108 protein-coding genes and 3 pseudogenes (2 of these 111 running past the window's edge) are annotated in these 115343 nt (G+C 49.7%); 85 read left to right on the plus strand and 26 right to left on the minus strand.

What is annotated here, in order from left to right:
* A protein-coding gene (sspI, locus tag NYE74_RS09265; RefSeq protein WP_036619797.1) for a small acid-soluble spore protein SspI crosses the window boundary here: on the minus strand, positions 1–170 show its 5' portion. It extends 67 nt beyond the left edge of the window; only the first 170 of its 237 coding nucleotides appear in the window; it begins with the start codon at positions 168–170; its stop codon lies beyond the left edge, outside the window.
* A 128-nt stretch (positions 171–298) separates the two neighbouring features.
* Here sspI and NYE74_RS09270 point away from each other — a divergent pair, with 128 nt between their 5' ends.
* Together NYE74_RS09270 and NYE74_RS09275 are read left to right on the plus strand one after the other, a co-directional pair.
* Positions 299–973, plus strand: coding sequence for a potassium channel family protein (locus NYE74_RS09270; RefSeq protein ID WP_124333212.1), 675 nt, complete (start codon positions 299–301; stop codon positions 971–973).
* A gap of 34 nt (positions 974–1007) precedes the next feature.
* Positions 1008–1805: a TrmH family RNA methyltransferase gene (locus NYE74_RS09275; RefSeq protein ID WP_240752068.1), complete on the plus strand. Its 798-nt coding sequence runs from the start codon at positions 1008–1010 to the stop codon at positions 1803–1805.
* Between the two features lie 268 nt (positions 1806–2073).
* On the opposite strand, the gene NYE74_RS09280 is transcribed toward NYE74_RS09275, so the two are convergent.
* Positions 2074–3468, minus strand: a complete 1395-nt coding sequence (locus NYE74_RS09280; protein WP_326045118.1) for a helix-turn-helix transcriptional regulator — start codon at positions 3466–3468, stop codon at positions 2074–2076.
* 897 nt (positions 3469–4365) lie between these two features.
* On the opposite strand from NYE74_RS09280, the gene NYE74_RS09285 reads away from it, so the two are divergent.
* On the plus strand, positions 4366–5280 hold the full coding sequence (locus NYE74_RS09285; RefSeq protein WP_124333209.1) for a transposase: 915 nt from the start codon (positions 4366–4368) through the stop codon (positions 5278–5280).
* Between the two features lie 457 nt (positions 5281–5737).
* On the plus strand, positions 5738–7924 hold the full coding sequence (locus NYE74_RS09290) for an ATP-dependent helicase (protein WP_115311350.1): 2187 nt from the start codon (positions 5738–5740) through the stop codon (positions 7922–7924).
* Positions 7925–7981: 57 nt separating this feature from the next.
* Here NYE74_RS09290 and NYE74_RS09295 read toward each other — a convergent pair whose 3' ends face one another.
* Positions 7982–8341, minus strand: a complete 360-nt coding sequence (locus NYE74_RS09295; protein ID WP_036619805.1) for a hypothetical protein — start codon at positions 8339–8341, stop codon at positions 7982–7984.
* Between the two features lie 205 nt (positions 8342–8546).
* Between NYE74_RS09295 and yunB the strand changes: the two genes are divergently transcribed.
* The gene (gene yunB / locus NYE74_RS09300) at positions 8547–9419 is read left to right on the plus strand and encodes a sporulation protein YunB (protein WP_036619806.1); all 873 of its coding nucleotides are present in this window, start codon (positions 8547–8549) and stop codon (positions 9417–9419) included.
* A 33-nt stretch (positions 9420–9452) separates the two neighbouring features.
* Here yunB and NYE74_RS09305 read toward each other — a convergent pair whose 3' ends face one another.
* The gene (locus NYE74_RS09305; protein WP_213510580.1) at positions 9453–10505 is read right to left on the minus strand and encodes a M23 family metallopeptidase; all 1053 of its coding nucleotides are present in this window, start codon (positions 10503–10505) and stop codon (positions 9453–9455) included.
* A gap of 149 nt (positions 10506–10654) precedes the next feature.
* On the opposite strand from NYE74_RS09305, the gene lipA reads away from it, so the two are divergent.
* Positions 10655–11554 carry a lipoyl synthase gene (gene lipA, locus NYE74_RS09310; RefSeq protein ID WP_036619809.1) on the plus strand — a complete coding sequence of 300 codons (900 nt, stop codon included), beginning with the start codon at positions 10655–10657 and terminating at the stop codon, positions 11552–11554.
* Positions 11555–11579: 25 nt separating this feature from the next.
* Positions 11580–11894, plus strand: a complete 315-nt coding sequence (locus tag NYE74_RS09315; RefSeq protein WP_036619810.1) for a YutD family protein — start codon at positions 11580–11582, stop codon at positions 11892–11894.
* Between the two features lie 505 nt (positions 11895–12399).
* Here NYE74_RS09315 and NYE74_RS09320 read toward each other — a convergent pair.
* Complete coding sequence (locus NYE74_RS09320) at positions 12400–12573, minus strand: hypothetical protein (RefSeq protein WP_270620240.1); 174 nt, start codon at positions 12571–12573, stop codon at positions 12400–12402.
* Between the two features lie 296 nt (positions 12574–12869).
* On the opposite strand from NYE74_RS09320, the gene NYE74_RS09325 reads away from it, so the two are divergent.
* The 3 genes from NYE74_RS09325 (at position 12870) to NYE74_RS09335 (ending at position 16674) form a co-directional block, all read left to right on the plus strand.
* Positions 12870–13616 (plus strand): DeoR/GlpR family DNA-binding transcription regulator, encoded by a 747-nt coding sequence (locus NYE74_RS09325; protein WP_036627562.1) that lies wholly within the window; start codon positions 12870–12872, stop codon positions 13614–13616.
* Between the two features lie 2 nt (positions 13617–13618).
* Positions 13619–14533, plus strand: coding sequence for a 1-phosphofructokinase (pfkB, locus tag NYE74_RS09330; protein WP_036619811.1), 915 nt, complete (start codon positions 13619–13621; stop codon positions 14531–14533).
* Between the two features lie 140 nt (positions 14534–14673).
* On the plus strand, positions 14674–16674 hold the full coding sequence (locus tag NYE74_RS09335; protein ID WP_036619812.1) for a PTS fructose transporter subunit IIABC: 2001 nt from the start codon (positions 14674–14676) through the stop codon (positions 16672–16674).
* 104 nt (positions 16675–16778) lie between these two features.
* Here the strand turns inward: NYE74_RS09335 and NYE74_RS09340 are convergent, their stop codons facing one another.
* The 3 genes from NYE74_RS09340 to ylbJ all read right to left on the minus strand — a co-directional run bounded on the left by NYE74_RS09340 (position 16779) and on the right by ylbJ (position 20430).
* Positions 16779–18251 carry a S41 family peptidase gene (locus NYE74_RS09340; protein WP_036619814.1) on the minus strand — a complete coding sequence of 491 codons (1473 nt, stop codon included), beginning with the start codon at positions 18249–18251 and terminating at the stop codon, positions 16779–16781.
* Positions 18252–18297: 46 nt separating this feature from the next.
* A complete protein-coding gene (locus NYE74_RS09345; protein ID WP_036627564.1) occupies positions 18298–19101 on the minus strand; it encodes an NAD kinase in 804 nt (267 codons plus the stop codon).
* A 96-nt stretch (positions 19102–19197) separates the two neighbouring features.
* Entirely contained in the window at positions 19198–20430 is a 1233-nt protein-coding gene (gene ylbJ / locus NYE74_RS09350; RefSeq protein ID WP_036619815.1) for a sporulation integral membrane protein YlbJ, read from the minus strand.
* Between the two features lie 406 nt (positions 20431–20836).
* Here ylbJ and NYE74_RS09355 point away from each other — a divergent pair, with 406 nt between their 5' ends.
* Together NYE74_RS09355 and NYE74_RS09360 are read left to right on the plus strand one after the other, a co-directional pair.
* Positions 20837–21214 carry a globin domain-containing protein gene (locus tag NYE74_RS09355; protein ID WP_036619818.1) on the plus strand — a complete coding sequence of 126 codons (378 nt, stop codon included), beginning with the start codon at positions 20837–20839 and terminating at the stop codon, positions 21212–21214.
* A 54-nt stretch (positions 21215–21268) separates the two neighbouring features.
* Positions 21269–21967 (plus strand): DUF2225 domain-containing protein, encoded by a 699-nt coding sequence (locus tag NYE74_RS09360; RefSeq protein WP_036619821.1) that lies wholly within the window; start codon positions 21269–21271, stop codon positions 21965–21967.
* A 117-nt stretch (positions 21968–22084) separates the two neighbouring features.
* On the opposite strand, the gene NYE74_RS09365 is transcribed toward NYE74_RS09360, so the two are convergent.
* Both NYE74_RS09365 and NYE74_RS09370 read right to left on the minus strand, forming a co-directional pair.
* Positions 22085–22318, minus strand: coding sequence for a hypothetical protein (locus NYE74_RS09365; RefSeq protein WP_036619823.1), 234 nt, complete (start codon positions 22316–22318; stop codon positions 22085–22087).
* A complete protein-coding gene (locus NYE74_RS09370; RefSeq protein WP_036619824.1) occupies positions 22315–22539 on the minus strand; it encodes a YycC family protein in 225 nt (74 codons plus the stop codon). Before NYE74_RS09370 ends, NYE74_RS09365 begins: the two co-directional genes overlap by 4 nt.
* Before the next feature lie 102 nt (positions 22540–22641).
* On the opposite strand from NYE74_RS09370, the gene NYE74_RS09375 reads away from it, so the two are divergent.
* Complete coding sequence (locus tag NYE74_RS09375) at positions 22642–24444, plus strand: M3 family oligoendopeptidase (protein ID WP_036619827.1); 1803 nt, start codon at positions 22642–22644, stop codon at positions 24442–24444.
* Between the two features lie 1235 nt (positions 24445–25679).
* A complete protein-coding gene (locus tag NYE74_RS09380) occupies positions 25680–26096 on the plus strand; it encodes a hypothetical protein (protein WP_036619829.1) in 417 nt (138 codons plus the stop codon).
* Between the two features lie 92 nt (positions 26097–26188).
* Here the strand turns inward: NYE74_RS09380 and NYE74_RS09385 are convergent, their stop codons facing one another.
* Both NYE74_RS09385 and NYE74_RS09390 read right to left on the minus strand, forming a co-directional pair.
* A complete protein-coding gene (locus tag NYE74_RS09385; protein WP_036619831.1) occupies positions 26189–26413 on the minus strand; it encodes an alpha/beta-type small acid-soluble spore protein in 225 nt (74 codons plus the stop codon).
* A 197-nt stretch (positions 26414–26610) separates the two neighbouring features.
* Positions 26611–27606 carry an aldose 1-epimerase gene (locus NYE74_RS09390; RefSeq protein ID WP_124333208.1) on the minus strand — a complete coding sequence of 332 codons (996 nt, stop codon included), beginning with the start codon at positions 27604–27606 and terminating at the stop codon, positions 26611–26613.
* Positions 27607–28115: 509 nt separating this feature from the next.
* Between NYE74_RS09390 and trpS the strand changes: the two genes are divergently transcribed.
* The 4 genes from trpS to NYE74_RS09410 all read left to right on the plus strand — a co-directional run bounded on the left by trpS (position 28116) and on the right by NYE74_RS09410 (position 32857).
* Positions 28116–29099 carry a tryptophan--tRNA ligase gene (trpS, locus tag NYE74_RS09395; RefSeq protein WP_036627566.1) on the plus strand — a complete coding sequence of 328 codons (984 nt, stop codon included), beginning with the start codon at positions 28116–28118 and terminating at the stop codon, positions 29097–29099.
* 534 nt (positions 29100–29633) lie between these two features.
* Complete coding sequence (locus NYE74_RS09400; RefSeq protein ID WP_124333207.1) at positions 29634–30548, plus strand: transposase; 915 nt, start codon at positions 29634–29636, stop codon at positions 30546–30548.
* 753 nt (positions 30549–31301) lie between these two features.
* Positions 31302–32240, plus strand: a complete 939-nt coding sequence (gene cyoE / locus NYE74_RS09405; RefSeq protein ID WP_036619835.1) for a heme o synthase — start codon at positions 31302–31304, stop codon at positions 32238–32240.
* A 14-nt stretch (positions 32241–32254) separates the two neighbouring features.
* The gene (locus NYE74_RS09410) at positions 32255–32857 is read left to right on the plus strand and encodes an SCO family protein (RefSeq protein WP_036619837.1); all 603 of its coding nucleotides are present in this window, start codon (positions 32255–32257) and stop codon (positions 32855–32857) included.
* 65 nt (positions 32858–32922) lie between these two features.
* On the opposite strand, the gene NYE74_RS09415 is transcribed toward NYE74_RS09410, so the two are convergent.
* A complete protein-coding gene (locus tag NYE74_RS09415; RefSeq protein WP_036619841.1) occupies positions 32923–33270 on the minus strand; it encodes a toprim domain-containing protein in 348 nt (115 codons plus the stop codon).
* Positions 33271–33591: 321 nt separating this feature from the next.
* On the opposite strand from NYE74_RS09415, the gene NYE74_RS09420 reads away from it, so the two are divergent.
* A complete protein-coding gene (locus tag NYE74_RS09420) occupies positions 33592–34536 on the plus strand; it encodes a serine/threonine-protein kinase (RefSeq protein WP_082207678.1) in 945 nt (314 codons plus the stop codon).
* On the opposite strand, the gene NYE74_RS09425 is transcribed toward NYE74_RS09420, so the two are convergent.
* Positions 34502–36523, minus strand: coding sequence for a vWA domain-containing protein (locus NYE74_RS09425; protein WP_227872912.1), 2022 nt, complete (start codon positions 36521–36523; stop codon positions 34502–34504). The genes NYE74_RS09420 and NYE74_RS09425 overlap by 35 nt on opposite strands.
* Before the next feature lie 444 nt (positions 36524–36967).
* On the opposite strand from NYE74_RS09425, the gene NYE74_RS09430 reads away from it, so the two are divergent.
* The 22 genes from NYE74_RS09430 to NYE74_RS09535 all read left to right on the plus strand — a co-directional run bounded on the left by NYE74_RS09430 (position 36968) and on the right by NYE74_RS09535 (position 61283).
* Complete coding sequence (locus tag NYE74_RS09430) at positions 36968–39139, plus strand: transcriptional regulator (protein ID WP_036619848.1); 2172 nt, start codon at positions 36968–36970, stop codon at positions 39137–39139.
* Between the two features lie 361 nt (positions 39140–39500).
* On the plus strand, positions 39501–39935 hold the full coding sequence (locus tag NYE74_RS09435; RefSeq protein ID WP_036619850.1) for a hypothetical protein: 435 nt from the start codon (positions 39501–39503) through the stop codon (positions 39933–39935).
* 339 nt (positions 39936–40274) lie between these two features.
* Complete coding sequence (locus NYE74_RS09440) at positions 40275–40727, plus strand: DnaJ domain-containing protein (RefSeq protein ID WP_036619852.1); 453 nt, start codon at positions 40275–40277, stop codon at positions 40725–40727.
* Positions 40728–40765: 38 nt separating this feature from the next.
* Entirely contained in the window at positions 40766–41305 is a 540-nt protein-coding gene (locus NYE74_RS09445; RefSeq protein WP_036619855.1) for an FHA domain-containing protein, read from the plus strand.
* A gap of 45 nt (positions 41306–41350) precedes the next feature.
* On the plus strand, positions 41351–41875 hold the full coding sequence (locus tag NYE74_RS09450; protein ID WP_036619858.1) for an FHA domain-containing protein: 525 nt from the start codon (positions 41351–41353) through the stop codon (positions 41873–41875).
* 11 nt (positions 41876–41886) lie between these two features.
* Positions 41887–42729, plus strand: coding sequence for a PP2C family protein-serine/threonine phosphatase (locus NYE74_RS09455; RefSeq protein WP_341004754.1), 843 nt, complete (start codon positions 41887–41889; stop codon positions 42727–42729).
* Between the two features lie 42 nt (positions 42730–42771).
* Positions 42772–44928: a PP2C family protein-serine/threonine phosphatase gene (locus NYE74_RS09460; protein WP_063836299.1), complete on the plus strand. Its 2157-nt coding sequence runs from the start codon at positions 42772–42774 to the stop codon at positions 44926–44928.
* Positions 44925–46211 (plus strand): hypothetical protein, encoded by a 1287-nt coding sequence (locus NYE74_RS09465; protein ID WP_036619863.1) that lies wholly within the window; start codon positions 44925–44927, stop codon positions 46209–46211. Before NYE74_RS09460 ends, NYE74_RS09465 begins: the two co-directional genes overlap by 4 nt.
* Complete coding sequence (locus NYE74_RS09470; protein ID WP_036619865.1) at positions 46202–46903, plus strand: hypothetical protein; 702 nt, start codon at positions 46202–46204, stop codon at positions 46901–46903. Before NYE74_RS09465 ends, NYE74_RS09470 begins: the two co-directional genes overlap by 10 nt.
* 351 nt (positions 46904–47254) lie before the next feature.
* Complete coding sequence (locus NYE74_RS09475) at positions 47255–49945, plus strand: molecular chaperone (protein ID WP_341004755.1); 2691 nt, start codon at positions 47255–47257, stop codon at positions 49943–49945.
* A 14-nt stretch (positions 49946–49959) separates the two neighbouring features.
* Positions 49960–50511 (plus strand): hypothetical protein, encoded by a 552-nt coding sequence (locus NYE74_RS09480; protein WP_341004756.1) that lies wholly within the window; start codon positions 49960–49962, stop codon positions 50509–50511.
* Between the two features lie 2 nt (positions 50512–50513).
* Positions 50514–51017: an RDD family protein gene (locus NYE74_RS09485; protein ID WP_326044360.1), complete on the plus strand. Its 504-nt coding sequence runs from the start codon at positions 50514–50516 to the stop codon at positions 51015–51017.
* Between the two features lie 96 nt (positions 51018–51113).
* Positions 51114–51638 (plus strand): RDD family protein, encoded by a 525-nt coding sequence (locus NYE74_RS09490; protein WP_341004757.1) that lies wholly within the window; start codon positions 51114–51116, stop codon positions 51636–51638.
* Between the two features lie 41 nt (positions 51639–51679).
* The gene (locus tag NYE74_RS09495; protein WP_341004758.1) at positions 51680–52219 is read left to right on the plus strand and encodes an RDD family protein; all 540 of its coding nucleotides are present in this window, start codon (positions 51680–51682) and stop codon (positions 52217–52219) included.
* A gap of 34 nt (positions 52220–52253) precedes the next feature.
* Positions 52254–52829 (plus strand): RDD family protein, encoded by a 576-nt coding sequence (locus NYE74_RS09500; protein WP_341004759.1) that lies wholly within the window; start codon positions 52254–52256, stop codon positions 52827–52829.
* Between the two features lie 23 nt (positions 52830–52852).
* Positions 52853–53626 carry a DNA and RNA helicase gene (locus NYE74_RS09505; protein ID WP_316560586.1) on the plus strand — a complete coding sequence of 258 codons (774 nt, stop codon included), beginning with the start codon at positions 52853–52855 and terminating at the stop codon, positions 53624–53626.
* A 42-nt stretch (positions 53627–53668) separates the two neighbouring features.
* Positions 53669–55195: a hypothetical protein gene (locus NYE74_RS09510; RefSeq protein ID WP_124333200.1), complete on the plus strand. Its 1527-nt coding sequence runs from the start codon at positions 53669–53671 to the stop codon at positions 55193–55195.
* A 19-nt stretch (positions 55196–55214) separates the two neighbouring features.
* A complete protein-coding gene (locus NYE74_RS09515; RefSeq protein ID WP_124333199.1) occupies positions 55215–56378 on the plus strand; it encodes a pentapeptide repeat-containing protein in 1164 nt (387 codons plus the stop codon).
* A complete protein-coding gene (locus NYE74_RS09520; RefSeq protein ID WP_124333198.1) occupies positions 56365–56886 on the plus strand; it encodes an imm11 family protein in 522 nt (173 codons plus the stop codon). The genes NYE74_RS09515 and NYE74_RS09520 overlap by 14 nt, the downstream gene beginning before the upstream one ends.
* The gene (locus NYE74_RS09525) at positions 56879–57631 is read left to right on the plus strand and encodes a DUF4280 domain-containing protein (protein WP_124333197.1); all 753 of its coding nucleotides are present in this window, start codon (positions 56879–56881) and stop codon (positions 57629–57631) included. Before NYE74_RS09520 ends, NYE74_RS09525 begins: the two co-directional genes overlap by 8 nt.
* A gap of 15 nt (positions 57632–57646) precedes the next feature.
* On the plus strand, positions 57647–61042 hold the full coding sequence (locus NYE74_RS09530; RefSeq protein ID WP_124333196.1) for a hypothetical protein: 3396 nt from the start codon (positions 57647–57649) through the stop codon (positions 61040–61042).
* A gap of 1 nt (position 61043) precedes the next feature.
* Positions 61044–61283: a hypothetical protein gene (locus tag NYE74_RS09535; RefSeq protein ID WP_124333195.1), complete on the plus strand. Its 240-nt coding sequence runs from the start codon at positions 61044–61046 to the stop codon at positions 61281–61283.
* 403 nt (positions 61284–61686) lie between these two features.
* Here NYE74_RS09535 and NYE74_RS09540 read toward each other — a convergent pair whose 3' ends face one another.
* Positions 61687–61887, minus strand: a complete 201-nt coding sequence (locus NYE74_RS09540; protein ID WP_124333194.1) for a helix-turn-helix domain-containing protein — start codon at positions 61885–61887, stop codon at positions 61687–61689.
* A gap of 619 nt (positions 61888–62506) precedes the next feature.
* On the opposite strand from NYE74_RS09540, the gene NYE74_RS09545 reads away from it, so the two are divergent.
* From NYE74_RS09545 to NYE74_RS09575, 7 genes are all read left to right on the plus strand, one after another.
* On the plus strand, positions 62507–62800 hold the full coding sequence (locus NYE74_RS09545) for a DUF6809 family protein (RefSeq protein WP_124333193.1): 294 nt from the start codon (positions 62507–62509) through the stop codon (positions 62798–62800).
* Positions 62801–62970: 170 nt separating this feature from the next.
* Positions 62971–64353, plus strand: coding sequence for a contractile injection system protein, VgrG/Pvc8 family (locus NYE74_RS09550; RefSeq protein WP_316560591.1), 1383 nt, complete (start codon positions 62971–62973; stop codon positions 64351–64353).
* Positions 64354–64411: 58 nt separating this feature from the next.
* Positions 64412–65521: a pentapeptide repeat-containing protein gene (locus tag NYE74_RS09555; protein ID WP_341004760.1), complete on the plus strand. Its 1110-nt coding sequence runs from the start codon at positions 64412–64414 to the stop codon at positions 65519–65521.
* Positions 65522–65524: 3 nt separating this feature from the next.
* Entirely contained in the window at positions 65525–66034 is a 510-nt protein-coding gene (locus NYE74_RS09560) for a hypothetical protein (protein ID WP_124333190.1), read from the plus strand.
* A complete protein-coding gene (locus NYE74_RS09565) occupies positions 66031–66693 on the plus strand; it encodes a DUF4280 domain-containing protein (RefSeq protein WP_036619879.1) in 663 nt (220 codons plus the stop codon). The genes NYE74_RS09560 and NYE74_RS09565 overlap by 4 nt, the downstream gene beginning before the upstream one ends.
* A gap of 18 nt (positions 66694–66711) precedes the next feature.
* Positions 66712–69831 carry a CdiA C-terminal domain-containing protein gene (locus tag NYE74_RS09570; RefSeq protein ID WP_316560587.1) on the plus strand — a complete coding sequence of 1040 codons (3120 nt, stop codon included), beginning with the start codon at positions 66712–66714 and terminating at the stop codon, positions 69829–69831.
* A gap of 1 nt (position 69832) precedes the next feature.
* Entirely contained in the window at positions 69833–70336 is a 504-nt protein-coding gene (locus NYE74_RS09575; protein ID WP_115311351.1) for a hypothetical protein, read from the plus strand.
* A 695-nt stretch (positions 70337–71031) separates the two neighbouring features.
* Here the strand turns inward: NYE74_RS09575 and NYE74_RS09580 are convergent.
* Entirely contained in the window at positions 71032–71235 is a 204-nt protein-coding gene (locus tag NYE74_RS09580; RefSeq protein ID WP_036619881.1) for a helix-turn-helix domain-containing protein, read from the minus strand.
* Positions 71236–71434: 199 nt separating this feature from the next.
* On the opposite strand from NYE74_RS09580, the gene NYE74_RS09585 reads away from it, so the two are divergent.
* From NYE74_RS09585 to NYE74_RS09600, 4 genes are all read left to right on the plus strand, one after another.
* Entirely contained in the window at positions 71435–71728 is a 294-nt protein-coding gene (locus tag NYE74_RS09585; protein ID WP_124333187.1) for a DUF6809 family protein, read from the plus strand.
* Between the two features lie 56 nt (positions 71729–71784).
* The gene (locus NYE74_RS09590; RefSeq protein ID WP_124333186.1) at positions 71785–72042 is read left to right on the plus strand and encodes a hypothetical protein; all 258 of its coding nucleotides are present in this window, start codon (positions 71785–71787) and stop codon (positions 72040–72042) included.
* A 118-nt stretch (positions 72043–72160) separates the two neighbouring features.
* Positions 72161–72766: a hypothetical protein gene (locus tag NYE74_RS09595; RefSeq protein ID WP_124333185.1), complete on the plus strand. Its 606-nt coding sequence runs from the start codon at positions 72161–72163 to the stop codon at positions 72764–72766.
* Between the two features lie 166 nt (positions 72767–72932).
* A complete protein-coding gene (locus NYE74_RS09600; RefSeq protein WP_124333184.1) occupies positions 72933–73640 on the plus strand; it encodes a hypothetical protein in 708 nt (235 codons plus the stop codon).
* A gap of 708 nt (positions 73641–74348) precedes the next feature.
* Here NYE74_RS09600 and NYE74_RS09605 read toward each other — a convergent pair.
* On the minus strand, positions 74349–74555 hold the full coding sequence (locus NYE74_RS09605) for a helix-turn-helix domain-containing protein (RefSeq protein WP_124333183.1): 207 nt from the start codon (positions 74553–74555) through the stop codon (positions 74349–74351).
* Positions 74556–74763: 208 nt separating this feature from the next.
* On the opposite strand from NYE74_RS09605, the gene NYE74_RS09610 reads away from it, so the two are divergent.
* Positions 74764–75051: a DUF6809 family protein gene (locus NYE74_RS09610; RefSeq protein ID WP_124333182.1), complete on the plus strand. Its 288-nt coding sequence runs from the start codon at positions 74764–74766 to the stop codon at positions 75049–75051.
* A 385-nt stretch (positions 75052–75436) separates the two neighbouring features.
* Here NYE74_RS09610 and NYE74_RS09615 read toward each other — a convergent pair.
* Positions 75437–76552 (minus strand): annotated as a pseudogene (locus NYE74_RS09615) (RNA-guided endonuclease InsQ/TnpB family protein).
* Between the two features lie 176 nt (positions 76553–76728).
* Here NYE74_RS09615 and NYE74_RS09620 point away from each other — a divergent pair.
* Entirely contained in the window at positions 76729–77436 is a 708-nt protein-coding gene (locus tag NYE74_RS09620) for a GntR family transcriptional regulator (protein ID WP_124333181.1), read from the plus strand.
* 79 nt (positions 77437–77515) lie between these two features.
* On the opposite strand, the gene NYE74_RS09625 is transcribed toward NYE74_RS09620, so the two are convergent.
* Complete coding sequence (locus tag NYE74_RS09625) at positions 77516–80437, minus strand: S-layer homology domain-containing protein (RefSeq protein ID WP_124333180.1); 2922 nt, start codon at positions 80435–80437, stop codon at positions 77516–77518.
* Positions 80438–80683: 246 nt separating this feature from the next.
* Entirely contained in the window at positions 80684–81385 is a 702-nt protein-coding gene (locus NYE74_RS09630; RefSeq protein ID WP_036619907.1) for a hypothetical protein, read from the minus strand.
* Between the two features lie 362 nt (positions 81386–81747).
* Here NYE74_RS09630 and NYE74_RS09635 point away from each other — a divergent pair, with 362 nt between their 5' ends.
* From NYE74_RS09635 to NYE74_RS09715, 19 genes and pseudogenes are all read left to right on the plus strand, one after another.
* On the plus strand, positions 81748–83019 hold the full coding sequence (locus NYE74_RS09635) for an MFS transporter (protein ID WP_316560588.1): 1272 nt from the start codon (positions 81748–81750) through the stop codon (positions 83017–83019).
* Positions 83020–83054: 35 nt separating this feature from the next.
* Positions 83055–84080, plus strand: a complete 1026-nt coding sequence (locus tag NYE74_RS09640; protein ID WP_036619910.1) for a zinc-binding alcohol dehydrogenase family protein — start codon at positions 83055–83057, stop codon at positions 84078–84080.
* 208 nt (positions 84081–84288) lie between these two features.
* Positions 84289–85299, plus strand: coding sequence for a YiiG family protein (locus NYE74_RS09645; RefSeq protein WP_051985274.1), 1011 nt, complete (start codon positions 84289–84291; stop codon positions 85297–85299).
* A gap of 4 nt (positions 85300–85303) precedes the next feature.
* Complete coding sequence (locus tag NYE74_RS09650) at positions 85304–85888, plus strand: DUF3829 domain-containing protein (RefSeq protein WP_036619913.1); 585 nt, start codon at positions 85304–85306, stop codon at positions 85886–85888.
* Entirely contained in the window at positions 85888–86334 is a 447-nt protein-coding gene (locus NYE74_RS09655) for a DUF3829 domain-containing protein (protein ID WP_341004761.1), read from the plus strand. Before NYE74_RS09650 ends, NYE74_RS09655 begins: the two co-directional genes overlap by 1 nt.
* Before the next feature lie 29 nt (positions 86335–86363).
* Positions 86364–86692, plus strand: a pseudogene (locus NYE74_RS09660) (hypothetical protein).
* Positions 86693–87171: 479 nt separating this feature from the next.
* On the plus strand, positions 87172–88569 hold the full coding sequence (locus tag NYE74_RS09665; RefSeq protein WP_155621591.1) for a transposase: 1398 nt from the start codon (positions 87172–87174) through the stop codon (positions 88567–88569).
* Between the two features lie 519 nt (positions 88570–89088).
* Complete coding sequence (locus tag NYE74_RS09670; protein WP_036619920.1) at positions 89089–89790, plus strand: GntR family transcriptional regulator; 702 nt, start codon at positions 89089–89091, stop codon at positions 89788–89790.
* A gap of 84 nt (positions 89791–89874) precedes the next feature.
* Positions 89875–90870 carry an ADP-ribosylglycohydrolase family protein gene (locus tag NYE74_RS09675; protein WP_036619921.1) on the plus strand — a complete coding sequence of 332 codons (996 nt, stop codon included), beginning with the start codon at positions 89875–89877 and terminating at the stop codon, positions 90868–90870.
* A gap of 3 nt (positions 90871–90873) precedes the next feature.
* Complete coding sequence (locus NYE74_RS09680) at positions 90874–92220, plus strand: purine-cytosine permease family protein (protein ID WP_036619923.1); 1347 nt, start codon at positions 90874–90876, stop codon at positions 92218–92220.
* Positions 92207–93109, plus strand: coding sequence for a PfkB family carbohydrate kinase (locus NYE74_RS09685; RefSeq protein ID WP_213510597.1), 903 nt, complete (start codon positions 92207–92209; stop codon positions 93107–93109). Before NYE74_RS09680 ends, NYE74_RS09685 begins: the two co-directional genes overlap by 14 nt.
* Before the next feature lie 189 nt (positions 93110–93298).
* A complete protein-coding gene (locus NYE74_RS09690; RefSeq protein ID WP_341004762.1) occupies positions 93299–94036 on the plus strand; it encodes a tRNA(His) guanylyltransferase Thg1 family protein in 738 nt (245 codons plus the stop codon).
* A 2-nt stretch (positions 94037–94038) separates the two neighbouring features.
* Positions 94039–94482 carry an ATP-binding protein gene (locus tag NYE74_RS09695; protein WP_036619927.1) on the plus strand — a complete coding sequence of 148 codons (444 nt, stop codon included), beginning with the start codon at positions 94039–94041 and terminating at the stop codon, positions 94480–94482.
* Positions 94483–94543: 61 nt separating this feature from the next.
* Positions 94544–94654: a WG repeat-containing protein gene (locus NYE74_RS33305; RefSeq protein WP_082207681.1), complete on the plus strand. Its 111-nt coding sequence runs from the start codon at positions 94544–94546 to the stop codon at positions 94652–94654.
* 4 nt (positions 94655–94658) lie between these two features.
* A complete protein-coding gene (locus NYE74_RS09700; RefSeq protein ID WP_341004763.1) occupies positions 94659–95477 on the plus strand; it encodes a WG repeat-containing protein in 819 nt (272 codons plus the stop codon).
* 47 nt (positions 95478–95524) lie between these two features.
* Complete coding sequence (locus NYE74_RS09705; RefSeq protein WP_036619929.1) at positions 95525–96499, plus strand: hypothetical protein; 975 nt, start codon at positions 95525–95527, stop codon at positions 96497–96499.
* A 42-nt stretch (positions 96500–96541) separates the two neighbouring features.
* Complete coding sequence (locus NYE74_RS09710) at positions 96542–96988, plus strand: DUF6630 family protein (protein WP_036619932.1); 447 nt, start codon at positions 96542–96544, stop codon at positions 96986–96988.
* A 404-nt stretch (positions 96989–97392) separates the two neighbouring features.
* Positions 97393–97729, plus strand: a pseudogene (locus NYE74_RS33310) (suppressor of fused domain protein).
* Positions 97730–97741: 12 nt separating this feature from the next.
* Positions 97742–98329 (plus strand): hypothetical protein, encoded by a 588-nt coding sequence (locus NYE74_RS09715; RefSeq protein ID WP_155619567.1) that lies wholly within the window; start codon positions 97742–97744, stop codon positions 98327–98329.
* A 21-nt stretch (positions 98330–98350) separates the two neighbouring features.
* Here NYE74_RS09715 and NYE74_RS09720 read toward each other — a convergent pair whose 3' ends face one another.
* The 6 genes from NYE74_RS09720 to NYE74_RS09745 form a co-directional block, all read right to left on the minus strand.
* Positions 98351–99349, minus strand: coding sequence for a UDP-N-acetylmuramate dehydrogenase (locus tag NYE74_RS09720; protein ID WP_341005308.1), 999 nt, complete (start codon positions 99347–99349; stop codon positions 98351–98353).
* 100 nt (positions 99350–99449) lie between these two features.
* A complete protein-coding gene (locus tag NYE74_RS09725; protein ID WP_036619933.1) occupies positions 99450–100094 on the minus strand; it encodes a hypothetical protein in 645 nt (214 codons plus the stop codon).
* Positions 100033–101181: an ABC transporter permease gene (locus tag NYE74_RS09730; protein WP_278738031.1), complete on the minus strand. Its 1149-nt coding sequence runs from the start codon at positions 101179–101181 to the stop codon at positions 100033–100035. The genes NYE74_RS09725 and NYE74_RS09730 overlap by 62 nt, the downstream gene beginning before the upstream one ends.
* Positions 101162–102070, minus strand: coding sequence for an ABC transporter ATP-binding protein (locus tag NYE74_RS09735; RefSeq protein ID WP_036627592.1), 909 nt, complete (start codon positions 102068–102070; stop codon positions 101162–101164). Before NYE74_RS09735 ends, NYE74_RS09730 begins: the two co-directional genes overlap by 20 nt.
* 69 nt (positions 102071–102139) lie before the next feature.
* A complete protein-coding gene (locus NYE74_RS09740) occupies positions 102140–103339 on the minus strand; it encodes a HAMP domain-containing sensor histidine kinase (protein WP_170180030.1) in 1200 nt (399 codons plus the stop codon).
* On the minus strand, positions 103327–104001 hold the full coding sequence (locus tag NYE74_RS09745; protein WP_124333174.1) for a response regulator transcription factor: 675 nt from the start codon (positions 103999–104001) through the stop codon (positions 103327–103329). The genes NYE74_RS09740 and NYE74_RS09745 overlap by 13 nt, the downstream gene beginning before the upstream one ends.
* Positions 104002–104593: 592 nt before the next feature.
* On the opposite strand from NYE74_RS09745, the gene NYE74_RS09750 reads away from it, so the two are divergent.
* The 12 genes from NYE74_RS09750 to NYE74_RS09805 all read left to right on the plus strand — a co-directional run.
* Positions 104594–106690, plus strand: a complete 2097-nt coding sequence (locus tag NYE74_RS09750) for a BglG family transcription antiterminator (RefSeq protein WP_283776253.1) — start codon at positions 104594–104596, stop codon at positions 106688–106690.
* 28 nt (positions 106691–106718) lie between these two features.
* Positions 106719–107150: a PTS sugar transporter subunit IIA gene (locus tag NYE74_RS09755; protein WP_036619947.1), complete on the plus strand. Its 432-nt coding sequence runs from the start codon at positions 106719–106721 to the stop codon at positions 107148–107150.
* Between the two features lie 52 nt (positions 107151–107202).
* Positions 107203–107466, plus strand: coding sequence for a PTS sugar transporter subunit IIB (locus NYE74_RS09760; RefSeq protein WP_036619949.1), 264 nt, complete (start codon positions 107203–107205; stop codon positions 107464–107466).
* Positions 107467–107554: 88 nt separating this feature from the next.
* Positions 107555–108853: a PTS ascorbate transporter subunit IIC gene (locus NYE74_RS09765; RefSeq protein ID WP_316561478.1), complete on the plus strand. Its 1299-nt coding sequence runs from the start codon at positions 107555–107557 to the stop codon at positions 108851–108853.
* 31 nt (positions 108854–108884) lie between these two features.
* The gene (locus tag NYE74_RS09770) at positions 108885–109877 is read left to right on the plus strand and encodes a phosphotriesterase family protein (protein ID WP_036619955.1); all 993 of its coding nucleotides are present in this window, start codon (positions 108885–108887) and stop codon (positions 109875–109877) included.
* Between the two features lie 14 nt (positions 109878–109891).
* Complete coding sequence (locus tag NYE74_RS09775; RefSeq protein WP_036619958.1) at positions 109892–110638, plus strand: creatininase family protein; 747 nt, start codon at positions 109892–109894, stop codon at positions 110636–110638.
* 6 nt (positions 110639–110644) lie between these two features.
* Positions 110645–111379 (plus strand): SIS domain-containing protein, encoded by a 735-nt coding sequence (locus tag NYE74_RS09780; protein ID WP_124333172.1) that lies wholly within the window; start codon positions 110645–110647, stop codon positions 111377–111379.
* A gap of 315 nt (positions 111380–111694) precedes the next feature.
* A complete protein-coding gene (locus tag NYE74_RS09785) occupies positions 111695–112636 on the plus strand; it encodes a DUF1848 domain-containing protein (RefSeq protein WP_341004764.1) in 942 nt (313 codons plus the stop codon).
* 453 nt (positions 112637–113089) lie between these two features.
* Entirely contained in the window at positions 113090–113584 is a 495-nt protein-coding gene (locus tag NYE74_RS09790; RefSeq protein WP_127463412.1) for a DUF6985 domain-containing protein, read from the plus strand.
* Between the two features lie 34 nt (positions 113585–113618).
* Positions 113619–114290: a hypothetical protein gene (locus NYE74_RS09795; protein WP_036619965.1), complete on the plus strand. Its 672-nt coding sequence runs from the start codon at positions 113619–113621 to the stop codon at positions 114288–114290.
* A gap of 138 nt (positions 114291–114428) precedes the next feature.
* Positions 114429–114662, plus strand: a complete 234-nt coding sequence (locus NYE74_RS09800) for a hypothetical protein (RefSeq protein WP_036619966.1) — start codon at positions 114429–114431, stop codon at positions 114660–114662.
* Between the two features lie 272 nt (positions 114663–114934).
* Positions 114935–115343 carry the 5' portion of an SMI1/KNR4 family protein gene (locus tag NYE74_RS09805; RefSeq protein ID WP_341004766.1) on the plus strand. 116 nt of this gene lie beyond the right edge of the window, so only the first 409 of its 525 coding nucleotides appear in the window; the start codon lies at positions 114935–114937; its stop codon lies off the right edge, out of view.

Here is a 115343-nt window from a genome sequence, read left to right on the forward strand (position 1 = left end):
TTGGCGTCGTCGAGGTTTTTCCAGATCAATTCAAACACGACTCCCAAACCCGGCAGGGCCGCCTCCTGAACGTCGATCGAGCCCTCGATCATGTCCCGCAGCGCCGCCTCGTCCTTGCCGTTGATTTTGTGCATGATCGCTTCGCGCAAAGTGAGCGTAATGGCCGGCATAGCGATTCCTCCTTTATCGATGGTACCTGTCCAATGCTTAATGTGTCCTGTAAACCGGGGGAAAATTCAAGTTTGCCGGGGATTGTGGTATACTTAATCGAATGAAAAAATGCCCGGGTGGTGAAAATATGGCGCATGCGAACAAAAAACAATTTGCCGTGATCGGGATGGGCCGGTTCGGTTTAAGCGTAGCCACTGCGCTCAGCAATATGGGATTGGATGTGTTGGCAATTGATGCGGACGAGCACCGGACGCAATTGGTAGCCAATTTGGTCACGCACGCCGTTTCCGCGGATTCGACCGATGAAGAAGCGCTGCGGGCGCTAGGTATTCGCAATTTCGACGTCGTCGTGGTCGCGATCGGCGAAGACATACAAGCGAGCATTTTAACGACGCTGATTTTGAAGGACTTAGGCAGCCCGCTCATCGTGGTGAAAGCCCAAAACGAGCTGCACGGCAAAGTGTTGCAGAAGATCGGCGCGGATAAGGTGATTTATCCGGAGCGGGATATGGGCTTAAGGGTTGCCCATCATTTAACGTCACCGAATGTGCTGGATTATATCGAGCTGTCGGACGAGTACAGTATCGTGGAGATGCGCGTCTCTGCGGAGATGGTCGGCAAAAACCTGATTGAGCTCGATATTCGCGCCCGTTTCGGCTGCAACGTGATGGCGATCAAGCGGGGCGCCCGGATGAACATTTCTCCTTCGGCCGCGGAGCGGCTGACGGCAGACGATGTCCTGGTCATCGTCGGCGAGAAGAACGACCTGACCAAACTGGAACTGGCTTACGCGGAAGCTTAGCATGAACCTTTAGTATAAGGATGGGCCTGATATTATGGAGATACTGTCTCCGCAGAATTCCCGCGTCAAGGAATGGGCGGGGCTGCTTGAGAAGAAAAACCGGGACAAGCAACATAAATATTTGATCGAAGGCGTTCATTTGGTGCAGGAGGCGCTTCTGGCAGGGGCCGAAATGGAATGCGTCTGCTACGATATCGAAGGCGGCATTCCGGCGGGCCTGCAGGCGGCGGCGTCCGCGCGCCTTGATGTGCAGTGGATCGGCGTGTCCTCCGCCGTGATCGGCAAATGCAGCGATACGAAGACGCCGCAGCCGGTGTTCGCGGTCGTCCGCAAGGACCGCGGGGCGCTTGCTCCGCTCCTGGACAAGGAGCGGAGTTTGGTGGTAGTGCTGGACGGCGTGCAGGATCCCGGCAACGTCGGCACGATCATCCGCAGCGCCGACGCGGTCGGTGCGGACGGGGTGATCGTCGGCGCGGGCTGCGCCGACATTTACGGGCCCAAGGTGCTGCGCGCCACGATGGGCTCGATCTTTCACTTGCCGGTGGTGAACGGCAATCTGGAGGAGGTGCTGCCGCAGGCGAAGCGGCGCGGCATCCGGCTCGCCGGAACGAGTCTGCAGGCGGCGGCGAACTGCTACGCCTACGACTTCACCGGCCCGGTCTGGCTGCTGTTCGGCAGCGAAGGCGGGGGCCTCAGCCCGGAAGTCCGCGAATTGATGGACGACGGCCTGCTCATCCCGATGCGCGGCCGCGCGGAATCGCTAAACGTAGCGATGGCCGCATCCGTGCTGCTGCACGAGGCGATGCGGCAGCGGTATTTTTCGCAGCAATAATTCCCGTCCACAACCCTAAATAAGTGTTCAGGGATAAGCATAAAGCAAATAAAAAAGACGCTTCTTGGGCAAGTTCCCCAGCATAAGCGTCTCTTTTTATTGCACTTTTAATTCAAGTAAGCGCCCCCGGAACAGCATATCAGGAGGCTCTTTCCCCGTTTTAATTCAGTATCCTACACCATGACGATTAGTAGTAATATCGGGTTTGGTCAGGTTTCCGCCAGGAGTAAGAATTGTAACAACCGGGGTTACTGCGAGAACAGCAAAGTTACACAGGGCTACCAGTAAAATCAGTTTCTTTTTCATTCAGTTTTTGCACCTCGCTAATTAATGTTTTATACCGAAATTTTGCATCTTCATTTGCAACATCTCGATATTGTTCAAACAGCCCTACACATTTAAGCATATCGTGTTCGCTGTGAATTTCAATAGCGAATGCTAAACTATCCAAGACATATTTTAGCCCTCGATCATAGCCCTTTTTCTTCAAATAATAGACTCCCAAACCTGACAACAAGCCTACAAATCGATCATCAGTATAATGTATGCTAAGTTTCCCGACACGGCTTTGTTGTTCTTGATGTTTTAAAAAGGACTCATATTGTTCAAGTATAGAGTCAATGTTAATATTGAACTTGTTAGCTGCAATCACGATTTCACATAAGGCTATAAACACTTCATTTTCTCTGGTTGAAATATAATTCAAGTATTCAGGTAAAACCTCGACCTTGCCGGACAATAATTGATACGTGTAACGGTTGCCTTCGGCCCATTCCTGAAACTGGAGGATTACAGCCTTTTCTTCTTCATTCGGCTTCTTAACCCAGCTACAATCCGTATACAGAGAAACATAGTGCAATGCATCCTCATATCTGCCAAATTCAAAATAGGTTACACCTAATATTAAATAAGCATACAGAATATAACCAATAATCGGCTTTTTGGTTTCTGGCGATTTCTTACTACCGTTCAGCCCATAGTGAACCGTTGCCCTGATTTTTAGTTTTTCCGCCAGTCCCGCTATCTTGTCCCAACGATGAAGTGAAGCAAACACATTGATTAATTCATTAAGCGCATCCAGTTGATACTGCTCTTCCAGCCGATCGACAAAATACTCAAAATGTAAAGCCAATGATAAATTCTTATTCTGGTCCTTAGATAATCCTAACGTAAATAACCGGTATTGGCAAAGGGCCAGCCGCTCGGAATGCTGTTTCTGTTCACTTTCCGCAATAGATTCGTAAAGTATAATAGCCGCTTCCCGCTTTCCTTCTTGAAAAAACTGCTCGGCCAGGTTAAACAACAGCGGGATGTAAGAAAGATTATCCATCATCAACTTAACCACTTGCTCGATACAATCGAGTTTGTTTAAACCGGCACAACGTTTTAGAAAAGGGCCAAGCCTGCGCCAATCCGGGCTGGCCTGGAAAAAGCATTCATCGATGTATAATTCGTAAAAATACCCTTCGGGAAGTCCCATTCCTGCCGTGATCCGGTCAAGCTGCTGCATGGCAATGGGGCGATGACCGTTGATAATGCCGCTTAGCGTTCCGGAATTGATCTGCGTAAGCTCGGAAAATTGGTTTAACGTCATATTTTTGCTTTTCAGAAATTCTTCCAGTCGACCACGAATGGTTTCCGGCTCTTTTTCCAACGTCTTCAATTGGACACCTCCTTTGCTCATTTATGGAATATAAAACCATATATTTCATATAGTATAGGTTAATTAAACGGCGGTCAATAGAAAAGGAGGAAAAATGTGTAACAAATATCGAACCGGTTGAACATTTTAAAAATGAGGGCATTCCGACTTTGGATGCCCTTTCTTACTCAATTACTGCTAAAGTGATCTACAATTTGATAGCGAAGTCCTTCGATTCTTGCTTTCTCCGATTTAGGCAAACCAAGCGTCCGACTTTTTGTGCTGCACATCCAGCACGAGCAATGGATTTTGGCTTTCGACAGCCTACCGTATTGGTTGTTTTGTACACGCCACTGAAAGTGTTCGATTAGTTTTCTCTTACGATTAATAACTCTGTTTCTGTGGTGGCGATAATAATCGCGAGTCCGATTGTTATTTGTCGGTTTCATGCTCCATCACGCTCCCTGGGATTAGGGCTTAGCCTGCAACAACCCCCAGAAAGATATTTGTTGTTACAGGCTAAGCATGATGGTATGGTTCTGCATTTCGAACATGGTTTCACTCCCTAGTTGAATTTATTTACACTCAATCCAGCTGTTTTAATAGACGCTATTTGAATACAAATGTTCCGATGAACTTGGATTTGGGGCCTGCGGGGACTCGCATAGACGGGATCTTTTTCTTTGAATAAGTGGGTTCGTGTCTTGGTGGTGTCCCTGTCTGCTGCCTGCCTTTGCACGATTATCCCCTTCGTTCAGGGGGGGGAGGGGGGCTTAGTGTACGGAATAAATAAAAAAGAGATAAGGAAAAAATGAGGCGGTTCAGTGAGATTTTCGGCTTGATAAGAGAACGCATGTTTGCTATAATGAAATAAATGGAATCTATGTTCGTATATTCTTGATTCGGGGGCGAGCGAATATGGAAGTCAATACGGGAACGGAACTTCAACCATTCAGCAGCCGTTTTAACAGCGAGCAGGACTGCATGGAAGCGCTAATCGTGATGAAGTGGCCAAACGGCTTTGTCTGCCCGCGCTGCGCTCACACCCGGTGCAGCTATCTGACTTCCCGGCATATCCCCTTGTTCGAGTGCGGAAAGTGCAAGCATCAAACATCGCCTTTGGTCGGCACGATTTTTGAAGGAACGCATCTCCCCCTGGTGAAGTGGTTTCAGGCCCTGGAGTTGTTCCTGCTTGAAGGCGGCATCTCGGCGCTGCGGCTGCGCCAGGTGATCAGGGTCGCCTACAAGACCGCCTGGTCAATGCTGCACAAAATACGTCATGCCGTGGGGGAGTTCGATGCCCGGGAACTGCTTTCCGGAGACGTGAAGGTGAACAGCGATCAGTATGGGCGTAATCCGTCCCGGTGTCAGCTTTCGCATCCGTACGCCTCGGCGGTCGTAGCCGGCTGCACGGTCACGGAGTCGGGCGAGCCGGAGCAGGTCAAAATCCGCCTAGTGCCGTATAAGCGGGGAGGCGAAAAGAGGGCAAACCGTCACGATCTAATCGCGTTTATTGGCGGGCATGTGGATGTCCATACATCGGCGGTGCAGTCGTTCCCTCAGGCCTTTCGGCTGTATGTGCCCTTGCGGAAAGTGGTAAGAGAGGCGTGGGAATCGCTGAAGAGTACGTATGGAGCCTTGGGACTGAAGCATCTGCAGGCGTACTTGAACGAATACACCGGACGCCGCCGGCTGCGCCTGCAAGGAGGACGGCCCGGAGCGGAAGAAACGATGCGGCAGAAGTTGCTGCACATGTGTGTGGCGATTCCGGGTATCCCTTACCGCCGGCTGATCGCGCGCCAACCGAACCAGCCCCTTGCGGCTGCGGCCTAATAGGAATGATTGAACGCTACAGACGTTGCTGCAAACGGATTCAAGGTGCAGCAAGATCATGGTCTTTTCATTTTTTTTCGGTGTCTTGCCCCATTCCTATCGTCAGGTCTGCTTCATTTCTTTTCTCCTAAACCTCCTTTTCCCGAACCTGTGTCTAATGATCTTGAACATGTCTGCTTCTCACAAACATATCGTCTTTTCCTGAATATATCCTATCATCCCGAACAATATCCTCTTCTCCCAATATATCTCTTTCTACCTGAACTTATCTTCTTCTCTGCTTCCTGATCAAACGGGATAATCATGCAAAGGCGTCCAGACAGCGGGTGTTGCTCTGCCAACCAACCATCCCACCGGCCTTCTCCAGCTCAACTGTTATTTGCCAAGACAGGTTGCGATATAATAGAAGTATATAAGTATACTATACGCACGGTGAAATGAAAGGGAAGTAGAGGTAATGAGCAATCCGGAAGCTTTTTTTATACGAAAAAAACAAGAATTGGGCGTTGAACTTAATGAGGTGCAGAAGCAAGCGGTGCTCCATACGGAAGGGCCGTTGCTTCTGCTCGCTTCGCCCGGGTCGGGCAAAACTACGACGATGATTATGCGGATAGGTTATCTTATCGAGGAGAAAAACGTGGATCCCCGCCGCATCAAGGCGGTTACTTTCAGCCGGGCGTCGGCGAACGATATGAAGGAGCGGTTTAAGCGCTTTTTTCCCCAGCTTCCGGCGGTTGATTTTTCGACGATCCACAGCTTTGCTTATGAGGTGATGCGGGAATATTTTCGGAAGACAAATAGGGCTTTTCGCATCATTGAGGGCAATTTGGATGCGGAGGAGGAAGGAAAGTATGATCCGCATCGTCCGCCGCTGCACAAAAAAGTCATTTTGCGGAATTTGTTCGAATCCATCGTTGGCGAGAAGATGACCGATGATCAGATGGAGGAACTGACTACCTACATCAGCTACATCAAAAACAAAATGATTCCTGCGGACAAATGGTCTTCGGTCCGGGTGGATGTCCCCGAGGCGGAACGGATTTTGCGTGAATACGAGAGTTTGAAAAGGACGGGGTATGACGGGCTGCTGGTGGATTTTGACGATATGCTTGTGCTGGGAAACGAGGCTTTGCGGGAGGATACGGAGCTGCTGCGGCGGTATCAGGAACGTTTTCGGTATGTGTTAACGGACGAAAGCCAGGACACTTCCCAGGTACAACATGCCATTATCGAAAAATTAGTCCGGGAACACGGCAATTTATGCGTGGTCGCCGACGACGACCAGTCCATTTACAGCTGGCGCGGCGCGGAACCGGCCTATCTGCTGAACTTCAAGCAGGTATATCCGGATGCCGCCACTTTGTTCATGGAGCAAAATTACCGTTCCTCGCAGGATATTGTTGCCGTTGCAAATCAGTTTATCAAGCGGAACAAAAACCGCTACGACAAAAATATGTTCACGAGAAACCCGCCGGTCAAGCCGATCAAGATCAGAAGTTTTTCGGATTACCGGGATCAATCGAAATATCTCGTGCGGGAAATCCAAAGATGCGAAAATCTCTCTGAAGTTGCCGTGCTTTACCGCAACAACTCGTCGTCCATCGCCTTGATGAATCAGTTTGACCGGGCGGGCATTCCTTTCTATATGAAGGATGCGGATCAGCGTTTTTTCTCACATTGGGTCGTCGAGGATGTTTTAAATTTTATGCGGATGACGTTTACCGATAAACGGGCGGACATTCTGGAGAAGATTCACCTGAAATTGAACGGGTATATCAGCAAGCAGCAGATGGCCGCGTTAAAGCGGATCGACAATAATGAGTCGGTTTTCGACAATTTGCTGCGGCATGTCCCATTGCAGGATTATCAAGTAAAGCCGTTGCTGGAAAGCAAGGAAACTTTTCAGCAGATGAGCGGGATGCCGCCGCGGCCGGCCATTCGCGTCATTCGGGGGCGTTTGGGTTATGAAAAAGCGCTGGAAAAGCTCTGCCAGCGGCTTGGATTCCGCAAGGAATATTTGATCGGCATCCTGAATACGCTGGAAGACATTGCTGACGGGCTGGACACGATGGAGGCGTTCGCCGACCGGCTGAAGCATCTGGAGTCCGTACTAAAGCATGCCAAGTTTAGAAAAGACCAGAACGCTGTGACCTTTTCAACGTTTCATAGCGCCAAGGGACTTGAGTTTGAGCGGGTGTATATGATTGACCTCGTGGAAGGCATCATTCCATCTTCCGATGATCTTGGCGCGGATGACATGATGGAAGAAGCCGTCCGCTTGTTCTATGTCGGCATGACCCGGGCGAAAAAACATCTTGAGCTGGCCGCGTATCGTAAGAGAGACGGTGAGGAAGCCGTGAAGTCGCGGTTTGTAACGGCCGTCAGGGACATCATAAATCCGCCGGACGAGGAAGGGGCGGGGAACCGGAAAAAAGATAGCCGGGGAAAAGCTTTCAATCCCAACGCGTTTCGCAATAAGGCGGATTTGACTCCGGAGATGTCCGTTCGCCACAGGGTATTCGGGTCAGGGACGATCATCAAGATCGATGAGGATCTGGACCGGATTCACATTCGTTTCGCTTCGCGGGAAAAAGAATTGTCCATAGCCACTTGTCTGGAAATGGGGCTGCTGGAGCCGGTATGATATTATGAAAAAGCCCCGAAACCCATGAGCCATGGTTTCCGGGGCTTGCTGTTTGCTTCAGATACGGGCCTTTTCGGAGGCGGGGTTGAGATCGAGCGCTTTTTGATTCAACTCGAGGTCCTTCAAATATTTACGGATTTTCGATTCAAGCTGATCGATGATCAGCCGCTGCATCTCCGGGATATGTTCTTCCATGCAAAACCCGGATACCGTCAGGTTGCCGTCGCAGTAAGATTTCGTTTCATGGACCGCCATGTTCAACTTTTCTTTATACAGCCTTTTTACAGCGCCGTTGGCCGGTTTGATTTCATAGTAGCGGTTCGTTTCGATCAGCAGTTTCCAGGGCGTTACTTTAAAATTCAGTTGATCCCGCCGTAGATCTCCGGTGACCTGGTACAGTTGTTTTGAGCTGTTCATGATGAAATGTCCCCTTGAATGTTTATGCTGCAAAATGAATGCGTCATATGAAAAAAGAACTAAAAAGTGATACTAAAGAACTATAAAACAAATAAGAAGGAAAAACAAGTGTTAACTATTATCCTGGTTCTTTCCATGTCCTTCTTTTTTTGCCCTGTCCCGCATAACTTGTATAGAAGCTTTACCGGTGCAAGGGGGCTGGACAATGCGAATACGGCGCGGGTGGAAAAGCCGGAGAAGAAGACCGCGAAGCAGGCGGACGCTGTGGATCGTCATCTTGGCGATCGCCTTTTTTGCTGTGTTTGAATTTTTTCAATATGTCGAAAAGCATATGCGGGAGCCGATCATTCACTTGGCTCAAATCCGGGTCAAGCAAATTGCCACCGATTCGATTAATGACGCCATCGCCGCCCAGGTGGCGAGCGGGCAGCAGGTCGAAGACTTGATTGATTGGAAAACCGACGATTCCGGTAAAATCACTGGATTTATGCTAAATTATTCGGCGCATATGAAAATCACGTCCGAGACGATTCAAACGGTAAGGCATACGCTGGAAGACGTGTCGAGGCTGTCGGAGCATATCCCTCTCGGCCAGGCGCTCGGGAGTCCGATTCTCGCTTCGTTTGGGCCCAGCATTCCCATTAAAATCGAACCGAAGGGCGACGTCAAGGTGGACCTGAATACGCGCCGGCAGGATGCGGGGATCAACATGATTCTGGTGGAGGTGTTTTTGCGGGTAAAGACGGAGCTGGCCGTTGTCGTTCCCTTCGATATGCAATCGCAGGTCGTGGAAACGGAAATCCCGGTTTCCTATTTGCTCGTCGTCGGCGATGTCCCGATGTATTATTATGACAGCAAAGGCAATCCGGTCGGAGAAAGCCAGGCGAGCGCGCCGAATATCGCTTTGCCGTCGCTGCCGGGAACGGAGGAGAAACGGGAGCGGCAGCTCCCGGACGGAATGAACTCCGAACCGGGGAATGGCGCGGCGCCGGAAGCCGATCCGGGCGAGCCGGACGCCGAATGGGAACCGGCGGAAAACGCGGGACAGAACGCAGGCGAACACACCCCTTCTCCCTGACTCGGATATGAAATGAAAAGGGCCGATCCATGTTCAGGAGCCGGGCCTTTTATTTTTTTTCGCCGCTTCGGCGGTTTCCCATTTTTTGAGCAAAGGATACGGATCAAACGCCCAATCCGCACTGCCCGTATCGCGGTAGATGCCGTAATGGAGATGAGGGGGGAATTTGCCCGACGTGCCGGGCGGCCCGTATCCGCTGCTGCCGACCCAACCGATCGTTTGCCCCGGCTCGACGATGTGGCCGACTTCAACGCCTTTGGCATAGCCTTGCAGGTGTGCGTAGTAATGATAGCGGTTGTAAATGTCGCGGATTCCGATACGCCAACCGCCATATGGGTTCCAGCCCTTCGTTTCCACGATGCCGTAGCAGACGCTGCGGACGGTCAGGCCCATCGGGGCGAACAGGTCGGTGCCTTCGTGGATCCTGTTGCCGCCCCATCCCCGCCGGTCTCCCCAGGTATCCCGGTATGTATAGTTGCTGTGAAGCGGCAGCGGAAAGGCGCTGTCCGACAGGTCCACCCTGCCAAACGTTTTGTACAGCTTGGCGAACTGGCGGATCCGCTCCACGGCCGAATCGCTCTGATAATAACGCCATAAGGCGATGCGGAAATCGTCTTCGTTGTAGCCGAAGCCAAGCAAATAGGAGGCCATGGTAAACAAAGCGTCCCGGTCGTTTTTCGGGTCGGCGGCTCCGTCGGACGTCGCGTCCCTGCCGATGCCTCCGAACAATCCGATCGTCGCCGGATTCCGGTCCTCCGGATCGGGGTTAAGCGGACCGGCCCAAAAGGCTTCCTTAAAGCGAATTCCGGTCAGACGGTCTTCCTGCTGTTTTTTCCGCGGCGTGATGGTGCGTTCATATTGGTCCACCGCCGCCAGCCAATACCATGGGATTTGGGTCAAAATTCCCATTTCTTTGTAAAGGCTGCGACGCAGCTCGTACACGTTTTTGGCGGAGCCGGCGGCGGCCGTACCCGGCGCTTCGGCATAAGCGGCTCCAAATCCGGGAATCGTCCACAAAGACGAAAGGATTGCCACGCAAATCAAGCATCGAGCATATTTGCTGAAGGAGATCGGATGAGACTTCACGTGATGATTCCTCCTTTACAGGTTTGTTGAACGTTCCTTAGCTTGAGGCAAATGCTGTGTTTTTATTCCATTTCATAGGTTTTTCTGGACGATTCATGGTATAATAAAGACCGCTACGGCTTATTTCAAGAGAAAGAAGGTCTGTTGCCTTGGCTAAACAACTCCAGCCCAAACCGGATTGGATCCGGATCAAGCTGACAACCGGCGACAATTATCAGGACATCAAAAATATGATGCGTTCCAAAACGTTACATACCGTGTGTGAGGAGGCGCGGTGTCCGAACATATACGAATGCTGGGCGAACCGCACCGCAACTTTTATGATTCTCGGGGATATTTGCACCCGGGCTTGCCGTTTCTGCGCGGTAAACACCGGCATGCCCACCGAGCTCGATCTGCAGGAGCCGGAGCGGGTGGCCGAAGCGGCCGAGAAGATGAATCTGCGCCACTGCGTCGTTACCAGCGTGGCCCGCGACGATTTGCGCGATGGGGGAGCCAGCATTTTTGCCGGGACCATTGCGGCGATTCGCGCGCGCCTGCCTTTTTGCAGCGTCGAAGTGCTGATTCCCGATTTTCAGGGAGATGAAGAGGCGCTTCGCACTGTTATGGAAGCAAAGCCGGACATCCTAAATCACAACATTGAAACGGTGGAGCGGTTGTCCGACCGGGTGCGGGCAAAGGCGAAATATCGCCGTTCTCTCGAACTGTTGCAGCGTGCCAAAACGATGAAACCGGATATCCCTACGAAATCGAGCATCATGCTCGGCGTCGGCGAGGAATGGGAGGAAATCCTGCAGGCGATGGACGATCTGCGCGCCGTTGATTGCGATATTTTGACGATCGGCCAATATTTGCAGCCTACCCCTCAGCATTTGCGGGTGGAGAAATATTATACGCCCGAACAATTTGCGGCTTTGAAGGAGGAGGGCATGAAGCGGGGATTCAGCCACGTCGAATCCGGACCGCTGGTCCGCAGCTCCTATCATGCGCATGAGCAGGTGAAATCGGCCAAGAGCCGCAAGGAAGAAGGCGTTTCAACATCATCCTAATAGCTGATTTAAGGAGGAAACACCCTTGATTCAAATCGGCGGAAGAACCTACGAACTGATTCAGAACTACAAAAACGCCTGGGACCCTGAAGCCTTCAAGCAAAGATACAGCGAGGTTTTGGACCGTTACGATTACATTATCGGGGATTGGGGGTACGAGAAGCTCCGCCTGAAAGGTTTCCTGCGGGACAATCATCCGAAAGCGAACCGGGATACCGCTTTTTCCGGGATTACGGATTATATCAACGAATATTGCAATTTTGGCTGCGCCTACTTCGTGCTCCAGAAAGTCAAGGATAATCATAATCATGCGGAAACGGGGCACGCGGGCGGCAAATAGGCGTCTGGGCTTAGCGGCTGGCTGTCAGACCATGGACAGCTGGCTTGCTGAACACAGGCTGCTAGAACGGCCGTGGGCTGCTGAACAACAGGCTGCTAGAAATGGTCTGGGCTGCTGAACACGGGCTGCTGGATGATCTAGCTGCTGAACAACAGGCTGTTAAACACGTGTACGGGGTATGAACGTTCAATACATAGCGGTAAAAAGGTGTTATCTTTTGTTCAAGATTTCGTTAAATGCGTTGGCTTTTGAATCGATACAGGTCGCCCGCCGGAAATCTAACGGTTGCAGCAGCCGCTATTTATCGAAAAAAGCCCTTTTCTAAATGCTAACGGCTGTGAGCGCCGTTATTTGCCTGCCTCCAAGCAAAAATTGCCGGTTTTCAGTGAAATAAGCTCCATGGCAACCGTTACAATTTGAAATCAACCGTATTGGAACAAATAGCGCTTGTGGCAACCGTTAGAATATTGGTTTGCCCAGGAAATGTATCTAGACGCCTTATCTCCTAGTTTGTCTGCTTCTTCAGCTTCGCCACCTGTTCTTCGGACAGCCCCGTAACTTTAGCAATCAACGATATCTCCATTCCCTCACGCAGCATATTAAGCGCGGCCTTTTCCTTCCCTTCCTCTCTACCTTCCTTCAAACGTTCCTCGTACCCCCTACGACTCCACGCAGGCATCAGTTTGGACCCACCTTCATGATTCAAACCGCAAAATCGGTTGTAGCGGCGTGCTCATCTCCAGCGATCAGCATGTGAAAGCAATGCCTTCGATTGATAAGGCTATTTGCTATGTACTTTTTGATAAGATAAGGTAAAATCTAGCGGTGGTGTCATCTTATGCAACGGGAGAACAGAGAATCGGCCCACAAGACAACCCAAGCTGCTAAAGTCTGAATGAAATTGAATGTTTGTGATATATTTTGATTGATTTTTGCTGATTTTATGATACTATAAGAAACGGATAGGTGATGAAAATGCTTACAGAAGAAAGATACGATTTGATTATGAAGCGCTTACAGGAACAGGGCGTCGTTAAGCTTCAAGAGTTGGTCGAGCTGCTGGATGCTTCGGAATCTACGGTTCGCCGCGATCTTGTCGATCTTGAAAACCGGAATCTGCTCAAGCGCATTCACGGGGGTGCCACACTGGCCAATCAGAAAAGCTGGGAGCCGGGCATTGAAGAAAAAACGTTCAAAAACATTCAACAAAAGAACGTTATTGCCCGTTTGGCCGCCGAACAGCTTGTGGACGGGGAATGCATCTATCTGGACGCCGGAACGACGACGCTGGCGATGATCCCTTTTATTGAAGCCAAAGATGTCACGGTTGTTACGAACGGTTTGTCACATGTCGAAGCGCTCGTCAGCAAAAACATCAGAAGCTATCTATTGGGCGGGATGATGAAGGTGCATACTAAAGCCGTGATCGGCAGCATGGCGCTGCAAAACCTGGACAATTTCCGGTTTGACAAGTGCTTTCTGGGGACGAACGGAGTTGACGCGGGGATGGGTTATACAACGCCCGATCCGGAAGAGGCCATTATAAAAAGACGGGCTCATCAGCTATCCGGACGTACCTACGTGCTGGCCGACTCCAGCAAAATCGGAGACATCGCTTTTGCCAAATTATTCGATTTGGAGGAAGCGATTCTAATCACCGAGTCGCTGCCCGACGCTTGGCGCGGACCCATCACCGAGAAAACTAAAGTAATCGAGGGATAACCATGATCTATACTGTAACGCTTAACCCTTCCATCGATTATGTCGTGGAAGTGGAGGATTTGAAGCTGGGCGGTTTGAACCGGATGACCCGGGATTTAAAGCTTCCCGGAGGAAAAGGAATCAACGTGTCGCGCGTGCTGAACCGGCTTGGCGCGGAGAATACGGCGATCGGCTTCCTTGGCGGGTTTACCGGCCGCCATATTGAAGATTTGCTGCGCGGGGAAGCGGTTCGTACCGATTTTGTGCATGTCGCCGACGATACGCGGATTAACATCAAGCTAAAGCATGGACAGGAAACGGAAATCAACGGCCAAGGTCCGAAGATTCGTCCGGAGGAAGAAGAAGCTTTGATGCGCAAGCTGTCGGCGTTAAAGCAAAACGATGTTGTGGTCCTGTCCGGCAGCATCCCTTCGTCACTCGCCGCCGATTTCTATCAGCGGATCATCGGCGTTTGCAGAGCGACCGGCGCGGATTTCATTATCGACACGACCGGGGAGCCGTTAAAACAAGCGCTTGCCAGCCGGCCGCTGCTGATCAAACCGAATCATCATGAATTGGCCGATTTGTTTGGCGTGGCGTTGGAATCCAAAGAACAGATTGTCGCTTACGGCCGAAAGCTGCTTCAGGAGGGCCCGCGCCACGTCCTGATATCGATGGCGGGCGACGGAGCTTTCTTCATCACCGGAGAGGAAGTTTACTACGCGAACGTTCCGTCCGGCCAAGTCCGGAACTCGGTCGGAGCCGGAGACTCGATGGTCGCCGGGTTCGTCGGCACGCTCGCGCTGGGGGGGGACGCTCTTGAAGCGTTCCGCACGGGCGTCGCTTCGGGAAGCGCAACGGCGTTTTCCGATGACTTGGCGACGCGGGAGCGGATCAATGAGCTGCGGCCGCAGGTGGAAATTTCCCGTTGGTCATGAGACGAGGGTAAACGGGGACGTTTTAAGCCATCAGCCATGTTTCGATACATGCTTATATCGATTTTGAACTTGGTATATAAGTTGAACTTAAGCAAAGGCGGGAGTCTAACTTATATAGATTCTTATAGGGAGTGAGTACCATGAGAATTACGGATCTGATGATTAAAGAAACGATGATTATGGATTTGCAGGCGTCCAGCAAAGAGGCGGCGATCGACGAGCTGATCGCCAGCCTCGCGGCCAGCGGCAGAATCAATGACCCGGCAAAATTCAAGGCAGCGATTCTGAAGCGCGAGGAGCAGGCGAGCACCGGGATCGGCGGGGGAATCGCCATGCCCCATGCCAAAACCGCTGCGGTGAACGAGCCGACCGTCGTGTTCGCCAAAAGCGGCCAAGGGGTCGATTACGACGCCCTGGACGGCGAGCCCGCTTATTTGTTCTTTATGATCGCCGCTCCGGAAGGCGCGGGGAACACGCATCTTCGCACGCTCGCCGCGCTTTCGCGTCTGCTGATTGACAGCGGCTTCATCGCCAAATTGAAGGAAGCGAAAACGCCGGACGAAGTGGCGGCGCTGTTTGATGCCAAACAAGCCGAGGAAGAGGCGGCTAAAGAAGCGGAAAACTCAGCTGGAGCTAACGGTGGAACGGGCGGGAACAAAAGCGGCCCGAGCGCAAACAGAGCGAATACCAACGTGACCGGTGGGGATGCAGCGAAGAAGGAAGTGCCGACAGCTTTCAGCGGCGGCGGTCCGGCGGACGCGGAGCCGTTCGTCGTCGCCGTTACCGCTTGCCCTACGGGGATCGCGCATACATTTATGGCCGAAGACGCGCTGAAGAAAAAAGCCCGCGAGATGGGGGTAGCCATCCGCGTCGAAACCAACGGCTCGGAGGGCGCGCAGAACGTGCTTACCGCCGATGAAATCCGCCGCGCCCAAGGCGTTATCGTAGCGGCGGACAAAAATGTGGAGATGGCCCGGTTTGAAGGGAAGCCGGTCCTGCAAAGACCGGTCTCCGACGGTATCCGCAAGCCCGAGGAGCTGATCCGGAAAGCGGTGAGCGGCGATGCGCCGATCTACCGCGGCGGCGGCGCCAAATCCGCTGAGAACGGAAACGAGGAGCGGAGCGGGCGCAGCAAAATTTACAAGGATTTGATGAGCGGGATTTCCCATATGCTGCCCTTTGTCGTCGGCGGCGGGATTTTGCTTGCTGTCTCGTTCCTGATCGAGCAGGTGGCCGGGGAGAACAGCCCGCTGTTCCAACTGCTGCAAACGATCGGCGGCGGAAACGGGGCTTTCCACTTCCTGATTCCGATTTTAGCCGGCTTCATCGCTTTCAGCATCGGCGACCGCCCGGCCCTGATGCCCGGGATGGTCGGGGGTCTGATGGCCGTCAACGCCAACGCCGGCTTCCTTGGCGGGCTTGCGGCAGGTTTCCTGGCCGGGTATGTCGTTATCTTGCTGCGTAAGGTTTTCGCCGGGCTGCCGAAAACGCTGGATGGACTCAAGCCTATCCTGCTGTATCCGATATTCGGCCTTTTGATCTCCGGCTCCATCATGTTCTACATTGTCGATCCGATCTTCAGTTGGATTAACACGGGGCTTATCGATGTGCTGAATCACCTGGGTACCGGAAACATGGTGATTCTCGGACTTATTCTCGGCGGTATGATGGCCATCGATATGGGCGGGCCTTTCAACAAAGCCGCTTACGCTTTCGCCATCGGGGTGTTTACGTCGAGCGGAAACACCAACGGAGCGATGATGGCCGCCGTTATGGCCGGCGGGATGGTTCCGCCGCTGGCGATCGCTTTGGCCACGACGTTTTTCAAAGGCAAATTTACGGAGCAAGAGCGTAAATCCGGGGTGACGAACTACGTGCTTGGTCTCTCCTTTATTACGGAAGGCGCCATTCCGTTTGCCGCGTCGGACCCGATGCGCGTTCTGACCTCTTGCATTCTGGGCTCCGCGATCGCGGGCGGGCTGACACAGCTGTGGAAAATCAACGTTCCCGCGCCGCACGGCGGCATTTTCGTCGCCGTTCTCGCCAACCATGCCCTGCTGTTCCTGCTGGCGGTGCTGATCGGCTCGGTCGTTTCCGCACTGGTGCTCGGGGTATGGAAAAAGACTTTGGCGGCGAATTAAAACGGGTAATCCCGTTATACCGAAAAGAACTGCCTTAGGGCATATTCAGCAAACGCAAAAACGCCTGCGGAACGGCAACGTCCGCAGGCGTTTTGCATTAAAATTTAGGATTTGACGGATAATTGCAGGATGCCTTGCTTGTAGCTCCATTTCAGGGCCGGGTATTTTTGCCGGAAGTCGTGCAGCTCCACATAAGACTCGCCATCGACGACTTTGACGCTTTTGGAAGCCGTGGAGAAACCGATCGTCTTGCCGCTGTCGTCCGTAATCGTCAGCTTCTGCGCAGCGGCGTTCCAGGCCGGCTCGCCTTGCACTAGCGCAGCCAGGACGCGAACCGGGGCGTATACTTTTTTGCCGCTTTCCAGCACGTCGACATACCCGGAGAAGGATGCGCCGTTAATCGTCAGGGAAGACGGGCTTCCGCTCAGCTCGATTTTCCGCACCCCGGCCTGATGCAAACCGGCGATCAGTTGGGCTGCCGCACTGCCTTTCACTTCGATGTCCGGCTTGAGGCCGACGTGGTTGAAGTCTTCCCCCTTCGGCGTTAAGTAACGCTGAACGGTTAATTTCAGCGAGCCGCCGTTCGACAAGGAGAAAATATTCTGGATTCGCGCTTTGCCGTACGTTTGCGTACCGACGACCTTGGCGATTCCGTTGTCGCGCAAAGCGCCCGTTAATATCTCCGAAGCGCTGGCCGTCAGCTCGTTGGTGAGCACGACGACGGGCATCCCGATATTTTCGCCGCCCTTGACCGTATACGGCTGCAGCGTCTCGCTTTGATCCGCCGTATACATCAGCACGCCTTCCTTCATAAAATGCTTGGCGATATTCGCAGCCGCTTCCACATAGCCGCCGAGATTGTCCCGCAAGTCGAGCACCAGCGCTCCTATGCCTTGTCCCCGCAGTTTGCTTAATTCATCGGCGAATTCTTTATCCACGTTTTCGGAAAAGGAAGAAATCGCGATATAGCCGACCCTGCTGGAAGGAATAAGCATCCCGGTCACGGACGGCAACGAGAAATGCCCCCGCTTGATCGGAAAGGTCAGCTTTTGCCCGTTGCGGTTCACCGTTATATTGACGATCGTGTTCTCCTGGCCTTGTATCCGGGCGATGTCTTCGCTGCCGGTTACCGCCTTCCCGTCAACCAGCGTGATGATGTCGCTGCGCTTCAGGCCGGCATTCGCCGCCGGAGAGTCTTTGATCACATCGGTGATATACAGCTTGCTGCCGGTAAACCGAAACGTGGCCCCAATGCCGACATATTCCTGGTTCAGGCTTTCCTCAAAGCTCTGCAGCTCTTCCTTGGTGAAATAATCGCTGTACGGGTCGTCAAGGGAATAAACCGCTCCCCGGATGGCATTCTCCAAAAACTGCTCCCTTTCCACCCCTTCGATGTTGTACGCATCCAAAAGATCCAACACTTCTTCAAGCACGACCAGATCGGAATTTTCGGCCGCTTCATTCGCTTCGTTCGCCGCAGCGGTGCTTTCCGCGGCGCCGGCCGCCTGCGGCAATCCTAACAGCGACAAAGCTAAAAGCGGAATGATAACGTACTTGCGGAAATGGTTCTTCTTCATATTGGGTTCGTCCTTTGCTAAATTTTCTGGAGCCTTGTCCCAAGAATCAGCCTAGGAAAGCGTTGCGTACGCGGTCCCAAAAAGGGAACGGACGATAGCGCATGAAGCTGACCTTCTGGTCGGCCACCCGGCAGCGCACGGAGATCAGGTCGTCCATGGGCAGATTGATGTGGTCGACCGTAAGCAGCAGGTTTTGCTCTTTTTTGGAATAGATGTCGCAATGATGATGCTTCGGCAGCACAAGCGGCGAGCCCATCGTCCGGAACACCCGGTTGTTGATCGAGGCGATTTCGGTAATTTGCAGCGCTTCGATCGACGGGTGGATCATGGCTCCGCCCAGGCTTTTGTTGTAGGCGGTGCTTCCGCACGGAGTAGATACGCAGATGCCGTCCCCCCGGAACATTTCGAACATTTGATCGTTGATGTCCACTTGAGCGACAACGGTGCCGTCCACGCCTTTCAGCGTAAATTCGTTCAGACATATGTAGGAGGAGGTTCCCGACTTCTTTTGAATCTCCAGTTCGATAAGCGGGTAACGAACCATCCGGGGCTTGGGGAATCCGGAGCCCGCGTGTCCGCCCATCATGCTGACGAGTTCGGGAATCTCGTCGGCCTTCCAGTCGGCGTAGAAACCGAGATGACCGGTATGAACTCCGACAAAAGCGATGGATGGAATCTGATCGATAAACGTATGGAAGGCATGCAGCATCGTGCCGTCCCCTCCGATGGAAACGACGATGTCCGGGGATTTGGCGTCGAACTGCAGGCCCTGCTGGGCAGCCAGTTTATGAAAAGATTCGCTTAAATCGACAGATAACTGATCGCCACGGTCTAGCACATAATATCTCAAGATGACAAGCTCCTTTGAAGATCCTTTTGTAAAGATCATAATCAATTCCCCGGCAGAACACAATGTTTCGTTTCTTCCCCCATCCTATTCAAAAATTCAACTTAAATATTTCTTTGGTTTTGCAAGCCAGCGATGAATGATTCTCGACAGGACAGACAAAATAATCAGCGTCAAGACCAGCGCAAGCGCCAGCCGGAACGCCGCCGGAACCGACCGCCAGCCGGGAAGTTGCGCGGCTTCCGCGGGCGAAAACAGGCCGAAGGCCGGCGCGGCGCCCATGACGGGTTCCCAAATCAGGAGCAGCAAAGCCGCGGCAACCAGGCCGTGAAGAAAGCGGGCGAACAGAAACGGCAAATAACGCAGATCGCTGCTGTTTAAGATGCTGGCCACCTGGGCATGCACCGAAAGCCCGCCCCAGGATAAAATAAACACCGCCGCCGCCGCTTTGTACATCAGCGGGATGCCTTCGGGAGCGGCGGAAGACTTGGCGCCGAGCGTAACTTCAAACAAGCCGCCGACGATCGCCTCGGCCAGCTCCGCGGGGAGCCCAACCGCGGGCAGCAGCCAGCGCAGGGCGGCATACAGGGCGTTCATGACGCCGGAGGCGGTCAGAATCTCCAGGATGACGGAGAAGAACACGACAAGTCCGCCGACGACGGTCATAAGCTGCAGGGACGAAACGACGGCCTGGCGCAGCAGTTCGCCGAGGCTCCGCCCGTCGCTGATCCGTGCCTGGTGCATGGCCTGCAGCGCCTGCTTTAAACTCAGCCGCCGGGAGGAAGCCGCATCGGCGCGAACTTCGGTTCCGGGGGCGCCCGCCCGGTAAAACCGCATGATTCCTCCGATCAGCAGCGCCCCGCCGTAGTGGGCAAGCGCGAGCGCCCCGGCCAGCTTCGGGTTGCCGAAGAAACCGACCGAGACGGCGCCGATCAGAAAGATCGGGTCGGAGGAGGTGGTAAAGGCCACCAGGCGCTCGCCCTCTTCGCGGGTAACGAGGCGCTGCTCGCGCAGTTTGGCGGCAAGCTTGGCGCTGACGGGATACCCGGATGCGAATCCCATAGCCAGTACAAAGCCGCCGCTGCCGGGAATGCGGAAAAGCGGCTTCATCAACGGATCGAGCAGCTTGCCCAAAAAGTGCACGATCCCGAATCCAAGCATGATTTCGGAGATTACAAAAAACGGGAACAGCGACGGAAACAGCACATCCCACCAAATCGCCAGCCCGCGGACGCCGGCTTGCCAGGACTGTTCCGGATAGCGCAGCATCAGCACGGCCAAGGCCGCTAAGGACATGAGCAGAAAAAAGGCAACCATTCGTTTTATGACCATAGTAACGCGCCTCCACATCGGATCATAGTGAAGTTTATGTATTTTGTGGGACAAACAGCACAAAAAAATAAACTAAACGGCCGCGGCAAATACTGATCTTTCGGTATTTTTGTGCTAGAATAAATTTAGATGATAAAATTGAAACTTTAGTACCAGCTTTCCTTACGATCATGGACCTCGCAGAAGTAAAATTTTGTGGATGGAGTGATGATAATGAGCATTGTTGCAGGTGTTCTCGTATGCGCTTTTGTGTACGTTATCCGGGCCTCTCTCGTCCATTCCGGTGAAGAGGACTGGAGCAGCTACTGATCGTTTTGATGTTTCATACCCACACGCAGAAGCTCCGATAGGAGCTTTTATTTTTTTTTGCTATAATAAAAAGAGTTGAAAAGCAGGCGGTGAGTATATGAATCCAACCTTAAGCCTCTATGACAATCTTGGCGGCGGCCCAACGCTGAGGCGGCTTGTGGAAGCCTTTTATCCCAAGGTGCAGAAAGATCCGCTGCTTGGACCGCTGTTTCCTGAGGACATTACGCCGGTTATGGAGAAGCAGTACATGTTTTTGACGCAGTTTTTCGGCGGGCCGCCCTTGTATTCCGATGCGTTCGGCCACCCGATGATGCGGGCGCGGCATATGCCGTTCCCGGTGACGAGGGAGCGCGCCGAAGCCTGGCTGGCCTGCATGCGGGCCGCCCTGGAGGAGATCGGAATCGAGGAGCCGCTCCGTGGGTTCGTGCTTGAGCGCCTTTCCGGTCCCGCTTTCCATTTCGTAAACACACCTTAGGACAAGACGCCGGACATACGACGAAGGCGGACTTTTGGAAAGGAAGTTGGAGAATTGGAACTTGAACCCCTTTATCAGATCAAAATTACCTGCGCTTACTGTGAACACGAGTTTTCGACGTCGCGCGTAAGGCCGAGCTTTAAGCGGGCCGTGCGGACGGATAGCGATTTCTGCGGATATTTTCAGAAGGAGAATCCCGATTATTATGTCGTCAGGGTATGCCCTTCCTGCGGATTTGCTTCCACGGAGAACTCCACAGACAGACTGAACGACAAGCAGCGGGCGCTGTTTCAGGAAGCGATCGGCAGCAAGTTCATCAAACGGGATTACGGCGGGCACCGCGACTGGGCCGCGGCTCTCGAGACATACAAGCTTGGGCTGCTGTGCGCGCAAACGATCGGGGAGAAGGAGCGGATTATCGCCAGTCTCTTGCATCATATTGCCTGGCTGTACCGCTACCGGAACAATGAACAGCAGGAGAAGCGTTTTCTCCAGTATTCGCTGGAATCTTACGTTCGCGTTTATGAAACCGAGGGCGTGGGAGGAAGCGACGCCAGGCTGATGTATTTGATCGGCGAGTTGAACCGCCGGGTCGGCAATTACCACGATGCCGTCAAATGGTTCAGCCGCGTCATTAACGACAAGAAGATCATGGACGCCGCCATGATCCGGGCATCGCGGGAGCAGTGGGCGGTGCTGCGCGAGGAAATGCTTGGCGCCGGGCACGAGCTTCCGGAGGAAATGCAGAGTTAACGCCGGATTACCGGAAAGAATATTGGATGCCTGCCGGATCAAATTATAGAGGGCCGTTCTTTGAATGAACGGCCCTAATTGCAGCGATAAGCGTTGCCTGTGAAAGCGTCTGGTGGGTTAGCGCCTTAACACCGTGTCGGTGAGCAAGTAGTCGTTGTCGCAGTCCAGCACATGGACCTTGTTTCCGCAGCAGGGGAACACCAGCAGCTTTTTTTTGCCTTCGCTGATGGATTTGAGGTCGCGCGGTTTTAACGGGAGCAGCACATTGCCGGCGCCGCAAAAAGGACAATCCTGTACATACACGTCTCCCATGACCACATCGTAAGGCCAAGACCGGTTAAACGGAATCATAAGCTTTGCTTCGGATCCCCGGGCTTCGAGTCGCCCGCCGGTTCGGACGCGGAAGGTTCCGCGCCGGCTTCGGCCGGTTTGCTTCCGGCTTCTTCCTTGGCGAGCTCGGCGATCTTTTGGAGTAAAATGTGCTGCGGCATATGCATCAGATGCTCGAGCGGCACCTTTAATTTCGCTGCTAATTTAACGGCGGTGTCCGGTGAAATTTGTAGCGGCTTCATATGAATATCCCTCCTGTCGAGCTGGTAGCTATATAATAGCATACTTTTCAGCCTGCTTAGGCATCAATAATAAACGATTGAAGAAAGGATGAGACAATATCCATGACATTATTCAATGGACCCCTAGATCCGGCCTGGGAACTTGACTCGATTTTCCCGGGAGGCTCTTCTTCCGCGGCGTTCCGCGAATTTCTTGAGACGTTGGAACGCGATATTGCCGGTTACCACGCAGCGATCGAGGAGATGGGCGCGCCGGCCTCGCTTAAGGACACGGAAGCTTTTGACGGAATCATTGAAGGGCTGCAGGCGGCCTCCGCCAAACTGACGGAAGCGGGCAGCTTTGTATCCTGTTTGACGGCCCAGGATCAGCATGACAAGAAGGCGGTTCAACTGGACGCCAAAGTAACGTCGATTCGGGCCGCGTACAACAATGTGACGACCTTGTTCTGGAACGTGCTGCGTTTGACGAGCGACGAGGTGTGGGCGGACTGGATGAAGCGCGGCGAGATCGCCCCGCTTTCCTTCGTGCTCAGCGAAAAGCGCGATGAAGCCCGCGAGAAGCTGCCGCCCGAGCTGGAGAGCCTGGCTTCGGACCTGGCTATCGACGGTTACCACGGCTGGGGACAGCATTACGACACGATCGTCGCCAAAGTAAACGTGCCGTTCCAGGAGCCGGGCGGCGAAGTGAAGATGCTGTCCGTAGGCCAAGCGGCCAACAAGCTGGACGATCCGGACCGCAGCGTCCGCGAGCGGGTATTTGCCAGCTGGGAGGAAGCCTGGAGCAATTCCGCCGATTATTGCGCGGACACGCTGAACCGGCTGGCGGGCTTCCGTTTGAAGCTGTACGACAAGAGAGGCTGGGACGATATCCTGAAGGAGCCGCTGGCGATCAATCGCATGTCGGGGGCAACGCTGGATGCGATGTGGCGAGTGATCGAGGAGAACAAGCCGAAATTCGTCGCTTATTTGGAGCGGAAAGCGAAGCTGCTGGGGCTCGACAAGCTGAACTGGGCCGATGTGGACGCGCCGCTCGGCAAAGTGACGGAAGAAATTACGTACGACCAGGCCGCGCAAGATATCGTCAAGCAGTTCGGCGGCTTTAGTCCGAAATTGGCCGAATTTGCGGCCGAAGCGTTCCGCAAGCGCTGGATCGAAGCGGAGGACCGCTCCGGCAAACGGCCGGGCGGTTTCTGCACCGCGCTTCCGGTCAGCAAGCAAACGCGGATTTTCATGACGTTCGGGGGAACGCTTTCGAACGTGTCGACGCTGGCTCATGAGCTCGGTCACGCCTATCATCAGTATTTGATGGAGGAGCTGCCGGTGTTCAACCAGGATTACGCGATGAACGTCGCGGAAACCGCTTCGACCTTTGCGGAAATGATCGTGTCGGACGCCCTGGTGAAAAACGCGGCAAGCAAGGAAGCGAAAATCGTGCTGCTCGCCGACCAAATCCAGAGATCCATCGCCTTCTACATGAACATCCATGCCCGCTTCCTGTTCGAAACGCGCTTTTATGCGAAGCGCCGGCAAGGTTTGCTGGACGCCGGCGAATTGTCCGCGCTGATGGAGGAAGCGCAGCGGGAAGCGTACCGCGGGGCGCTGGGCAACTATCACCCGCATTTCTGGGCTTCCAAGCTGCATTTTTACATCACGGATGTACCGTTCTATAATTTCCCGTATACCTTCGGGTACATGTTCAGTACCGGCATTTACGCGATAGCGCAGCGGGAAGGCCAAGCGTTCGCGGAGAAATACGACGCGCTGCTGCGGGATACGGGCCGGATGACGGTGGAGGAACTGGCCGCCAAACATCTGCAGGTTGACTTGACCAAGCCGGATTTCTGGCGCGAGGCGATGGCGTTATCCGTGGCTGACGTCGATGCGTTCCTGGAATTGACAAAATAAATTGTGTGATTGGGCCCCCGTCATATTGTGGCGGTGAGGGCCCGTTTTTATTACGGCCACGCGCAATCATCACGAAGCTAACGGACCCCAGTGACGGTAGTCGTTCCAAATCAAGGAGAACATTGTTATAGGCCATCAGTCCGACCTAAATCAACTGCCCAACGAATTAAAGTATTCTTTTCTTGGGGGGGTGGCAGATCAACACTCGCTGTCTGGGGACTTTGCACGATTATCCCGCTTGATCAGGTAGCAGGGAAACAAACAAGCTCGGGAGAAGAAAATAATTGGTGGAGAAACAGCTAGATTCGAGATAATTTAAACGGGCTTAGGAGAAGAAATCAGGGTTTAGAGAAGGTGAAACAGACCGCATAAGAGATCTAGACAAGAGATCAAGACAGGAGATCAAGGACAAGACGCGAGGGAAACGAAAAGACCGTGATTTTGCTGTAGCCTGAACCCTTCCGTCTTCAATAACGCCCGCACCGTTCATGTTAGTCTACACCAATCAAGTTGATCTGCGTCAAACTCCCCCGCACCGTTCCGGCGTCTCGATCAAGCCGCAGCCGTAAGGGGCTGGTTTGGTTGGCATACGATCAGCCGGCGGTAAGGGATCGCGGGAATCGCCACACACATGCGCAGCAACTTCTGCCGCATCGTTTCTTCCGCTCCGGGCAGTCCTGCTCGCTTTGGTAACGGCTGCTAAATGGTTGAAGTTCTGTTTCCACATTGACTTCCATATCAGGCTCACCCTCGAATTAAAAATACACGAACACAGGTTCCATTTATTTTATTGTACCAAACGTACGTTCCCTTATCAAGCCGGACATTTCACCTGAACCGCCTCATTTTTTCCCATCTCTTTTTCTTCTTTCTTTTTTTGGAGCCCTTGCCCTAGCCCCCCTGCTCACTGAACGAAAGGGATAATCGTGCAAAGGCAGGCAGCAGGCAGGGACACCAAGACACAAAGACCCTTTAGACAGCCCTATTACCTGGCATCGATTTGTGACACTGCTCGAAACGGCTACGGTGCAAAAGGTAGATGCGCTACATCAAGACTTACCTGCCGATTTTTTACTGCGAAAGATGAGCTGTGTAATTAAAAGAAATTACAGTCATATTTTGCAAAGTAATTATTAACCAAATTTGTTGTATATTGTTGAACGTTATATAATTATGGCCTATAATGAGACATAAGCCCTATATAATGGGGACTTACATGGGAAGGGAGGGTGGATATGCTGAAAATCGATGAAATTTCACTCGCCAGACAAGTGGAAATGGCATTTAAGGAGCTGGAAGAGGAGCTTTCCGGATTAACATCAGGCACCGTATTCATCCAAATCCGCAACAATACCATCGGAAAATTCGGAATCCGCCACAATCCGATTGCCGGACGGAACGGGCATCTCGCCGATGAGGGCGCAGGGCTGACCATGGAGCAGATGCAATGTTTTCGGAGGATGGCCCTCGAATCGTTAAAGTTCAAACGGTATTGGACTCACGGGGAAATCAGCTATGAATTTGCGCTTCGCCAAGGAATGATTGTCGTCGATGCCATATTGGAATCGAATTACAACATGGCCAATTTGTTGATCCAACGCTACTCGCGTAAAGATGCCATCCATACATACAAACAAGATAAGACCTCTTAAACCGCGGTAAACGGGGACATTAAAGGGGAACAGGCGACCTGCATATGCAGATCGCCTGTTCCCTATAGTGTTAAATGATAGGAGAATGCAAGTTACAGGTTCGAACGACCCGACAATTGCTGCTCCGCCAATTGAACCAGACGTTTCGTAATGTAACCCCCGAGGGAGCCGGTTTCACGGGATGTGTAGTTCCCGTAGTATCCGTCTTGCGGAATTTGGACGCCCAGTTCTTGAGCTGCTTCAAATTTCAGTTGTTGCAGCGCGGCGTTGGCTTCACGAACGATAAGGTTGTTTCGGCTTCCGCTTCTACCTGCCATCGTTGTCACCTCCTTTGCCTTTGTGGTGTTAGTATGGTTCCTAGGGAGAAAAATATGCGGGTAGACTTCGATCTTTAGTAGTGGTAATTATTTCATTTCAGAAATCGGCGGCCAGCGGCGCGCAAAAAGGCCGTCCATCATCGCAGATGGATGATGGACGGCCGCTTGGTTTCGTATTGAGGCATGGCAAAAAAGGATCAGGAGTCGGATTCGGGAGCGGATTCGCCCTCAGGGTAAACGATGTCCAGGTTCAGGTTCAGCTCTATGGACTGCTGCGGCTTTAGATCAATCAACCCCGTCTGCTCGGCGGGCAGGGGGGAATTCGGGGCGTCGGGGAGCCAGGTATAAGGCTCGATGCAGAAAAACCGGTCGGCCTCGCCCTTGGAATAGATGACCCAAAATTTGAAAAATTCCGGATCGGCGGAATAACGCAGCCCATATCCGTCATCCCGGATCAACTCGGCCACCGCGGGCTTGCCGCCGATGTTCAGCATCGTATCGCAATCTACGCCCTGCAGGTTCATCCCTTCGTTTAAAGCTTCCCATGGACCTAAAGGAGCGATCTCACCAGTGGGGATCAGCTCTTCATCGGCTTTGAACAGCCCGCTAACCGGCAGCTTCAGGTTCCAGCGGCCAGGTTCGCCGTCGATGAGGAACCAGGTGTGAAGGCCCAAACCGAACGGGGCGGCTTTTTGCCCCAGGTGCGTGATTTTAAAGGTTTGCTTCAAAGAAGCGCCCTGCAGCCGCAAGGTCATTTCAAGTTTCAGCGGTTCAGGAAATTGCCGAATCCAGTTCGGATCGTCCGAGGTGACGAACTCCGTGGTGATGGCGCAGCCTTCGTCGTCTTCCTCGATATCGCTGACGCGCCAGGGTTGCGTGCGGTGCAGCCCGTGGATATGGTTGTCGTTTGCCGTATTGCGGTCAAACTGATACTCCTGGCCCGCGTAAGTGAAGCGCCCCCTGCGGATCCGTCCCGGCGGAATCAGCAAAGGGAAGCCGAAATGGTACGGCTTTTGCAAATAGAAATCCAGTTCGCTTTCGTCCGGGCACCGCAGCACATCGCGCTGCTGAACACGGTCCCAAATGCGAATCACGTTATTGCCAAGGCGGGGTAGCAGCGTGACTTCAAGTTCGTGGCTATGTAAGATGTACGTATCGTAACCGTTCCATTGCCCTTTGGTCACCTTTTTCATATCGTTGCTCCTTTTCCCACATAATTATCTGTTCCTTAAGCTAAAACTAATCATAACATTTTTTTGCGGTAGACGAAAAATGAATTTGACATGGACGGCAAACACTTTTATGATGATAATCAATAGAAGCGGGTTTCTGGAGGTCCGGGCGGCCTCAAGGATTCGCCATAGCGACAATGCGATGATGAGGGCAAGTAAGCGAAACGTTCGTCCTGCAGAAAGCCGGTGGTTGATGCGAACCGGAGGAGGAGCTTTGGCCGAATGGGCCTCGGAGCGCCGGACAGAACCGCGGGCAGGCGGGAAGCCTAGCTGCGATGCGAAGTATGCCGGACGGGTCGTTCCACGTTACGGAATCAATAAGGCTGAATTTGGCCCAAGGTTGGCTTGTACAAAGGGTGGCTCTGTTGCAAGGACCTGGAGAATTCGGCGAATAAGGGTGGCACCACGGTCTCACGTCCCTTGCGGGAGTGAGGCCTTTTTTGCATTTAAATCGAGGAGGTCAATGAATGATGAAAAAAGTGCTTTCTGGCATCCAGCCAAGCGGAAAACTGACATTGGGAAATTACATCGGAGCGATCAAAAATTTCGTAACCCTGCAGGATGATTACGCCTGCAACTTTATGGTGGTCGATCTTCACGCCATCACGGTTCCCCAGGAACCGGCCGCATTGACGGAGCAGTCCGAGGCCGTTGCGGCGCTGTATATCGCGGCGGGAATCGATCCGAATAAAGCGAACGTTTATCTGCAATCCCATGTAATGCAGCATGCCCAGCTCGGATGGCTGTTGACCACGCTCACTTCGATGGGCGAACTGGAGCGGATGACCCAGTTTAAAGACAAATCGGCGGGCAAAGAATCGGTTGGCGCGGGATTGTTCGTGTACCCGGCCTTGATGGCCGCGGACATCCTGGTTTATAATGCCGATTTGGTGCCGGTAGGCGAGGATCAGAAGCAGCATCTGGAGCTGACCCGGGATTTGGCGGGACGTTTCAACCACCGCTACGGCGACTATTTTACAATTCCGGAGCCGTATATTCCGGAGGTCGGCGCGCGGATTATGTCTTTGGACGATGCCTCGATAAAAATGAGCAAAAGCAATCCGAACCCGGGCAGCTACATCGCTTTGCTGGACGAACCGGACGTTATCCGCAAAAAGATCAGCCGGGCAACGACCGACTCGGGCCGCGAGGTCAAATTCGATCCGGAGAACAAACCGGAAGTCAGCAACCTGATTACGATTTACAGCCAGTGCGCCGGTTTGACGATCGAAGAAGTGGAGAAGCGCTACGAAGGCCAAATGTACGGTCCGTTCAAAAAGGATTTGGCCGAGGCCGTCGTCAGCGTGATCGAGCCGCTGCAGCAGCGGTACCGCGAGATCCGCGAGTCGGGCGAGCTGCGCCAGATTTTGCGCCAGGGCGCGGAACGCGCGTCCGAAATGGCGGAAAAAACGCTGCAGGACGTACAGCGGCTGATGGGGTTTGTCGTTAAGTAAGAAAACTATAATTTAAAAACTCGACTATCGCAGCTATCGCAGCAAAACATCGGCAGACAAGCCTTGATATAGCAGGGTAAAGCAGGGAATCCATTGCCGGAGTTGGCGCTGAAACAGAGGCGAACAGTGTCTTCCCGGCTTTTGGGGCTGCTTCGTTGAGGAAGCGTCAACGATGCAGAGGGCGTCACGATCCGGTGGGGTAAGTACATCTACCTTCTGCACCGTAGCCGTTTCGAGCGGTGTCACAAATTGCCGCCAGGCGAGGGGCCGTCTAAAGGGACTGTCTAAAGCGTTCGTGTCTTGGTGTCCCTGCCTGCTGCTGCCTTAGCACGATTATTCCCTTCGTTCAGGAGCAGGGAGCAGGGGGAGGGCTAGAGCAAAGGTTCCAAAAAAGAGAGAAGAAAAAACAAAAAAGCTGAGGAAAAAATGAGGTGGTTCAGGTGAGATTTTCGGCTTGATAAGAGAACGTATGTTTGCTATAATGAAATAAATGGAACATATGTACGTATATTCTTGATTCGGGGGCGAGCGGATATGGAAGTCAATGCGGGAACGGAACTTCAATCATTCAGCAGCCGTTTTAACAGCGAGCAGGACTGCATGGAAGCGCTAATCGCGATGAAGTGGCCAAACGGCTTTGTCTGCCCGCGCTGCGCTCACACCCGGTGCAGCTATCTGACCTCCCGGCATATCCCTTTGTTCGAGTGCGGAAAGTGCAAGCATCAAACATCGCCTTTGGTCGGCACGATTTTTGAAGGAACGCATCTCCCTCTGGTGAAGTGGTTTCAGGCCCTGGATTTATTCCTGCTTGAGGGCGGCATCTCGGCGCTGCGGCTGAGCAAGGTGATCCGGGTCGCCTACAAAACAGCCTGGTCGATGCTGCACAAAATACGCCATGCCGTGGGGGAGTTCGATGCCCGGGAGCTGCTCTCCGGAGACGTGAAGGTGAACAGCGATCAGTATGGGCGTAATCCGTCCCGGTGTCAGCTTTCGCATCCGTACGCCTCGGCGGTCGTGGCCGGCTGCACGGTCACGGAGTCGGGCGAGCCGGAACAGGTCAAAATCCGCCTGGTACCGCATAAGCGGGGAGGCGAAAAAAGGGCAGACCGTCACGATCTAACCGCGTTCATCAATGGGCATGTGGATGTCCGTACATCGGCGGTACAGTTGTTCCCTCAGGCCTTTCGGCTGTATGCGCCCTTGCGGAAAGTGGTGAGAGAGGCATGGGAATCGCTGAAGAGTACGTATGGAGCCCTGGGACTGAAGCATCTGCAGGCGTACCTGAACGAGTACACCGTACGCCGTCGGCTGCGCCTGCAAGGAGGACTGCCCGGAGCGGAAGAAACGATGCGGCAGAAGTTGCTGCGCATGTGTGTGGCGATTCCGGCGATCCCATACCGCCGGCTGATCGCACGCCAACCGAGTCTGCCCCTTGCGGCTACGGCCTGATCGTGATGTTTGAACGGTGGGGGTTACTTGATGCGGATCAACTTAATGGGTAGGGATTAGCATGAACAGTGCGGGCGTTGCTGCAGACGTAAGAGTTCAGGCTACAGCAAAATCACAGTCTTTTCGTTTCCTTCGCGTCTTGTCCTTGATTCCCTGTCTTGATTTCCTGTCTTGATCTCTTATGCGGTCTGTTTCATCTCCCCTAAACCTGATTTCTTCTCCTAAGCCCGTCTAAATTATCTCGAGCCTACCTGCTTCTCCACCAAACATTTTTTTCTCCCGAACTTGTCTTTCTTTTTGCTACCTGATCAAACGGGATAATCGTGTAAAGCCCCGGACAGCGAGTGTTGATCTGCCGTCACCCCACTTCCCTATCCTCAAGCTTTCAACACCCTTCCGCGTTTCTTGGCCACGATCGGCTTTCGACTTGACTGGCAAGCAAGGATTATAAAGTTGAGCCAGACACCTCTTCTGTCCGCCTATCTTAGATCTTTGAACACCTTCAGCTCAAGGATTCACGCTGATTTTTGCTCTGCGAAAGATGAGTTTATAAAGGCCGTTGGACAATCCTAGTGGCCTTTGTGTCACTAAATTGTCAAAATAACCACGCGATATTCCGATGATTGTCAAACACTTTCTTGGTTTGTTATGATAAAGTTTATAGCGAGAACGAAATATTGCCGAATAATTTACGGATTTATAGATATAGCTTAGTCCAAACTCAATACTAATTTGTAGGAGGATGAATCGCGCGTGGACAAACCATTAAGATATCAGGCTTCTTCGGAATCCGCTGCGTTGTCCGTGAGACCTACTCCTCCGGGAGAGACGGCGACTTGGAGAGATTTCATCGCTTTGACCAAGCCGGGAATCCTGCGTTCGAACCTGATCGCGGCTTTCGCCGGTTTTTGGTTGGCTTCGCATTGGCAACTGCAATACGGCAAGCTGGTTTTGATGCTGCTGGGAACGATGCTGGTCATGGCCTCTTCGTGTGTGTTTAATAACTATTTTGACCGGGAAATGGATATGAAGATGGCTCGCACGAAAAACCGCGCCCTCCCGACCGGGAAGGTAGCCCCGAAAACAGTGCTTTGGTATGCGGTTGTTTTGGGCATTTTGGGCCTTGCCGTTTTGTTTGCGTTTTCCGGTCCGCTGGCCGGCTTGTTCGGCGCAGTAGGCATGTTCGTTTATGTCGTTGTTTACACCCTTTGGCTGAAAAGAACTTCGACCTGGAGCACCTCCATCGGGGCGATTTCCGGAGCGATGCCGCCGGCCATCGGCTACGTCGCGGCGTCCGGTACCGTCGATCTGGGCGCGTGTTTGCTGTTCGCTATGTTGTTTTTGTGGCAACCTCCGCATTTCTGGGCGCTTGGCATCCGGCGGACGGAGGAATACCGCGCGGCCGGTTTTCCGCTGCTGCCCGTTGTGAAGGGCATTCCGCGGACGAAGCTGCAGATGATCCCGTATCTGGTGTTGCTCGTACCCATTCCGATCATGATGTACGTTTATGATTACACGGGGATCTGGTTTTTGGTGATCGCGGAAATTTTGTCGGTCGCCTGGCTGCTGATGGCGCTGACGGGCTTCCGCACCAAGGACAACGATGCTTGGGCGAAAAAAGTATTTCTGTTCTCCGTAAACTATTTGACGGTGAACATGATCGTTATGATTCTCGATACCGTACGGTTGTGATGGAGGTCTAAGGGATGGCTGTTTTGAAAAAGTACAAGTGGACCTGGATTTTGCTGGCGATATGCGTTGTTTTGGCGGGATATCTGCTGTGGGACACGTATGCCGCCAAGCCGAAGCTTCCGGTCATCCGGCCGGTGGGCGAATTCAGCATGCAAAATGTGGACGGCAAGACAGTCACCCTGGAGGACACGAACGGAAAGGTTAGATTGTTTTATTTCTTCTTTGCCAACTGTCCGGACGTTTGTCCGATCACGACGTTTCGGCTAAGCCAGGTGCAGGATATTTTGAAGGAAAAAGGCTTGTTCGGCAAAGACGCCTCCATCGTCTCGATCACCTTCGACCCGCAGCGGGATTCGCTGGAGAACGTCAAAGCGTTCGGCGATAAATTCAAAGCCGATTATTCGGGCTGGTATTTCCTGCGCGGGGATGAGCAAAAAACGATCGATTTGGCGATGAACTCGTTTCAAATCCTGATCAACAAGGATAACGACGGAAACTTTGTGCATATGGATCTGATCGGGATGGTCGACCGCGAGGGACGCCTGCGCGAAATTTACCGCCCCGAGGCGACGCCCGAGGAAATCGCTCAAGGCGTAATCGACTTGGCCAAGGAGTAAGCCGGTCGTAAAGATTTGGAACAAGGACAGGGCCTGTCCGCAAACTTATTGGTTTACATTACAGCCTAGTATGAAGCCGGCGGAGGATATAAAATAAATTCCTCCAGTCCGGCTTTTTCCAATTGGGCGATTAAATATTCGTCAGGCGTTCCTTCTACTCCGGCGTACCCCCGTCTGGTATAGATTTGTTCGGCATCGGGAAAAGCGTCCCTGAGGACCGCGCGGATTCTTTTCCCGGACGGATCGTTGTCCAGAAACAGATAAAGCTCGTCGTCCCCCGCCTGCTTGCGCAGGGATTCCAGTTTTGCCGTGTTCAGAGTACCGAAGGTGCAAAGGATGCGCACTTCATCGCCCAGCAGGCGGCGCAGCTTACTGCGGTCGTTTTTGCCTTCGACAATGATGCTGACGCTCAATCTAAAATCACCCCGGGAAGTATGATAGGATCGGTTTGGTATGCTTTTAGTTTATACCGGGCGGCGGGTGCGATGCAAAGTGGGCTGGGCTGATTTGCTGAGGGATGGATCATGACTCGCGGATCGTGGTTCGCGGCAACCGTTAAAGCAGGAAATGATCGGGAAATGAACGAATAAAGTCGTTTGAGTCCGTTGCTAGGGGAAGATCCGTTAGGGGGACCGTCCTCTGTGAAGACAGCCGCCAGACGTTATGTTAATGTGTTAAAATAAGTCAATAACCCGCTCAGGTTAATACTGCGGAATATCGTTCAGGATAGAAAGGTGAATCGTGATCAAATGCTTGGGCTTGAGTTAAAGCGAAATGCCAGAATCGGAGGGGAAGGCGAAGCTTCTTCCCGCAGCCAATACCGCATCCGCAAGGTCCTTTCCGTCAGCGAGCTGGCGGTCGTGTATACCGCGCGAAATGAAGCGGACGGAAGCCGATGCGTCGTGAAGGAATTTTGCCCGGGCCGGTTCGTGTACAGGAGCAAGGACGGAGCGACGCTGCGCCGCAAGGCCGGCACGGCGGCCGATAAATTCGAAGTGCTCTGGAACGCTTATCAGCAAGAAGGGGAGCTGCTGGAAAAGCTCGACCACCCGGGCATTGTACGCTGCCTGGACCGTTTTGAACAGAACGGGACGGCGTATATCGTGATGGAATATTGCGAAGGCGTCACGCTCGACAAATACATAGCCGCTAACAAGGCGGCCATTGCACCGCGTTTTTTCTACGAAACGATCCTTCCGTTCATCGACACGCTCGATTATTTGCACCGCTTCGGCATCATTCACCGGGATTTGAAGCCGGGCAATCTGATGATCGCAAGCGGCGGGGCCATCAAGCTGCTTGATTTCGGCTCGGCGGCGGCAACGGGGGGAACGGAGGAGAGACGGCCGATTTTAACGACAGCGGGATACTCCCCGCTCGAGTTGTATTCCGAGCAGTCCCGGCAGGGGCCGGAGAGCGATATTTACAGCCTGGCCGCCGTGCTGTATTTCTGCTGCCGGGGCCACGCTCCCACCGATGTCCGCAAACGCTTGTTTGAGGAGCGGCAGGAGCTGGTCGACGCGGAGATGAAGCGCGCCTGGCCGTTTTTGTCCCGGGCGATCGAACGCGGGTTGGCCGTGCCCGCGGACAAGCGCCGCATTTCGCTGGACCGGTTCAAAGCGGCCATCCGTCTCGAATGCAGGCTCAGCTGGCTGTATCGGCGCGGGTATAAATATTAGTGCTCGGTTTGATCGCTTTGTAGCGCAGCTCCAGTTCGGTAATCCCGTCCTCGAAGGTAATGTACAGCTTGTCGTTGTATTCGAGGGTTTCCCGCTTGTTGTTTGCCAGCGGCGTACGGTTTCGAACCAGCGAGCAGCGCGATTTGTTTTGTACGATCAGGGTGCCTCCCTTGCCCGCCGTAAAGAAAATGTTCCGCGCTTCCGGCAGCGGCTCGTTGACGTCAAGGCTTTGGAACAACTCGCCAAGGTTGACGGTTCGGCCGGGGAACGAGGTGAGCGGCCACGATTTGACCGGAACTTCGCTGCCGCTGGCCGTGGCCAGGAAATAGCCCTCCAGTTTGCCGGCAAAAGCCGGCTTGGGCCGCAGCCAGAAATACAGGGCAACGCCGATCAGCGCCAGTACAAGCCCGCCGGCGATGGACCATTTCAGAACCGTATATTTGGATTTGATTTTCAGCGCCAGATGCGCCGTGACCTGGGCGCCTTCCGGATCGGTGGCGGTAATCGTCAGCTCCGATCCGCCGGTCCGCAGCGGCGAAATGTATAATTGATCGCCGGCCAGTTCGGCCCGGGCCGCCTTGCCGGCCGCATCTTGCAGCGCAAAGCTCAGCTTGTCCCCATTTTCATCCAGGAACAACGTGTTTAAATCAAGCTCCGTCAGCCCGTCCTCTTTCGTTAGCTGAAGCTGCTCTTTTCCTTGAACAACCGGGGCCAGGTTAACGATTTTCTGAACAGTTGCCGGCGTGTTCCGGAAAAAGGTATCCCCCTCCATTTTCACATACCACTCGTATTCCCCGGATGCGCTGAACGTGTGCTCGGTATAAAAACTTGTTCCTTCGTTTTTCATTTCCACCGCGGTTTCGGTGTTTGCGGTTTTATCCAGGACGACCAGTTCGGCGCTTAGTCCCTGATAAAGCTCCTTCTCCTGCAACGGCTCGTTCGAACTGGCGTCGATCAATAGCGCTTCGATTCCGGCGGGTTTACCTTTAATCGCTTTCCCGTCCGTCAGCCTGGCCTTCGCCTCCATGGCGTAGCTGCCGAGCAGGCTGATTTTTACCAAATCTCCCGAGCTTCCCTTGAATTTAAGCGTCGCGGTTCCCTTTTTCGGCGCGGTGATTTTCAGCAGGGTATAGCTGTTCGACTTGAACAAGCGAATATTTTTGGACTCGTAGAACAACTGCGCGTCCTTCAGCGGGCGCGCGGATAACAAAATGATGTTGGCTTCGCTCATGGAGGAGCTTGGGATCTCCACCTGAACCTCCTGCAATTTGCCGGAAGCGGTCACCCCGGCCACGGGCATCAGCACGGAGCGCATTTCTCTGGCGAAAATCTGATTGAAAATTTCCGGCAAATCATCCGCGCTGCTTGTCGTATAGAAAGCGCCTCCGGTACTCTGAGCGATCCGCTTCAGTTCATCGGGATTTACCGTACCGTCATGATTCAACCCGATCGTGTAAATGGGGTACCCGTTTTTTTGGGCCATTTTGATCGCGGCATCGCTGTCTTTCGCCGAATCTTCCTTGGTTCTGGATTGCCGGTATGGGCCGAAATCCGTTTCTCCGTCGGACAGCAGGATGAGAAACGGTTTGCGGCCTTCCGTTTGCTCATCGTTTGCGGAAGCCATCAGCAGCTTGCTGCCCGTGAGCAGGCCCAGACCCAGGTCGGTGTAGCCCGTGCGGCGGAGCCCCTCGATCTGCCGCTTGATCTCGTCCCGTTTGGAGGCGACGGAGATGGGGGTAAGCGGCATGGACTTCACGATTTGATGATTGTAGGCGGCGAATCCGATGCGTGTCCGGCTGGCGTCGCTGATATCCATAAACATGCGGACGACCTCGCCCGCCATTTTGTCCGGATCGGCATGGTTCATCGAATAGCTCGTGTCGAGCACGAAAATGGCGTCAAAGGCTTCCTGATTTTGCGGTTTTTGCTGCTGTCCGGCGGCCTGAACGGGAACGGAAAACGGGCAGATCGTTACAGCCAAAAGCAAAAACAGGAATATAGTCCTAGAAATAATGAAAAATGCAAATGATTGTCGATTCTTCTTTTGAACCATTATCCAATACCCACCTCAATTATCTAAAAATTTACAAAATAGATATATTAAACTATCTTTCAACTATCTCTTTTATATCGGACCAGCCACTTTGAATTTGTATAGAGTTCCAAAAAATAGGCCTTTAATTGGATAATCATCCCTTTCATAGGTTTTTCTATAGGTCCAAAATCCTTATTTCGGGAGCAAATGCTACAGATTGGACAATTTAGGCGGACGCTGTTTATGATTACCCCTAAAGGCCTGACCGGAAGGTGCCGGTTTTGAAAGAACCTAAATACAGAGCACTATTTTTAGGGGCCTGCAGCCGCATGAAATATGGGGTTTTTGGCATAGGCAATGCGTCTTTGAAGAAGCGGGAGGAGGATAAAAAGTTCTATGGATATCATCAATCAAACCAACCGAACGATGCTGTTTGATGAGATCAATCCGGAGAAACTGGACTTGCTGACGATTGTGGGCGATGTTAAAGGGATCGACAGCTTAAGCGACGACAAGATCAAGGAGATCAACGAGCACCTGCTCGTGCGCAGCTTTGACGAATTTTTGACAAAGTTTTCGCCGTGCGTGTATTCGTTTTTCAACGCGGCGAACCAGAAAGTCGTTTATACGCTGAAAAAGCCCGAGGGTATTGCAGAGGATGCGATTTCGGAAATCCGGATCGACCAGAACAACGACTTTCTGAAAATGCTGTTTACGCTGATCGACACGAAGCGGAGCCAAGGCATGACCAATGTCGATTTCAAATTCGAGAATTTGCTCGATATGATATCGCCGAAAAAGGTGATGGACGATATCCGGCAGGTGCGCAAAGAAATCCATTACTTGTACGGACAATATGAAAAGCTGGATGAAGAGGATCCGAAAAAGCTGGATTTGGGCGACAAGCTGAACGCTATGTTTGAAGAGGCAAGTGCAAATTATAACAATGTTATGGCGATGCTGCCGCTGGCGATCGAGGACATTAAAACGCGGCTTCTGCTGGGGGGCTCCAGTGAGGAAAAGGACGCCGAAGCGGTGCAGATCGGGATGCTGACGATCGGAGAAAGCGGCGAATTGAAAATCATCGAGGCGCCGAAGAGTGAAAGCACGGAGCTGGTGCTGCTCGACGAGAAGGGTTCCAACGGTTTGGCGCTCGTCTTCGAAGACGATTACAACTCGATTACGGAGGCTCCGTCCGGTTATGTTCGCGACTTAGTTGTACGTACCTTTAGCCCATTGCCGGCCGTGAGCACGGAAGTCAACGTGGAACAGGAAGTGCAAAATTACAACACGTATCTGGAATTTTACAAGACGGCCAAGGACGATTTTGTGAAAACGGTCAAGCCGCTTGTCGAGAAAATTTTGGGCGTGAAAATGTTTTTTGACCAATACTCGGTGAAAAACAAAGGGATGCAGCCGTCGATGCTCGTCACGAACAACAAGCTGGATATGACCGTCAAGAGCGCCAACATCCCGCGGCTGGAGACGTATCTGAACACCGTCAACGCGAAAAACGATTTCACCGACACGATCTGGTTCGGCATCGTCCCTTCGGTGGAGCTGGAAAGCGCGGGCAAGGTGAAGGTTAGCCGCGAGCGCTTCAAGGGCAACGAGAAAATCGTCAAGCAGGACGGCAACAACATGGAATCGCTGGCGATGCTGCTTACGGTCGTGAAGGAGTTCAAGGTGCAGGTATTCTTCAGCTTCGAATCGGGCGAGGAGACGACGTTCAACAACATCGCCACTTCGGGAGTCGACAAATACATCGACAAATGCGCGCCGCTCATCCGCAAGGATTACAGCGAATTCGCCATCCCGTGCCTGCCGAACTTTACGGTTATCCCCAAGGAGAAATCGGGCGTGATCATCGACAGCCGCATGGTTCAAACCGAAGGCGGAGCGGCCCGGCTCTCCCGGGAGAAGGAAGACATCCTGAAGCTGTGGATCGAGGGCGTTTATGTGGGGGCGTCTTACGTCGCCGCCGGGATTGTGGCCGCTTATCAGTGTCCGGAATACCTGAGGGAATCGTTCAAGAACACGAGCAAGGAGTTTCCGGGCGTGCGCTTCGACATTGAAGCGGGCGACAACAGCTTGCGCGCCGTGACAACTATGGCCAAGGAAATCACCGGCTTCACGAATACGATCAAGGATTCGATCAACCGGAAAAATTTCGGCTTTGTGTTCTCCTCCGAAAACGCGCAGCTTCAGGGCAAGGACATTCGCCGCATCACCGTTTACAAAGCGAGAAGCCTGGCGGCGTCAGAGGACGGATTCGACTCGATTTACAAGACGCTGGTCAGCACGTATATCGAGCGGATTTTGCGCTTCCAGACCGCCGACTTCAAGCATGAAAATATCATCAAATTTTTCAGCAACAACCCGAGCAGCCAGAAGAGCCAATGGCTGGCCAAACGGGGCTTCATCAACTCGATCATCTATGACGGGGACGATATGAATTACGTCATCGACGAGAAAAACAACCTCTGCCATATCGACTTGATCTACAACGGCAACGTGAAAAATCTCGAAGTGATGATCACCAAGGGCACAAGCCCCGTCAAAGCATGATGCAAGTAAATGACCGGGCGGTCAAAACGCAGGAAATCCGTTTTTGGCCGGCCCGGAGAATACGCAACTGTCGTATGTAGGAGGACCGGCCGCTATCCGGCGACTGACCTCGTTACATAAATTCCGGGGCGCTATATAGGTTGAGTTAAGAAATAGGGCAAGGGTAAGCAAGAGGGGGAAACGATTCTGAAGAAGCTGAAAGCTTTCTGCAAGAAATCTGCTTCGGAAGCATCAGCTTGAGTTCGCCTTTGTGATCGTAAGAACATTTCACCCGGCTGCCTTTTTCTGCAATATCATTAGCTCAAACAATAGCGTAACGCCCTGGGGCCATCATATTTTTACTCTAAGGAGGATGTATTTTATGGGATTCAGACTGAAAGTTGAAGGAGCCGAAACAATCGAGCTCGGGCTGGACAACATCCAGAAGGTGTACTACGACACCGATACGCCGGACGACTCCAACGCCAGATCCACGGACGTAGGCTCCACGCTGAGAATCATCGGCAAAATCATCACGGCGACCGACGGCGACAAAGCCGACGATACGCTGAAGCTGGCCCTGTGGTCGCTGGTTCCCGCGGAAAAAGCGGACTGCTACCGCAAGCTGACGCTGGAAGTTATCGCCGCCAACCAGGTGGTGCGGGAGATCGTGTTCCCGAACGCATTTGTGGTTGACTACAAGGAAGCGTTTGGCGACACCGAAGGCGTAGGGCAATTCGAGCTTTATGTGAAGCAGAAAAAAGACAAGACCGAACTGGCCAAGCTCAATGGCGGCTATCCGGTCAACGACATCTAAGCTTGCTTCGCCCGGGCGCGGGGCGCCCGCATTTCGTAAATCTCAAGAGGCCCCAGGCCTCTTGAGATTTACTGTACCTTGCGGCGATAGCTTGAGAACGATCGACTACGCAGCGCTAACGGTTGTAGGCGAGCTTATTTGGCCGAAAAGGCGGAGATTCCATTTCTGACGGTTGCGAGCGTGCTTATTATGATGATAAATGCTCGAAACAGCCGAAACTGAACCAATTAAGCGCTCCGGCAACCGTTACATTTTGATTTAGCTTGATTTTGCCGAAATAGTGCCGATGGCATCCGTTAGAACGATTTCACGAAATTTTGGACGAAAGTAGGGAAGCATTTGGCGGACTATTACGAACGGCTGGGCGTTTCCCGGAATGCGGAAGCCTCCGAGATCAAGGCCGCTTACCGCAAGCTGGCCAAGCGCCATCATCCGGATGCGAACCGGGGAGACCCTCAGGCGGAACAACGGTTTAAAGACATCGTCGAAGCTTATGAAACGTTAAGCGATGCAGAGCGCCGGGCCGCTTACGATGAGCGCTTGCAGCGCGGGAACTTCGGCGCGCCGGGGAAAAGCGGAAAGCCGGGGCCCGAAGCGCAGCGGCGGACCGGCGGCGGGGCGGCGGCAGCGGAAGCTTTCGATCCCGCGCGGATGAGGGAGCAGTTTGAGCAGTTTTTTGCCATGCCGCGCAAAGGACAAAAGGACTCGGAACAAGGGAAGAACGCCGAAGGGAAAAATCCGCTGGATACTTCCGCCTTGTTCAATAGTTTTTTCGGCTATCGCAAGAAATAGCAAATGAGCCTAAATTCATCTGACGGGGGTAGCTGCCTGTGAAGACGGAGAAATCCGCTTGGATCGGATACGTTGAACTAATGATTTATGCCATACTGGTCGGGTTGGTGATCTATGTGCTGCTGCGGCCGGTTTATTATGTGGCGCAAATGGGCACGGTTGCGGTTTCCGCCGTGATCATCTCGGCAATTATCTGGACGGGGGGCGACCCGAAGCTGCGTCCGGGCAGGAAGCCGCAGGAAGTGAGCAAAATCGTGCTGCTCGATGACGACGGAGAACGGGTCAAGGAATGGCTGATCAAAGGGGAAACGTCCGTATTGATCGGCAAAAAAACGGATCAGGGCGAAGTGGACATCGATTTGACGGATTGCGAGTACGCCTCGCTGGTCAGTCCGGAGCACGCCGTGCTGAACCGTGTTGGAAACGAATGGTTTATCGAGGACGCGGAATCGTACAGCGGTACGGGAATTCGCAAGGCGGGGCGCAGCGACGCGAATCGGCTCATTGCCGAAGAGCCGGTACGGGTCGGTGCGGGAGACATGATTTTTATCGCGAACACCAGGCTGTTGATTAAATAAGCGGTACTCCCACTTACATTTACATACGGAGGAATGAATCGAAAAATGAGCCTGACGAGATGTATGAACGGGCATATGTTTAGTTCGAGAAAGCACGGCAACACATGCCCCTACTGCAATACGACCGTGGAGCAGCCCGCCCGCGCGCCCAAAAGCGCGCAGAGCCCTGCGGCCGCCGCGGACATGGACGAGAAAACGATGCCTTACCTGGGGGAAACGACCGGGATCCAGCCGGTAACCGGCTGGCTGGTGTGCGTCGAAGGTCCGCAAATGGGCCAAGACTACCGGATCATGGCGGAGAAAAACTTTATCGGCCGCGCCGAAGAGATGCATATCCGGATCATCGGCGACAACGCCGTGTCCAGACGCAATCACGCGGTCATCGTCTATGATCCGAAGAAGCGCAATTTTTACCTGCTGCCGGGCGACGCCTCGGGACTCGCCTATCACAACAATGAGGCGGTATATTCCCCCGTGGAGTTAAACGCCTATGATTTGATCCAGCTCGGGCGCAGCAAATTTGTGTTCGTCCCGTTATGCGGTCCGCATTTCGAGTGGGACAACGGTTAGGAGCCGGGATGATGGGGATGGAAAAATGGTTCACGAGCGATGTGCTTGCCGTCTATGCGGCGGTGTTCGTCGTGGTCGCTATTTTGATCGTTGTACGCCAAAGGCTGCGCGCGGCCGTAACCGCGGGCCCGTCCCGGAAGGCGGCGCCTTCGCCGGAGCTCGCGAGCTCGGAGCAGCAGCCGGACCGGGAAATTTCGCTCGGCAATGCGCAGACGATCGGCCGGCGTACGGAGCAGGACGACTACTTCGCCAGCGCCGTGACCAAGGTGGGCACGCTGGCGGTCACGATGTTTTCGCGGGAGTTTCTGAAGCTGGATGATGCCGGGGATATCCCGGAATTTTTTCACAAGGCGTCGATTGTCAGCAACCGGGCCATTATGGAGCAGCTTGGCGGAGCGATTGGAGGCACGACGCTCGTCGCCGCCGTGATTTCGGATCACAGGCTGCATTGGGGCGCGGTCGGGGACAGTCTGATTTTGCTGTTCCGGGACGGAGAGTTTCTGCCGGTGAATTCCAAGGATACGTTTGAGAGCGTGCTCGAAGCCAGATATTTGGCGGGGGAGATCGGCCGGGAAGAGGTCAGCGGCAATCCGATGAAAAATCAACTGACCAATTATTTGGGCTACGGTGGCTTTATGAGCATGGAGGTCGGCGAGCCGATCCCGCTGGAGCCGGGGGACATCGTTATCCTGTGCAGCGACGGCGTCTATGACGCGCTGACGGAAGTGGAGATGGAAGAAATCCTGATGCAAAGGATGCCGCCGCAGGAAACGGCGGAGGAAATGATCGCTTGCGTGGAGCGGAAAAGCTACAAGCATCAGGATAATGCGACGGTCCTCATTCTGGAGCATTAATCATCACCCTCGCGTGTGTGCACGGGGGGAACGGGGGAACGCATGAGGAAGGAGAACAGCGATTTCAAGACAGCATTCGTCTCCGAAGCGGGTTCGCATTTCGACAACCGGGATTATTTCGCTTTCGTGGAGCTCGACGACATGGCCTGCTACGTTGTTGCCGACGGTCTCGACCTGGACAAGGAAGTGCGCAGCGCGCAGATGGCGGTAGAGGTGATTCTGGAGAGCTTTATGGAAAAGCCTTCGATGTCCCGCCGCAAAATCCGCCAGGATCTGGAGGCGGCGCACGAATGGCTGAAATTCGAAAGCCGCCGGGTCCGGCTGAAGGCAAGCGTGCTGGTCGTCGTCACGGATTATACGCGGATGGTGTGGGCGACCTGCGGGAACGCGCGGCTGTATCAATTCCGCGGCGGCCGGGTGAATTTGCGCTCCAAGGATCAGAGCCTGACGCAGCTGATGCTGGATCAGGGAAGGCTGGCCGAGGACCGCAACCACAATCACGAAGAGCGCGGAAATCTGCTCAATTACATGGGCAGGCCCGACCGCTTCGAGCCGTATGTTTCGGACAAAATGCCGCTGTCGGACGGCGATGTGCTGCTGCTGGCGACCCAGGGCGTCTGGGAGCAGGTGGACCTGCCGGAAATGCTGGACGCGCTCGCGGAAGCGAGCGATCCGGAGAGCTTGACCGATACGCTGGAGGAGGTCGTGCTCAGCAAGCAGCAAAAGTCGGTCAATAATTATACGGCGGCTGCCGTGTATGTGAACAAGACGTTTACGGAAAAACCTAAAAACATCAAAAAGTGGATTTTGCGCGGCGCCATGCTGCTGCTGACGCTGGCGATCGCCGGCGGCGGCGTCTGGTACGTCAAGGCGAAGCAGGCGGAAAAGCTGGCCCAGACGGCCGTCTTGATGGTCGAGAGCGAGGAGGACGGGGACCGGTACGCTTCCGCCGGCGACTACGCCAAAGCGCTGAAGTCCTACAGCGAGGCGAAGAACGCCGCCAGCAAGCTGAAGGACAAGCTGCATTTTCAGCTGTTGCGGGGCAAGCAGCAGGTGGCGCAGTTCCTGAGCGACGGCGACGGCTATGTGCAGGACGGCAGCTACGATATGGCGGTGGACAGCTACAACGACGCGCTGAAGCAAGCGGACAAATACAAGCCGTTTAAGGCGGAGGATATCAAAGCGAGGATTGAACGCGCCGGGGCGATTGAAGCCTTGTCCGGGGTGATCAAAGAAGGCGATAAGCTGTTTCAGGAACAGGATTACAACGGAGCGCTCGCGGTTTTCCAAAAAGCGAAAAAAGCGGCGATTGAAGCGGAATACGAGAGCGGGCAAAAGAAAGTGGAGGAGAAGATCGAGCAGACGCAGGCCAAGATCGACAACATTTACAAGGAAACGAGAACGCTGAAGGCGGACAATTTGGAGAAAAAAGGCGACCGCAGCCTCGCTGCCATGGATTACGCCGCGGCGATCGAGTCTTACAAGCTGGCGCAGGAAATTTATCAGGAAATCGACAAGCTGGAGCGGGTGCTGGCGATGGAGCGCAAAATCTCTCAAGCCGACGAGAAGCTGAATCCCGCCGTTCCGGCGGCAGGCTCAGCCGGTGAGAGTGCCGGGGCGACTGCCGGGGCAGGCGGCAGCGCCGCGGGCAATCTGAATCAGCAGCAGCAAGCTGCGGCGGATTCAGCAGGCGGCGGTCAAGCCGGGGGAAGCCAGCAGGCGTCAGGCGCGGCGGCGGGTTCGTCCGCTAAGGAGCCGTCCGGGATTTCCTCGGGCGGCGGCGAAACCACGGCCGGGGGGACCGGCACAGCCGGCACAACAAGCGGTAACGGCAAAGCTGGCGGAAACGGCGGCAGCAAGGCTGGCGGCAACAGCGGGGAAGGCGGAACCAGCGGCAAAGGCGGGAATGACACAACCGGCGGGAATGGCGGCAACGGCACGAACGGTGGAAACGATGGAAACGGCTCGGCTGGCGGAAATGCCGGAGCCGGGAAGACCAGTGAAAACGCCGGAGATGGCGGTAACAAGCCGGATACGGGAGCCAAGGCCGGTAACGGTGCGGATAGTAAGGCAAATGAAAGTGCGGATGCCAAGTCCAATACCGATGCCGATGCGGAAGCGGGTTCAGCAAATGGCGGGGCGGCAAGTGGGACTTCCCCGGCAGGCCCGTCTTCTTCCAAAGGAGGGAACGCTTCATGAAGGATATTATCATGGACCGTTTAAGCAAAATGGAGGATTTGCAGCAGCGCCGGCTGCTGCGCAATTTGATGAGCGGCGTGTTCCTGAATCTCGTGGAATACCAGGAAGAGCTGAACCGGAAGCTGGAGCGCCGGGTGTTCGAGGAAGTCGGAGAATACGACGGAAAATACGACGTCTTTGTCTCCGCGTGCTCCAGAGAGGAATGGGACCCGCTGCATGAATATTTGTTCCCGATGATTCCGGAGGACACGGAAGCGGGCAAAATCGATCTGCGCACGGTGGTATCCGGCTTGCGCGGCGGGGAAGAGGTGCGGATCTGCACGCTTTTTCTGGAATGCAAGTACGCGGAAATTCAGCAGCTGCTGCTCAGCGGCCGCCGGTTCAAAGGGGAACTGGCCACGTCCCAAGGCCGCTATGCCGTGGAGTTCAAGCTGGAGCGGAATATGGCGTACATCCGGGAGATCGAGAAGCTGTATCACGTGTTCCTCAGCAACGGGCTGCCCTGGAAAACGGTCAATCATCCGTATGCCCACAAGTTTGTGGACGCGGTGCTGACCGAGGTGGACGGAGAACTCGGCGAGGAAGAAGAGGCGCTGGAGCTTACCGTTCATTTGGAGGAATATGAGCCGTACAAACGGGCGGATATGATACCCTTGTGGAACATCCAACGCCTTGAGCTGAAGACGGGCGGGTTCCCCGTGCCGGCGGCGGACCGGGTTAACTTTGAGCATGTGCTGCCTTTGCGGAAAACGGGCGTGCAGCACGGTTATCTTGTGGACGTCGACGATGACAGCATCCGCTACGTCAAGCGTACGCCGGAGGAACTGACCGTCGTCTCGCCGCTGGAGAAGTCGGATATGTGGCGGGTGCTTATGCTGGTCGAGCCTTTTGAATCGGTGGTCAGCAGACCGGGATACGCGCTGCTTTCCAACCGGCAGAAGGAGGATTTCATCGGCAGCTACCGCCGCCGGCAGGGGCAGATCGTTCGCTCCCGGGGCGAGATTTTGCGGCTGGTGCATTCTTTTGCCGCGGCGGAATCGCTGGAACTGACGGATGTGGAAATTCGTCCGCCGGGCGTGAGCCGGGCGATCACGTATGAGCTGAACCGGTTTATTACGGATGAAGTGCGGGTGGACAACGGGAAATGGCGGATGTGCCTGAAGTTTGGCGACCGCGGCTTCACAAGCCGGCTTGCGTTTATGGCCGAGGATGTGATGAGCTTTCTCGTCTCGGAAGTCCAGCTTTTGTTCCCGGAATACCGCTGTGAAGGAGAATGGGCTTGAATTACATTTGGGATCTGCTCGTGCGGGCCGGAGAAGCCGGGATCGAAAAACGGCAAATTAAGTTCCTGCCGGCCAAAGTGTATTCGCCGTATATGGAATTGAGCCTGCACGAACTGAACGCGGGCGCGGGGCAGCACGGTCTGGAGGTCGAGGTGAATCCCCATTACCGGTTCCCGGCTTTATTCGGCGAACTGCTGGATATCAATCTGACGGAGGACCCCGAGTTCCGGAGCGTGCTGTTTGATATTTTGATCCATTTTTTGGCCGAGCTCGATTTGATGCAGGGTATGAACAAGCGGGAGTATTACATCCGGTTCGTGCTGCGCGATCTGAAGTCCGGGGCGTTCGGGGAGCGGGTAAAAGAACGCATGAGCCTGTTTGACCGCGACGAACAAGAGTTTATCGCCGGCGCGATCCTGCGGATGTACGATACCGGCGAGCCGCTGCATCTGCTGAAAAGCGCGGTCGGCCGCGTGTTCCGCCGCTCCACGATCTACGTGAACAGCGAGGAGAAGGACGAAATGCTGTTCTACATCGGCCAGAAGCGGACCGAGCAAGGCCGCTTAAAGCTGGAGACGCTGATGGAGCTGTTCCTTCCGGTGCGCTATCGTACCGAGGTGTACTGGGACTGCCATGTCGGCATTATCGACGCGGAGGAGACGATGGTTCTGGACCGGATTGCGCTGTATTGATTTTCAGGCTGCCCGCGAGACTCTAGCGAGAAAATAGAGGAAAAGAGGAAAAAAATACCGCTATTCCGCCGCTATCCCCCATTTTGAGAGAAATAGAGGAAATTTATGCCGCTATTTATTCGAACCGCAAGGAAATGCCTGGCGATCTAGACTATTCATAGGAAAATAAGGACAAAAAATTTCCCTATTGGGGATGAACAAGCCTGGCTGCGGAAAATAAGAACATTAAATTCCGCTATTTTTGTAGGCCAAAGAGGATGGTCTGGGGAATGGAGGAAAAGCCGCTGCGGAAGACGCGAAAATGTTGCGGATCAACGGCGTCGTCGTCACGATAGAGGAGGGAAAAAGCGCATGAGGGGATTTAAATTGTATACCGATTCCGCCGGCCGGGAGCGCGGACGCGGACAAGCCCGTTACACGCGGGAGGAGCTGACCGAAATGACCACGTTCCAGCTCCGGAACATCTGTTACCGGGAACGGCTTGTGGAAGGGTTAAGCCAGCGGCTGGACCGGGAAGAGACGATCCGCATCATTTTGAAATATTTGGGCGCGGAGGAGCATTTGTTGATCGGACCGCGCTGCGAGGGCGGAATCGAGCGGGTACAGACGGCGATGCGCAAGTATATGCAGGCTCCGCTGCAGGGAGACGGCGGCATTCGCGTTCCGGCCCGCATCGTTTTGTATCCCGGGATCGCCGTGGAGCGGGCGGACGGCTACGAAGTGAAAGCGCCGGCGGGATATGCGGAGTCCAACGTGCTGCTCGTCAACGACCGGCTGGAGCTGTGCGGGATTTTTCATCTGCGGCGGGACGAGGAAAAGCCGGGCGGCTATTATTTGGCCGCGCATCACGACGGCGAGTGGCGGCGTACGGCTAACCGGCAGTACAGCCTGCTGTTTCTGCGCCGGCAGGATTCGGATTATGTGTATAAGACCTATTACCAGGAGCGGGAACTTCCCCCAACCCATATCCACTATTACAAAATCCCGCTGGCAGATCTGGAAATTTGCGAGCTGCAGGTAACGGACGCCGTGCTGGCGATCGACTTTGGAACCTGCAATACGACGGCGGGAGCCTACCTTTACCCCGGATATACCCAATTCCCGTCGGGGCCCGACCCGCTGAACGGGCAAATCCGGCTTGGTGAAATCAACTTTGTTAAATTCCCCGATCCGGACAGCCCCGAGCGGACGGAGGCCTTGCCGACAGCGGTCGGCGTGGCGGATTGCTCCGATCCCGACCGGGTCAAATATGTTTTTGGCCATGAAGCGCTGCAAAGCGGCCGGCGCAGCAGCTTCGGCAGCCGGGCCTCCGTGTTCCAGGGGCTGAAACGCTGGGTGAACGATTACGGGAAAACGGTTGAAGTGATGGACGGCGAAGGCAATACCGCGTTCGTGACCCGGAGCGATCTATTGAGCGCCTATCTGAAATACGTGATCCGTATGGCCGAGCATCAGTTCAAATGCAAATTCAAGCATTTGCATTTCACCGCGCCGGTGAAGATGAAGACGCCGTACCTCGATATGTTCGCGGAGCTTTTGCCGGATTACCGGATTGAACGGAAAAATGCGCTGGACGAAGGGATGGCCGTGCTGTACAACACGATCGCCGACGGAATCGAGCGCAACATCTTTGATGAAGGGGCCGAATACAAGGCGCTTGTGATCGATTGCGGCGGCGGGACGACGGATTTGTCCTCGTGCGCCTTCCGGGTCGAAGACGGGCATATGTCGTACCGGATCGCCATCGAGGCGACCTATGAGAACGGGGACACCCATTTTGGCGGCAACAACATTACATACCGGATTATGCAATTTTTGAAAATCGTCTTCGCGGACTACTACACGGGCAAAAAAGGCATGACGGATATCGACACGCTGATCGCTTTTCCGGGCAACGATTTGTTCCGGGAGGTGGACGAGCGGGGCGTCGACGCGGTTTACGCCGAGCTGGAGCGCAGGTACAAGGAGGCGGAGGCCGTGATTCCGACGGCATTTGCGATGTACGAGAACCGCTCCCGCGAGGAGTACATGCGGGTGCGGAGCAATTTTTATTTTCTGTGGGATATTGCCGAGGAAATGAAGGAGCAGTTTTTCCGCAAAACGGGCGTGCTGATGAACCGCTTCCAGGCGGAGCATGGTGTGTCCGCTTCGGATGGACATGGGCTGCGTTACGGCGGCCGGACGGCGCTGCCGCAGGGAGATGGCGTGCTGGAGATGACCCGGGTGGAACGCTGGTTCTTGTCCGTGTTCCGGAGCGGCGATTTGAAGGACGAATATGAAATTCCCGACGTGGTGTTCAACATCCAGGAGATTACGCAGCTCATTAAGGCGGACATTTACGAGGTTGTGCGGCGGTTTCTTGAGGATTTTTACCGGGCGGGCGCGCTTGGGGAGTATTCGATCATTAAGCTGACCGGGCAGTCGTGCCGGATCGACGTGTTCCGCGAGGCGCTCAAGGAGTTTGTGCCGGGGCGCAGCATCGAGTTCCGCCAGAAGCCTGCGGAGGGGCGGGTGCCCGAGCTGAAGCTGGCCTGCCTGCGCGGGGCCATCCGTTATTTGAACGCGCGCAAAGCCGGGGAGATCGAAGCGAGCATCACGACCCGCTCGGCGGTGATCCCGTATACGGTGAGCGCGTTCACTCATAACCGCCGCGAGGTGGAGTTGATCAGCAGCCTGCGCCGCAGCGACAGCGCGCCGGGGGCGATCTCGCGTCCGTCGGACGTCGTCCAGCTGGACTTGTTCCTGCGCGGCAGCGACGGGACGCTGCGGCAGCAGTACAGCTACAACAACCGGTCGCAGGATTACAAGCCGGTGCTGTACGAGGACATTCGCGCGCAATACGGAGAGCGGATTCCGCAGGACGACACCGACTCGATCGTGAACGGGGAGACGAAGTTTTTCGTGTTCGCCGACGACAATCACTGGGGGTTCCACGTGCTGCCGGTCGCCCGCCGGGATGAAGGCCTGTTCCTGGGCCGCAAAGCGCTGTTCCCGTTTGAGACGGACAAATCGGAGCTGGATTTTTTTGATGGGATGAAATAAGGAGAGGGTCAGACATGAGGGGATTTTTTGTTCGTTTAGTGGTTCGTAATTTATTGGGAGAAACGTTTCGTCCGGCGGTGCGAGATATCTTCGGCGACATGATTTTAAAAAAATCGAAGTTTGTGTTCGTATGGTGCGTTATCGGTTTATTGGTGACATCGGCGGGTCTTGCGTTTTTACTGCTGGATGAAAGCCCGGAGATGAAGGAGTTCATGCCGATTGCTTGGCTGATCGGTTTCGCTGCGGTCTTGCTGCTGTTCCATGTCCTAAACCATCTGGTCTTCCGGGCCGAAGCCGGCGAAAATTCCGTGAAGGTGCGTTCGCTGGGCGGCAGCCGGACGGTTCGTTACGAGGAACTCAGGAGCGTGAGCTATAGCCGTTTCAACAGCGGGCAATTGGTGCTGCAAGGCGCGGCCGGCGCGGTTCGCATTCCGGCGGGAATCCGCGGGGCGGCGGAGTTCGTCGCGCTCATTAGCGGGAAGATCGGTGAGGCCGCTTGTACGGATGCGATAAAGGCGTTGGACGTGCGGCGGGAAGATTTGAGGAAATGGGGCGAGGAAGCCTAAGAATGGGACAGATATACGCCGGTTTTTGGAAAAGATTCTGCGCTTATATTTTGGATTTGTTTGTCGTGAACATTATTGTCTTGGTAATAACACTTATTTTTTCGCTGATTGATAAGCTTTTCCTCCGTTTCCTCATGAGTTTTATCTCATTGGGTATAAAACAGTGGTTTTATTTTTTTGAATTCTATGAATGGATCGGATGGATCACCCGGCTGCTGCTTACTGCTTTTGGCGCATGGCTCTACTACGCAATTATGGAATCATCTAAATGGCAAGGGACTTTTGGAAAAATGGCGCTCGGAATCGTCGTGGTGAATAGGCGTTATGAGAGGATGTCTTTCCTGAGAGCCAGCGGAAGATTTTGGGGCAAATTTTTGTCGGTTCTTTCATTGTACATCGGGTTCATCATGGCCGGATTTACGGAGAAGAAGCAGGCGCTTCACGACAAAATCGCGCAAACCTATGTGGTCAATAAAAGCGCTTCAGTTGACGAAGAGCGGTTATAACGCACGGAGCCAATCTTTAGGGACTAATATTCCGGGGACCATCGGCAGTGTATAAGGTGCGTAATTAACCTGGAATGTACGAAGTGGGGGAAGTTTATGTACATGTATGACGTGTTATGGAGAAGGTACGGCGCCTGGGCCGTCGATCGGCTGATTGTCAGCATAGGCGCGTTGCTCATCAGTTTTATTTGGATTTCCCCGCGCGAGTTTTTCTCCGAATCTGCGGATACGCCGACCTTGGGGATACCGATGTTGATTACATTCGTCTGCCAATGGCTCTACTATACGATTCTGGAATCCTCCAAATATCAGGCGACTTTGGGAAAAAGACTCGTCGGCGTCGTGGTAGTTGATCGGAATCATCGAAGGTTATCCTACGGCCAGGCGAATGCTCGGTTTTGGGGGAAGCTTCTTTCAGCTCTCACTTGGGGAATTGGTTATTTGATGGCGATCTTCATGGAAAAGAAACAAGCGCTGCATGACCGAATTGCGGGCACGTATGTCGTCGATAAGGCCTTGCTCAGGGCACGGGAAATGCAAGGCGATGCGGATACGGAATTTTCTCGGCTGCATCAAGCAATTCAGGCGGACCGTTCGACAGGTTTTAATTGGCCCGATTGAGGTCGCGGCAGTTGGATTATTGTTTCGAAAGAGAGGGACGGATGTACGCGGGTTTTTGGAAAAGATTTTTTGCGAATCTGCTGGATTCGATCATTGTGTATTTTATTGCCTGGGTAATGATGCTTATTTCTTTGCTGTTATCTATGATTTTCGGGGTACTCGGTTACTATGTGTTGGAGAACTGGCCGGGAGTCTATCAAATTTATAATGCGTCCGGTCATATCATCGGATTACTGATCGCCCCGTTAGCGGTATGGCTCTACTATGCGATTATGGAATCTTCCAAATTGCAAGGTACTGTAGGCAAAATGGCGCTGGGCATCATTGTGGTGAACGAGCGGTATGAACGGGTTTCGTTTTGGCGGGCGAGCGGCAGGTTTTGGAGCAGAATGGTTTCGCTTTTGACGATTTATATCGGTTATGTCATGGCCGGCTTTACGAAAAAGAAACAGGCGCTGCATGACAAGATTGCCAAGACCTATGTGGTCGATAAGAGGATGCTGGAGATGGCGGAGAACTATAATGCTCAAAACCCTCAGTTTCCAGGGGGCGAAAGTCCCGGAGCATTCGGCGGCGCGTAAGGGATCAAACTTGATGGACGAGGGGAATAAACGGATGTACGCGGGATTTTGGAAGAGGTTTGCTGCTTATCTTTTGGATTTTATCATTTCGTATTTTCTCGTTTTGGGGGTTAGACTGTTGGGCATGGCCATCCGAAGCATTTTTGGCTGGTGGCCGGCTTCCGACAGCGAGATTTCTCCGTCTGATGTAAATCCGGTTAATGTGCTCCTTAGCTTGGGACTCTCTTTTCTGTGGTTTTCCGTTATTAAATGGCTGTACTACGCGATTATGGAGTCTTCCAAACTGCAGGGGACGCTTGGGAAGATGGCTTTGGGCATTGCCGTGGTAGACGGGCAAAACGGGAGAGTTTCGTTCTGGCGGGCCAGCGGGAGATTTTGGGCGCAGTTCTTGTCGATTTTGACGGTGACGGTCGGTTACATGATGGCCGGATTTACGGAAAAGAAGCAAGCACTGCACGACAAGATCGCCAGGACCTATGTCGTCAACAAGAAGGCGCTTGAATACGGTCAGGGGCTAACCGGGCAGGGAAATGTAGCAGCGCACACCCACGCGAATGCCGCCGCATTGTTGGAAGCTTTTGAAGAAGTAAGACAAGCTCGTAACCGATAGAAACCGAAAGGAGGAGGATGCCTTTGTTTACCCACATCGCGCCGAAGTTTGAGAAGGGACGCATTTTGAAGACGGCGATGCTGGAGAATCTGCGGGACTTTCCGCGCGAATTCGCGGATATTTACTACCAGGATTATGCGGACGGCGTCGTGACGGGGGCGGAGGTCAAGGTTGGCCCGGACACGCTGACGATTCATCCCGGCATCGTAAAGCACAAAGGGCGTTTATACTCGCTGAGCGAACCGGCCGTGCTGGCGTATCAGACCACCGGTCGGGAGACCGCCGTCAAGGTTCGCTTCCTGGAGGGGAAGGAAGACAGCGACTGGAGTGTGTACCGGAGCGAAATTGTGCTGGACGAGCGGGTGGAAGCGGGGCCGGCGGAGCTGGAGTTGTGCCGGTTCAAACTCAAGGAAGGCGCCCGGCTGCGCCAGGATTACCAGAACTTCCGGGACCTCGCCACGGAATATAACACCGTCAACCTGCTGCATGTTCCCATCGCCGCTTACGGGCAAAGTACCGTCTCTCCGGTCGTGATGCGCTTGTTCGGCGACGAACTGCTGCGCCGGGGAAGCGCCGAACCGCAGGACCTTGCGTTTGCCATGATGTGCTTAAACGAAGGCACCCTCCACCGCGGCGTGATCCTGCACTACATCGCGGGCCGCCTCGGCATCGCGTACAAGGATTACGGCAACGCGGACATCCACAAATACCTGGCCCGCATCCTGGACAGCGCCCGCGGCGGCGGCCACCGGATGGGCATGAGCCCGGGCGGCGGGGGAAGGGTGATTGTGGATTAGGGGGGCACAACAAATAACTTACATGAAAGGGAGTGGAGATTTATGGCTTTAACCTCAGTCACATACAACACACTGAAAATTGCCCCTTTTGAAATGAGGATTCACGAAGTAATGCTAATCAAAAGGGTGAATGACCACGGTAGATTAACCTTCACAGGCATTATTCCCGAAGAAAAAGAAGACCAGTACATCATGATGGCCAGCGAACAAACGGTTGTTGAACTAAAGCATGTTGACGAAAATGGCAACGACAAAACCCTATTTCACGGCAAAATATTAAAACTCAATGTAAAGGTAGAAAAAGGAATCTACTGGCTGGAAGCTGAAGCGATATCCCACTCCTATGATATGGACATTGGGCTAGTGAACCGCGCTTTTCAAGATAAAACGATGACCATTGAAAAGGTACTAAAGGACGTCTCCGCGCCTTATCATGCCATCATTAATAATACATTCTCCGAGCCGAAACAGTTAGGCAATTTTACGTTGCAGTATCAGGAGACGGACTGGCAGTTTATGAAAAGGATGGCCTCCCATTATCATGCTCCCCTGATCACGCTGGCTTCAAGGGACAGTATTGGTGTTTATTTAGGTATACCGGATTATCAGGATTACGGAGAGATTAAGGCTACTCATTATCGTGTGTATAAAGATTTGAAGACGTTTCAAAGTCTAGGAGACCCCAAACAGACAGGGCTAAGCGACCAAGATTTTATTTGTTATGAGGTCGTCATGGACCAAGTGCTGGAGCTCGGGGATCAAGTAACCTTTAAAAATCAAAAACTCCATGTGTTTGAAGTGAAAACGGAAATGAATCGCGGTGTGTTGACCCATACCTATGTACTTTGTCAGAGGAAAGCAGGGTATCAGAAGGTTCAATTTAACACCAAAATCGTCGGGGCTTCCATTCAGGGCAAAGTGGCCGCAGTAGTGCGGGATCAAGTCAAGGTAAAACTGGATTATGACCATGAGTGGAATTTAGGAAAAGCTCATTTATTTCCTTACTCAACGATGTATGCTTCCGAAGATCAGACAGGTTGGTATGCTATGCCGGAAGTAGGCGATGATATACGAATTAATTTCCCAAGTGCCAAGGAAGGGGATGGCATCGCTATTAGTTCTGTACGGAAAAGGCTGCCGCAAGAGGCTGGTTCGAATTCATCTTCATCCCAAGGACAGACAAGAACCATTCATACAACCGTAGTTAAGCAAGAGAAGCTTCAACCCATCATTCATTATGACCAGGAGACCAAGGAAGATTTACAGGTTGACCCTAACACGAAATATTTAATGACTTCGACAGGACAGAAGATCACTTTTAAGCCGGATCGAATCGTGATTTCTAGTGGCGGGGGAGCGTCCATTACGCTCACAAACGCAGGAACGGTTTTACTTGATTGTAATAGTTTACTTACCCTCAAAACAAATGGGCGAATTGAAATGTCGGGAGAAATTATTACTATGGTAGCCAACCAGATTGAGATGAGTACCGAAGAAGGTTTAGGAAGTTTAAAAATCGACGAGGGGCAAGTGCTTATTAAGGGCGTTGAAATGCTGATGGATAAATAAGTGAAAGAGGCGGTTTCCTATGAACCAGCAAGAGGCATGGGCTCGTTTTCTTGGACAAGATGCGCTGCCTTACCGGATACAGTACATTTTGGAGCTGCATCGCTATTATCTGGAGCATAGAGATGCAATTATGCAATCGTTCTTGCCTGTTTTTGATCAGTTGTGCCACGAGGTCAGTCTTCAACAGCAGGAGGAGAAGATGCTTGAATGTCTTGGCATCCGCATCTCGCTATTAAGGACGAGCTTTCTTGACGGAGAGCCGGTCTATATGCTGGAAGCTTATGATGAGCAAACTGTGGATGGTGTGCAAATCACCCCATATCGTTATCAGGCAGGATGGATCTTCAAGTACATGGCTGAGTGGCAGCACCATAGTGAGGAGCAGCGCCGTAAATATGCCGGAAAAGTCGAAATTTGCGGACTGGAAGCTTGGATGAACGAGCAAGTGAATCCATTTCACCTATATATGGTGCATGCCGTACGTTATGCGATGGATCAAGCGGTGCAGCTCGTTTCTTTTCAAAATGTGGTGAAAGGAAAGCAGTTTGATATTCGTGTAGGCGAGTATCGTGATCCCAATGTTTCGGAATCGGTGTATCGGCTGAACAATATGATGCGGTCATCCATCTCTTGCAAAAGATGGCTGGAAAATTTGCTGGAGCATCAATATGTTCATGAGCATATCGCAGGAGTAAATCTATCTCTGGGAAATTATCAAGGGATTAATTTAAATTATGCGCGATTTGAGGATGTTGATTTCACCAGCAGTAATATGCGGAACAGCTATTTGCTGGGGACGAAATTTGAGCGATGTTCATGCGATCATGCCGATTTTCAGCACAGTGTATTAATCGATGCGGATTTTCGAAATTGTAGTCTGGAAAATGCAAGGTTTGATCATATTCTTGCGAGCCGTGATCTTATGAACGAGCAGCATGCGGTTGTATTCGGGGTACGGGGAATGTTGTTCCAGCAGGCCAACCTTACCCATGCCAGCTTTCGTAACGCGCAGGTAGCCGGAGATTTTAGAGGCGCGATTTTAAATGGGGCGAATTTTTCCGGGGCGGATATGACGGGAAGCTGTATGTTTAAGCGTGATATGAACTTAGTCTCCTTAAATGAATCACAACGCCAGAGCATTCGGTGGGTAGAAGAGGAGGAGCATGGCTGTGGAATATTTTAGTTTGGAGCACGATCAACGCCTTGAAGCGATTGGCAGCAGTATCACATTTCCGGAACAGGTGGTTCAGGGATTCGAGCATGCAGAGGATTCTCAGACGGTATTTGTGAAGCCAGAAAGAAAACAAGGATATAGCTGTATTATCGAGCATCCCGTATTTCTTGTCTCCGATGAGATTCAGCGAATATTTTCCGGGTTTGCTCCAAATATGAAATCCAAGACCGTTCATGTCATAAATCCGAATATTTCCTCCCAGGATACCTATTACTTGTTGGATATTCCTGAAATCGATTGTATTTCTTCAACCCATGCCACGATTGAAAAAGGATTTGTGAAGAAGCTGGTGATCCGTGAGGAACCGGTAGAGAATCAGCCGATCTTCAAAATTAAAAGCCTTATACGGCCATCCCTGGTTGTGCGTCTGGATGTAGCCGAAGCATTGCTTCGAACTAGTTTATATGGATTAAAGATACAACGAATTTTAACGGAAGCGGGTGTAGAACATGAGTGAAGGAAATGGCATGGCGAATACGGGGATATACGGGACAATGTTGAAACAATCTTCAGTGAATGAATTGAAGACCGATTGGCGGCAAAGAGAAACTTACATTACGCGCGGAGCTTTTATGTATTGTACGATGGGAACTCATGAGGATGTGTTAAATCAGCCGAAAGTTAATGGTGTATTTGTGAATAAGAATCCGATTATGACCGTGAGTGATTGTAAAGTATCCACTAGTCTAGCTCATGAAGCAGGTTATCTCGGTGTTGACGGTTTTGAGGAACCAGGGACCGTGATCGACGGGAATATTCACTCATTTGGCTTTTGCAGGGCTGATCAGCACCCGTCCAAAGTATATGAAACGACTCTTAAACCGAAAGACATGCACCGAGAATTCGCCTTTGATTTTGATCCGGATCAGCCGCCATCGGCTGCAAATCCCGATAAGAGTAAGAAGATATACCCATGTGTCCCTAAGTTTTTTTCCAGCTCCGCAAATCCTCTGAAAGGTAGTGCACTGGCCCAATCGTTAATGGGGGGCGAAGGAGCGGAGGCAGCGAAAAATGCGATTATGGAATACTTTGGAGGACCACGCTGGCAAAATGGGAGTGAGACGTTGTTTATTAACGGGGTGCCTGCGCTAACGAGTAAATCCTGTTTGACCTGTGCTTACGGGGGGGATATTGGTTTTCTGACGAACGGGATGGACATGCCGCCCTTTGAATTTGTAGAGCACAATTTAAAGCAGGAATAGGGATGGTGAACAAAAATGGGAGGAGATTGGTATCAAGGCGACGGCTTCCAACTACTATGGCCCTATGATCATCAAGGCATTCAGCGGTTAAAGGTCGTACATCAATTCAATGATCATGCACGTTGTCATTTTACCGTTCGAATGACGGAAGAGCAAGCACATGCGTGTTTATTTCAAGGGAGTTTACAAGATACGATTCTAATTCAGAAGGTAGGTGAAGCCGGTAAAGAGTATTGGTTTGCCGGGGGAATTTATCAATTGGAAATGCTCGTTGAGGACGGGATTTATTATGTTGTCGTGGAAGGAATATCTCGTTCCTATGAGCTTGATATTCTTCCTGAAAGCCGTTCTTTTCAAAATAAGGGTGCTACTTACACCCATGTCATTAAGCAGTTGGTGCAAGGACATCCCAAAGGGGATGCGCAAAATGAAGCTACGGAGCCTGGTGCTACCATTGGTGAATTGATCGTCCAGTATCAGGAGACGAATTGGCAGTTCATGAAGCGGTTGGCCTCCCGAGTTGGGACAGTTATTCTTCCGGATCTGGTCATGGATGCGCCCAGAATTTATTTTGGTGTTCCTGATTTATCGTGGGGTAAGGATATGAAGGCCTATAGTTATACCATGATGCAGGATATGGGAAGTTATTTGAGTTATCAAGCGCAAGCGGCCGGTAATGAATCCCTCCGTTTGCTAGAGGCCGATTGTATTCAATACCAGGTGAAGTCTAAGTACCATTATCAAGTGGGAGAGAACGTCGGCTTTAAGCGGCAGATTTGGGTGATCTATGGATCGATGATCACATATGACCAAGGAAGTATTCAATATGAATACATATTGGTGCAGAGAAAAGCGGTGCGGCGAAAGTCCAAGCTGAATCAGGCGATTCAGGGCGTAGCTTTGGAAGGAAAAGTCGTCAGCCGGGCGAATAACATGGTAAAGGTCCATCTGGATATCGATGCGCTGCATGATGAAGCAGGAAATTGGTGGTTTCCGTATTCTGCGGAAGGGAACAACATCTTTCATAGCTTACCTGATGAGGGGGCAAAGGTAAAAGTTTATTTTCCCAGCGGCATTGAGAAGCAGGCGATTGCCGTCAACTCGGCACGCGGGGCCAGTGAAGAAATGATATCACGGACGGTGTTCCAGAAACCAACGACCAAAGTGTTTCACATTCCGGGAAACACCAAGATGGAGCTGGGCGAAAATGGCGTACTCTTCAAGAAGGATACAGTGAAAATCAACCTGGAAGGCGGAAATATTCAGGTTGAGGCTAGTGAGGATTTACTGATCAATGTGAAAGAACTGAAACTGAACGGTCAAAAGGAGAAGAAACCCGAGGAGAATACGAATCAGAGCAATGCGGCAGCCTTGCTCCCAAGATCCATAAAGTTAACAGCGAAGAATTTGATTGCGATGCAAGTACAAATGGATCAATATATACTCATTACGAATAGCTTCGTGGGAATACGCAGTAAGAAAATCGATTTTAACAAAGTCGATATCCCGTTTGTGGATATGCTGGCAGAAGATGAATTGAAGGAGTTGTATGTAGAGGAGTTATTTAAGCAGGATAAAAATCTAGTTAGAGAAATACAACAAGAAAAGTGGAATGAGAAGAAAAAGAAGAAGGAGAAAGAGTTTAAATATTTAGACCCAGTTGAAGTAAGCGGGGAAGAAATTAAGGCTGAATTAAGAGCGAGAGTGAATGAAGACCCGGCTGCCATCAAAAACGCGAAAGCTCGGTTAGGAAAAAAAGATCAGAATGAACTGCAAGCGAAGTACCTAAGTCGAGGAAAGCAGGAAAGTGCGGCGAAATCAGAAGAAAAAAGTGAAGAAGAACTAACTGTAATTAAAAATAACTATGTTACAAGGTATAATCAGACCAATAAGCTCATGAGCGCTTCCTATGGAATGCAGAATGCCAAAACCGAGGAGGATCGTGCAAAAGCATATAGCGAGTACACACAGGTTTTTGAGGAAATGCAAAAATCCGGACTTTTTGCAAATGATGCAGAAGGAAAGGATGAGCTTAGTAAATACTTTAGCAAGAATGTCCCCGAAATGTTATATTATTCACGATTCAATTTTGAGCGAATCGTCATTTCAGGCCAATATGGATCCGTGCTCATGGGAGTTTTTTTTGTGGCAACGGGGATTATTGCTATTGTGGCTTCCGCCCCATCCGCAGGAAATTCCGTTATTCTATGGTCTCTTATGGTTGGAGACGTAGTATGGTCCGCAGGACAAATGTACGTTAGCTTGGAGAAACTGGATGATCTGGGGAAAGGGTATGCTAATACCGAACCTGAAATTTTCGGACTAAATCAATCCGATCTTGATAATCTCGGCCTGTTACTAACCGCATTAAATCTATCCATTCTAGCCAAGCATGGCGTGACCAAGCTGCTGGATTCAGCAACGGATGCGAATCGGATTAAGTTGCTGGAGGGAATATCTTTTAAAGAGGCTTGGCCGAATCTTAAACAGAATTTGAATAAGAATTTGAAGGAGTTTTTTGAGAATTTAAAAAAGCGTAGGATTGGGACTAGTGGTGCGAAGAGTGCTTTAGAACCTAAATTGGAGAAATATGTTAAAGATTCGTTTGAAGGTATAGGGAAAGAGGCCCAAGATAATTTCAATAAGTATTTGAGAGAAAATGTTTGGTGTGATGAAACTTTATCAAATGCTGATAAGATAGAAATTATGAAAGCAAACTTCGATAAGTTAACGCCAGAACAACGAATAAATTTTAACGTTTCAAATGAAGTGAGAGTGCTTAAAAACGTAGATTTTTCTAATTGGGGGGAATGGCCAGATATTGATTGGCCAAGTTTTCCAGGGTTAAGAAAAGATACTGCTATTGGTGTGTATAATAAAGAAACTGGGGAGATACTAATCCCAAGGAATTTAGATAGGATTGGAAGCCCTTATGGTAACAACTTAGGTATAGTAGAACATGGCCAACACGCTACACAGAATGAACGGTCCATTTGTTATATTGAAAATGAATATGCAAGGAATAATTATCATTTCGATAAAACTTACTATAAAGATGCAATTGATGCTATAAAAGATTTTAGTATTAGTAACCCTAAAAAATCTGTTAACAAAATAAATTCTATAATTGATCAGTTAAACAAGAGTAATGGAACTGCCAAACCACATATCACCGAAAATACCATTGCTAATTGGTATTCTCAATATAAATCATTCCAATCAAAACCTGAACTGATTGATTTATGTAATGAAAGAGGAATTGATTCAACCTATGGTGTTATCGGTGAAGCTGCGCCATGGAACATAAATGGAGAAGTGATCACTAAAGGTGGGGCAGGACAACTTAACACGCCAATAAACGTTAAGGCATTAGAGGATATTGGTATAATACACCATACAGGAGGTTGGTAATATGAAACGCAGTGAGTATGAAATTAAAATTAAACAACTAGGAATAAATTTGGAACGCCTAAATATTGTTATTGGAAGAAAAACAAATATCCCATTTTCGACAGGTTGTTACTTTGAAGATGAGAATTGGATTTTGTATGATGTAGACGAAAGGCAAAATTTTACGATTATTGAAAAGGGAAATGAGGATGACATTTTTAAATTTTTATATATGATAACGATGGGGAAAATAGATAGCTAGTAGTTTGTTACATTTTGCAGGCTGATTATGGTCAGATATAACCATAGTTGGCCTGTTTTTTATTTTTTTCTTATCTTATGAGTATCATTATCCTCGATTTTAGAATATTTGGATCATTCAGATAAGAATATTAAATACTAATTTGGGGTGAAATGCATGTATTTTAATGACGTAATATCCAGGATTAATAATGTCAAATGGAATGAAATTGGTACAATTGTGTCAAAAGATCTTTTTTATTTGGGTCAGAAAGAGCTAGAGTAATTAGCCTATTACTAACCAAAAAAGCATTCGAAAGTACACCCGACAATCATGCTGAAGTGGTAGAATTGGATTTCCCTGAAAATAATAATATTCCGAATGGGTGACGGCGTTCTTGAATATACGCACTTTTACTTGCGGTCTATTTTATCTCAATAAGTTCGTTTACGTTGATATCAAGTGCTTTGCAAATCAATTCAAGAGTTTCAAGGTAAACTCTATCCACACGCTCTGAGCATAAATGATTGATTGTACTGGGGCGTAGCCCTGTTAATCTAGCCAATTCTCGTTGTGTCATGTCTTTTTTATCAAGAATTTCTCGAAGACGGAATTTAATCGACATTCTCTTTCCTCCAACATGGATAGTAACGCCTTAGCGTATTTTATGATTATAGCATAAGACTTGAAAATAACATTTGATTGTTTCGGTTAAGCAGTATATAATTAGGATTAAGTTTCGGTTAAGCGTTATATGGGTTATCATAACAGTGGGGAGGATGCATATGAATGTAATCGGAGATGTCTGAGTATCGACACAAGGATAATCTATCGTATCAAAGCTGTATGATAATTGAGTTATGGTAGTCATAAGAGTGACAAATAGGTGATATCTTCTCGTGATCGATTATATTTCCAAGAGGTGAAAAAATAAAAAAGCTTGAGCACCTATTTCGAATAATCCGAAAGAAATCCGTCTAACAGTACATCTAGATAAGGCACAGTGAAACCGTCGTCGTCGAGTATTATGCCAAGAAAAAAATACGCGCTTATGAAAAACATAGCGTAAAGGTGGGCCATAGATAAACTGGATGATTCAAATGTAAAAAAGGAAGCAGCGTCTCCTCGCAAAAGAACTCGCCACTTCCTCCCCGCAACTACCTAAAAGGCAGACTGCACAATTTATCTATCATGTGTAAGTCTTTCTTTCAAGGCGTTGCCATCCATACGAAAGGAAGATGAAAATGAAAAGTATGCTGGAAGCATTATATTGTGGTGAAATTCGTCCGGAAGAGAAGATCGTCCCGAGAGATCCCGTGTTCCGTAGAATAAGAAGAGAGATATCCGAAGCCAAAGGAATATGGAAAGGGAAACTGTCTACCGATGATTTCAACCAGCTTGAAACGCTACTCGATTTGCACAGACAGACCGAGTCGATGCAGGCTACATCTTCTTTCGTAAACGGGTTTCAGCTTGGGGCGTTAATGATGATGGAAATATACGCGGCTAAGGAAGAACTTATTTATGGTTTAAGGTAATTAACCATTTTGAAAATTATAAGATTTACAAAAAAAGCTTGTTTCTACTTTGTTAGTAGGAACAAGCTTTTTTTCGTTACGAGGTGAAGCTGGACAAAACCATCGATGACCACGCGAGGCTGACTTTTACCGGGATTATCCCGGAAGAGAAAGAGGATCAGTATGTGAAAATGGCGGGCGAGCAGACGGATGTGGAGCTCCAATACACCGATGAAAACGGAAAGAACAAAACGCTGTTTCATGGCATGCTCTTAAAGCTGTTTGTAAGGGTGGATCGGGAGGTTTATTGGCTGGAGGCCGAAGCGGTGTCTCATACCTATACGATGGATATCAAGCTGGAAAACCGCGCTTTTCAGAATAAGTCCTTGCTCATTGAGGATGTGATGAAGGAAGTCGGAGGGACCTATGCCAAAGCCGATTTTAATAACACATATACGGAAAAGCGCAAGCTGGGCGCATTTACGCTGCAGTATCAGGAAACGGATTGGCAGTTTCTGAAACGCCTGGCGTCACATTATCATGCCCCGCTTGTTCCGGTTGCAACCTACAATCATATTGCCGTGTATCTGGGAATACCGGAACACCGTGATGCCGGGCCAATTCAGGCCACCCACTATAAAGTATATAAGGATTTACTGGCCTATAAAAATGCCGGCGCCTCAGGGGAGTCCGGACTGCATGAGTCCGACTTTATCTGCTATGAAGTTGTGCTTGATCTGGTGCTGGAGCTTGGAGATATAGTCACGTTCAACAAGCAGAAGCTGCACGTTTTTGAGGTTCATACAGAAATGACCCGTGGTATCTTGACCCATAAATATGTACTTTGCCGGAAAAAGGCCGGATACAAGCGTAAAATGTACAATTCCAAGATCATCGGCGCATCGATCCAAGGGAACGTCGCGGCTGTAGTCCGGGACGAGGTCAAAGTGAAGCTGGATTGTGACCAGGGTTGGAGCATGGATACGGCCTGGTTATTCCCCTACTCGACGATGTATGCTTCCGAAGACCAAACGGGCTGGTATGCTATGCCGGAGAAGGGCGATGATGTGCGGATTTATTTCCCCGGCTCGAACGAAGCCGAAGGCATCGCACTTAGCAGCGTTCGCAAGAAGCTGCCGGCCGAAGCCATGGGCGGCGGAAAAAGCGGAGTCGGCTCAGGCAATGTTACCACAACCGTCGTCAAACAGGAGACACTCCAGCCGATCGTTCATTATGACAACGATTTAAAAAAATTAAAGGATGACTTGATGGCGGATCCAGATACCAAGTTCCTGCTTACCCCCACGGGGCAGAAAATTATGTTTGAGAAAGACAAGATCACAATTGTCGGTGCGGAGAATGGCGCTTCGATTACGTTAACGAACGCCGGGTCGATTATTTTGAATAGTGTTGACAAAATTATGCTTCAAACCGGTAAGCGGATTGAGATGACCGGAGAATCGATCATGATGATCGGAGACCAGATTGAAATGTCGACCAAGGAAGATAAGGGAGGGATAAAGATCGATCAAGGACAGGTTGTGATATCCGGGGTTGAAGTCCTGATGGAATAATAACCAAATGTAACAAGGGGGGATGGATATGAACGGAATCGAAGTTTGGGAGCATTTCATGAAACAGGATGCCATACCTCTACGAAACGAGCAGCTTCATTTTTTACGGCAATATTTTGATGAATATAAAGAAATGATCGCCCGGGATATCGTACAGTTATTTGACGAGTTCTGCCTAGAGATTGAGAAAAAACAAACGGAAGGTGAATTGGGCAGGATGATGTTGTTCCAATTCTCCCTCTTGCGTTCTGCTTTAATGGAAGGCGAGCCTGTATATATGCTGGAGGCTCAGGATAGGAAGACCATGGATCAAGTCCAAATCACCCCGTTTCGGCTGAATGCCAAGTGGATCTTTAATTTTATGAATAGCTGGACTGAGCTTCTGGAGCAAAAGCGAAAGGCTTATATGAATCAAATCCAAAGCCATTCCCTTGAAGCGTGGCTCAAAGAGCAAATTTACCCGTTTCATATGTTTATGGTACATGCTGTACGGTATGCGATGGACCAGATTGAATCCTTGGAGTCGCTTCAACAAGTGGCGAAAGAACCGCTATTTGATATTCGCGTAGGCGAATACAAGGATCCGGAAATCAGCGAGTCCGTATACCGCAAAAGTGAAAATCAGCGATCCTCGATTACTTGTAAAGGGTGGATGGAAAACCTGCTGGAGCATGCCTACATTTATGAACATATCGCTCAAGTGGATATATCCGGAGGAAGCTATCGGGGAATCCGCCTGAACTATACCCGTTTTGAAGAGGTCGATTTCACAGGCAGTCAGATGCAGGACAGCTTGCTGCTGGGAACCCGGTTTATTCGCTGTACGTGTGATGAAGTCGATTTTCGAAAAAGCGTAATGTTTGATGCCGATTTCCGGGAATGCAGTCTGGTCGGGGCCCGGTTGGATGATACGCTTGGAACCCGAGATGTGATGAGCGAGAAACACGGAACATTTTTTGGCATACATGGAGTTCGATTTATGAGGGCTAATCTCAGCCAGGCAAGTTTCAGAGGGGCGAAGATTGCAGGGGATTTTACTTATGCGAACTTGGATGGCGTTGATTTTACGGGGGCAGAACTAACAGGCAGCCGAATGCTGCAGCGTGATATTTTTAAAGTTTCATTAACCGAAGAGCAGCGTCAAAGCGTGCATTGGGTGGAGGAGTAGGCAATGGAATATTTCATTGTTGAACTAGACAGGCGTTTGAATTCGATCGGAGGCGCAATAACTTTTCCGGAGACGGTATTGAAAGGGTTCGAATATGCCAATCCGCAAGAAACTGCCTATGTGAGCTCCGGCCAAGAAATAGAGTATAGCTGTTTTATCGAACGTCCGGTCTTGCTGTTTTCTGAGGACTTCCGTCGTGTCATCACTTCTTTTGAGCCGGATTTGGAGCATAAAACCGTGGTGGTGATGGATTTAAAAAGGCATATCCAAGTTCCTTATTCCTTAATGAATTTCAAAGAAATACCATGTTTGCTCCAGAATTCTACTACGGCCAAGATAGGCGAGTTTGTGATCGATGAGAGTCAGGTGCCTGGATTTAAAATTTTTAAAATTCCGTATTATCGAAGTTCCTTGCTTGTTGTACGTTTGGACGTTGCGGAAGGACTGCTTAGAAAGAGCTTAAGGGGTTTAAAGCTAAGAAGAATCTTATCCGTGGAAGGTGAATTCAAATGAGCGTTCCTCCAAATTGGAGTTTTTTAAAGCCTAAAACCATTCAGCAGTTAACGGTGGAAGAAAGATGGCGGTCCGAAGAGACTTATGTGACTCGCGGGGCTTATATGTACTGCACGATGGGAACACACGAGGATGTGCTGAACCTTACTCAGGATCATGGGGTATATGTCAATGGTCAACCCCTAATGACAGTGAAGGATTGCGTGGTTGCTTCCTCAGAACATGTAACGGGGAATGTCGAATTTGATGTTCCAGGGAATAAAGTTGATGGAAACATTTATTCCTTTGGATTTTGCCGGAGTTTATTTCATCCTCAGAAGGTGGCCGAAATATTAGGAACGCCTCTTGGACAGCCTGGCGGACCCCCTGTAGCGGACAGCTCCTATATTTATGATATTGATCCGGAGACAGAGACGTTATTGCCTGGCCAGAAAAAAATCTATCCTTGCGTTCCCAAGTTCGATCTCATTGAACACTTGACCGGCATTCCTGCAGGAGAGCCTGTATGGTCTAATGGAAGTCCTAATGTAAAAATCCAGGGGGTTCCTGCATTAACCACCAGTTCCTGCTTGTTTTGTCGCTGGGGAGGGGCGATAAAGTTTTTAACGAATGGGATGGACCCTGCCCCATATGAATTATTGCCGGGAGGAGTCAAGTAGAAGGGAGGGGAATAATGAATGGAAACGTGGCAGGAAGGAAACGAGTTCCAATTTCAATGGCCCTACAAATTAAAGGCGATACGTAGTCTCAAAATTGAAAGTAAGTTCAATGAGCATGTGAAATGTTCTTTAGTGGCGGAAATGGCCGAAGAGGATGCCGAGGTTTGTCTGCTGGAAGGAAGTTTTCAGGATAGTTTGAGGATCTTTAAGCGGACAGATGAGGGCAGTCAATATTGGTTTACCGGGGGAATTACGAGCCTTGAAATTGAAGTGGAGGACGGCATTCCACATGTCAAAGTTGAGGCGTTATCCCGATCTTATGCCATGGATTTAACCCCCCATAGCAGATCCTTTCAGAACAAACACCTCACGTATACCGGGTTGATTCAGAAGTTGGCGTCCATTTATCCAAAGGGGGATATTCTAAATGAAGCCACAAACCCGGGAGACACTATAGGTGAATTAATGGTTCAGTACCAGGAGACGGATTGGCAATTTCTAAAACGCCTTGCTTCCCGGATAGGAACGGTTATTTTGCCGGATGTGGTGATGGATGCACCGCGCGTTTATTTCGGGGTTCCGGACTTTAAATGGGGAACGGTTATTCACGCCAAAAAGTATACGCTTCTCTCGAACCGGGCGGTTTATTTGGATCTTAAGGCGCATACGGATGGGGGAGCGTTACAAGAAAACGATCTTATCAGCTACCTTGTTGTGACAGATCAGTATTGCCAGGTAGGGGATAACGTTGGGTTCAAAGGGCGAATGTGGGTCATTGCAGAATCAGCGATTACGTACGAAAAAGGAACTACTTCCTATACATATTTGCTTGTTCAGCGCTCATCTCTCCGCCGTAAATCACGCCTGAATAAAGGGATTCAGGGCGTGGCCCTTGAGGGGCGTGTGGTTAAACGGGCTAATAATATGGTCAAGGTGCACCTCGATATCGATGGTGAACACGATGAATCAGGGAATTGGTGGTTTCCGTATTCGCCGGAAGGGAACAATATTTTTCATTGCATGCCGGACGAAGGAGCGCGAATCAAGATTTATTTTCCCAACGGAATAGAGAAGCATTCCATAGCGATTAACTCCGTCCGCGGCAGAAGTGAGGAAATGACGTCCAGAACAGTGTTTCAGAAGCCGACCACCAAAGTATTCCATATGCCCGGAGAAGCGAAAATGGAGCTCGGGGATGACGGAGTATTGTTTGAAAAGGGTACGGTACGAATTCATTTAAACCAGAATGATATTCGACTGGAAGCGGATAGCCATCTTTTCGTAAGCGCAAGCAATAACTTGAATTTTGGATCCCGAGATGCGGTGATCAATTCCATTAAGTTGACAGCCAGTGACTTTATTACTTTTCAAACATTTGACTCGCAGCAATCCGTCACGGTCCAAGGAAATCGGGTTGGCATCCGCAGTAAGGAACTCCACTTTGAGAAGGTGGAGATGGACTATATTGAATTGCTTACAGACGAGGAGCTTAAGGAGCTGTATGTTGATCAGTTAACAGAAGAAGGAATGCTTTCGGTATACCTAGAGAAGCGTGAACAGAATGAAATATCATATGATGAATTGGAGGCATATGCTAGCTACAAAATAGAGGCTGATAACCTAAAGAAGGAAGATGTTCGTAAAATAATAGCCGGACGAGTGGAGGAAGATCCTAACGCTAAGCCAAACGCTTTGGAAAAAATGAGCAAGATAGATGGGATTGAGCTAAGGGATCGTTATAGGAAAAAGTTTGTTATATCCTCGAATGGGGAAGAAACGACAGAGAAGGATCTGGAAGAACAGAAGCAGAAGTATATCAATGCATATAATCAGCATAAGGCGTTGAAACAGCAGCAGTATGAAGCCAAAAACAAGGGGAATGAGGAGCGAAATCAACCTGTCCCAAGTACACCGTCCGTACCTGAGTCATCAGGAAAGCCAAACATAGGGAGTGAACAGCCCTCCAAAGGTAGTGCGCAGACTCTTTTAGGCAATGTGTTAGATGCATTTATGAAAGAGGCTGAACTGAACCTGATCATCCCACAAAAGCCCATTTATTTAAGTAAAACAGAAGATACAAATCCCTTGTATTCCCGATATACCTTTTTTCAGTTTCAGATCTCGCCTCAAATCATGTTTGCGGAAATGAACATTTTATTTGGTGCGGTAGCGATCGTGGGGGCGTTCTTCACTGGGGGAAGTTCGCTGCTCATGTTATCGCTTGCGGCAGGCGGAGCAGTTCTTGGAGTAGCGGACATAGGGATTAACGTGCAAAAGATAAATGATTTAAACGAAGGGAAAGACTACACAGATCCTACCTTTATGGGAATGAATCAAGATCTTGTAAATATAGCTGGGTTAGTCGTGGGTGCAGGAGAACTTGGGCTTGGACTAAAAGCTCTTCTGAAATCCGGGGATTTAGCAGCATATGCGCGGAATATTGATGAGTTGGATGAGGTATTGGACGCTGGGTTGAAGAGGGGACCGAAGAGTGGTAGTTTGATTGAGGAGACGGATAATGCTGCAAAGATACCTAGAACAGGACCAGAATGGGATGAGTATTTCCGTTCAAGGTATGGCGACCAGAATGTGGACTGGAAGACTAGTTCTGAATACAAACTGTATGGTGAAAAGCATATTCCTTATACACCTAAAATCAGACCAAATGCTGTAATTACAAAGCCTTCATTACCAAAGGGTGGGAAGCCCAAAGGAAACTATGCTAATGAAAAAGGTAAAAATGCTCGAGGACTAAAAAGACAAAATGAAGCCGCGAATGTGCTAGCTGAAAATGGATATCGCACGATAATGCTTGACGAAGTGCCCAATGGAAAATTTCGTGGAAACGGCTATGGTATTGATCCTGATAAAAGTCCGGATTTCATAATAGAGGGGCAAGTGTTTGATTGTTATGCTCCTGAATCCACTAAACTAAAGAACACACTTGACATACTTAGGGAAAAAACTACATTACAAGCTAGAAGAATAGTGTTAAATTTAAATGATTATCCTGTTGAAAATAGAACTGAGCTTATTGAGTTTATATTAAGTCAAACTCACAAGGATTTAAAACATTTAAATGAACTATTAGTCATTGAAGGTCGTCAAGTAACTAGAGCTTACTGGAGGTTTGAATAAGATGGATTTTCGTTTATCAATTGGTTCTAATTTGCCTAGAGAAGAATTGGGGAAATTGCTCTACGCTATGTTGTGCGAAGTGTTTTTTGTAGAATTAATTGATTATGAGGCAGAAGTATGGGCTAGTTCTTATACAGAACGCATAAATGTCGGTTGCACCTATTTTTCAATGAGTATTGATTTAGATGCTGAGGAAGACTATATTGAATATTTTCGAGAAATGAACCGCGAAGCATATGGTGTAAATACGAATGTTCTTATTAGTATTCAATTTATATCCAGTACGTTTGAGATCGGATGGGTAAAACTACTGGAAGTGATTGGAAAAATATTGCGATTGAACGATCAAGATTTGGTTTTGGAAGATGATTCCCCGGATTCATTACTGAAAAGAATTAAGGGGTCTTTACTTATCAAGGGTAATTTAGATGAATATCAAACATGGCTTATGAGTAAAGAAAATCTATCATTACTTAATTATCCGTATGAAGAAGAAGATTTTTAAAGACAGTGGGTATGGAAGGTAATTAAATTAATTCTGTCTGTTGATAAAATGACATAAGAGTTTGTAAGCAAGTTTTGTTTACCCATCGTTCAATACAATTAATAAACACCACAACAAGCGGAATCGCCGTGTTGTAGTGTTTTTTTGTCCTTGCCACTGTTTGGCGGTTGAATTCTATACCTTAAATATCGCTAAGCGTTACATTGAACAGGTCGACTGTGGACTAACATAAATGACCTGTTTTTTTGTTTTCTCACAGGTTTTTGAAAATGCTACGCAACTGTAGAATACGTCGCCCCGATAGAGAAAGTTGGGAAGTTAAGGAAAGAAATCGCATATTCTAGGATGGATAAAGATGGTCTGGACTGAAAGAGATTTAATTCTGACTGCAACATATCTAGAGATTGTAACGATGATTATGCTGTAAAGAAATCTCTGGTGACGACCAATTTACATGTTTTCGAAATCAGATAATAAAAAGGTCAATCATGTTTATACCATTGATTGACTCTTTTTATTATCCAAGAGTCTAAATTGTACAGAAAACAATAATGGTCCTAATTGAAATTTCCGACCCACTACATAGTTGGTAATGGAAAGCCAAATCCTAAATTCTAAAAGGAATGTAGGAGATAAAATATCCTATACCCTCATTGGAAAAAGATAATGTTAAAAGAAATCAGATAGAACTACAATTATTCTTCCATGTCAATCAGTTCATGAATGTGTATATTAAGCGCTTTGCATATTTGCTCAAGAGTACTGATATAAATTCTGTCCGTCGTCCCTCTGCAAAGGGCATTTATCGTTCCAGGACGCATATTAACCATAATTGCAAACTGACGTTGAGAAATATTCCGCTCATCTAATAGTTGTTGCAACTTAATTTTGATTTTCATTGTAATTTTCCCCCAAGTCTTATATAGAACAATATACCATGAATTAATAAAAAAGCATTGACTGTTACGTTGTAACGTCATATAATCAGTAGTGTGACGTTATAACGTAACACCGGAAAGTAGGGATAACGGCACTAGAAAAGAAATTGCGAATAATTCGAAAGTATCATTGAAATCTGTACGAAAGGGAGAATGAAAAATGAAAAGTATGCTGGAAGCATTGTATTGTGGTGAATTTCACCCGGAAGAGAAGATCGTCCCGAGGGATCCCGAGTTCCGTAGAATAAGAAGAGAGATATCCGAAGCCAAAGGAATGTGGAAAAGGAAACTGTCTACCGATAATTTCAATCAGCTTGAAGCGCTACTCGATTTGCACAGACAGACTGAGTCGATGCAGGCTACATCTTCTTTCGTAAAAGGGTTTCAGCTTGGGGCGTTAATGATGATGGAAGTGTACGCAGCTAAGGAAGAACTTATTTATGGTTTAAGGTAATTGCAGTGAAAACCATTTTGAAAATTATAAGATTTACAAAAAAGCTTGTTTCTACTTTGTTAGTAGGAACGGGCTTTTTTTGTTACGAGGTGAAGCTGGACAAAACCATCGATGACCACGCGAGGCTGACCTTTACCGGGATAATCCCGGAAGAGAAAGAGGATCAGTATGTGAAAATGGCGGGCGAGCAGACGGATGTGGAGCTCCAATACACCGATGAAAACGGAAAGAACAAAATGCTATTTCATGGCATGCTCTTAAAGCTGTTGTGGTTTGATCAAATATACGCGGTTCGGGATTTAATGAATGAGTAACGCAGCGTGATCTTCGGCGTTCATTGCATAGTATAATAGAAAAGCCAGCAGCGGAATTCCCCACGTTTGATGAAAAAATGGCGGCGTATGCTAGCTTTCAGCAGGAAACAATAGATCTATGCCTGGTTTTACGGATTGGTATAATCTCGAATACGTGATACCAAGAAAACCGGAGTATTTCAGTAAAGAAGCAGATCAGGGTATCTTTTATTCGAGATATACGTTTGAGCAACAAATCATCAATCCGCAAAAATCGGAAGCGTGGATGAATCTCATATTCGGCATAATTGCGATTGCTACTGCTACTGCCATCCCCAGCGGAGGCGGGTCGATGTATTTATTTGCCATAGTCAACGGGGGCTGGGGCGTAACCCAAGTTGGCGTAAGTATGATGAAATTGAGTGACCTGAACAATGGGGATGGGTTCACAAATCCTAAACTTCTGAATGTAGACCAAAATGCATTAGACACTACAGGAACAATACTTGGTTTCGTCGACCTTGCGATGCTGGGAAAAGCCGGAGCAAGAGCTGCAAGAAATAAAATGGTCGATACGAGAAGAAACCTGTCCATGGTAGGGGTAAACAGCCCAGCCGTACAGCGGATGCTAAAAGATATGGGAGTTAAGCTGAATAATACGGGAGCAAAGGTCAAGGCTGGGTTAAAAGATCTGAATGTAAAACTGAATCCGGCAATACGGACCAGGGCCGAAAGTGCGAATTGAAGGGGTTCCTGGAGGTTTGGGGAGGTGCAGGGAAAGGTTGTTCAGGATCATTTTCATTTAAATTCAGAAGTAGAAAATATTCATCATGTTCTTCCTGATAAATAATTAAACAAATTATAACTCCTGCAATTCTTAGAAGAGTGTCAGGAGCTAAAGGAGATAAGAAATGGAAAATAACTGGTTTATTATTTCTGATTTCCCTTTTAACCCAGATTTTCATTATGAGATATTCCAACTGTTGTTAAATAATGATTCTAAAATTCTGCTTAGAAAAGATAATGTGGAGTTTGAAGATATGGACGAGGATGTTCAAGCTGAGATAGTGGAAGAGAATTTTAAACAATATGTTGATGGTGTTCTTCATTTTAATTCAAAAAAAGTAAAAGATGATTTAGATAACGAGATAAAAAAATTGCTTATCAAGTCAGATGATATATTATTAGGAAGTGGTATCTATCACGAATTGTTCAACTCTACAGTTGACGAGGAGACACTATGTAAAATTAAGTTACTAATAACAGAAAAAATAAATCAGTCACACGAGCTAGGTACATTTTTTAGAAAAGAAGCGTTGAGATTTCGGGACATAGAGGATAAGTCATTCCGAATTATAGAAGATAGAAAGAAAAACTTTGATTGGTATGAAATAAGTCAAGGTGAATTGCACCACGCTTTAGTTAGTGAAGGTTTGTACAATATTATTATCACAAATGATATTGAAAATTTTAATGATTTTAAATATTATCTAAATTTTATTGAAGATGAAGAGTTTATTTTGGCAATTAAGGACAATATTGGGGACTTTGAACAAGAGATTGTTCCCAAGATCAATCGAGTATTTTCCAATAGATTTGAAATTCAAACCAGTATTTAAAGGATTTTTTACAAGTTGAATTTAACAAATTGTTATTTCATTTAGCTTATTTAACTGTTGGAGGAAACTTGTAAAAACTGCATTGCGGTGAATAGGTCGATTATGGTCATATAGAGTGTCTAACCTATAAAAGAAAACATCTCGAAAGAAGTAATTATCCATGATCATCCTGTAAAGGAGGCATTCAGAAGCTAGGGCTCATACATCGGGCGTTTGTTGTCCTGTATAACATCTCATCCAGAAGGCTTAGTAGTAGCTTATATAGCTACACTGATTCCATCCCTCACGCTATTCTGAATGTCATGGTACAGAATGACTATAATGAGCAGGAAGCTGGGCGGCAATATCTATTATGGAGGAGGTTAGAGTCCAGCAAGAGTTAAACGCCCCCGCCGTTACAGAAGGGAGGGCGAATCCATGGAACGAATATCATTAGACAAAGCCTTAACCCTGATGCAGCAGGGGAATATGTTAGGACATGGATTTGATCTTGATGAACTGATTGGAATCTTCGTCAAATATATCTGAGGAATTTATAAGTATAGGCTTATTCCAATCTAAACTAATAGGAATAAGCCTTTTTGCTATAACTAAGGATTATTGCTTAACCTAGCTTAATCATATAGGAGTTTCTTTTTGGAAATTTTGCTAATTGGACTGACGCTCCCGTTACCTTTTATGTTTACGTTAGCCTATAGTTATATTTATTTAGTTGTCTTCCATTACAAGAAGTTCATGCAAGCTGATGTTGAGTGATTTGCAAATCTGTTCCAGGGTGTCAAAATAGGCGGCATTGACTTTATCGGAGCAGAGATGACTAACCGTGCTTGGTCGGATATTCATTCTGCGGGCGAGTTCTCGCTGACTCATTCCCCGTTCTTCTAGGATTTCTTTTAAACGAAGCCGGATTGGCATTGATTAATTTCCCCCATAACGTTTTTTCGTTTCAGCTATTAATACTTTCTTCATGATATCATGAAAATCCTCTTGAATGTAACGGCGTACCGTGATATCATAAAAATATGATACGGAATACCGTTATACTACATAATAAATCAACTACTTATTGCGTAATTCTCTCTTCAAGGAGTAACACCAAAATTCCCCTGAAAGGAAGATGGAAATGAAAAGTATGCTGGAAGCATTATATTGTGGTGAATTTCGCCCGGAAGAGAAGATCGTCCCGAGAGATCCCGTGTTCCGTAGAATAAGAAGAGAGATATCCGAAGCAAAAGGAATGTGGAAAGGGAAACTGTCTGCGGATAATTTCAACCAGCTTGAAACGCTGCTCGATTTGCACAGACAGACCGAATCGATGCAGGCTACATCTTCTTTCGCAAACGGGTTTCAGCTTGGAGCGTTAATGATGATGGAGATATACGCGGCTAAGGAAGAGCTTATTTATGGGTGAAGATAATTTGCGGTAACACTCGGCACTTCTAAAAGCTTGTTTCTACTTTTAGGGTGGGAGCAAGCTTTTTTAGCTATGAGGTAAAATTGGTTTAGGCTATTTATGTTCGTACCAGGTATTCAATATTACCGTAATATTAAACGTTTGATTACAAGGCTTGCATACTAGTATAATAATTTTATCGTAGTATATTAGGTAAGGTGAGAATGTCAACAACTCATGACTAAAGTCACGAGCTTGTCTCTGCCTACATCGTAGACAGTGCTTGTGTTTTGCACATGCCTTTTAGACTTATTCCTAACCGGTAGTGCAAACGCACCTCACGGTGCTCCTACCTTAGCGTGCTGGAACATAAGGACGGTTGACCTCGCCCCTACGACAAGAGTTATACTCCTGCTGTAACTGTACCGATGTACTCTATTCCTTTGCGGTACAGATTCATTGCACCAATTCTGTCATCGTTAGAACAATAGTGACAGCTTCGGCATTCAAAGGTGTGCGTCTTTTTGTTTCGATTTGCTCGTTCAATATGTCCACATTTCGGGCAGGTTTGAGAAGTATATTTAGGATCTAATGCGATGACTCGTTGTCCGTTCCGTTGAGCCTTATATTCTAACAGTTGACGGAACTGGTGAAATGCCCAGGAAACCAACACATAACGATGGCGCACACATACTTTTTCAGTTACTGAACGAACATGGTTTAAATTTTCGATCACAAAAAGAGTACTTTTCGGATAGGTTTCAACGAGTGCCTTTGTTATTTGATGGTTCACATCGGTAACATAACGGTTTTCTCTTGAACCGATTTGCTTTAGACGTTTACGGGCAGAGGGGCTTTGTCTCATCTGAAGTTGTTTGCGTAAGGCTTTATACTGACCTCGTTTGTGTTTAACCGTTCGTCCAGGATAAAACGTCGTCTTGTTTTGACTGTCGTAGGTTGTGGCAAGAAAGTTCATTCCGAGGTCAATTCCAACAATATGGTTGACATCCGCAAAATCTAATTCTGGGAACTCTTTGGTCATGGGAATGTGCAAGAACCATTTCTTATGTTTATAAACGAGCTTGGCCGTACCAAACTTCCACGTCCCATCAAAGAAGTGTTGCATTCCTTGTTTTTCGTAACGAAGCTTCAAACGTCCATCCAGTGTATTTAAGCTAAACATGTTAGAGTTCAAAGAATAATCTCGATTCCATACCAGATCATATTCAGGTAATTTGAATTTGACCAGGTTCCAATCGTGACCGCCTACTTGAGCAGATTTATAGTGGGCAATGACGGTTTTGATCACCGATTGCGCCATTTGACTTTTCAAACCAAAACGACTTCGAAGTTCTTGATAATACAAGTCATTGAGTGTACGCTAATTTAATTCTTTCGTTTTAAATACAATGACCGAAAGATAATTACAGGATTCACGATAGGCTTTTGTTGTTTTGATGAGCATTTCCGTATGTTCATGCGGGACATAGATTTGGATTTTCGCTGTAATAGTAGATATCCGATTCACCTCTTTTCACTAAATCTAGTATAGCATATGATCAAGTGGAAAATGGTTGAATCTTCATGACGAAAGGAGGAGGCATGGAGCTTTCGGCTTTCGAGCTACCGATGGGTAGCCCTCATGCCGAGCGCAATACCTCACACGACTAAAGTCTCGTGTCTCCATGCGCGGTTATGAATTTACCGAACATTTCCAAAAATAGGAATACCCTGTCCGATCATGCTTATCAGGTTATTCGGGGGGCCATTGTTACGTTGCAGTTGGAACCGGGGCAGCTCGTATTTGAATCGGAGTTAGGCAGCACATTGGGGGTAAGCCGGACACCGATCAGGGAGGCTTTCCGCCGTTTGATGACAGAGGAATTAATCGAGATCCTGCCGCAGCGCGGCGCCCGAATCGCATATATGTCCAAGAAGAAGATTGAGGAGGCTCGCTTTGTACGTTTAAGTCTTGAGGTGAGCGCTTTTAAAGAAGCGGCCAGGAAGTGGAACGCAAACGATGCTGCCTTCGAGAAGGCGTATCAGCAGATCAAGGGGATCTTGGAAGAGCATCGAAAAATCATTGATGAACAAAACTTCGATAGGTTCCTTGAGCTTGATGAGAGTTTCCACAGTGCGGTATTGGAGCTTACGGGAAATTCCACGTTGATATCGATCATCAATCAAATGCGCGGTCATTTAAACCGCATGCGGTATTTAGAGCTGCTGGAAACGAAGCATATGAATCAGCTTGTAAGCGAACACGAGGCTATATTCGAAGCCATAACCGTTAATGATGAAGAGAAAACGGAACGACTGCTCAGAGAGCACATTACGTCGCTTGAATATTGCACACCGGATTTGGTTAAGAAGTACTCGCATTATTTTCAAAGCGTAGAATGAAAACAAGAACCGAAAGCGATATGCTCTCGGTTCTTGTTCTTTAACCTAAAGGTTCCAAAACCCCCTCCGGCTCAGGCTCTCACTGATAATTCACTTCTTCCGCGAAGTAAATCTCCTTCAAACGATCCTTTATGCGTTGAATTTCCTCCGCTGTTAACGGAGCCGTTGGGTTTAGCTTGAAGTTCCTGCCGGTGACGTAACTTACATCCGTGTTCTTATCCAGGTTGTAGGGTGTCTTTGGAACCGGAACGCGGGTATAGTCGGTGAAATCAATAATAGACCATGCTTCGTCTCCATCTTCCTTGGATAAAATAATCCGCTGTGAGGCGTTTTCCGTCCACAAATAGCGCAGATTGGCCGGCGAATTATTGAAGTCCATAGCCGTCTTAATGCCGGAGCCTCTGAACATGAGCGTAAATTCCGCATGATCATTATTTGATCCGGCTGATGATTCATAAATCTGTTTCAGTCCGTCCACGCCCACAATCTCGACCTCGCGGTGGGCAGGGAAGTGATTCACAAAGTTCTCCCAGATTTGCGACATGTTATGGTTGCTGGCAAGCCAGTTGATGTCCAAAATAATGGACATGTAGTTTACCGTATTTATACGTTGAAACGGATTATCTAAATATTGTTGTGCTATATACAGTTGTGGTGCCGCATCCGTTTCATTCACATACGGGTCGCCCGGATGGAGAGTCCAGCGTGAGGAATCTTGGGTATAGCGTGATCCAATCGGATCAATCGTAATCGAGTTCATGAATACGGTACCGCTATTATCAGTAAATCCCTGCGCAGGGACCATTGGATTGTCCTTATTGGACCAGTAAGGCATCAAAGGCGAACCCTCGCCATACATGCCGTTCACATTATATTGTGTAGCCGACCATCCCATCGCGGAAGTGATCTTAAAGTGATCTTTAAGCCATTGGGTTTGCTCGGGATTCACCGTAAAGCTGGTCAGTGATTTAGGCAGATACTTCCGATATTGGTCCGTATCCATGCTTTCAAACACCGAAGGTGATCCCAGCGTACCGGATTGGTGCAGCTCATTAAGCGCATTATAACGATACATATACAACCACTCGTTCATCCGCAATTCCCAAAAAGGGAGCTCATACAGGTTATTCGGATACCCGTCCAGAATACCGACTTCATCACCATACTGATCGACGTATTCCAACACCTTTTTAAGCTGCGGGCGATTCGTTTCTACGAAAACAAATCGATTTTCCATAGCCCAAGTTACTTTTATGTTAGGGCCAAAGCGGTCCATCAGCAATTGACGAGCCTGCTCGATTTGCTCTACCGTGGTCGTACTGCCCGGATCTTGTCCCTGCAGCATTAGCGAGACAGCAAAATATTGTTTTTGGCGTTCTCCGGGTACTACCGTTAATTCGGCATCGGATATGAAGTGAATTCCCTGGGATGGCGATTCAACTTCGATCTTGAACGGAATGACGGAGTTCACTGCAGGAATCAGATGCAGGTTGGCGATGTGCCCATCCTCGTCAAATATTCCCCTGGAATCCTCGATCCGAAGCTTCAAGTCCGACGGTAACTGACTTGGTGGTATAACCTCTCCCTTGGCATTCTGAAATACATAGGGCATACTCCAGGCTGCAGGGTCTAGAGTAGGGGACTGCGGAATGGTATACGTGGCCAAGTATACGGATTTGATTACACTCGGGTCCTCTGCTGGAGGAGCTTTTCCTTTTACGATCAGCTTGGTCTGGGCTGTAAGTACCTGATAGGGCTTGGCAACGGTGATTTTTATCCCTACAGGAATGAAGCTGTCAGCCGCCGGAATAAGCTCGGCATGGGCGATTTTCCCTTGTTCATCAAAAACCCCTAATTCATCGCTAAATGCATAAGTAACATTTGTGACGCTGGCCGCGGGAATGCTTACCGGCCGCCCCTCCTTGTAGAGCTGAAAGGACAGCTGATACGAAGGATACGTTTCCGGTTGATTTACCAGCTCCGGCGCCTTGATGACGACCTCATCCGCCACAAAATCCACAGGAGGATCACCTACTGGAAGCACCGGTGGTTTAGACGGATTTGTTGGCGGTGTCACCGGTGGTGTCACAGGCGGGTCGAGACCAGGCTCCGGCGGTATCCCTGGCTGTTCCGGCTTCGGCTTTGTTGGTGTTGCCGGATCTGTCGGTGTTACCGGACCGGCCGGTGGATCAGGTCTGGGACTATGGCTTCTGGGCTCCGCGATTTGCGGATTCGCACGCCGGCCGCTAATTTCCGGCGCCAGATCGACCGCTGCCGTATTCGGTTCAGGCGGGCTGGCCGGCTGATTCGCCATTGCAGCTTCATTTCCCGATGCATCCATTAAACGCTTGGCCCGATCTCTCAGATCGTCACCGCCAAGCCATACCCGATAAGCAACCAGCGTAGCGTCCTGCCGTGTCACAAAATGTTTGGGATGGAAATAATGATTCGTATCTCCCTCTATCAGCTCTAATTGCTCCATCAGCCACACGCTCGTTTGCGCATAGTCCGATATATCGGACCGGTCCACAAAGCTGGATATACCGGGGGACGGGATATCTTCAGAAACCCCGAAATACCTGGCGTACCATACGGCCATATCCTGGCGAGTCAGATTGCGCTTGGCGCCGAATAATTGGCCGCCGATTCCTTTAGTGATGCTCTCTTCCTGCAAAACCCGCACATAAGGGAGAGCCCATGGGGACACATCGCGAAAAGAAGCTAGCTCTTTGTTAGTCGGTATTCGCTTTAAGGTTTTAGCGAAAATGCTTGCCCATTCCTGCCGCGAAATCAATTGCAAAGGCCGAAAGCTCCCATCCTTATAACCAGTAACGTAACCTTTGGCAGCCATGGCCTCGATCGCATCGGCCGCATAGGAGTGTTCAATATCGTTAAAGGTTCTGTCCGCAAAAGCGGGAACACTATGCATACAGAACAGCCACACCGCCAGTAGACCAGCCAGGTAACGCCTAATCCGGTTTAATTTTTTTTCACACTTCATTATTTCAGATCATTGCACCTCCTCTACGAGACAATACCGAATTACTCTTCGGCTGCACCCCCATGTCAATTGTGAAAATTAGCACTTTTTTTCAAACGACTTTTCATTCCCATTACAAAAAACACCAAACTGTATATACTTGGATTATCGGAAGAATCTCCCTGGGAGTGAATAAAACCAGCAAAAAAAGTGGTTTTAGAAACATACCTTTTAAAGCCATAATTCCCTATCACTTAACAATGGTTTTCATTGGTAATTGAGTGTTTGAGAACCCTTATAAACGTAATAATAGCCGTTTGAAATTCCATCTTGCGGATAAGCCGCAGGATCTTCGCTTGTTACTTGACCTGCAAACTCTCGATTTATAAACGCAGGTTCTCCTTCCTCGATTAACGCTTCAGCGGACATTCCACTGATCGGCCTTACCGTACTGGACCAGAACGTAACCAAATAAACATCGTCAGCATTAAACTGATATCGTCCTTCACTTGGTGTCCCCTCATAAAACAACTCTGCCAAAGCAGCCGCTTCCGACCCTCTCATGAAAATGCGAATATCATCGGTTCCGTTCCAGCGGTGGGGGATCCCGCCCCTTGGATTGACGTATTCTACAATTTCCGGCTCCACATCGCGAATAAAATCAACAACCGTATATTTATAAACCCCTTCCGTTACACTCACGGTTGCAACCCCAGTTGTTTTCCCCGTTCTATAGCCGGTGTACCCTCCGTATACATTTGGGGTTTCGCCGATCGCGGCAAAAAACGTTTTCTGATCCATAGATCCTGCTCTTCCGGGTACTGCGGTGAGTCTATAGGTCCTGACTTCCGTGCCCTTATACTTATCCCAAGCGTATTCTGCAGCCGCATAAGATACTCCGTTATTCCAGCCCGCAGATACCGCCATAAGAATGCCAATCATCAAGAATAATCGCCATTTTTTCAACATCTTTTTCTCTCCTTTTTTTCTCTAAATCCACGCAAATGATCATTAGCATTATAGCGTTTCAATAATTCCGCTAACAGTTAAATTTTAGAAGAAAAATAGGAGCAGGGGGCAAAAGAACTATTTTTCGGGGAGTGACAAAATGATCACAAACTTCAACTTGTATACTAGCATAATGTATGCTAGTATTTCACATAAGGCCGGCCTAAAGATATCCGTACAGATGAAACATTTATTAGAAAGCGCTTTATATCGATTGAAGAAAGCAGTAGGGCCGTACATATTGACGGCGGATTTATGGTTTGCTCGGGCGTTTAATAAGCGAGTAGCGACAAAATTCCATGATTGAAAGGAGTCAACAGCGCATGTTTTCTAAAGGGCGTGGCATCGTTCTGGTTTTGCTGTTTTTGGCGGGAGTTATTAATTACTTGGATCGCTCGGCTTTCTCCGTCGCAGCTCCATTTATTCAGAAAAGTTTTCAGCTCAATGCGGCTCAGATGGGCCTATTATTTAGCAGCTTCTTTATTGGTTACGCTCTCTTTAACTTTATAGGCGGTTTCTTGTCCGACAAGTTCGGCCCGAAAAAGGTGCTCGGTTATTCTATGACATTCTGGTCGCTTTTTGCCGGTTTAACCGCCGCTACCTTCAACTTTGTCTCTTTGTTTATTGCGCGCGTATTGTTTGGGATGGGGGAAGGTCCGCTCTCCTCCTCGCAAAGCAAAATGGTCAATAACTGGTTTCCGAAGAAATACCGGGCCAGAGCTTTATCGATCTCCATGGCCGGAACCTCGCTTGGCGGAGCCATTTCGGGTCCTATCGTCGGGATTATTGCTTTGACTTGGGGCTGGAAAGTATCCTTTGTCCTGATTACGATTATAGGTCTGATTTGGACGGCGTTCTGGCTCAAATGCGTGAAGGATGCTCCGAAGGACGTTGCAGACGGCGAAGCTGATGATGAAAAAGAGGTACAGCCTGCTCCGGCCGGCAAAACCAAAACCCCGCTCTCTTTTTATTTGAAACATCCGACGGTTTTGTTTACGTCGGTAGCGTTTTTTGCCTACAACTATATCTTGTTTTTCTTCCTGACCTGGTTCCCGAGTTATTTGATTCAGGCCAGGGGCCTGGACATCAAGGAGATGAGCTTTGCCACGATGATTCCGTGGACGGTTGGATTTCTCGGCTTTGCTTTGGGCGGCTTCATTATCGATTTTCTTTACAAAAAGACAGGCAATGCCATGTTCTCCCGCAAAGTCGTATTGGTCACATGTTTGCTTGGCGCTGCGGTCAGTATCGGTTTTGCCGGTCTGGTCAACACCACGGCTGCCGCGGTTTCATTGATGGCAGCGGCGGTATTCTTCCTGTATCTTACAGCGATTACGTACTGGGCGATTATTCAAGATACGGTTGAAAAAGAGCGGGTGGGCGGCGTCGGCGGCTTCATGCATTTTCTTGCGAATACATCCGGCATCATCGGCCCGACGGCTACGGGAATGCTCGTGCAAACGACAGGTCATTTTACAAGCGCTTTCATTCTGGCAGGCGGGCTGGCGGTGATCGGGGCGTTGTGTGTCGCTTTTTTCGTAAAGCCCATTAAGGATAAAAAAGTGAAGCTTGCCACGGAACGGACGATTGCTTAAATAAACCTAAATTATAAGGGAACGGAGTGAGTGGATTGAAAGCGATCCAAGTTGTGGAACCGGGGAAAATGAGACTGATCGAAAAAGAAATGCCGCGGATTATTCACGGTAACGAGGTGTTGATTAAAGTTCGTATGGTGGGCATATGCGGCTCCGACATGCACATTTATCACGGGACTTCTCCGGTAGCCACCTACCCGCGCGTAATCGGCCACGAGATGGCTGGGGAAGTCGAAGAAATCGGCGCGGATGTCCACCGGCTGTTACCCGGAGATAAGGTGGTCATGGAGCCGATCGAAACCTGCGGACAATGTTATGCCTGCAAAGCCGGCCGCAAAAATGTGTGCGCCAAGCTGCAGGTGTACGGAGTTCACAAGGACGGCTCCTTCCAGGAATATATCGTCCTTCCCGAGCATTTAGTGCATAAAGTGGACCATCGCTTAGCTTGGGAGGAGGCGGTTTTGGTCGAACCGTTTACGATCGGTGCCCAAGCAAACTGGCGTGGCGATGTCCGGGCTGGAGATTATGTTTTTGTTATGGGAGCGGGTCCGATCGGATTGTGTGCGCTGCAGGTCGCCAAACTCAAAGGCGCGGTGTGCGTGATTTCCGACTTAAGCGATGAGAAGCTGGCATATGCTAAGGAAGTTGGCGCCGACTATACTTTGAATCCGCTTACCGATAATGTGGCCGACGAGATTAAGCGCATAACGGGCGGATTAGGTCCGAACGTAACGATCGATGCGGTTTGTACGGAAAAAACCTTCGAACAGGCGGTGGAAATGACCTCTGTGGCCGGACGGGTCGTCGTTCTCGGCTTTGGCGAGACCCCTTCGCAAATACCGCAGCTGCCCATTACTAAGAAAGAAGTAACCATCGCGGGCTCCCGTTTGCAATCGGGCAAGTTTCCTGAAGTGATAGAATGGTTTAACAGCGGGAGGATCGCGGTGAATTCTTTTGTCACGCATCGTTTTGCGTTGGAGGATTTTCGTGCAGCGATCGAGCTCATCGAAACCCATCCTAACCAAGTTCGGAAAGTGGTCCTGGAGCTCCATACGAAATAGAGAAGTCCAGAATAACCACCTGGCCAAGCGGGCCGAAGGCTTGGGAGAAACATCTGTCATATCCTGTACAGCACGGGATTTACAGATGTTTTTTGTTTTTGTCCGCGTGAATAATATTCCCACCCCCTATTCAAATCCGCCGCTTCCAGCCGATATAGTTAAAGGTGCGGGGAGACTCGAGATTACGACAAAAAAGGGAGAGAACGTAGTGAAGAAAGTTGTAAATTTGTTTTTGTGTATGATGTTGATCGCGATAGCGACAACGGCATGCAGCCTGCCGGCAGCGGGGAAACTTACGGGGGCGGCCGGTGGAGACGAGGTGAAGGATACGCTTAAGTATAACGATTACATTGACCTTAGCAATCAGATTAACGGTGGGATGTATGACCTTGTTTTCACCAGGTATGTGGAGGAGTTCGGTCCGGAGAAGGAAATTTACATCGATGACAGGTTTGACGGGTACAGCACAACGCCGTTTATTCCGACCGTGATCGAGAGTGCCGGGAAAACATTGGATTTTGCCTCCGCCGAACCGTCTTATGGTGCAACGGATGAGAAAGTAAAAGAGTTAATGCCGATTATCATAGATTTGATGAAAACGAATAATGACATTCAAAACTACTACACGGCGAAAACCTATGTCGATGACGATTTTAAACAAGGCCGCGAACTACATACGCGTTTTATTTCATTGTTTGAGAAGTACATAGAGGTGGGGCAGCAATTCAACGAAGCATTTGCGGAGATCACGAATGAGCGCAAGTATGCGGATGCGGAGAAGCTGAAGGATGAAGATATGCTGATACGCTACTACGCGATGAGCATCGTATTGCGGGCACAGGAGATTCAGGAAGCTTTTTACAATAAGGGAGTCGGGGACGAAAACGTTTTGGATTTCGATGTTAAGGAATATGAGGAATTGTATCAGTTGCTGACCGAGGATATCGAGCATTATTTTGAGTATTCCAAGGATGCCGATCAACGGAAGAAAGAGGGATGGTCAAATCTCGAAATATTCCCGACAAGCATAGAAGGGGTAAAAGTAACGGCAACCGACATTCTCAGAATTTTGCGGGAACAGGATCCGGAGATTAACAGCGACACGGAAGGCAAAGTGACGACAGGCGGGTCTAATGCGATTTTGTCGACGTTTGACCGCAAGGTCTCTTTCCTCGTGGATGCCTACAATACCACCAGCAGTTTAGCGGGCTTGAATTAATTCGATGAAAAGCGTGAGATCAAGGTGGGGGATTGTTGTATCTTTAAGTCTTCTGGTTGTACTGCTCTCGTCCTGCCAGGCGCCGCTGGAGCTGGTGAAGATCATCCGGCCGGAAGGAACAAAGCCGGCTGCCTCCACCCAGGAAGAAAATCCCGGAACGGAAGCGGCGGCACGGAAATATGCCGGCTATAGCGCCCTGGATATTTATATCCATGGCGAAATAGCCGATGTTCTGGAACGGTACGGAGAACGGTTCGGACATAAGGAAAAATTCGCTCTGCGCAAAGAGGCTCATCTGGAGTGGGGCGTAAATCTGGAGCTTAAAGAGACCTATAAACTGGCGGAGTATACGGAATTGGCCGCTAAACAGCCTGCCTTGCCCGAGGTCGATGACGCCGTAACGAAGCTTGCTCCGAAGCTGGAGGATCTGGTCAAGATGCTTGGCGAAATCGATACTTATTACAGGTTCAAATTTTACGTCGATGACAATTTTGCGAAGGGGAAAACGCTGCATGAACAGCTGCAGGTTCTGCTGAAGGATTGGGAGCCGCTTGCGGAAGACTTCACGGTTAATCTGCATCCGCACTAATGAAGCAGCGAGAGCTGGATCTCGCCGATTTCAAGGCAAACGATCAGATGATCCGGTACCATGCGCTTGCATCGATCATGGCGGCGGGAGCGATTGAAGACGAACTGATCAGGCAGGGCGTGACATCGGAGACATTAAACGGCCTCGATGCCGCATCCTACCGGGTTCTGTACGATCGGCTTACAGAAGAAGTAGCCCAGTATATCGCCTTGGCTGACGATCCGGAGCAGGTAAAGCAGGAAGGGCTGGAGACTTATAATTCGTATGGAAACATGCTGAAACATAAAACCATGCTGGTGAAAGCCTCCGCCACCGATTTGCTGCAGCGGGCCGAGCAATCGCGGACGTTCGATGAACACAACAAAGACGGCACGCCCAAGGACTATAAGAAGAAGCTGCAGGAAGCCATTCTGGAATATTATGTGTTTGTTATTGGACCTGAATAAGGGTTGATTCTAAGAAAGGAAGTTTTTGCATGATTATTTGGAAAGGCCTAGGAATATTGAATATCGTTATCCCAGGGGTTTGTTTTTTATTGTCAATGGTTTAGTGTCCCTTCTGGGGCTTGACATAATATATGCCCGGTTGCCGCTGGCTTTTGTGTTCATCGTGTCGGGAGTGATTGTCTGGTATATAGGAAAAGCGCTTAACGCCGATGCGGGCAAAGTGCTGGTTGATATGGAAACGGGGCAACGCTACCAAATGGGATTCCAGCATAGTCTGTTTTTTATCCCTGTACATTACTGGGGCCCGATCGGCCTAGTGATAGGATTTATTTTGATTGTTGCAACGATATTTACGTAGGGGTAACTTCGCTTTACATGAGCAATTCTTTGAACACCACACTATGAGCAAGTTGCTTCTATTGCGGTGTTTTTCTTTTAACGGTGAGTAGAGTCATCAGAGTGTAAGCAATTTCTAAACTAGGAGTTCGCGTCGCTCTTTCCCAAACTCCGGCTTACTTGGTCATTGTTGAATGGAATAGTTGCAAAAAGTACAGTTACTTATCCGCAAATGCTGGCACAGCGCTTGTTTAAGTGTAAAACCTGCAATTATTCCGCTATATTTCGAAGAAGAGGCAAAGAGACCAGGAAATAGATGTATGAAAGAGTCAATTTCATAATTCAAAACGCTTGATATAACTGGATTTTTTGGGCATAGAAAAAGGAGTACCTCCCCAAATCTCGAAGTAATAGTGACCAAACCAAACTCGAGAAAGAGAAACGGAGGTAATCCCTATCTATTCAATTCGCCAAACGGAGTTGTTTTCCTTCGAGGAATTAATGGAAATGCGCCCCGAAGATAAGTACAGCCAAATCTTCGAGCATTTGGATCTTGCCCCAGTCATGCAGGCACTCAGCAAACCAAAACGTCGCGGGCGTAAGGAAGAATTAAATTATCCAGCCATGGTATATTCGCTGCTCATCGCAAAGATGGAGGGTATAGAATTCGTCTCTTCCATCATAAAACGTCTGGAAAGCAGCGAGGAGTTTCGCATCCAATGCCGGTTCACCGGCTCGGACCGTATACCAAGCGAATCGACCTACTCTCGGCTGAATCTGGCGCTGCAGCAAAAGGGTCTGCTCGAACAGGTGCTGGACCGTTTGGTGAGAGCCGCTCATGCCGAGGGTTTCTTAACGGGAGCTCATATCGCCGTCGATTCCTCGGCGGTTGAAGCGTGGGACTGCCAATATGGAGAATCTGCTGCCAAACGCCGAGCCGCAAGGAAACAGAAGCAAAAGAAGGAATCTTCGGTGCAACAGCTCGAAATGGAGCCCGTTCTCCCCGTGTCTGAGACCGAACCCACGAAGCCGACAAAGCCGGTTTACGGGCGTGGAAATTGCTCGGCCGAAGAAAAGGAGCGCCGCCGTAAAGAACGGGAAGCATACGAGGCGAGCCTGCCCCCTTTCGAAAAGAAAATAGAAAACATGTTGCCCTTCACCTACGACGAGCTGTTTGAAGCGATGCCCAGGTCTGCTTCGCGTTGCACCAAGAAAAATTCGAAAGGCAAGCTCACCACCTGGTATGGCTATAAAGCCAACATCGTAGTGGATACCGATAGTCAGTATGTGCTCAGCGGGGTACTGAGCTCGGCTCATTTGAACGACCAACGCATGGCTGTACTGTTGCTCAAAGGTCTTCCACTTAAGTTTCCCATGCTGAAGGTGAAATATGGGTTGGGGGACAAAGGCTACGACAGCACGCCCATTTACGAGTTGATTCGTTCGCTCCAAGCTTACCCGATCATTGATATCATCCACCATACGGCTCCGCCGGAAGGGATGAATCTTGATTATGGTCCGGTTTGCAAAGAAGGCCACGCCTATCGGTACGACAGCTTTGATCCCAAGTATGAGACACTTCGGTATACCCGTCCAAGCGAGTGCAAGGAATGTCCGTTTGCGGAATCCGGCTGCCAAAAGGTGTTTAAAATTCGGATCGAAACGGACGTGCGTAAGCACACCTATCCGGCAAGAGGCAGCAAAGGGTTTAAAGAACTGTACAAAAAGCGAACGGCTGTCGAGCGTGTCTTTGCCTATCTCAAGGGTTACTATGGATTGAAACGAACACGTCACCGCGGTGTCCGAGCCAACGTCGACTTCCAACTCAGTATACTTGCGTACAACCTAACCAAGTTTGCACTCGATAAGTTGAATAAACGCCTGCCTCAAGCAGCATAACCGTATTTTTTTAAACAAGCAGCATTTTATTTTCGGTAATTATAGCTCTATATTCGAATCGAATTATGAAATTGACTCTGAAATGCAATTAAACTAACGATTAGGCAAATGGATATGAAGTTAGTTGTATGATTTGCAATTAATGGTCAGAGCCGAGCCGGTCAAGCACACTAAATTTTTGTTTTCGGAAGTGCTTATGCTCGGGATGTTTTCCTCGCGTTGCCCACTTATCTGAATAAACGAAAATAACCCGCCCAGGTTAGCTGCCAAGGGAACGGGTTATCTTCCGTATTATCTTGGAGGTTTCCCACCCAAATGTTGTGCAGGGAGCCGATGGCACTCGACTCCTTTATTTATTGTTATCTTAGCATATCGCGCCGTATTACCTCAATTACACAGGTTAAAATAATTAAAAGGAACCGGAAAGCGTTGTAATTTTCTGAGAGTCAATAGTTTGGAATATGTTATAATGGTTAAGAAATATTTATGTAACACTATTAATGCTTAGGGGAAAATGAAATGTTAAACAAGTATAATGATATCCCGTTATATGTTCAGTTAAAAAATAAATTACGTGAAAAAATCTTAAATGGCAGTTTAAAAGAGGGTGAAGTGTTGCCTTCGGAAAATCAGTTAATGAGAGATTTCGGTATTACACGCAGTACCATAAGAAGAGCCGTTGAAGAATTGGTGAAAGAAGGACTTGTGGAAAAAGAACAGGGGAAAGGTGCTTTTGTAAGGCTGCGTCAAACCAAACAGAATCTTTGGAACTTTCAAGGGTTTACCGATCTGTCCTTAAAGAAGAACCAACAACCTGTTACTAGAGTGCTGAAAAAAGAAATTGTTATAGAAAACAATATTACCTATTTTAAACTGGAACGTGTACGTGGAACAAAGTTAAATGACAAAACAAGATGGTTGACCATCGATCAATCCATGCTTCCTCTTGAACTATTTAAAGGTATTGATCAGTTTGATTTTAATAGTACTTCTCTATATCAAACCTTACGTAAGGAATATCAAATATTTCCACATCATGTAGTTTTGGATATCAACCCCATTATAAGCAATGATGAAATGTGCGAGAGATTGGAGCTGGACAGTCCAATTCCTTTGCTTGAGGCCAGAGGAACTGTATATAGCAAGGACGGCATGGAGATTGAAAAAATACACATTATTTATGGACCGCATTTTCAGTTTAAATTAAATCAGTATATATAATACGCTTGACAGATCGTCAGGCGTATTATATTATCGTTTTAACTTGTACGAATAACCGAACAAGTTAAAAGAGGGAGGTATTTTATGAAGGTACTAGGTATGTTATATGGTATGGCAATAGGAGACGCGCTTGGGATGCCTTCTGAGCTGTGGAGCCGTAAAAAAGTGAAATCTCATTTTGGTAATATTACTGAATTTTTAGATGGTCCAAAAGAAAATGACGTTGCTTGTAATTTTACTAAAGGACAATTTACAGACGATACGACACAGGCACTGCTTATTTTAGATGCTTTAATTGAAAATGATTTTATTCCTTCAGACACTTTAATTGCTGAAAAACTCCTGAATTGGGCAATCCGAATCGATGCTTTTGAAAATAATATATTAGGTCCAAGTTCAAAAATGGCTCTCCTGGCAATTAAAGAAGGAAAAGATGTAGAAACATTTACGAGCAAGGCGCTTACAAACGGGGCGGCAATGAGGATTGCTCCCATTGGTGCCTTATTCTCGACAGCTCAATCTAAAGAGTTAGCGCAATACGTATATGAAGTGAGTAAAGTAACTCACTCGACTGATGTATCCATCGGCGGTGCGGCCATGATTGCCTATGCTGTAAGCGCTTCAATAGAAGACAAAAACTGGGAGCAAATTATTAAGGGAGCTCTCAATATCTATGAACTGGCTTCAATGAATGGGGCGGAAACCTTTGCGGCCTCCATTCCGGAGCGCTTGAAGCTTGGCATTGAATTTGCTGATAGATACCAGGATGACGAAGAAACTTTCACACAGAAAATTTATAATGTCATTGGTTGCGGTACAATGACAAGTGAATCAGTTCCGGCTGCACTGGCGATTGCCTATTATGCGAAAGACCCGAATCGATGTGCTTTAATCTGTGCAAACCTTGGCGGAGATACCGATACGATCGGCGCGATGGCGACTGCTATTTGCGGAGCAAAATATGGTTACGATGCGATCCGTAAAGATTGGATTGAAACCATTGATCGTGAAAATAATGTAGACTTGAAAAAATATGCTCATTTGTTAGAATCCCATAAGTCACAATTTAAAGGGGTGTAATTCATGGAGAAAGAGCAGACAATTATTCTTCAAGATGGTGAAAAAACGGGTAAACCGCGGGATTTATTTTTTATGTGGTTTGCAGCGAACATCGGAATATTAGGAATTGTATACGGTGCAATAATTGTAAACTTCCAATTAAGCTTTTTTCAGTCGATTTTAGTCGCCCTTCTCGGGCCGTTGTCTTTTGTACTGGTCGGGTATGCGAGTTTGTCCGGACGTGACAGTGGGGCGCCAACCTTCGTCATGTCCAGAGCAGCGTTCGGCTTTAAAGGTAATTTCATACCTGCTTTAGTAGGATGGTTTGGCCAAGTGGGCTGGTTATCGGTGAATGTCACGACCGGTACTTTGGTGCTCCTGTCGATCTTTAATGAATTCGGGTTAAATACAAGCACACCTTTAAAATTTATAGCCTGGTTAATCTTTGCGGGTTTGGTATTGGCGTCCGTATCGTTTAGCCAGGAAACACTGGTTAAAGCCCAAGCTTTCTTTACTTATATTTTTGGCGGCCTGACCATTATCGTACTGGCTTTCCTCATACCGAATACGGATTGGCACCATCTTTTTGGCTTGAAGTCCGGATCATGGATTTCCAGCTTCTTGCCGGCCTTGATGTTTGTCATTATAGGAACAGGACTTACTTGGACGAAGGCGGCTTCTGATTACAGTCGCTATCAAAGCAGAAAGAATTCTTCAAGATCAATTATCTTGAATGTGACCGCAGGAGCGTTCATTCCCCTATTTCTAATTATTGGAACAGGCGTTCTATTAGCGTCCAAGGTAGATGGACTAGCGAGTGCTGAAAATCCTATAGAACTAATTGGAAGCGTTTTACCGGGGTGGATGACCATTATCTATTTAATTGCCGCGCTTGGAGGAATAACTCCTATGTGCTTTATTGGACTGAAATCATCAAGACTCATTCTTGCTTCGTTTAATTTAAAGGTTAAAGACTCCACTGCCATTTCTATTCATGCTGTCCTAATCACAATTATCCCACTTTATGTACTTGTTGTTTCCAACAACTTTATGGGAAATTTCCAAACCTTTTTAAGTTACTTAGGTATTGGTTTAGCCGCATGGATAGCTATATATTTAATTGACTATACTTTCTTAAGAAGACGCGCCGGATACAGCAAATCATTGTTGGAGGATTCTTCGTTCAATCCGTTTAATGCTGGTGGTGTAATCGGCTGGATTTTAGGTGTCAGTGCGGCTTTGATCCTGAAGAATTTTATTGAATCCAGTTATTACATCCCCATTACTCTATTAATCAGTGGAGGTTACTATTACATCTCCATACGAGCGAAAATTAAACAGACGAGTGAGGTTATATATGAGAAAGATTAATCGTAATAGGGTACTGCTTATTGGAGGCGTTTTCATCGATGTGATCGCGAAAGTTCAGCACGTCCCTGAAACGGGACAGGATATTCCGGGCGAAATGATTGACCGTATCGTGGGGGGATGCGCGTATAATGTGGCCAATGTTTTAAAGCAACTGGATGTCGAATATGATCTAATGGTTCCAATCGGCAGAGGAATTCACGCTGATATTATAAAAAAGGCGTTTAACGAAGAAGGGCATAAACTGTTCATTGAAGATTCCAGCAAGGACAATGGTTGGAGCTTATCGCTTGTAGAAGAAAGCGGGGAACGTACCTTTATTACCTTTAATGGAATCGAGGAATATTGGAAAGACGAATGGTTCAGTCAGATCCATTTTGAGGATTATCGCTATATTTATTTGACGGGTTATTCCCTTGAGGGACAAAAAGCCGATGTAATTCTTAATCGATTATCTAAGAACTCATCCGGCGGAAAAATCATCTTTGATCCGTCTCCGCGCATTTCTGTCATTAAAAAGGAGCACTTGGAAAAACTTTTTGCATTAAGGCCTATTGTGCACAGCAATCTAAGTGAAATTCTGGAGCTCACCGGCGAACCGGAGCTTGAACAAGCTGTTCGAAGATTACATCAATCCACCCAGAGTGAGGTTGTTGTTACGTTAGGACCCAAGGGCTCATTTTGTTACAACGGTGAACACATGATTACTCTTGATGGGAAAAAGGTGCCTGTGGTTGACACAATAGGAGCTGGAGATGCCCATACAGGCGCATTTATTGCCTCATTGCTTCATGGTCAGTCTTTAGAAAAAGCATGCGAACAAGGGAATGAAGCAGCCGCACAAGCGGTACAGGTGCAAGGCGGAAAATTTGAGCTAAATCCGTTTTGCTAAATTAGATAGGGACGAAATTGTTGAATCATTAAATCCCAATCTCTCATTTATATAACTGAGAGGTTGGGATTTTTAATAATGGAACTACCCAGCGAAAGTTCTTGAACGGTCAACAGTTTGAGGATGTTTCCATAATTATCTATAATGGGCCTTGGATGCATGATTAAGAAGGAGACAAAAGAACAAATAATGAAAAAAGACGACTTTGGCAACCGAATGAAGGGGTATGAGAACGTTTTTAGACAAACGCTTCCTCAGCGGCTCCCGGTGATCATTCGAATCGATGGCTCCCATTTTCACACCTTTACGCGGGATATGAAAAAACCGTTCGATGAAGCGTTAATCCAAGCGTTTTGGGAGACCTGCAAGTACTTGGCGCAGAATATGATGGGCTGCAAGTTGATTTATCATCAAAGTGACGAGATATCGATTCTTTTGACCAATTATGACAAGCTAACAACACAATCCTGGTTTGAAAATAATCTGCAAAAGATGGTTTCGGTTTCGGCCTCAATGGCTACCGCAAAGTTCAATGAGGTCATTAAAGAAGCCTATCCGGATAAACCGCTGGCTACTTTTGATAGCCGGGCTTGGGTGCTTCCTCATGATGAAGTCACTAATTATTTTCTCTGGAGACAACAAGACGCGACTAAAAACAGTATTTCGATGGTGGCTCAGGCCAACTTTCCTCACGAGGAACTGCAGGGGTTGGACGGGGGAAAACTTCAGGATAAGCTGTTCTTGGAGAAAGGCATCAATTGGAACGACTTGCCCGTTTGGCAAAAACGCGGGGCATGTATCACCAAGCAGTATTTTAAAAAAGGGGAAGCGATTCGCAGCAAATGGGACGTAGACCTCAATACGCCGATTTTTAGTCAGGATAGAGAGTACATCAACCAATTCGTGTATTTATCAAAGGATGAATAATTATGGAATGTGTTATTTTCATCGGAATTCAGGCTTCCGGGAAATCAACATTTTACAAGGAAAAATTCTTTAAAACCCATATGAGGATAAACCTCGACATGTTAAGATCCAGGCATCGGGAGAATGTTTTTCTGGAAGCCTCCCTTCGTACCAGCCTGCCCTTTGTAGTGGATAATACGAATCCTGCCGTGGAGGATCGGAAAAAATATATCGAATTAGCTAAAAAACATAAATTTAAAATCGTGGGTTATTATTTTGAACCCAATTATGATTTATCGTATGAGCGAAACGAACAGAGGCAAGGGAAAGAAAAGGTCGCAGAAATAGGGATCAGAAGCACATTAAAAAAATTGCAGCCCCCTTCATATAGTGAGGGATTTGACGAGCTGTATCTAGTGAAGTCGCATAGTGATGGGTTTGTGATTGAAAAGATGACAAAGGATTGAAGGTAATGATAAGACAGAGCTATATGTTAACCAAAAAGAAATAAACGCGGAGGGGACCCGGATGGAGGAGCAACCGTTATTTAGAATCCTTGTAGATGGAAAATACGGCTTCATTAACAATAAGGGAGAAATCGTGATTCCTCCTATATACAAGATGGCAAGTGATTTCTGAGGGTTTGGCCTATGTATGGAGTTTTGATAACAAAAAGGGCTATATCAATTCGAAAAATGAACTGGCGATAGAACTAACGGGAGATCATGATTATGAGGGGAATTTTGAGAATGCGCTTGCCATTGTAGGTACAAATGGTATATACGGTTGTATAAACAAAACCGGTCAGTATGTAGTGGAGCCGATCTTTGAACGAATCATTGGGGTTAATCCCAACGGGACATTTTCAGCTTTAATCAATGGAAAAGCGGGACTATATGATCTGCAGAGTAATGCAATTATCGAGCCTGATTATTATGATTTTATTGATGCCTTTTCGGATGGATTAGCTTTTGTATCTTTAGAGGGTAAAGATGGATATATGGATGAAACAGGAAATGTAGTGATTCCTCCGCAATTTTCGTCCGTTTCCCCGTTTTCCGAAGGATTGGCCGGTGTCTCGATCGATGGAGACAAATATGGGTTTATCAATAAACTCGGGGAATTCGTAATCCCGCCCCAATACTACCAGGTTAAAGATTTTAGTGAAGGTCTGGCGGGGTTTCGCTTCAAGACAGGAGGGAAGTGGGGGTACTTGAACAGCTTGGGAGAAGCCGTGATCAGACCCAAATTTCAAACCGTGTGGGCATTCGTTGACGGATTGGCTCCGGTGGAAAGTAAAGACAGGTACGGTTATATCGACAGAAAAGGGCGATATGTTTTGAAAAATGTGTTTAATACAGCACACGAATTGAAAAGTGGACTCGGTTTGGTCACTTATGATGGCGAGTGGGGTTACATTGATCGGTACGGTCACTGGGTATATAAACCTAACCCGGGTTAACGCAGGGGCCAAAGATATGGATTTGTTGGAAGAAGGAGACTAGTCGAATGCTCAACCCCAAAAAACTCAATATAGCGTACAAAAGATACAGTAAAAATTTTGTGAATGGGATCAAGTTTGAAGATGTCAAAGAAGATTATGATGAGGACAAAAGCGAAGTCGTTGATATAGTAGAATCAAATAATACAAAAAAAGATCACATATTGCTGATCGATTTAGACTCCATAGCTTCCTATTACCTGTCCCAATGGAAAAACGACGTATTGATTACCGGCGGGAAGCGGCCGGAAGGTTTAAAGCACATGCAAATGGCCGTTTTCTATCAATGCATGGCGCAGGATCTTTATAAAGTCCGGTATCCTAAGATGATGACGGAGTATACGTTTAGAGAAGTTATCGTCGCGTTAATTCATTTCACAATGTTTGGGTGGGAGAAAGAAGAAAGTATACTCTTTGATTTTATAGTAAACCGTCTGGGCGGGAACATTCTGGACGCCGATGATCCGAACACACACGTGTGGTTTTTGATGGAGTTGTATTTGCAATATAGAAAAAAGACCGTCGCAGGAACCGATCAACACGTACATACCGTTGTGAAGCAAAAGTTGAAGGAGGCCGGACTGCCGTACGATTCGATACCGGATGACCTGGAGGTGTATCGGCACGTATTGGATCGATGGTCGACATCCGACCCAACGGAGATCGCGCAATTGATCGGCAGCATGTCATTATTCCATTCGGTGCAGGCTTCTGAAATAGGGAATTTTCATGAGTTTGGCGATTATCGATATGGATTTTATCCCTACGAAATTTTGTTCCTGATTCATGTGCGGAGAATGCAGGGCTTGCCGATTCCCGAGCACTTTGAAGATTTTTTAATGAACAACCCGGAAGCCAAAATGGAGATCAGCAACCCTGAACCTTACCCGGAGTGGGACCCGATGCTGCGTCTGATCGATCATTTCTACCGCAAGAATTACCCCGAGTATATCCCTAACCAACATGGGGAGCTGTTTCGATAATCATAGTAATCATCCTACATAATCCACCAGGAGGACTTCAGAATGTCAGAAAAAGCGCTCATCCCCCTTATTTTCGAGGAAGATCAAGACTTGTTAAATAACCCCGAGATACTGGATAAGTACTCGGACTTAGTAGATTACGGATTTGCTACGAAGCGATTTCTCTATCTCGATCATCGAGGCGAAGAGAATCAAGAGATTGTGAACTATATTTTGGATTATGAATTCGCCCATAACCTTGAATTGGCTTCCGAAGAGGAACTCGAGGAACTGGGGGAGTTCGCGTATGAATATGTGCCGGAAAAGATCAAAGAAGTGAACAAGCTTATTTCGCCCAAAGGCTACGGCTTATTCTATTATCCAACCGGCGGCGACTTCTGCGCCCTGTTTATATCTAACTTGGAGCATAAATCCAAATTGCTGGAAGTTGAAATCGTGGACGATGAATGGACGCCTATCCAGGAAAGATATATTCAGTATTTTGAATAAGTTTTGGACGGCAGAAGGTCTGAATAGATTTTGAGCTGGCTAATGCTTAATGCGGGCATAGAGGAAGTATTTAAGGATTACAAAGGCTGTCCGAAATTTTTCAGGGAAATGCTGGAGGTCCTTAAATATGGACACTGTCCTTGCGGTTGGTATGGAAGATGGCCGAAAGGCACGCTTTATGTGTATTAATCCGGAAGCGATGGACAACTTCGAAGGCTACTGGTCCACAAAAACCCTGCACAATTGAGTTTAGCTGAAATGGAGAGCATCCATAACCCATATTGCGAAACATATCGGTGCTCCCAAGCTTGTGAACCATGAAGTGACTTCCGAAATTGTATATATCGATATTTTTTTGGTGCCTGCAATAACGCAAGAAGATACTACACGTTAATTACTTCAGGATGAGCGCGTTACCGGCAAATACGGCTGACGACGAGGAGGAGTGGAAATATACCGAGCTGCTTATGTACTTACCGTCAACTTGGGATGTATCCCCGGCAGCATTAGTCGATCCCCAAAATTATTGGCCGCTTGCCTGGCTGAGGAAACTGGGGAGGTTTCCACACGAGAATAAGACATGGTTCGGGCAAGAAGATTCGATTTTTGGTAGCCGCCCCTTTTTACAACGAGGAAGTTAGCTTTTTACACCGTTATGGGTTCAATGATTTTCTGGACAAGCTGGATCAGGCTGGTTTCAGCGATGTATTGGATTTAGAGCGAGAAAACATGTGCCGATAGGAGCGTCAAACCATGGAGCATAAAGCATTTCTATTTAATACAAAAGGTTTTGAGCAGGAGCTTTGCCGTCTCATCATCGCTTGCGGCGAAAAAAACGACCCCGAGCCACTACGCGAGTTCATTACGAACCGCATGGGGCGGGTTCGCTCGGTATATACGGGGGAGCTGCTGGATCATGATTGGGAAGATGAATTTGAGGTCGGAAATGTGCAGGAACTCGCCGACTTTTCGATGACTTGTTTTTACGACCCGGAAGAGGACCACGGACTTGCGTATGCCTGGGACGATTTACTGGAGAACTTAAAAGAACTTCCTGCAAGCTTCGACCATGAGTACGTTCTGCTTGGCCGCCCGGTTGGGGCGGGAACGTTTCAACTGGATCCGGGAGGCATGGGCATGGGATTTGTTCAGGCGGATGATGTTCCATCATTACTCAAGGGCCTGATTGAATGCAGAAGCACTTTTGCGGAAAAAGGGATGTCTTCGGATGGAGCTTTGAATAAGTCCGGCTTTTCCGAGTTGATTGAAGCTTACGACGAGTTAATTCTTTTGTATAAAAAAGCGGCGGAGCACCATTTCGGACTGCTGTTTACTTTTTGAAAAGTTTACCTGCGTGCGTGACTATACAATCACCACTTCCGGCTCGGGGACAAAACCGTAGTGTTTATAAATTTCCTCCTGCACCAGTTTTATCAGGTCCAATACATCCTTTGCCTTCGCGCCTCCGCGGTTTTGAATGACGTTGCCGTGGGTAGGGGAGATGATCGCTTTGCCGCGTTCCGTGCCTTTGAGGCCCAGGCTCTCCACAAGTTTGCCGATCGGCTGTCCGATGGCGTAATTGTTTTTGAAGACCGAACCGCAGGATGGAAAAGAAAAGTGATGTTTTCCCGTCCGATCCGCGATGATTCCTTTTAACGCGGCTGAAGCCGCAGCGGAAGAGTTCGGTCTTTGTTCAAATTGCCGGATAAAATAAGCCGAGAATTCCGCCAGGCTTGAAATGCTCAGCGACGGTGCGGCCAATTGCTTGCGGCAAACGGCGATAGTGGCGGGGGCGACCGGGCGGGAGGTCATTAAATCGGCGCCGACAATCACCCAGGGATGACGCTGAAAAATCGATTTTTTGTAGGCAAACTCGCAGTCTTGCCCCGCAATCGCCTGAATTCCCCGGCCAATCGCCGTCAGGTCGATGTAGTACACCGTATCCAGGACATCGCAGATCTGGCGGTCAAAATACTTGGCATTCATGTAGATTCCGCCTCCCAGCGTGCCGGGCAGCAAAAAAGTAAACTCGAAATCCGGAAGCCCCCCATATAGTCCAAGCAGCGCCAGCAGCGACATCGGCGTACCGGCGGAAACATACAGCCGTTCTCCTTTTATATGGAAATCCACCTGCTCCCGCAGGGAAATAAATAACATTTCTTTGCTTGGCTGGTCCGGAAAGAGCAGATTGGAGCCCATGCCGAACAAATACGGCAACAAACCGCTGGCCGAAGCTTGCTCTAAAGCGGTCAGCACTTCTTCGGCCGTCTTCGGAGCGGCCAACCAGCGGGCGTCACCGCCGATATCATAAGTCGAGAAGGAAGCCAAATTTATATTTGAAACAAACAGTTCCGATTTCATTTGCACTTGAAGATTTCTCCTTTGGGTCAACAATAAAGAATCGCATACCATTATATTACGACCCGCCCCAGGATTGAAGCTTTTAACGAGAAATTTTCCGCTACCTAAGCCGTCTTATGGCTGCTCTAATGAAACAAGTCGCTGCAAGGAGGAGAGCGGCCGCTCCGAAAAGCGCGTATTTTTCGCCGAAGCTGCCTTGGGACATGGAGAACAGATACAGTTTACCGGCATATTTGTCGCCCGCCGTGTTCAAAGCGTAAAAAATAAGCGGAATCATGTAGCCAATCACGGGAACATAGCTGATTCCATAAGCGAACAGACCAAGCGCCCCGAGAAACAGCGCGCCGCAGAACGTGCCGGCAACATAGCGGACCAAAGGAAACTCGCTGCCGCTTAAAGCCATGGCGCAAGCGAAGCCGGCGATAATCCCCAGCATGAGCAGGACGGCGGTTGACAGCCGGACGAGTAAAATGCCGGTTTGCGAGACAGGCTTCGTCTCCGTCAGATCCCGGATGTCCTTGTCTTGTTCCGGTGCAAAAATCGGGACAAGCAGTACGATGCCGATCAACGCGATGAATCGCTCCAGCCGGATCGCGGCCGCCGCCGCGTCCAGATACGAAATGCCGAACAGGGCAGGCGCGAGCGCCGGAACGAGCAGGGCGAGCAGCAGATGGGGCAGCACGTTACGCTTCAGATTGGACCTTGCGATGAACGAATAGGTTTGCCAGGCCGAAGTTTTTTCCATGCAGCTTCCCCTTTCTTTTGAGCTCGTAGATTCGGCTTGCTGCCGCAACCAGCGCAAGCGCCAACAGCGTATAGCCGATCCGGTTGACCAGCAAGACGCCGATATTCGCCAAGAAAACCTCCGTATTGCCGATCGTATTATGGCGCAGCATCAGGTCGGCCCCGTATCCGCCTTCCATATGCGTTAGACCGCTGTTGAGCGCGATTATCCACCACAGCGCTTGTGCGGCGATCGCGACGGGCGAGTCCGTCAGTTCGGTCAGCAAAACGCCGACGGCGGCCGCCGCCATCAAGGTCGGCAGCAGCCAGCCGAGGCTGTATTTGATGAAGGCGAGCCGATCGATGGCGTATCCGGCGTAATCGCCCGCCGTCAGCACCGTGGCGTATCCGGCAAGGGCGAGCACAGGCAGGAACATCACCGCCACCATAGCCGCATAACGGACGAACACGACCGCCAGGGACGAAGCCCGTCTCGAATAGACGAGTTCCCGCATACGGGCCCGGCGGTCCTGCATACCCAGCGCAACCGCCACGAAAACGGGGAAAAACGCCAGCACGATGCCGAGATAATCGCAGAACAGCCGCGCGAGCGCGCCGGTTATCCGGTCTTTTTCCAAGATGACGTTGAACTCGGCCAGCGCATCTTCATATGTTTTGCGCGTTTGGCCGAACTGGATTAGGTCCGATGCGGCGTATTTAGAGCCGCCGCCGATAAGCTTGTCCGCCTGTTTCATCAGCTCTTTAAACCGCTCGTAGGTCGGCTGGCTGTCCGTCAATTGCGATACAATCGCCTTCATTTCCGCTTGCTTGGCGTCCCCGAGTTTTACGTTCTTGTAAAAACGGAAAGGAGGAGGATACGCAATATACGCGTTCGCCGCGAATTCCCCGGCCAAGCAAGCGGCCGCGCCGTTCATGATCAGCCCCGGGTCGTCGACGTATTTCATGCCGTAGCTTTCGCGCCCCGGCTGGGGCGGCTCGATTTTGGCCAGCTCCGTGCCAAGCTGCGTATATCCAAACAAGAGCAGTACCGCGACATAGATCCAGAACGTCCAAGTTTTCAGCGTCTTTTTACATTCCTTCCTGAACATAAGCCGTCCCTCCCTGATCGGTTTGGGCCCCGTGGTCGCGCATGAGCAGCATGTAGCCGTCCTCCAGGTCCGGCTCGCACGCCACCGCGTTCGCGGTCGGCTTCCGGTCGGCCAACAGCCGGACGCTGGCCTGTCCATCGAACATAGACATGCCCGTGACGACGAACGTTTCCCTAAGCCGCTCCAGTTCCGGGCGTGGTACTACCGCATTGTACACTTGGCCCGCCGCGCTGCCTGCGAGCGCCTTCACCGTTCCCCGGTACAGCAGCTGGCCGGCTTCCAGCACGGCGATCTCCTCGCAGGCCGCTTCGATGTCGCCGATGATATGCGTCGACAGCAAAACGATCCGCTCCCCGGCCAGTTCGCTCAGCAGATTGCGGAAGCGGATGCGCTCTTCCGGATCGAGCCCGGCCGTCGGCTCGTCGACGATCAGCACCTTCGGCTCGTGCAAAATCGCCTGGGCGATGCCCAGCCGTCTTTTCATGCCGCCGGACAGCGCCTTTACTTTCGTATGGCGGATGTTAATCAAATTCACCCGCTCCAGCAGCAGCGGGATTCTCTTTTTGCGGGTTTCGCGGGTTAGCCCCGATAAAACGCCGAGATAATCCATTGCCTCGTACACGCTCATATTCCCGTACATGGAAAAATCCTGCGGCAAATAGCCGATAATGCGGCGGATTTCCTTGGCGTTTTCAAGCGGGATGCCGCATACCGTCACGTCTCCGGTCTTTTTGCGGAGCAGCGTAGCCAGCGTCTTCATCAGCGTTGTTTTGCCTGCGCCGTTGCGGCCGAGCAGACCGAACATGCCTTGTCCGATCGTCAGGCTTATATTTTGCAGCGCCTGTTTTTGGCCGTAATCCTTGTTCAAGTTGTGAATTTCGATGTTCATGTTTCCCACAAAAAAACTCTCCTTCCATTAGCTTCAAGGAGAGTATATAGAATACGATTCAACTTTTTATCAACTTTCGGTTGTGCAAAGGAACTTGGCCGTTACCCTAGCGCCACCTTGCCCTCTGTTGCACCAGCTAAGCCAGCCTCCGTGTCGTTCGCACAGCGTTTTGCAAATATAGAGGCCAAGGCCGAAATGGGCGCGGCCGGGCTCCACCGCCCCTTCCCTGAAATACGGCCTGGCCGCTTCCCGCAGCGCCTCCGGCGTAAAGCCGTGCCCGTCGTCGGCCACTTCGGCGATGAGATGGGGATCTTCCAGGCACAGCCCGATTTCCACCCTTTCATGGGCAAAACGGAGGGCATTGGACAGCAAATTTTCCACCACCCGGAGAACGACCTGGGCATCTGCGCAGACAGACTCCGCGCTTATCCGGTTCACGATGCTGATCTCCACGGCCGACTGGGCCTTCAGCGCCTCGGCCGCGTCTCCGATCTGCCTGGTCAGATCGGAGACGCGGATCTTCTCCGCTCTAATCTCCACATCCTCCAATTTGTTCGTTTCGCTCATCGTATGGACGTAGCTTTCCAGCCTTAGCGTATGCCTTGAGATGGAGGATAACGTGGCAAGAAGCTTCTCCTGCCCGACTTTTCCTTCGGGAACGTACTGACAAAGGAAATCCGCATAACCCCGCAGCACGGTGAGGGGCGTCCGCAAATCATGGGCAAAGGCGGCGTTCAGGCGCTTGCGCTCCTCCATCATCCGCCACAGGCTGCGATTGTTCTCCTCCAGCGCCTGACGCATCGTTTCCAGCGAAGCGCACAGCCTGCCCATTTCGTCTTTTGAGTCGTAACGCAGGGAGAAATCCAGATCGGACTCCGCTATTTTGTGCGCTGACCGGTTGATTAGCGCGATCGGCTTTTTCAGTTTGTTGCGGTAAAACAAAAACGCGGCCAAAAGAATGCCGCCCCCGAAATATACGGGGATGGTTGCGATTTGGGCAATGTGAACGACCACGGCTTTAATCCGGTCTTGCGGGGTATATTCGAGTTTATCGACGCCGATGGACATCGGTACTTCTCTGCCGGCATCGTCTCTAAATACAGTGAAATCGTATACCTCATAGCGCTCTACAATAGCACGATCCACTTTCTCCAAAATCCCCAATGTTGCAGCAGTCAAGAACGTAGCCAGCAGCATAAAAAAAATCGTATAGATGACCAGCACCGTCCGGATCGAAAGGTTGTTCCAGAAGCGTTTTACCCGATCCATTTGTATCCGACCCCCCATACGGTTTCGATGCAGTTGGGACATTCGGCCGAAGCCAGCTTGGCGCGGATTCTGCGGATATGCTCGGCGACCACGGCGTTGTCTCCCTCGCTGTCGAAGCCCCACAGGCGCTCGTAGATCCGCTCTTTATCGAACACCTGACCGGCATTTTGGGACAAAAAGGCGATGATCTCGAATTCTTTTTTCGCCAGCGGAACCGGTTCATTGCGGTAAAAAACGGCTCGTTCGCCATAGTCGATCACGAGATCGCCTGCGAATTTCGCCTTGGAACGGGAGTGGCTCCGCTCCTCCCGCCGCAGATGCGCAGCGACTCTGGCGCCAAGCTCCTCGATGGAGAACGGTTTAACGATGTAATCGTCTCCACCCGTGCGAAATCCGATGATCTTATCGGCATCCTCCGCCTTCGCCGTTAAAAACAGAATCGGATAAGCGGCGAACCGGCGGATTTTCGCGCATACCGCAAGTCCGTCCATCTCCGGCATGTTGATGTCCAGCAGCACCAGGTCTGGGGATTTTTCCATTTGCTGTAGCGCCTCGTAACCGTTGCCCGCGGTCAGTACGGAATAACCGCCCAATTCAAAATAATCCTTCAGCAGCGCGACGATATCCGCTTCATCGTCAACGATTAGCAGTGTCTGGCTCATCTTGTTCACCTCGCACCTTTAAGCATACCATCAAGCATATCATCGAACGATCAACTTTTTATCTATAAAGTAGTTGAATTATTGATTATGTGATAGGACGGACGTGTGTGAGGGGAGCAGACGGCCAGCGTTTTTGTGGAGGTCCTGGGAATAGCGGTAAAAAAGGTCCTTATTTTCGCCCCAAAAGGGAGTACAGCAAAAATAGGGGAATTTTTTTCCTCTATTTTAGAAAGATGGGGGCAAACAGGCGCTTTTTTCTAGCTTAGCCCCCGAATAACGGAAAAAAATTCCGCTATTTTGCGCAGGAGGGGAGAAATCTCAAAATAACGACAAAAATTACCTCTATTTCCGGCAGTCTAAACCCAGAGGACTGGTTTACGCATCAGAGGACCGCCTGAGCGAATTCTCACCGTATAATTTTGCAAATAGCCTGGGGACAATAATTGCGCTGTTTTATACAAAACGCCTTGCGTATAATGATCTGCAAAGAGAGAGACTTTTGATAGTTCCAGTAAACAACCTCCATAAGTGCGAGGGAACTACCTCTTAGGAAAGCGGGTGGTGAGGCATACTTGACGAGCGCAGTTCTTCGATCCTTGCCTTGCTTCAGAAGACCAAAGCGTATATGCCGGTTCAAGAATTGATGGATAAATTCCATGTCTCCAAGCGCACCGTTTACTACGATATGGATAAAATCAATGACTGGCTGCGCGAAAGCGGGCTGGCCCCCGTCGAATACGTTCGCGGAACGGGGTTTCTGCTTCCCGACGCGTCGCGGACGCAGCTTCCGGCCAAAGCGCAAACCGTGCAGCCGCAGCAATACTATTTGTCCCGCAGCGAACGCAAAGCCTTGCTTTGTTTGCAGCTGATTTACCGGAGCGGGCCGATGTTTCTGCACGATATGGAAGAATTGCTGAAGGTTAGCCGGGGCACCGCCCATGCCGAACTGAAGCGGCTAAAAGCCGAACTTGCCGGATACGGGCTGACCCTCGAATTTGACCGTAAGCAGGGCTACTTGATCCAAGGCAATGAAAAAGACCTCAGAGCCGCTATGTCTCATTTTCTGTTCGAGCTGCTGCCGTATGGCGACTGGAATAACCTCTCCGCGACCATTGACGGATTGATCCACGCGGACCTGTTCAAAAGACATTTCCCGGCATTCCGGGAAGAGCAGATGGCTTCGGTATACGGCACGATCGTTTCCGGCGAACAATTGATCGGCATGGAGCTGACGGATGAGACGATCCTCCACCTGACGATCCGGCTCTGGCTTTCCGCCACCCGGCTCACGCAAGGCAACGCGGTCAAGATGGACAAAGAAGAAAAAGCGGCTTTACAGGAAACGCTTCAATACAAAGCAGCCGCGCAAATTGCCGAAAAGCTTGGGGAGCTTTTCCGCGTCGGCATTCCCGAAGATGAAATCTGCTACATTACCGTGTACCTGCTCGCCGCCAAGGTGAACCGGGTGGAGGTGGAGTCCGACACGCTGGAGGCCAAGCGGCTGCGCCAGGCGACAGAGGAGATGATCGGCCTTTTCGAAACAAACGGCTGCGTTTACTTCCAAGACCGGGAAGCGCTCAAGAAGCAATTGTTTCTGCATGTCAAATCGGTTTTTTATCGGACCAAATACGGACTGAACATCGAGAATCCGCTGACGGAGACGATGATGAAGGAGTACCGGGAAGTGTACGAGTTAACCCAAAAATCGATTCCGCCGTTGGAAAAGGTATTCGAAAAACCGATCAGCCGGCACGAGATAGCTTACTTGTCGATGCACTTCGGCGGGTGGCTGCGGCGGGAGCAGGCCGAGCCCGTTCCGCGGAAAAGGGCGGCGGTCGTTTGCGTCAGCGGGATTTCGGCATCACGGATGCTAAAAAATCAGCTGGAGCAGCTGTTCCCCTCGATCGACCTAACCGCCGTTCTTTCGCTCCGCGAATACGAGAAGTTCAAGGGCAAGGTTGATTTTCTGTTTTCCACCGTGCCGCTGCCCGGGAGCCCGGTTCCGGTGTTTATCTTGAACGCGATTATGAGCGATGCGGAGAAAGCGCATCTGCTGGGGCAAGTTGCCCCTTACCTTGAGCACAGAGCCGGGCAGCAGCCAGGGCTTTCCGCGCAAGCGATCGTCGAACTGGTTGGCAAACACGCAAAAATTACCGATAAGGAAGCATTGCTTGAGGATATACAACGTTATTTGACGGCGGCCAAAGGACCGCCGGCGCCGAAAGAATTCAAGCCAGCGCTGGGCGAGCTGTTGACTCCTGCGCGGATCACGATCCGGGAAGAAGTTTCCCACTGGCGGCTGGCGATCCGGGTGGCGGCCAAGCCTTTGCTGCAGGACGGCTCGATCACCGACAGGTATGTGCAGGCCATGATCGACAAGGTGAATCAATACGGCCCTTATATCGTCGCCGCGCCCGGTGTGGCCATCGCCCACGCCAGGCCGGAGGACGGGGCCGCCAGAGCTTCCATGGCGTTGCTGACCATCCGCAAAGGGGTGGCGTTCAGCAGCCAGGCCAGGCATCTCGTAAAACTGCTGGTCGTCGTTGTCGGAATGGATGGGGAATCCCATCTGAAGGCACTTTCGCAGCTGGTAAACATGCTCGTTGACGAACAGAACAGGCAGGTATTGGGGAATACTGATAAAAAAGCGGAAATCACCCGGATGATTTTACAATATTCCGCGACTTGATGGATAACCTAAGGAGGAGTTTTTGAACATGCATTTTATGGAAAAGGGCCTCATATCGCTTGATATCGAGGCAGAGGACGCGGAGCAGGCGATCCGCGCGGCCGGGCAGCTGCTGGTTGACAGCGGCGCTGCGGAAGGCAGCTACGTTGAGGCGATGGTGTCGGCATACCGCAATAACGGCCCGTATATCGTCATTGCGCCGCATATCGCTTTACCGCATGCCAAGGCGGAAAACGGCGTCCGGGAAGCTTCGGTTTCCTTCGTCCGGCTGCGGCGCCCGGTTGCGTTCGGGCATCCCGAGAACGATCCGGTGGAGCTTGTGTTCGCGCTCGGCTCTTCTTCCAGCTCGGACCACATTGCCTTGCTGCGCAGACTGACCACCCTGCTCAATGATCCGGCTAACGTAGAAGCGCTTAAAGAAGCCAAAACCGCCGAGGAGATCGAGTCGATCATCCAATGATAACGACCGGAAGTCCGGCAGCGGAAGAAACTATATTACGGGAGGAATCAGCATGAAAATTTTATGTGTTTGCGGGTTAGGACAAGGAACGAGTTTGATTTTGCGGATGAACGTGGAATCGGTTTTAAAAGAGATGGGCGTTCAGGCGGATGTGGAGCATACGGACGTATCCACCGCTTCCGGCATGCCGGCCGATTACATTATCACCAGCAATGAGCTGGCGCAAAGCCTGCAAGGGCACGCGGGCAAAATCGTGATCGTCAACAATTACTTTGATTTGAAGGAAATTGAACAAAACTTGAAAGAAGCCATGTAAAAATGAGCCTATGCTTCCGAAGCGAAGCGAGTTTTGTTCGAAGTTTGTAAGGAAGTAACGCTCACAAAACTTTTAGGGGGATGGCTCCATGAACGTTATTTTTTGGATAGCCAACAATATTTTCGGAACGCCGGCGATTCTTCTTGGATTCATCGTGCTAATCGGTCTGCTGCTGCAGAAAAAAACGACCAGCCAGGTAATCAGCGGCACGTTTAAAGCGGTGATCGGCTTTCTGATCATTTCGGCCGGCTCCGGCGTCATCGTCGGCGCGCTAAACGTGTTTGAACCGATGTGGAAGGAAGTTTTCGGTCTGCAATCGGTGAGCTTGGGCCAATTTCTCGGCCAGGAGGCGTTTAACGCCAAATTCGGCAGCTCCGTGACCATGGCGATGCTGCTCGGTTTTCTGATTAACGTGCTGCTGGCCCGGTTCACCAGGTTCAAATACATTTACCTGACCGGGCACATGATGTTCTGGACCGCCACCATTTTTGCCGGGATCGTCGTTCATACGGCGGGAGGAGCGGTCCCTCAATGGAAGCTTGTGCTTTTCCTGGCGGTTATCCTGGGGCTCTACTGGACGTTCCAGCCGGCGCTGACGCAGCCGTTTATGCGCAAAATCACCGGCAACGACAATATCGCCCTCGGCCACACCTCGGCTTCGGTTGCTTTGCTGGGCGCCTTGTTCGGCAAATGGTTCGGCAACAGAGAGAACGATTCGGAAAAAATCAAAGTGCCGAAAGGGCTTGAATTTCTGCGCGATTCCAACGTCATTACGGCGCTTAGCATGGGTGTCCTGTTCTTTATCGGCGCGATCATCATCTCCATAAAAGGGACGCCCGGGGCCCAGGAATTGATCGCCAAGGCGGGAGAACAAAACTTCATCATGTACTCGATCATTCAGTCGCTCACGTTTGCCGGCGGGATTGCGATCGTGCTGCTGGGGGTACGGATGTTCATCGGGGAACTGGTTCCGGCGTTTAACGGGATCGCGACCAAAATCGTACCCGGCGCCAAACCGGCGCTCGATTCTCCCGTCACCTATCCTTATGCGCCCAACGCGGTCATTCTCGGCTTTATCGGAGCGTTTGCCGGCGCGTTGATCTGGCTCGTTGTGCTTGGCAATACCGTGGCTTATATTTTCGTGCCGACGATGATCGTTCTGTTCTTCCACGGCGCCACCGCGGGCGTGTTCGGCAACTCGACCGGCGGGGTGCGCGGCGCGCTGATGGCCGGATTTATCACGGCGACCATCGTCGCCTGGGGCCAATTCATTATGGTCCGCTATCTGATCTCCTCGACCGTACCGGATACGGCGATGTGGGCGGCCGATTCCGATATGTTCATTCTTGGACCGATCATTCGGCTGTTGGCCGGGCTGCTGTTCTAAAGATTACACATAAATTGGGAGGAACATCACCATGACTTTCGTACGAACGCTTGACGCGGACATCGCCCCGGAACAGATGGGGTTCACCTATTCCCACGAGCATATCGTGTGCCGCCCGGCCCATTGGTCGGAGCGCGGCGAGGACGACTTATTGCTGGACGATCCGGAAAAATCCAAACTCGATGTGCTCGATTTTAAAAAACACGGCGGCCAGACGATCGTCGACGCGACGGCGGTCGATTACGGCCGGGATGTGCCGGCGGTCCACCATATTATGAAGGAAACCGGGGTGCGCATCATCGGTACCGCCGGCTTCAACAAAAGCTTTCTCTGGGACGCGAAGGTCAAAGACGAGCTGAAGCCGATCATCGGGAGCTATGAGACCTACTATGAATGGATCGAGGCCAAAAGCATCAACGAGCTTACCGATTTTGTCGTCCGCGAGGTGGAGGAAGGGCTCGAGGGCACGCCGTTCAAAGCCGGCCAGGTTAAATTCGGCACGGGTTACAACCGGATTACGCCGCTGGAGGAAAAAACGCTGCGCGCCGTCGCCCGCGCCCATCATGAGACCAAGGCACCGATCCATTCGCATACCGAGGTTGGCACGATGGGGCTGGAGCAAATCGAGCTTTTGCGCAGCGAAAACATAAACTTAAGCTACCTTAGCCTGGGCCATATGGACCGCAATCCGGACCCGTACTACCATGAGCAAATCGCCAAAACCGGCGCCTTCCTGTCCTTCGACGGCATCGCCAAAATCAAATACGCGCCCGAAAGCACGCGGATCAGCCTGATTCTCGAACTCGTCAAAAAAGGTTATGAGGACCAGATTCTGGTCAGCGGGGACACGGCCCGCAAAACCTACTACAAGCATTACGACTATGGGCCGGGGCTGGAATATATTATCGCCAAGTGGGTGCCGCGGTTTATTGATGAAGCCGACCGGGCCGGCTTTGACGGGCAGCAGCTGATCCATAAGTTTTTCGTGGCGAATCCGGCAAGATGTTTTGCCTTTAAAAAGTAGGGGGGCGCGACAGGATGATTTTTCAAGACGAAAACGCCTTCGACATCGCGGAGAAAATCAAGCGCATGCCCTGCGCCATCCTGCCGATCGGGGCGGTAGAGGCGCATGGCCCCCATCTGCCTTTGGGCACGGACAATCTGCTGGCCGAGCGGCTCGCTCGCCGGCTGGCGGAGCGGACGGAGAGCTTCGTGCTCCCCACGCTTCCTTACGGCCAGGTGTGGAGCCTGCAAAATTTCCCCGGCAGCATCAACGTCTCCAACGAAGCGCTGATCCGGATGCTGTATGACATCGGGGAAAGCCTGTACCGCCAGGGCCTGCGCATTTACGTGATGCTGAACGGGCATCTCGGCAACGCGGTGGCGCTGAAGGAGGCGGCCCGTCTGCTCTACAAAGATTACCCGGAGCTGAAAGTGTATTATTTCTTTTATCCCGGGTCAAAGCAGGCGATCGAGCGGGTGCGGGAAACCCCGGCTTCGCACGCTTCCTATTTTCACGCCTGCGAGCTGGAAACCTCGTATATGCTTTATTTGGCCGGCGAGTATGTGAACATGGACAAGGCGCTGAACGACGTTCCGAACATCGGGATCGAGGCCGATTGCACCCCGACGCCATGGGAGGAATTCACCGCGACGGCCGTGCTCGGCAATGCGGCGATCGCCACCAAGGAAAAAGGCGAAGCGGTCATTGAAGCGACTTTGAACACGATGACGGCCATGATCGAGGGGGCCAAGCAGCGATTACAAAGCGGGAAGGAGCAGTGATTGCCGATGCTGCATACTTATTTTGACCATATCCGCCGCATTTTGCAGCAAGTCGAGGAGCGGGAGGCGGAGCAAATCGGCCAGGCAGCCCGCAGGACCGCGGAAACGATTATGGACGGCGGCATCATCCATCTGTTTGGCTGCGGGCACTCGCATATTTTGACCGAGGAAGTGTTCTACCGGGCCGGCGGGCTGGTGCCGATTCACCCGATATTCGTGGAAAAGCTGATGCTGCATGAGGGAGCGGTCCGTTCCTCCGAGCTGGAACGCCAGAACGGGCTGGCCGAGGAGTTCATGCACGGGCAGGATATCCGGCCGGGCGAGGTGATGTTCGTGCTGTCGACCTCCGGCCGCAATCCGGTTCCGGTCGACGCGGCGCAAATCGCCAAGCAAAAGGGCGCGTTCACGATCGGCATCACTTCGCTGGAATATTCGCAAAGCCAGCCGTCCCGGCACGTGAGCGGCAAGCATTTGTTCAATTCCGTCGATCTCGTCATCGACAATTATTCGGTGAGGGGCGACGCCGTGCTGACCCACCCGGACTTGGCGACCCCGTTCACGCCGACTTCTACGGTGATCGGGGCGGCGATCCTCAACGGCATCTTCGCCGAGGCGATTCGCTATATGATCGAGCGGGGCTACGAGCCGCCCGTTTATTTAAGCGGCAATATCGACGGCGCCGACGATCACAACCGGCGGCTGATCGAGCGCTACCGGGACAGAATCCCGCTGCTTTCCTAAGCGGGGATACACAGGACGCAAAATATCCTTTACCAAAGGGCTTGTTTCTACTTGATAGTTAAGTAGGCAAGCCTTTTCTTTGTTATGGCTGCATTATTTGATAAAATGAAAGCGTTCAACCAGCTACTTGTAGTGTTAAGCTGAAAAATCCCCAGCCTTCAAAAATAGCGGAACGTTATGAAATGGGGATATCGCAGAAATAGCGACATTTTTTTCCGTTAGTACTCCCCCAAGTTTTTTCAACAGGTAAGATAGCTCCAACTTTACTGTTTGTCGGTATTCTTAAAATTTATAATGAACCGCAGGTGAGCGAAGTTGATTATTAGCGCCAGCAGAAGAACGGATATCCCGGCCTTTTTCGGAGATTGGTTTATGCGCAGAATTGCCGATGGGTATTTTCACCGGATGAATCCGTTTAATTACAAGCAGGTAACGGCCTTTAGCTTATTGCCCGAAGACGTGGACGGCATGGTGTTTTGGACCAAAAATCCCAAACCGTTCATGAGGCACTTGTCACAATTGGACGATAAAGGCTACATGTACTATTTTCAATACACACTAAATGATTATCCGGAAATTTTCGAGCCTAATTTGCTCCCCGTTGCGAGCCGCGTGGACTATTTCCGCGAGTTAAGCGAGCGGCTTGGGGCCAACCGGGTTATCTGGAGGTACGATCCGATCATCATCAGCAATGTCACCCCGGTGGGGTACCATTTTGAACGTATGGAACGTTTAGCCGCCCAACTGGAGGGGTACACCTATCGATTGGTGATAAGTTTTATGGATTATTACGGGAAAACGGTGGCGAGATTCAAGAAACTGCAGCAAAACCATGCGGTGTTATGCACCGATATTACTTTGCCCGATTATAGAGAACAACTGGACGAATTTGCCGCAAACATAAGCCGCATTGGCGCCGCTCACGGTATTTCCGTGGAGACTTGCTCGGAAGCCGCCGATTTGGATCACTGCGGAATTCGTCACGGCAGCTGTATTGATGCCCGGCTCCTCTCGAACATCATCGGGCGGGATATAGCCTCTGTCAAAGATAAAAATCAGCGGGATACTTGTCTTTGCACCGCAGCGGTGGACGTGGGCATGTACAATACGTGCAGGTTTAACTGCCAGTACTGTTACGCGGTTCAAAGCGAAAATGCCGTAGCCAAAACTTTGCAAAATCATATCATCGACAGCCCGTCTCTAATTTATAAATACAGTGAGGATTTGAAAATTCACAACAAAAAGACGTCGAATTAAGACTCAAGCTAATAATCAGTGCTCGACAGTCAAGCCGGCAACCAATCGCGGCAAGAAGTGTCGGAAGGGCGTTGAAGCTTGAGGGGCGTTGAAAGCTTGAGGACAGGGAAGGCCGGCGGGTTGGTCGGCAGATTAACACCCGCTGCCCGGACTCTTTGCACGATTATCCCGTTTGATCAGAAAGCAAAGAAGCAGATAAATTCAGGAGAATGAGATATATGTGTGAGAAGTAGATATGTTTGGGAGAAGAAGATATGTTCGAGATCTTTAGAAGGTTTAGGAGAAGGAGTAGGAGAAGTGAAGCAGACCTGACGGGAGGAATGGGGCAAGATGCTTCAGTCCCAAGGCTATATATGTACTCTTCATAAATAACCGCTTCATTTTTTCCTTATTCTCTTTTTTCTTTATCCCGTACACAGCCTTCCCACTGCCCTCTGAACGAAAGGGATAATTGTGCAAGGCAGCATGCAAGGACACAAAGACACGAACGCTATAGACAGCCACCTCATCATGTCCAATAATGCGATGGAGGAATTGCCACAGCCTTTTCGCTTCCCGTATGGGGCGGAAGGGCTGTTATTTTTGCTGGAGTCCGTATTGGTGATATACAATATAAAAATACAGAAAGGAGATTTTGAAGTGATCATAGACGACCCGATTTTTGGCGAGCTCGAATTTAATTATATTTGGTCAAAAGACATGACTATTGATTTTTTGGGGAAACAAACCGAAATAGCCCTTATAGTTGATGGAGATGAGGATGGTAAGTTTGGGGAAGAACAATATGAGGTCTATACCTCGCTTATGCGTGACTGGGACAACATACAACACCGCGTGTTGCAGCCGATTTTGGACTATTACATAGAAAGAAGACAAGAGCTTGGTTATGATGTTGGATTTAATGAAGGTTACGTCATTGAAGTGGGATTCCAGGATGTGGTGATGTGAAAGTTAGCATATTAAGAAAGAAGTTGTGATTCGGATGAAATACAAATTAATATGCGGGTTGTTTTTGCTAATATTGTTAGTTGCCTGTAATGCCGGCCGAAGTAAAGAAAATATGGTTGTTGAGCCCAAAGCTCCGGCAAAAATCGAATTGCAAAATTATCAGGGATCATGGACAGATAAAGATTTTAATCAATACACGTGCAGTGATTGTCTAAATAGCGTAGAGATATTCGTGAATGAAAATCGCGAAAATGAAGGGACGATTAGCATATTCTTATATAATCCAGGCAGAGTGACGGATTCAACGGCTGATTTTCAGTTGATGGGTAACAAGGCTGATTTTATATTTGATGATGACGCGGGAAAGGGGAAGGGAACCGTTACTTTTTTAGAAGATGAAATACATATTCGGCTAAGCTTGAAGCAAGCGATTGATGAGTTGAATGAAGTATATGATAAGGAGAGAATACTCGTTAGGGATCCTTATCAGGGATTAAAACGATACGATCCTCTCGAGCTTACTAAAGATTATTTACATTTGAAGGATACAAGTCTTCTAGAGCTTAACAGCAGTGCGGAATACAACGAAGAACTGGAAGCCGGCCCGGAAATCGAGATCGTGAATAAAAAAGATGAATCGGGCAAGGTAATAGAAATGTACCAAGTGAACACGTTGAATAAAAAAATTGAAGAGCTGGAGATGTGAGTTTTTTTAAAACTGGCGGTGAAGGATGAATCGGATCGCTCGCGTTGCTCACTGTATATTAAACTTATTGTAGCAGATAGGGTATAGGAACTTTGTAATATTCCAAATTGATTTTTATCTTTATTCCTGGAGGCGCTTATGGAAATAGATTTAAAACGAGCCAGACTCGAAGAATTAAGCGATATCGCCTATGAGGTGCATTTGGGACAATCTCAAACGTTTAATTATCTTGATATAATGATCTTGAAATTTATAGGGGAATACGGGTACGGGTCCAGCGGCAATACGGATGCCGCGTTTATGCGGGCGATCGGGAAGGCGTGTTTATCGGCGTGGGAGCCTGCGGCGTTGATTTTTGATTTCAGCGCTTGACGTACGCTTGGGGGGGACAGGCTCATGCAAGTTTTTGACATCGGCGCCGATATATATTTGGACGCCCCGTTTCCAATGGCGCTCATCGTTGGGGAGGGCTGTGAAGAAGGCATTAGAACACTGCTGTTAGGTACGGAAAGCCACAAGACGATTGAAGAGACAGCTGGGTTTTCAAAGAGTTCAGCCATAGCTGGGTATACATTGAGAAGGAGTTGCAACGTTATGAAGGGGCGCTTTAAGCCGCATTCATATCTGAAAGGGAGGGCTTCGGCTTGTTAAAGCAAGCAGAACGGTTATGGAGCTTGATTATTGAAAAGGGAACGGCTAAGGATACCGGTTTTCAGGAAGCGCTAAAGCTGCGGCCCGGTGCCGGCGAAGCGGAGTTCGAGAATGCCGAGAAGGCGCTTGGTTTGAAGCTTCCCGAGGAAATGAAAGCCTTCTATAAAGTACATAACGGGCAGGACTGGGATCTGGAATCTGAACCGTTCGTGAGGAATTTGACGCTCAGCCCGCTTGAGGAAATTGTGGAAAATTGGAACTTTCTGCGGGAAGAGTTCGATCCGGATGAAATGGAGCCGGACATTGGGCAAGAAATCAAGCCGCTGCTATGGAACGACAAGTGGATTCCGATCTCGTCAAACGGCGGCGGGGACTATCTGTGCCTGGACATGGACCCGGCGG

Origin of the sequence: Paenibacillus sp. FSL P4-0127 (assembly GCF_038007325.1) — a bacterium.
Taxonomy (GTDB): domain Bacteria; phylum Bacillota; class Bacilli; order Paenibacillales; family Paenibacillaceae; genus Fontibacillus; species Fontibacillus macerans.

Excerpts from the sequence above, each read along its gene's own strand:
- NYE74_RS09270 (WP_124333212.1), top strand. The coding sequence starts at position 299 with ATGGCGCATGCGAACAAAAAACAATTTGCCGTGATCGGGATGGGCCGG.
- NYE74_RS09275 (WP_240752068.1), top strand. The coding sequence starts at position 1,008 with ATGGAGATACTGTCTCCGCAGAATTCCCGCGTCAAGGAATGGGCGGGG.
- NYE74_RS09285 (WP_124333209.1), top strand. The coding sequence starts at position 4,366 with ATGGAAGTCAATACGGGAACGGAACTTCAACCATTCAGCAGCCGTTTT.
- NYE74_RS09290 (WP_115311350.1), top strand. The coding sequence starts at position 5,738 with ATGAGCAATCCGGAAGCTTTTTTTATACGAAAAAAACAAGAATTGGGC.
- NYE74_RS09295 (WP_036619805.1), bottom strand. The coding sequence starts at position 8,341 with ATGAACAGCTCAAAACAACTGTACCAGGTCACCGGAGATCTACGGCGG.
- yunB (WP_036619806.1), top strand. The coding sequence starts at position 8,547 with ATGCGAATACGGCGCGGGTGGAAAAGCCGGAGAAGAAGACCGCGAAGC.
- NYE74_RS09320 (WP_270620240.1), bottom strand. The coding sequence starts at position 12,573 with ATGCCTGCGTGGAGTCGTAGGGGGTACGAGGAACGTTTGAAGGAAGGT.
- NYE74_RS09325 (WP_036627562.1), top strand. The coding sequence starts at position 12,870 with ATGCTTACAGAAGAAAGATACGATTTGATTATGAAGCGCTTACAGGAA.
- pfkB (WP_036619811.1), top strand. The coding sequence starts at position 13,619 with ATGATCTATACTGTAACGCTTAACCCTTCCATCGATTATGTCGTGGAA.
- NYE74_RS09335 (WP_036619812.1), top strand. The coding sequence starts at position 14,674 with ATGAGAATTACGGATCTGATGATTAAAGAAACGATGATTATGGATTTG.
- NYE74_RS09340 (WP_036619814.1), bottom strand. The coding sequence starts at position 18,251 with ATGAAGAAGAACCATTTCCGCAAGTACGTTATCATTCCGCTTTTAGCT.
- ylbJ (WP_036619815.1), bottom strand. The coding sequence starts at position 20,430 with ATGGTCATAAAACGAATGGTTGCCTTTTTTCTGCTCATGTCCTTAGCG.
- NYE74_RS09355 (WP_036619818.1), top strand. The coding sequence starts at position 20,837 with ATGAATCCAACCTTAAGCCTCTATGACAATCTTGGCGGCGGCCCAACG.
- NYE74_RS09365 (WP_036619823.1), bottom strand. The coding sequence starts at position 22,318 with ATGATTCCGTTTAACCGGTCTTGGCCTTACGATGTGGTCATGGGAGAC.
- NYE74_RS09370 (WP_036619824.1), bottom strand. The coding sequence starts at position 22,539 with ATGAAGCCGCTACAAATTTCACCGGACACCGCCGTTAAATTAGCAGCG.
- NYE74_RS09375 (WP_036619827.1), top strand. The coding sequence starts at position 22,642 with ATGACATTATTCAATGGACCCCTAGATCCGGCCTGGGAACTTGACTCG.
- NYE74_RS09380 (WP_036619829.1), top strand. The coding sequence starts at position 25,680 with ATGCTGAAAATCGATGAAATTTCACTCGCCAGACAAGTGGAAATGGCA.
- NYE74_RS09385 (WP_036619831.1), bottom strand. The coding sequence starts at position 26,413 with ATGGCAGGTAGAAGCGGAAGCCGAAACAACCTTATCGTTCGTGAAGCC.
- NYE74_RS09390 (WP_124333208.1), bottom strand. The coding sequence starts at position 27,606 with ATGAAAAAGGTGACCAAAGGGCAATGGAACGGTTACGATACGTACATC.
- trpS (WP_036627566.1), top strand. The coding sequence starts at position 28,116 with ATGAAAAAAGTGCTTTCTGGCATCCAGCCAAGCGGAAAACTGACATTG.
- NYE74_RS09400 (WP_124333207.1), top strand. The coding sequence starts at position 29,634 with ATGGAAGTCAATGCGGGAACGGAACTTCAATCATTCAGCAGCCGTTTT.
- NYE74_RS09410 (WP_036619837.1), top strand. The coding sequence starts at position 32,255 with ATGGCTGTTTTGAAAAAGTACAAGTGGACCTGGATTTTGCTGGCGATA.
- NYE74_RS09430 (WP_036619848.1), top strand. The coding sequence starts at position 36,968 with ATGGATATCATCAATCAAACCAACCGAACGATGCTGTTTGATGAGATC.
- NYE74_RS09435 (WP_036619850.1), top strand. The coding sequence starts at position 39,501 with ATGGGATTCAGACTGAAAGTTGAAGGAGCCGAAACAATCGAGCTCGGG.
- NYE74_RS09450 (WP_036619858.1), top strand. The coding sequence starts at position 41,351 with ATGAGCCTGACGAGATGTATGAACGGGCATATGTTTAGTTCGAGAAAG.
- NYE74_RS09455 (WP_341004754.1), top strand. The coding sequence starts at position 41,887 with ATGGGGATGGAAAAATGGTTCACGAGCGATGTGCTTGCCGTCTATGCG.
- NYE74_RS09460 (WP_063836299.1), top strand. The coding sequence starts at position 42,772 with ATGAGGAAGGAGAACAGCGATTTCAAGACAGCATTCGTCTCCGAAGCG.
- NYE74_RS09465 (WP_036619863.1), top strand. The coding sequence starts at position 44,925 with ATGAAGGATATTATCATGGACCGTTTAAGCAAAATGGAGGATTTGCAG.
- NYE74_RS09470 (WP_036619865.1), top strand. The coding sequence starts at position 46,202 with ATGGGCTTGAATTACATTTGGGATCTGCTCGTGCGGGCCGGAGAAGCC.
- NYE74_RS09475 (WP_341004755.1), top strand. The coding sequence starts at position 47,255 with ATGAGGGGATTTAAATTGTATACCGATTCCGCCGGCCGGGAGCGCGGA.
- NYE74_RS09480 (WP_341004756.1), top strand. The coding sequence starts at position 49,960 with ATGAGGGGATTTTTTGTTCGTTTAGTGGTTCGTAATTTATTGGGAGAA.
- NYE74_RS09485 (WP_326044360.1), top strand. The coding sequence starts at position 50,514 with ATGGGACAGATATACGCCGGTTTTTGGAAAAGATTCTGCGCTTATATT.
- NYE74_RS09490 (WP_341004757.1), top strand. The coding sequence starts at position 51,114 with ATGTACATGTATGACGTGTTATGGAGAAGGTACGGCGCCTGGGCCGTC.
- NYE74_RS09495 (WP_341004758.1), top strand. The coding sequence starts at position 51,680 with ATGTACGCGGGTTTTTGGAAAAGATTTTTTGCGAATCTGCTGGATTCG.
- NYE74_RS09500 (WP_341004759.1), top strand. The coding sequence starts at position 52,254 with ATGTACGCGGGATTTTGGAAGAGGTTTGCTGCTTATCTTTTGGATTTT.
- NYE74_RS09510 (WP_124333200.1), top strand. The coding sequence starts at position 53,669 with ATGGCTTTAACCTCAGTCACATACAACACACTGAAAATTGCCCCTTTT.
- NYE74_RS09515 (WP_124333199.1), top strand. The coding sequence starts at position 55,215 with ATGAACCAGCAAGAGGCATGGGCTCGTTTTCTTGGACAAGATGCGCTG.
- NYE74_RS09525 (WP_124333197.1), top strand. The coding sequence starts at position 56,879 with ATGAGTGAAGGAAATGGCATGGCGAATACGGGGATATACGGGACAATG.
- NYE74_RS09530 (WP_124333196.1), top strand. The coding sequence starts at position 57,647 with ATGGGAGGAGATTGGTATCAAGGCGACGGCTTCCAACTACTATGGCCC.
- NYE74_RS09535 (WP_124333195.1), top strand. The coding sequence starts at position 61,044 with ATGAAACGCAGTGAGTATGAAATTAAAATTAAACAACTAGGAATAAAT.
- NYE74_RS09540 (WP_124333194.1), bottom strand. The coding sequence starts at position 61,887 with ATGTCGATTAAATTCCGTCTTCGAGAAATTCTTGATAAAAAAGACATG.
- NYE74_RS09545 (WP_124333193.1), top strand. The coding sequence starts at position 62,507 with ATGAAAAGTATGCTGGAAGCATTATATTGTGGTGAAATTCGTCCGGAA.
- NYE74_RS09550 (WP_316560591.1), top strand. The coding sequence starts at position 62,971 with ATGGCGGGCGAGCAGACGGATGTGGAGCTCCAATACACCGATGAAAAC.
- NYE74_RS09555 (WP_341004760.1), top strand. The coding sequence starts at position 64,412 with ATGAAACAGGATGCCATACCTCTACGAAACGAGCAGCTTCATTTTTTA.
- NYE74_RS09560 (WP_124333190.1), top strand. The coding sequence starts at position 65,525 with ATGGAATATTTCATTGTTGAACTAGACAGGCGTTTGAATTCGATCGGA.
- NYE74_RS09565 (WP_036619879.1), top strand. The coding sequence starts at position 66,031 with ATGAGCGTTCCTCCAAATTGGAGTTTTTTAAAGCCTAAAACCATTCAG.
- NYE74_RS09570 (WP_316560587.1), top strand. The coding sequence starts at position 66,712 with ATGGAAACGTGGCAGGAAGGAAACGAGTTCCAATTTCAATGGCCCTAC.
- NYE74_RS09575 (WP_115311351.1), top strand. The coding sequence starts at position 69,833 with ATGGATTTTCGTTTATCAATTGGTTCTAATTTGCCTAGAGAAGAATTG.
- NYE74_RS09580 (WP_036619881.1), bottom strand. The coding sequence starts at position 71,235 with ATGAAAATCAAAATTAAGTTGCAACAACTATTAGATGAGCGGAATATT.
- NYE74_RS09585 (WP_124333187.1), top strand. The coding sequence starts at position 71,435 with ATGAAAAGTATGCTGGAAGCATTGTATTGTGGTGAATTTCACCCGGAA.
- NYE74_RS09595 (WP_124333185.1), top strand. The coding sequence starts at position 72,161 with ATGCCTGGTTTTACGGATTGGTATAATCTCGAATACGTGATACCAAGA.
- NYE74_RS09600 (WP_124333184.1), top strand. The coding sequence starts at position 72,933 with ATGGAAAATAACTGGTTTATTATTTCTGATTTCCCTTTTAACCCAGAT.
- NYE74_RS09605 (WP_124333183.1), bottom strand. The coding sequence starts at position 74,555 with ATGCCAATCCGGCTTCGTTTAAAAGAAATCCTAGAAGAACGGGGAATG.
- NYE74_RS09610 (WP_124333182.1), top strand. The coding sequence starts at position 74,764 with ATGAAAAGTATGCTGGAAGCATTATATTGTGGTGAATTTCGCCCGGAA.
- NYE74_RS09620 (WP_124333181.1), top strand. The coding sequence starts at position 76,729 with ATGAATTTACCGAACATTTCCAAAAATAGGAATACCCTGTCCGATCAT.
- NYE74_RS09625 (WP_124333180.1), bottom strand. The coding sequence starts at position 80,437 with ATGAAGTGTGAAAAAAAATTAAACCGGATTAGGCGTTACCTGGCTGGT.
- NYE74_RS09630 (WP_036619907.1), bottom strand. The coding sequence starts at position 81,385 with ATGTTGAAAAAATGGCGATTATTCTTGATGATTGGCATTCTTATGGCG.
- NYE74_RS09635 (WP_316560588.1), top strand. The coding sequence starts at position 81,748 with ATGTTTTCTAAAGGGCGTGGCATCGTTCTGGTTTTGCTGTTTTTGGCG.
- NYE74_RS09650 (WP_036619913.1), top strand. The coding sequence starts at position 85,304 with ATGAAAAGCGTGAGATCAAGGTGGGGGATTGTTGTATCTTTAAGTCTT.
- NYE74_RS09655 (WP_341004761.1), top strand. The coding sequence starts at position 85,888 with ATGAAGCAGCGAGAGCTGGATCTCGCCGATTTCAAGGCAAACGATCAG.
- NYE74_RS09665 (WP_155621591.1), top strand. The coding sequence starts at position 87,172 with ATGGAAATGCGCCCCGAAGATAAGTACAGCCAAATCTTCGAGCATTTG.
- NYE74_RS09670 (WP_036619920.1), top strand. The coding sequence starts at position 89,089 with ATGTTAAACAAGTATAATGATATCCCGTTATATGTTCAGTTAAAAAAT.
- NYE74_RS09675 (WP_036619921.1), top strand. The coding sequence starts at position 89,875 with ATGAAGGTACTAGGTATGTTATATGGTATGGCAATAGGAGACGCGCTT.
- NYE74_RS09680 (WP_036619923.1), top strand. The coding sequence starts at position 90,874 with ATGGAGAAAGAGCAGACAATTATTCTTCAAGATGGTGAAAAAACGGGT.
- NYE74_RS09685 (WP_213510597.1), top strand. The coding sequence starts at position 92,207 with ATGAGAAAGATTAATCGTAATAGGGTACTGCTTATTGGAGGCGTTTTC.
- NYE74_RS09690 (WP_341004762.1), top strand. The coding sequence starts at position 93,299 with ATGAAAAAAGACGACTTTGGCAACCGAATGAAGGGGTATGAGAACGTT.
- NYE74_RS09695 (WP_036619927.1), top strand. The coding sequence starts at position 94,039 with ATGGAATGTGTTATTTTCATCGGAATTCAGGCTTCCGGGAAATCAACA.
- NYE74_RS33305 (WP_082207681.1), top strand. The coding sequence starts at position 94,544 with ATGGAGGAGCAACCGTTATTTAGAATCCTTGTAGATGGAAAATACGGC.
- NYE74_RS09705 (WP_036619929.1), top strand. The coding sequence starts at position 95,525 with ATGCTCAACCCCAAAAAACTCAATATAGCGTACAAAAGATACAGTAAA.
- NYE74_RS09710 (WP_036619932.1), top strand. The coding sequence starts at position 96,542 with ATGTCAGAAAAAGCGCTCATCCCCCTTATTTTCGAGGAAGATCAAGAC.
- NYE74_RS09715 (WP_155619567.1), top strand. The coding sequence starts at position 97,742 with ATGGAGCATAAAGCATTTCTATTTAATACAAAAGGTTTTGAGCAGGAG.
- NYE74_RS09720 (WP_341005308.1), bottom strand. The coding sequence starts at position 99,349 with ATGAAATCGGAACTGTTTGTTTCAAATATAAATTTGGCTTCCTTCTCG.
- NYE74_RS09725 (WP_036619933.1), bottom strand. The coding sequence starts at position 100,094 with ATGGAAAAAACTTCGGCCTGGCAAACCTATTCGTTCATCGCAAGGTCC.
- NYE74_RS09730 (WP_278738031.1), bottom strand. The coding sequence starts at position 101,181 with ATGTTCAGGAAGGAATGTAAAAAGACGCTGAAAACTTGGACGTTCTGG.
- NYE74_RS09735 (WP_036627592.1), bottom strand. The coding sequence starts at position 102,070 with ATGAACATCGAAATTCACAACTTGAACAAGGATTACGGCCAAAAACAG.
- NYE74_RS09740 (WP_170180030.1), bottom strand. The coding sequence starts at position 103,339 with ATGGATCGGGTAAAACGCTTCTGGAACAACCTTTCGATCCGGACGGTG.
- NYE74_RS09745 (WP_124333174.1), bottom strand. The coding sequence starts at position 104,001 with ATGAGCCAGACACTGCTAATCGTTGACGATGAAGCGGATATCGTCGCG.
- NYE74_RS09755 (WP_036619947.1), top strand. The coding sequence starts at position 106,719 with ATGCATTTTATGGAAAAGGGCCTCATATCGCTTGATATCGAGGCAGAG.
- NYE74_RS09760 (WP_036619949.1), top strand. The coding sequence starts at position 107,203 with ATGAAAATTTTATGTGTTTGCGGGTTAGGACAAGGAACGAGTTTGATT.
- NYE74_RS09765 (WP_316561478.1), top strand. The coding sequence starts at position 107,555 with ATGAACGTTATTTTTTGGATAGCCAACAATATTTTCGGAACGCCGGCG.
- NYE74_RS09770 (WP_036619955.1), top strand. The coding sequence starts at position 108,885 with ATGACTTTCGTACGAACGCTTGACGCGGACATCGCCCCGGAACAGATG.
- NYE74_RS09775 (WP_036619958.1), top strand. The coding sequence starts at position 109,892 with ATGATTTTTCAAGACGAAAACGCCTTCGACATCGCGGAGAAAATCAAG.
- NYE74_RS09780 (WP_124333172.1), top strand. The coding sequence starts at position 110,645 with ATGCTGCATACTTATTTTGACCATATCCGCCGCATTTTGCAGCAAGTC.
- NYE74_RS09795 (WP_036619965.1), top strand. The coding sequence starts at position 113,619 with ATGAAATACAAATTAATATGCGGGTTGTTTTTGCTAATATTGTTAGTT.
- NYE74_RS09800 (WP_036619966.1), top strand. The coding sequence starts at position 114,429 with ATGGAAATAGATTTAAAACGAGCCAGACTCGAAGAATTAAGCGATATC.